The organism is Tolypothrix sp. FACHB-123, assembly GCF_014697075.1.
In the GTDB taxonomy this organism is placed as follows: Bacteria; Cyanobacteriota; Cyanobacteriia; order Cyanobacteriales; family Nostocaceae; genus Aulosira.
This window is the reverse complement of record NZ_JACJRE010000014.1, coordinates 1-115,343: the sequence shown is the minus strand read 5'-3', so window position 1 is coordinate 115,343 and position 115,343 is coordinate 1. Positions and strand designations below refer to the sequence as shown.

Genomic DNA, 115,343 nt, shown 5'->3' with positions numbered 1-115,343 from the left:
ATCTTGAAAGTATGCAATTAAAGACGGAATTTGTGGATGCTGATCTAGTATTTTTAACTGTTGTGCTTTGTATATAAATGCTTCTGATGTTTGATATCGCAGTGATAATTGTTGTACCACACAAGGAACTGGAGGAAATTGATTCTCATCTACAGCAAGGTAGGTTTTGCAGAATCCCCCTTTACCAATTAACTGAATTAAACGATAACGGTCTTGTATCAGCAATCTTTTACTACCAAAATAATCCGTTAGACTAGATCTAACATAAATTTATAAATAGCTGTATAATTTCTAATTTGTAAGGCCGTAATTATTAAAGATAATTAATATTTTTTATCCAAAAAATTTGATTCACCCCATGCCTTACTCTGGGTAAAGTATGGGATGAATCAAGGACTAAAGCAAAACTTTTAATTGGCGATAATGCACCCTGCTGTTGTAGTTATTAGGCTTTATAACCTTTAATTACTTAAGCTTTGGGTGAGAGGTAGCTGGTTAACAGAAATTAAGCAACCAGCTTATTTATTCTTGTGGCTTTGTTTACCTGCTTTAGAATGTTGCTCTGGCGTACCACCACGAGTGCCTTTTTCTTCATTATCATCAGCGCTCTCATTTTCTTGCTTGCTCTTGCTACCTTTATGAGAACTCTTACCACCTTTGCTACCAATTTCAGCCATATGTTCTCTATCTTGGCTTACAGCTTCTCCACCTTTGCGGCCAGCTTCGCGAGCTTCTTCAGATGTAAACTCGTGAGCAGTACCTTTCTCATGAGCAGCATGTCCACCTTTACTAGCGATTTCACGCTGCTTATCTTCATCCATAGAAGCAAAGCCACGCTTACTTGTGTCTGACATTTTAGAACTCCTTGTAGCTAACTAAAGCTGGAAAAATTTTTAACAAGTTGAAACCTTAATTGGTTTCTTGTGTCAAATAATCTTTTTTTAAGTTAGCTATCCAACTCAGTAATATTCATGTCTCCTTAGGGAGAATCATTTAAGTCTGATGCACATCTACAGATATAGGCTAATAAGCAGACGTATTAAGAGATTATTTTGTCTAGGAGTTTTTGAAAACTGAAGATTAAATTTATAAATGGCTATTTAGTTATTTTAAGTTAGTAAGCAATCAGAATATTGCAGAGCTTGCTTACTCAATTAATCGAGAAAATTTTGATAATTTCATCATTTTTTAGATTAAAAAGATAGATTGCACAGGGCGATCGCTCTACTGACAATTGCAACTAAAATTTAGTCAAGAGTGCGGCTGCGCAATCCCCGGTGATTCAGCATTTACTGTGAAAAAAAACCAGCTACTAGCAAAGGTAACAGGATGAGAATAGAGATAATCAGAACTAGTGTGCCTGGATCGATGTTTAAAAATTTTTTCTGCGGTTCTGGCATTTTGCACCTTTGCATCAATAGGTGAATACACTCAGCCTAAACTATTTTAAACCCTCGCTCCCAGTAATATTAAAGTCTACTTAACTCTATTTAACTCTACTTAAACCTACTTAACTAATGAGAAAACTGAATTTGGTCTTTTAACTTTGGCAACAGTGCGCCGAATTGCTGGCTGATTCGCCATTGAATAGCCCATAAAAAGAATGTTTTGCCGTTCTTTAGCTGGAAATGAGACTGTGTGGATTAATCCATCTTGCTTCCACATCAGGGAAGAAAAAGGTAGCTTTGGACTTTGTGTATTTCCATCTAAAAAATAACCTTGCATATTTTTTCCTAGGGAAATAGGATCACCTGTAGCTTTATGTTTAGCAAACTCGTACAGCGCAGTCACAGCATTAGGGTTATCTGCGCTAAAAGTTCCTACTAAACAAGGTGTAGTAGCAGCTTCACAATTAAACAAGCCGATAGTCAAACCGCGAGGGCTGGGAAAAACGCGCACAGTTAGTTGACTAAGCAAATTGCGTAGTTTACCGTCGTAGGCATCGCTAACATTGCTTAAGCGAATTTCTTCGGGTAAGCGTATTCCATAACCAGCAGGGATGTTTTGCTGAATTTCTGGTAACTGAGCCGTAAAAACTTCTGAAGGAAGAGCAGTAGCCGGAATTGTACTGCCCAAAACAGCTAGAACAACTGGTAAGGTAACTAAATTACAACGCAGCATGTTTTAACCATTTTTCTAAGTGGATAATTCAAAATAAATGAAAAAATGGTTAAAAGGCTTTAGAACAATTACCTATTAATTTCTATCAAAAGAACACAATCAATATTTACCCATAGACTAGTGGAAAATAGGGAGATTGTTGACTGTTGACTGTGCTTACTTAGTTACATCCTGAACAACTGACAACTGACAACTGTACGGGTGGGTTCACGAATATCTTCGCCGATCAACGATAATCTAAATAAACCCGCCCCTACTAACAACTGACAACTGACAACTGACAAATTTAAAAATCTACTCCTCGTTTGAGTTCTACGCCTTGATTTGCATAGTGTTTATGACAATAAACCTCAGAGTGAATGCTAGCTAAATCGAAGTATGACGGTTGATTTTGACAGCGCCCGGTAATAATTACTTCCGTATCGCGAGGTTTACGGAGTAAGGCTTGAACAATCGGTTCTACAGGGAGTAATTCTAGGTCAACGGTAGGATTGAGTTCATCTAGGATGATAGTTTTATACAATCCCGAAGCGATCGCAGTTTTGGCAATTTCCCAACCTCTCTCGGCTTCTACGTAATCTAATTCTTGCCGGGAATTACGCCAAACGATCGCATCTCGACCACAACGTTGATGATCTACTACTTCAGGATATGATTGCTGCAACGCCGCGATCGCTGCATCTTCGGTATAACCGCTACCACCTTTGAGCCATTGCATAATCATCACGCGGGTAGAACCTGGATGATTTATACCTCTACCTATAGCTTGTAAGGCTTTACCTAAAGCACTAGTAGATTTACCCTTACCGGCACCAGTGTAAATTTCAATACCATCAATTAACAGAGCTTTAGCTGTTGGGTGATGTTGCGGTTTCATTTCCGAATGTAAATCAGCAATATCTAGCAGCTTTTGCGGCGCAGCTCTTCCAGTCGCGATAATTTCTAAATCTTGGGGTTTGGATTTAAGTGTGGCTACCACCTCATCAACTGGGAGCAAACCTAAATCGAGAACTGGGTTAATTTCATCTAAAACCACAACTGAATATAAACCAGAGGCGATCGCACCTTTAGCTACATCCCAACCTCTAGCAGCTTCCACACAGTCGAAAGCCGTGATTTCATCCGGGCCAAAAAATTCGGCTCTCCCAGTCCGGACTTGATCGATTAAATGAGGGAAACCTCGCTGTAAGGCAGCAATTGCCCCATCCTCATCATAATCTCGCTCTGGCCCTTTTAAAAATCTTAATAATAAGACACGGTTGGAATTACTAGGTGTGTTAATTCCCAAACCAATTGAGCGCAAAACCACCCCTAAAGCTGCTTGGGATTTTCCTTTCCCCGCACCATCATAGACGTGAATTTGACCAGTGAGCCGTTCAGGACGCACTTGCGCCGTGCGAATACCGATACCGTTCCTTGTCATGTCGCGAAAAGCTGTAATATAGCAGTTTTTAATCTTAACGAATGTCTTGTGCTCTCAGATAGAGCAGTTATCATAGCACTTACGTACATGTTTCTGGAGCATGTATGAGATAATTTCCCCCATCACTGTGGTTGTGCCAGTTATACTCTCTAAAGTTAACCTTTGCAGTTAAACTTTTATGTTTGAAATGTTTGAGCTTAATTTGTTTGAAAATTGGGACTTTCCCCGAGTTTTACCCGTAGGTGCGATTTTATTTGATTTACTATTTATACTTATGGCTATTTCCATAGAAGCATATTGTTTTAATAGTAGATTAAATTTTGATAAAAAAACTAGCATTTTTTATGCTATTTCTATCAATCTTTTTTCTAGTGTTATTGGTTGGGTTGTATTTTTTCTGATCCAGCCAGTCTTGCCAATTCAGTTGAAATCAGAATTAATTAATTTTGTATTTTTTAACAGTTTAAAATCTTCTAACACACAATCGTTAGTCATTTTAGCTGCCTTTATTATTTTTTTTGGTACTTTTATAGTAAAAGTTTTACTCTTAAGAGGATTCACATTTTTACTTAATGAAAATTTGGGCAAGAAATCAGAAGATAATACGCCGAATCAGGAGCGGCAGAAGTGGAGATATTTAAGCAGAAATAAGTTTATCAGTAATCGCTTAGTATCTACGATGTTAATTGCTAATTCTTTAAGTTATAGTGCGATAACTCTGGTGTTATTGTTCCGGATGAAGTAGCCGTATTTTTCTGAATTGATATAGATAACGAGATCGCGATCGCTTAAAGCTCTAGAGGTGCTGGAAACTATGAATACATTATTTAAAGACTTATTGGGTTTAACCAACTTTGTTTCTGATATCTACGCAGGAATTAAGAAGTTCTTCGTTCCTGAAAGAGCTTATGCTTGGCAAACATTAATCTATCTGAGTATTTTTTCTTGGATAATATCATACTTTGCCACTGGGTCTATTAGAGATACAATTGCATTTTTTGGTTGGTTATTTCTCATCGCAGGTACAGCTTGGTATACTACCGATGACCCAGCCAGAATTCCTGGGACTTATATGCCTGTAGGCGCAGTTATAACGGGATTTTTAGTCAGTGTTTTTGCATTCGGTCACAACGATAAGAATGTACTCACAACTAATACAATTGTTTTTTGGCCGACAATTTCCGCATTAATTACGGCCATACCAGAGTTTTTTGAAGGAAGCGGTACTGATGCAAAAACTCAAATTCCTAAACCAGAGGATCGGCAAAAAATTGTTGTCTTAGTGGCTAGCTCCATGCTCCTAAGTTGCTGGATTCAATTTTACTTTGTTGTCAATAATTGGGTCGCAGAATATCCTAGTTTGTTATCTGATGATTTTAAACGTAGTACCTTCGTAATTAGAACCGAGTCACCACTTAAAGTTTCTCCAAATGGGGCTGCAATTTTGAAAGAAATGCAACCAAAAGTAGAAAGAGAAATTAATAAACAGCCTTGGTCGCAAGTGGAGAGATGGTTACAAAATGCTAATGCAAATATCGCCAATATCGGTCAGAAAGTACTGCAAGAAAAGCGGCTAAAAGATAAAGAAGAGAAGAACCTATGGCGGATTGAACCGCGAATTACTAATCCTAATCCTCGTAAAAAAGACGAATATAACCTAGATATACTCAGTATTTGGACTGGGCCAAGTTCCGACCCCAGGGGCTATTATTTAAGACAATCCTGTCAGATTCGCCCAATTGCAGAATCTACGAACCGAGGAACTACTCAAAAACCTGAGCAAACTTCCCTAATTGCAGAAATTGAGTGCGGGCCTATTAGTAAACCCATTGTAGGTGTACCTCCCGCCCAACGTTAACTATAATCGTCAAAATAATTTATCGTCTGCTGTTTGTCTCTAACCGAGAATTCCGGTAGAGACAATTTTTAATTCTTTATTTAAAATTTGGGCGTAGATGTTTTTTGGGTATCAATGGTCAATGGTCATGGGTCATTTGTGATCAATTATTTCCCCATGTCTTTTCTCTAGTCCCTAGCCTCTAGCCTCTAGCTCCTAATAATATGATGAATTTCAGCAGAATCTTTGTGATGGCGAGTAATGTATTTCAGGAAGTTATACGCGATCGCATTTTATATATTATCGGTTTTTATACCCTCATTCTCGCGGCTGCAATGCGCATACTCCCAGAAATTGCAGCTACTACTGAAGGCAAAATCTTCTTAGACTTTGGTATGGCTTTAATGGGCGTTATCGGTTTAATCGTTTCTGTGTTTGTGGGTACAGGACTCATCAACAAAGAAATTGAAAAACGCACTGTCTTGGTATTAATTGCTAAACCCATCAGTCGCAGCGAATTTATCACTGGTAAATATTTCGGATTATCAGCTGTGCTAGCTGTACTCATCACCATGATGACGGTCATTTATTTAGGATTTCTCCAAATAGCACACATTTCCCATGGGATAGCTAGTATTTTGATAGCTGTCCTGTTCTTATTTCTACAAATATCCTTAATTAATGCTGTAGCTATAAGCTTTGGTTCTTTTACCAGTTCTTTGTTAGCGGTAATTTTAACCTTTGCTGTTTATTTAATGGGCAATATTTCTCAAGATTTATTAAAATTTGGTCGTCTGAGCAGCAATCCCGGTATTGAACGTCTAACTCAAGCTTTGTATTTAATTTTGCCTGATTTATCAAGATTAGACTTAAAAAACGAAGCTGTTTATGGTTTACAAGCATTACCTAGCCCAACAGCGCTAATTGCTAATGCTGGCTATGGGTTGCTTTACAGTTCCATGCTGTTAGCGATCGCTATCTTAATATTCTCACGCCGCGAGTTTTGATCGCATACCTAGTAGCCAGGACTTGAGTCCTGACTACAAACTGATACACCCATAATGAAATAAATACTTAAATAAATGCTATTTGCGGTTCCTGAATTGTACCGTCGGGCATAATCGCGTCCCGCAGTTTGGTATAAATTATTTTGGTTCCCCAAAGCCTCGCTTCAGTTAAATTAGCTGATGTTAAATTAGCCCATGTCAGGTCTGCACCAATTAAATTAGCATCAGTTAAATCTGCTTCTAATAAAATTGCACCACAGAGCTTTGCACCTGCGAGATTAGCGCGGATTAATTTCGCTTCAATTAAAGATGCTTCAATTAAACAGGCTTCACTGAGGTCAGCTTCGCTCAAATCGACGGCACATAAAGAAGCTCTAGAAAAATTAGTACCACAAAATTGCGATCGCCATAAAACTGCTCCACATAAATTCGCTTGTGTTAAATCAGCATCAATTAAATTTGCTTCAGATATCACCGCTTGAATTAAATTTGCCTCACGCAGGTTAGCACCCCTGAGAATAGAACCTGATAGATTTGCACCACGCAAATCCGCTCCTAAAAAGTTAACACCACTCAAATCTACTGCTCTCAGGTCGATTCCGCTCAAATCGCATCCACTGAAATCCCTACTTTGACTGAAAATTAAGTCCTGTTTGTCCGCATAATTTCTCATGGTATTACCTCAAGGTGTAAATTATGGCAACAGTCTATTGTGTAAGTTACTGTATATCGAGAGTACACTCCAAAAGCGAATAATTAGAGTAGTAAATCAAGAATAATTTCCGAAAAAATTCACCAAAAGCGTAAAAACAGCCTTTCAAGCCATTTTTTCAACAAAAAATGCTGACATAAGTCAGGGAAATTTGATATATAAACAATTGTTATTAAACTTACAGGGCAAAACTTGTCAACAGTTAACAATCAACACTCAACAGTCAACGTTCAAAGGTTTTCCCTGCCTCCTAAATTCTCCACTACCGTCCACAGCAACCCAAATGTGTTACCCTAGTATGGCTCATTAATCTCGCACATCCAGGAGTTCGGGTGTTTCCCAATTGAGAAATACGCCTGGGTGGAGGTTTAACCCGAATCGGAGTAAGAATATATGCCAGTCGTTTCATTGGCTCAGATGATGGAGTCAGGGGTTCACTTTGGGCATCAGACCCGCCGTTGGAACCCAAAAATGTCTCCGTACATTTATACTTCCCGCAATGGTGTACACATTATCGACTTGGTACAAACTGCCCAGTTGATGGAAGATGCATATGCTTATATGCGTACACAAGCAGAACAAGGTAAAAAATTCCTCTTTGTCGGTACTAAGCGTCAAGCAGCAGGAATCATTGCCCAAGAAGCCAGTCGTTGTGGCTCCCACTACATCAACCAGCGTTGGTTGGGTGGAATGCTCACCAACTGGACAACTATCAAAACCCGCGTAGACCGTCTTAAAGATTTAGAACGCCGCGAAGAAAGCGGAGCATTGGACTTGTTGCCCAAAAAAGAAGCCTCAATGTTGCGCCGGGAAATGGCGAAGCTACAAAAATATTTGGGCGGGATTAAAACCATGCGGAAAGTTCCCGATGTAGTGGTAATTGTAGACCAACGGCGGGAGTATAACGCAGTTCAAGAATGTCAAAAATTGGGAATTCCCATTGTATCGATGTTAGATACAAACTGTGACCCCGATGTAGTAGATATTCCCATCCCAGCAAATGACGACGCTATCAGATCGATTAAGCTGATCGTCGGTAAATTGGCGGATGCGATTTATGAAGGTCGTCATGGTCAGTTGGATGCAGAAGAAGATTATGAGGATTACGAAGGCGCTGAAGAAGATTATGACTATGACGACACTGAGTTGTCTGGTACATATCCCAGCGAAGACGAAGACGAAGAATAATTAGTTAAAGGATGAAGTATGAAAGGTTCAAACTAAAACTTCATACTTCATACTTGGCAATTCATCGTTTTTTGATCCCCAGCCCTGAGTAAGATAGAAATACTCAACACCCGTGAGCGATTACAACTCGAGGTCAACTAGGAATTGAGGCAACATGGCGGAAATATCTGCAAAACTAGTCCAAGAGCTACGCCAAAAAACCAATGCTGGCATGATGGACTGCAAAAAAGCACTAAAAGAAAATGACGGCGATATCGAAAAAGCCATAGATTGGTTGCGGCAAAAAGGCATCACTTCAGCGGGTAAAAAAAGCGATCGCGTTGCAGCTGAAGGTCTAGTAGACACCTACATAGAGTCAGGCTCTCAGGTAGGTGTACTGATAGAAGTCAACTGCCAAACCGATTTTGTTGCCCGTAACGATGCTTTTAAAGCTTTAGTTAAAAATCTGGCAAAGCAAGCAGCCAAAGCTGATAGCGTTGAGACTTTATTGACTCAACCCTACATTGAAGATGGAAATGCAACTGTAGATGAATTCATTAAGCAAACTATTGCCCAGCTTGGTGAAAATATTCAGGTGCGTCGCTTTGTCAATTTTTCCATAGCAGAAGGCAAATCGGGTATAGTAGACAGCTATATTCACACTGGCGGTCGAGTTGGTGTATTAGTTGAGGTGGAATCTGAAACTGCTGCTGTAGTTGGCAATGAAGATTTCCAAGCCTTAGCACGGAACAGCGCCATGCAAATAGCTGCTTGCCCCAATGTCGAGTATGTCACTGTAGACGAAATTCCCGCGGAAATTGCTGAAAAAGAAAAAGAAGTAGAAATGGGGCGGGAAGATTTAGCTAATAAGCCACAGAACATCAAAGAAAAGATTGTTCAAGGACGGATTGAAAAACGTCTTAAAGAATTGGCTTTGCTAGATCAGCCTTTCATTCGCGATCAAAGCATTTCCGTAGAAGAGTTGGTCAAGCAAGTTAAGTCTAAAGTAGGACAAGATATCAAAATCAAACGTTTTGTGCGCTATGTCCTAGGTGAAGGCATTGAAAAGCAAGAAAGCAACTTTGCTGATGAAGTCGCTGCACAAATGGGCATCAAATAATATAGTCATTTGTCATTCGTCATTTGTTATTAGTATTAACAACAAATGACTAAGGATAAATAGCTTGTTAAAATACAGGTCAAGCAGACTCTGCTGGCCTGTATTTTATTTTTGAGAATTCTTTTTATTTTGAAGAATTTGTTGTCAAGACTTTAGTGCTATGCAGTTGACTGTTGACTGTTGACTGTTGACGGCGGTCACTGAAGCTCACTCGAAGTGTTGAATGTTGATTGTGACTGTGAACAATAGCAATAGAATATTTTTTTACTTGCAAGTCCTAAGAGAGAACTCACAAATGACAAATGACCAATCCCTCACTATATCTGCTAATGGGATTTTTAGCGATCGCCTTCGGCAATTATCCCGCTATAGCCCAAATTACCAATGATGATACTTTAGGGACAGAAAGTACCGTAATTACACCCAATGTTACTATTAAAGGTGAGGCTGCCGATCGCATAGATGGCGGCGCAATCCGGGATAGTAATTTATTTCATAGTTTTCAAGAATTTAATATTGATGCCGGAAAAAGGGTTTATTTCGCCAATCCCCCAGGAATTACCAATATTCTTGGACGAGTAACAGGTAATAATCCCTCAAATATTTTGGGCACTTTGGGTGTGGATGGCAATGCCAATTTATTCTTCATTAATCCTCATGGTATAGTTTTTGGGTCTAATGCCAGATTAGATATTGGCGGCTCATTTGTCGCCAGTACTGCTAGTAGCCTTAACTTTGCTGATGGTTACCAGTTCAGTACAGCTGTATCTTCCACAAAATCACTGTTAACTGTCAGCGTTCCTACTGGCTTACAATTTGGGACAAAGCCTGCCAGTATCGTTAATAGTACAGTTAATGGTTTAGAAGTCCAGCCAGGAAGAACTTTAGCTTTGGTTGGCGGTGATGTAATTTTAGAAGGTGGAATTGTTAGCACCATTGATGGGCGAATTGAGTTAGGGAGTGTTGCGAGTAATAGTTTAGTTAGTCTCACACCCATACTCACTGGCTATCATCTCAGCTATCAAGGCGTGCAGGAATTCCAAGATATTTTGCTTTCACAGCAAGCTAGCGTTGTTACAAATGGTAATGCTGGCGGTAACATTCAAGTGCAGAGTCGTCATTTGCAGATTCAAGATGGTTCGGTGATTCAGATAAATACCTTAGGGACAGGGACAGCCAGCAGTTTAACGGTAAATGCTTCCCAGTCCCTAGAAGTCATCGGGGCTGCACTTAATGGTCAAAATCCTAGCGGTATAGCCACGGCGACAATCGGTACTGGAGATGGGGCTTCCTTAAACATTAATACTCCTGTGCTGCGAATTCGTGATGGGGCACAAATTTATACTTTCACGAATAGCCAAGGAAAAGGCGGAGATTTGACTGTTAATACTTCTGCTGTCGTAGAATTGAGTGGTATAGTCCCCTCTCCTAGCATCTTGATAGCTACAACCCAAGGGCCAGGAGATGCAGGTAAGTTAACGATTAATACTCCTGTGTTACTAATTCGCGATGGTGCAGAGGCTTCATCTGGAACCATATCAGATGGACAGGGAGGAAGCGTGATTGTCAATGCTTCCGAATTAATTCAAGTAATTGGTATTTCTCCTAATGGTAGCAAGCCCAGTGCTTTAATTGCTGTGACTCAAGGTCAAGGCGATGCAGGTTCCTTGACGATTAATACTCCGGTGTTACAAGTTTTGGATGGGGCGCAGGTTTCGTCTTCCACTCGTTTCTTCGGTAAAGGGGGAAATTTAACAGTAAATGCGGCAAAATTAGTCCAAGTAATTGGAACAGCAGTCAATGGTCAATCTACTGTCTTAGTTTCGCAAACTGAAGGTCAAGGAGATGCAGGTTCTATAACAATTAATACTCCTGTATTTCAAATCTTAGATGGGGCGCAGGTGGGATCTGGCACTTTTGGCGCAGGAAAGGGAGGAAGTTCCACTATCAATGCTACGGAATTAGTACAAGTTCGCGGTACTACACCCAATGGTCAGCGTTCTAGTGGTTTATTTGCTTCCAGTAGACAAACAGGAGATGCGGGTTCTTTAACAATTAACACTCCTATATTGCAAATCTTGGATGGAGCGCTGGTGTCAGCTAGCACTTTTGGTTCTGGGAAGGGCGGAACTGTAGCAGTTAATGCTTCAGAATCTGTAGAAGTAATTGGTACTGCCGCTAATGGTATAAATCCTAGCAAATTAGATGTGCAGGCTAACCGTAGAGCAACGGGAGATGCTGGTTCCTTAACTATCACTACCCCTGTATTACTTGTTCGCGATGGGGGACAAATTTCCACTAACACCTTTGGTTTGGGAAAAGCCGGAACTTTAACTATTAATGCTTCCCAATTAGTGCAACTAACAGGAACCTCAGCTAATCAGCAAATTTCTAGCGGTTTGTTTGCACAAACAGAAAATCGAGGAGATGGGGGTTCTTTGAGAATTCAAACTCCTGAGGTACTAATCTCTCATGGAGCACAAGCCACAGTTGGTAGTACTGGAGAAGGGATTGCGGGTAATTTAAGCATTACTGCCGATAAAATCAGGCTGGATAACAGCAAGATAACAGCCCAAACCCGCTCTACTAATGGAGGTAATATTTCCCTAGATATCAAAGAATTTCTCATTTTGCGCCAAAATAGCCAAATCTCCACAACTGCGGGGACTGCAAATGCAGGTGGGGATGGTGGTAACATCACGATTAACTCTCCATTTATTATTAGTGTTGCGCAAGAAAATAGCGACATCACCGCCGATGCTTTTCAAGGTCGAGGCGGGAAGATTAATATTTCTACCCAAGGAGTTTTTGGACTTCAGTTTCGCGCGCGACAAACTGATTTTAGTGACATCACTGCTAGTTCGGAGTTTGGGGTTGCAGGTGTAGTAGAAATTAGTGACGCGGATGTAGACCCTTCTCAAGGACTGACAGAATTACCTACAGATGTTGTCAACGTTGCGGGATTAATTAATCAAAATCTTTGTGTGGCTGCGAGTCAGGGTAGTGAATTTATTGTCACAGGTCGTGGTGGTTTACCTTCTTCTCCTCGTGAAGTCTTAAACCCAGATGCAGCTTGGGAGGATTGGCGATTAGTACAACCACAAATTTCATCAACACCAGCAGCTAGAACTAGCGATGAGCAACAGCAGCAACAAGATGATCCATTGCAGAAAATTGTTGAAGCTCAAGGTTGGGTCAAAGGTGCAGATGGTGCGGTGAAGTTGATTGTTGAACCTGTTGTAGTTACACCTGCGGGTAGTTGGTTTAATGCTCCCAATTGTCAGGGGTTGAGGGAAAAAGCATGAAGTTTTGGCGCTTGATATTGATTGCAACTTTGAGTTTGCTGTTTACTTTGGGTATTTCAGCTTTATTTCCGATTACTGCCCAAGATTCGGCGATCGCACTTTTGCAAGCTGGAAAAAAATATTATGATGCTCAACAGTTTGCCCAAGCTGCGCAAACACTGCAACAGGCGGTAAAAATTTCCCAAAATGCCAAAGATGTGCTTCAGCAAGCGCAAGCTTTAACTTTTACATCTTTAGCGCAGCAAAAATTAGGTCAATGGCAACAAGCACAAGTAGCAGTTCACGAAAGCTTGTCCTTATTAAAAAATTTACCACCCGGTCAACAGGCCGATCAAGCCCGCGCCCAAGCTGAAAATGCGCAAGCACACTTGCAACTAGCCATAGGTAATGGAGAAGCGGCTTTAGAATCTTGGCAGAATGCAGAATTATTATATAGTCGCTGTGGCGATCGCACTGGCGTTATTGGTAGCCGCATGAATCAAGCTTTAGCGATGCAATCTTTAGGGCTTTATCGTCGCGCCAACAAGATTTTAACTCAGTTAGAACAACAAATTGACCAACAACCAGATTCTGCATTTAAGGTCACTGGCTTACTAAATCTGGGCAATATTTACCGCCAATTGAGGGATTTAGAACATTCTCAAGAAATTTTACAAGCTGGTTTGGCGATCGCGCAACGAGTCGGTTTACCCCAAGCTGAAAGTCAAGTCTTACTCGCTTTAGGTAATAGTGAGATAGCTTTAGCCAGAAGAGCAAAAGCAGTTAAAGATACAGAATTGATTCAAGATTATATCCAAAAAGCCTTAAATCGCTATCAACAAGCAGCCAAAATTGCCACTTCACCACTTATCCAAGCTCAAGCCAAGCTCAACCAAATGGCTGTATTAATTGAAAGCGAACAGTTATCATCTATTACGACTTTAGTACCAGAAATTACTGCTGTTTTACAACAATTACCGCCTAGTCGCTCCGCCATTTATGCGCGTGTCAATTTTGCACAAAATCTGATTAAATTGGATAGCACAGCTAAAGAGATTCCCCAAATATTAAATGTAGCTGTTGAACAATCTCAAAACCTAGCAGATCAACGAGCCGAATCATATGCCCTGGGGATTTTTGGTGAGTTATATGAAAAAACATCTGCATGGGAAAATGCTCAAAAATTTACTCAATCTGCTTTGATAATTGCTCAAGCGAGTAATGCTTCAGATATTACTTATCAATGGCAATGGCAGATGGGAAGAATTCTCCAATTTCAAGCAGAACAAAAATCAAATAATCGCGATGCTAACCCCGAAGCAATTAATTATTATATCCAAGCTTTTAATACTCTCAATAATTTGCGCGGCGATTTAGTTGCTCTCAATCCAGATATTCAATTTTCTTTCCGCGAGACTGTAGAACCTGTATATAGACAATTAGTAGATTTATTCCTGCGCTCTCCAGAACCCAGCCGCGAATATCTCAAGCAAGCTCGTAACATTATGGAAGCCCTGCAATTAGCCGAATTAGATAATTTTTTTGGCGATGCTTGTGCTAAACCAGTAGCGGTAAATATTGATAATTTAGACCCTAACGCCGCAGTTATTTATCCAATTATTTTACCCGACAGATTAGAGGTAATTATTAAATTACCAGGTGTAGATAATTTACGTCGTTATGGCAATCAAAATGTTTCCCAAGTTCAAGTAGATAAAACTGTTCAACAACTGCGACAATCTGCTGAAAAATTAAGTACTAGCCTGATTCAGCTTAAAAGGCAATCTCAACAATTATATGACTGGTTGATTAAACCTTTTGAAACCGAATTAGAAATTACTAGTAACCGCGAACAAAGCCAAATCAAAAACTTAGTATTTATTTTAGATGGTTCACTACGGAATTTACCGATGTCCATGCTTTATAATGGACAAAAATATTTGATAGAAAGATACGCAGTCAGCGTTACATCTGGATTACAATTACTAGAACCAAAACCTTTAAAAAGAGAGAATTTAAATGTTTTAATTGCTGGTGCTACTAATGCTCCTAGCTTCCAAAAAGAAGGTTTAGGAAATATAGATAATGTCGCTTTAGAAATGACAGGAATTAAACAAAGAATTGAACGCAGCCAAATTCTGGAAAATCAAAATTTTATTCAAGAAAATATCCGTCAACAAATTAATTCCCATCCTTTTAATGTTGTTCATTTAGCAACTCACGGTAAATTTAGTTCTAATCCAGAACAAACTTATATTTTAGATTGGCAAGAACGCATTCGCGTTCAAGATTTAGATCAATTACTACGTTTAGATTATCAAAGAAGTAATAAGCCAATTGAGTTACTAATTCTTAGTGCTTGCGAAACAGCCAAAGGTGATAACCGCGCTGCTTTGGGATTAGCCGGAATCGCAATTAGTGCCGGCGCACGCAGTACTCTGGCTGCAATTTGGCAAGTTAATGATGCTTCCACCGCTGAATTTATGATTAGGTTCTACCAAGAACTTAATCAGCCCCAAATTACAAAAGCAGAAGCATTACGTAATGTTCAATTAGCGTTTCTTAATCAATTTCCTCAGACAGATTTTCATCGCCCCTATCATTGGGCATCTTTCATTTTAGTAGGGAATTGGCTGTAATTTGAATTTTAGAATTTAGATTGGGAATTTTGGCTGAAAAAGCTGGATTTATTGCCAATTTCCCACCAAAACGTAAGGGGCCCAATAATATGGATGGGGAGGAAGATTTTTTAACTCAGGAAAAGGTGGATTCGATTTTAAAGATTCTAAAAGCGATAGTTGAGCTTTTCTAAATGCTTCTATTTGTTTGGTTCCTGGCTGTTTCAGGTTTTGATAAAATTGACCCATGAATAAGGCTGTAGAAGTATCTCCTACAGGCCAAAGAGTCGCCAGAGTACTACGCGCACCTGAACGCACAGCCATACCAGCTAAGCCTAAAACAGCACGTTCATCACCAGTAGCAGTTTCACAAGCACTCAGCACTAACAATTCTACTGTGGTACCTGTTTCTTTCAATAATTTACTCAATTCATCAATACTAATACTTTGACCATCTCCAGTAATAATGAAATTTCTCTGGGGATTGGAACTAAACAATCCATGAGTTGCTAAGTGAACTACTGGAAAATTTTGTTGCAAATTTTTTTGAATTGTTTTAGCAGTAAACTCTTGATTGAGTAGTTTTTGAGAACCGGGGAAAGTTTGTTTAATTTGCTCTAATTCCTTGGGTACGTTAACTAGTGCGGCAAAAAACTCTCCTTGGACTTTAAGTTGCTCACTCACTCCTGCTGCTAATACTCTTAACTGTTGTCTTTGCAATTTTTGCGGTGAGATGAGTTGCAGGCTAGGAACTAAGGCGACGCTATATTTCTCGATGAGATATTTCTGTCCATCATAAAGTGCTGCTATGGGTACTCTTTGTAATCTCCCGTTTAAGACAAATACTAAATTTTTAATTTGGTTATTGTTTAACTGATTCTCAAAAGGCTTAATTAGCCAGTTATAAACTTCTGCAAAAATTGGTAAAAGCGTCTCAATATTTTCTTTTAATTCTCTGGGGTTGGGGTTAGATGTTGAGAAAATATTCCGAGCAGAGTTATTAATACTACTGTTATCTAAATAATCGTAGAGTTTATCTAGAGTCTCATTTACTTCTGGTTCAGTGATGGGAATTTTTACTGCTTGTAAAGGTTGTCCTGCTAAGGAAAGAATTACTTCTATTCTATTTGGTAAAACAATCGGATATACAACGGCGGCGGTGGGGTCAATATTATCAATTTGGACGGCAATATCTGTGGCTTCGGAACAGGGGTCTTGAAAGAAGTTATCTAATTCAGCTAATTGCAAAGATTCTATAACTCTGCGGGCTAACTCTAAACTATCTAGAGTTTTTTTTGTCTCAACTTTTTGGCGATTAATGTTAGGATTGGGAACTATGAGGTAGTTTAATTCTTCATTGCTGAGATTTGATTGCAATAGCAAATCTACTAATTCTGTATAGACAGGTTTAACTTCTTGGATAAAATCAAATTGAACGTCTTGATTGTTGGCATTTAAATCGCTACGCAGGGATTGAAGAGTGTTGAAAGCAGCGGTGTAAGCTGCGATCGCGCCTTTGGGATCTCTCTGTTTTCGCAGTAAACTTCCTAACTGGGATTGCCAAAGATAAGTAATTTCCCTAGCATCACCATTAATATTTTGTTCCTGAGCTAACATCAAGGCTTGCCGCGTAAGTTTTGTAGCCTGAGTTAGCTCACCCTGTTTATAGTAAAATTTCCCTAGGTAGCCTAGGGCATAGGTTTCAGCTCGTTTATCTTGTAAATTCTGCGCCTGTTGCAGTGTATTTTTTAATAAATTTTCCACTTCTGGTGTTTGGGCGCTTTGCAGTAAAGATTCAGCAAAGTTAATCTGGGCATAAATTCCAGGGCGACTGGGAGTCAAATTAGCTAGTTGCGGTGGAATTTGACTTTGCAAAGCTTGAGCATTTTGACTCAGTTGCAATTGTAACTGGGCGTTAAAATCTTGGGCGCGCTGGATTAATTTAGATTCAGTGAATCTCGTCCAAGAAGCAATCCGGCGGTTAGTTTGTTCACTCCACCATTTTTGTAGTTCCAGTAATAGCTGAAAATGATTGAGTTGGGCTTGAATTTTGGGAATTGGTGGTGCTGATGCTATATTTACTGCTTGCTGATAGTAGTTGAAAGCTTTTTGGTAAGGCGCTAGTGCATCAGCAACAGATTTCCGATCAATAATTTCTGTAACTACATCATAGTCCCAGCGATCGCGGATTTGGTTACCTAAAGTGCGTTCGGTGTTAGCTAAACTCAGTAACACAGCGCTTTTTGCTGGTGATTCGCTCAGCGATGCTAAACTTAGCTGCAAAATTTCTTGCGATTTTTGCAATAAACCCTGTCTGCGCAACACATCACCAAGACTCTGTAACCCAATGGCTTGAGTGGGAGTTAGGGAATCTTGCTGTTGTGCAAGATTTTTCTGGAGTTGTTCGATTTGGCTGACACTACAGTTAGGGTTGGGAATAGCAAAAACTTGCAGTAAAGCCTTGCAAGCTTTGGGATAAAGTCCTAAATCTTGTAAAGCCTGGGACTGATTGATCAGGCTTTTAGTCATTCCTTCGCGATCGCCTATTTTCTCATAAGTCTCAGCCGCTTTTTGCCATAACTGTACTGCGGCTTCTAAATCTCCAGCATTGTATCGCCGTTCGCCATCTCTGGCTAACTCTAAAGCCCTAGAATCAGCATTTTGTTGAGAACAAGAAGATTCTGGAGAACAGTTAGGACGCGATATCACTTGTAAACTAGGAGAATGCGACCAAGCAGGGATAGTAAGACTTGATAATAATCCTAATAAGCCGGAAAAAATAAATATTAAAAAACGACGGTACTTTTTATAAATCATATTTGTTAATAGTCAGTTGTCAGTTGTCGGTTGTCAGTTGTCTTTCTCATTTGCTCTCATTGCTAGCCCCTAGTATTCTGTCAATTTTTTTGGTAGTGCGGGCATCTTGCCCGCGTGAGCGAGACGCTCACACTACAGTCCCTCATTTCTTTTCATCGCTAGCCCCTAGTATCAAAACGCTTTATACTCCAACTGAAAATATAAACCGTTGTCTTGCCATGTCCGTTTGTTGGTATCAAGATTTACCAATGGTATGCCCCAATCGAAGCGTGCTGTAAATTGCTCGCCCATTTGCCATAGCAGCCCCAATCCCGTACCTACTAAGGTATTGGGCTGGGAATTTTCTCTGCCTGTATTCCAAACAGTGCCAAAATCAATAAATGGGGCGACTTGTAAAGTTCCTTTGACTTGGGGGAAGTTGGCGATGGGTAATCGCAGTTCTGCGGAAGCAAAAAAGCCATTATCGCTAAGTAAAGCGTCTTGGCGATAACCCCTTACTGTTCCTTGACCTCCCAAGCTAAATTGTTCTAGGGAAAGTAAAGAGGTAGTCGCCAATTGTACATTGGAACGCAACAACAAAGTAGGCGCAATCGCAGTTTGGGTTTTTGGCTGAGCGAGAAGGCGTAAATATATCAGTTGTCCTCGCCAAAGAAAATAACGGCTGTCTGGTTCGCTGTTATTAACGGTGGCGTTAAAGGCTCCAATTCCCAAGTTAAATTCGGAACGGGCGGCGAAGACTTCTTGGCGACTTCGTTGTAGCCATTCTTGAGCAAAACTCAATGCTGATAATCTTGTTTCTCCTTGGTTGTCGGCTCCAGGAAATAAGGGAAAATTCACGCCTTGAATAGAAGAATTACTTTCCCTTCTAGCGGCGGTGAAACTTAATGTCAGTTCTTGGCTAAGATCTGGAGTGGCTCTTTGCAGAATGGGTTGACGAAAAGAAAGTTCAAACTCACGGGAATCTACGGCGATATCCAACTCATTAAACGGCGGTTCGATAATTTTGTTGTTACTAATCCGATAGTTAAAACCAATACTGCCATTACGGGCATTGACTGGCAAGGTATAACCGCCTTCAAAGCTATTGCTACCATCGGTATTTTTGTAAGTAAAATTAAAGCGATCGCCTAATCCTAAAAGACTAGCTTCTGATATGGCGATACTACGTTCTAAACTGCCAACGCTGGGGTTGCGATTATTATTCAGATTGAGTTGGGCGCTAAAAGTTTTCGCCCCCCTGACGGTGACTGTCAGTGCATTTACACCAGGCCTAGTTCCAGCGGTGAGTTCTGCATCTAAGCTTTCAATTAAGGGATTGAGTTGCAGCAGTTGCAACGCTTCTTGGAGACGGTTGATATTTAGTGGTTTATTAGTTGCGATCGCAATCCGACTGCGGACATAATCAGGGTTCAGCCGTCCTTTGATGACATTGACTTGAATATCTGACAACCCACCTTCTACTACTTGAACTTTAATCACCCCAGAGCGAAATTCCTGTGCTGGGATGTAAGCACCAGAGGTAATATATCCCCTTTGCACATACAATTCGGTGATTTGATTAGCGGCTTTCAGCAGTTCGGCAAAAGTAATTGGTTTGCCAGTAAAATTAGCGATCGCAGAATTTAACTCCCCTTGACTAAATGCTGTATTTCCCACAAACTCGAACCGCTGCACAGTAATGGTTCCAGGAATATCTAAAACTTCATCAGGGGTAGGCGGTGGTGTAGATGGAATTTGAATTGGTGGACTTGTTGGCGGTAAGGGATTAGGTGGGGTTTGTTCTGGCGGCTTAGGCGTCACCGGATTAATCGACTGGGCGGAAGCAGAGTTGGTGTAATACAGCAGATACAACAGCAGTATCAAGCTGAAACAAGGAGATAAATTAATTCTCTGTTGCCAAACATTAGTTCCCACAGTAATTTTTAGACTAGGATCTTGCATTCTCCTCTGCGACTCTGCGTGACATCAAAAATTTACTTCATTTCTGGGAAAATCTCCCTAAAACCATCAGATCCAATCATTTTATTGCTGACAGTTAGATGAAGTTAACCCAGAATTATAAGGACTCGAATTTGGCGATTGACTGGCGAGAACCACCACACCTTGCTTATTCACATACCACCCTCTTGCAGGTAGGGGTAATTGGGAAGTAGACTGCACCTCTGTAGCTGCACTAGCAGCAGGCTCAAAACTAAATAAAGCACCACTACTTAGCTGTTCGCTAGGACGAGGTGGTAAACCTCCACGTCCAGTAATGGTAAATTCACTGCGGTTTTGACTTGTTGTTGCCCGACAAGCTTGCGCTACCACTTGTTCTGGTTTTGCTACCTGTTGCGGTAAATCCACAACTTCAAAGTTACTTTCTACCTCTGGCGTGGTGATGCTGATTTCTCCTGCAATTCCGAGTTGAGAACTAGCACTAATTTGGCAAGTCGGACAGACAAAGAATCCTCTGGTATTGATGCTGATATTTCCGCCCCTACCCGCAACCGCATCGGCAGTAATCTTGCTTTCTTCCAGCAACGCCACAAAGTTGGCAGGGCTAAAGCCTGTAATATCAATGTTGCCACCATTACCAGTACCACCCGCTGTGGCAGATATCTGGCTGTTATTACGCATGAGTACAGAACGTGTTTGCAGGGAAATGTTACCACCTTCACCAGAGGTAGTAGCAGCGGATATAGCTCCTTGATTATCTAGAAAGATGGAGTTAGCCACAACTTGCATATTGCCGGCATTTCCCGTTCCTAAACTTTGCACATCAATTTTTGCCCCATCGCGGACAATCAAGCTATCTGTAAAAATTCTGATGTCGCCAGAAGCCCCAGTAGCTATCAGTTCTGGTAAAGTAGCGCGACCCGCTGCCGCCGATATGCCCCCTAATGTCAAATCCCCAATGGTGGTACCACTGAGTTCAATCGACTCGGAAGCGTTAACGGTTAAAGTTCCCCCTATCCCCGCACCCAAGGTAGCAGTTGATGCATCTGCCCCATCCCGGAGAATCAATTTCTTGGTATTAATCGTTAAATCCCCTGAGCGGGAAGCACTAAAGCCTGTGGTTCCCAAACCACTAGGAAATCTCGGATCGGGTAAAACTCCCGCAATTTCTACAGATTCGCGAGCATTAACAATAACATCGCCTCCTGCACCCCCTAAAGGAATGACGATATTGGGAGGGAGGGAAGATCCTGTATTACTACCAATCACCCCGTCTTCAACAAACAAATTGCCAGTGTCAATTCTAATATCACCACCCTGTCCTGTACCAAAAGTTGTGTTGGTATAGATTCCCGTTAGTAACGCGGCTCCTGGTGGAGTTCGCTGTATTTGGATACTATCAGCAGCGTTAATTTCAATACTTCCACCTTGACCGTTACCGAAGGTGGCGCTGACAAAAGTACCGCCATCTTCCAAGAATAACTGTTTGGTAGCAACTTTGATGTCACCTGCTGTACCCGTACTGCCAATGACGTTTCCTGTTTGAATGGCAGAACCATTGATTTGGATAAAATCGGTGGCCAAGATATTTAGATCCCCACCGACCCCCTGAGTAAATGTTGGGTTAAATATTATGGCTCCGTTACGCATAACTAGGGAACTAGTTTCTAGATTGAGGTTACCAGAACTACCTGCACCGGCATTGCTCATAAAAATGCCTGTTCCTCTGTCAGTAGGCTGGAGTGAACCTAACAGCGCTCCTACTTGAAAAGTGCCTTGCATCTGGGCAAATCCAGTACCCACTATTTCTACTGCGTCGGTAGCACGGATATTAATATCTCCTCCCGTACCATCACCAAAAGTAGATGCAGATAAGAAGGAGCGATCGCTAATCGTCAATTTACCCGTATCAATGATCAAGTTCCCACCAGAGCCAGCACCTTTATTGTCTGCCGTAATCGTCCCTGCACTATTTAGCAAAATAGAGCCTGCATTCACTCTTAGTGTTCCTGCATCCCCTGTGCCATCATTCCTCACGGTCAGTTGCGCGCCATCTGTGACCATCAAGTTTCTAGTGTTAATCGTCACATCTCCTGAATCACCACTGGGCACAGCGGGCACTCGCAATAACTGTTGCAAGCTCTCATCAACGATGTTAGCTGAGGACACGATCAGGCTAGGATTCACAGAGCCAGGAACTGTGCCACTAACTTCTACAGCGTCTTCTGCGTTAATAATTACGCTGCCAGCAGTGCCACTAGCTAAGGTAGAAGCATCAACTCTCCCGCCATCTTTAACAACCAACCGCTGAGTATTGATTGTCACACTTCCAGCCCTACCCGGGCCGCCAGTACCTGCTGTCACGGCGCTAGGGGTGAAAACACCAGGCGTGACACCGATCAGTTCTACCAACTTCGCGGCATTGATCGTCACATTCCCACCAGAGCCTGTACCAGCAGTGACCGAGGCAATACTTCCCCCTGAAAGTGCTGTTAACTGTTGTGTTGACACAGTCAACCTTCCCGCATCACCAGCCCCAAAAGTTGCTCCTGTAATATTACTGAATCGGCTGGGGTTAACTGGTGAGAACCCCAACACTTTCACAGAATCCACTGTGTTGATCTCAATATTCCCACCGGGCGCAGCGGTGTAGGTAACCGCAGAGATAGCCGCTCCATCTTGAATTAATAAGTTGGGGGTAGAAACTGTAATATTACCGCTTCTACCACCGCCAAGAGTTTCTGTAAATAAGTTGCTGGAAATTTGGCCGTTAGCTGTCGTACCGATTAAGGATAAGGAATCAGACGCTTTAACATTAATCCCACCTGCTGACTCATTACCCAGAGTTTGAATTAAGACAACTGAGCCATCCTTAATGCTAATATTTCTTCCTTGTAGCTGAATTGAGCCGCTACCTATACCACTGGTATCTGCTAAAGCTTTTTGTGATAAGGAAATATCCTGAAAGTAGGTCACTCCTTGATAGCCTAAATTCCAACCTTGAGAATTAGAATCGAGACTTACCAAGCCTCCAGCTACGCTACCTAAATCAATGCGTCCGCCTTTAGCTGTAACAGTTCCACCCTCAAAGTTAATGTTCCCGCCTACCAAGGCTAGGGTTTTTCCTGGTTCCACCTTGAGTCCAGTGCTATCCCCAATCGTAAAGGGTGAGAATATCGGGCTTTGTAAAGTTATGTTATGTCCATTCCCTTGGACGCGAATCCCTTGGGGGTTCTGGCCAAATTGCAAGCCAATGGGCACGCTAATAGTTAGTTGGGGGGAAGCTGAATTGCTGGCACTAAATTCAGCACCATCAGCAAATTTGACGCTATTGGCTGTACTTGCCAAAAATGAGCCACCAATCCTGAGTTGGGCTTGGGAGCCAAAGTTAATGCCACTGGGATTGATCAGGATAAAATTAGCACCATAGTTTTCCCGGATAAGTCCATTGATATGGGAAATTGACCCACCTGTGACTCGGCTAAAGATGTTGGTAACATTATTTACGTTGGCTGTGTTGTGAAAAAAAGCCTCACCACCCTCAGGAACCGTGAAGTCTCGAAAGCTATGGAAAAGGTTACTACCTAATTGCGTTCCTCCGGTAATTTCAAAGCTTGTGCCAGTTTGAGTAACATTACTAGGATTAGGAAGTGTGGTATCTGAAGATATTTGTGCAGTGGCAGAAAAACTAGCAATTAAACAGCAAATATAAACACTACCAGTAGCGACAATTTGGCGAGATATTTGTTTCATTATGCATAGGGGAAATGAAGCCCACGTAAAAATTACTTAAATGTTTTTTTAGTTTAATTTCAGTAAATCTAACTAAAAAATAATCATAATATTATTGAGTGTATATTCAAGCCTAAATTTTGGTCAATAAAGGGAGTGAAGCAATATGAATAAGTGGCTGTCTTGGGTAAATCTAGGGATGACTCCAATATTAGCTATGGGTGCGATAGCAGCAATGTCTGCGCCCAGCAAAGCCAACGATTTCCAAGTCTCTTGCAAGGTTAACGCCAGTACGCCAACAGTAATTTTGACGTTAGTTCAAGCTGGAACTACCAAAGATTACACTATTTTAAACTTTCTGCCACAATACTTCTCGCCTACGGATGCTTGGCAAAAGTGCGAAAATACAGCTAAAACTTTACAGAATCTTTATGAGACTGGTAGTTCCAAATATTTAACGACTGATAAGCTAAACAATCAACCTGTTGTTTGTGCTGTAGAACGCAGAGGCATCGGTTGCGATCACTATAGTGCGGAAATATTATTTAGTTTTAAATCATCTGAGAACCCCTCTCAAGCTTTATATGAAATGTTAGGTAGGGATTTTAAACAAGCACAACGTCCCGATGTCCGGACTATTAGCCGTACTTATACGGAGACTAAGCCTTTTTGGTGGCCATTTTAACTAAAGATGGGGCATGGGGCGAGTAACTAGCAGAGGAGGAAGAGAAAGATTATTTTTCTCTTCCTCCTCTGTACCCCTGCTTTTGGTGACAGAGCAAAAGCAAGGTGCTGCATTCTCGGCTTTTTTGTCTTTCCCTTCTGTTTAACTAGGGCAAGCTCTTTTACCTTGTTCTGCGGCAGGGTAATCTGGTTTAAGTTTTAGGGCTTGATCGAAAGCAGCGATCGCTCTTTGAGCTTGTCCGAATTTACACAGGCTTAATCCCAAATAATACCAAGCTTCAGCTTTTTCATTATTAGTTAACTGGGGACGCTCAATCAAAGAGTAAAATTGCGCGATCGCTTGATCGTCTCGCTTTAAGTTTTGCAAGGCAATTCCTTTACCGCGTAAGGCAATAAAGTAGTTAGGATTGTATTTTAATGCTTGCTCGTAAGCTTTGAGAGCGCCTTCATATTCTTGCTTTTGCAATAACACTCTGGCTTGATAAGTCAACCCAATAGCTAGTTCTTTGGCATTTGCATCTTTGCGTTCAGTTTCCCAAATCTGTTTTAATAACTTGATTCCTTGATTAATCGTCTCTAGGGCTTTATCAGGTTGTTTAAGCGTAATTAAAGCTTCGGTTTTATTAATCCAGAACACGGGATCTTTAGGGTTAAAGCTGATTGCTTTATCAAAAGCGGCGATCGCTTCTTCAGATTGTTTCAAATTATACAGTGCTTCTCCTCGGCAATTCCAGGCATAAACTGCTTCTGGGTTGATGATAGTTGCCGTCGTGCAGGATTCTAGCATCTGGTTATAATCTTTTAGCCCCGCTAGTGCATAACCCCGATTAGTCCAAGATTGGTAGTAGTTGCTATCGAGTTTTAAAAGTTTGTTATATTTTGCGATCGCTTCTTGATGCTTTCCTTGCTGTAATAAAGCATTACCTTGTTTGAAAATTGTCTCTACTTGTAACCATCTAAAAACACTGAAACCTAAAACCATGACGCTAGAACCGCAAACCATTAAACCAGCTATGGCTAGCAACACCAAGAACCGTTTAGTTCCTTTCGGTTCAGGTGAAGTAACAGTATTACCGACAGTCCAAGTATGAGTAGCTGGTATGGGATTATATATAGTTGTTTGCGCCAAAGACGCACGAATAATTTTCTCTAACTCCAACTTTACCCAATGGCGATTAAAAACTGCTTGATAAATCCGGTTCCCCAGTTTTAGCTTGTCTTTTTTGAGAATTACCAATCCTATCCGTAGTAGTTCTGCTTGTTCGCGACTGCGATCGTCATTGGGGATTTCTTCTTGTTGCCAAATCTGTTGATACAATTCCAACAGCAATAAGGAGTCACACTGATGATTATGAATCAGACTTTCGTGTATGCTTTGCAAATGTTCAGCTGCAACTTGAGTTTCCCAATTTTTAATTAAACTATTTTCTACTAGCTGTTGCACTGTTGCAGCTTCTGCACCTGCGGCAATAAAAATATCTGAATCAGCCAGTATTTGACATATTTTTTGCGTCAGAATCGGTTGTCCATCTGTCCATGACAATATTTCTGCAATGACAATTTCAGGACAAGCAGCCTTTTCGTCTAATTTATATAATTTAATATTGCTGGGGCTAAATAATCTTAACCTGACTGATTCCTGCTCGATCCAATTGCGATCGAAAACTGCTTGGTAAATGCGGTTGGCAACTTTTAATTGATCTTGTTGTTCTACAATTAATCCCAAACGCAACAATTCTGCCTGAGCAGAACTGCCGTTAGTGGGGACTGCACCCTCTTGCCAAATTCGTTGATATAATTCCAACAGCGATAAGGGATCGTATTGCTGATTGTGAATTATACTGTCGCGGATGTATTGCAAATGTTCGGAGGCAACTTGAGTTTCCCAATTGTTAATCAGCCTATTTTCTACCAGTTGTTGCACTGTTCCAACTTCTGAACCTGCGGTGAGATGAACTACTGACTCTGCCAGTAATTGACAAAGCTTTTGCGTCAAAATCGGTTGCTCGTTTGTCCAGGCTACCACTTCTGCCAGCAATACCTCCGGATCGCTAGCTTTTGCGTCTAATTCGGCATTTTTGCGGCTAAATAATTTTATTTTTACTGATTCCTGCTCGATCCAATTGCGATCAAAAACTGCTTGATAGATGCGGTTAGCAACTTTTAGCTGGTTTTGTTTCTGCACTACCAATCTTAAACGCAACAGTTCTGCCTGTTCTGGACTATCATTGCTATTGATTTCGCCTGCTTGCCAAATTCGTTGATATAATTCCAACAGCGATAAGGGATCGCATTGCTGATTGTGAATTATACTGTCACCAATTCCTTGCAAATGCTCAGCAGCAATTTGAGTTTCCCAATTTTTAATTAGGCTATTTTCTACTAGCTGCTGCACTGTTGCGGCTTCTGCACCTGCGGCGATCTCAACTTCTGATTCCGCCAATAAGCGACAAAGTTTTTGGGTGAGAATCGGCTGTCCATCTGTCCAAGCCAGCACCTCTGCTAGTAAAACTTCTGGATTGCTAGCTTTCTCATCTAATTTAAATAGCTTGATAGTACTACGGCTAAATAGTCTTAACCTTGCGGATTCCTGCTCTATGGAGTTGGCAGCAAAAGCTGAATTCTCAACAGGGTTCGAGACTTTTAAGTTGTTCTGCTGTGGTAGTACCATTTCTAAGTTTAACTTTGCGATCTGCACTGGACTTTGTGAACTTGGAGATGCGCCCTGCTGAGTAAGATATTGCTGTAATTGGGACTCTAAAGCAAGATGTTCCAAAAAAAATTTAATTGTCGTGGGTTTCAACCAACCCTTAAGTACTGCTAATTCGCCAAAGCGGAGTTTCTTCTGCTGTTGTTCCACTAAAATAGTGGTGATTTGCTGCTGATTTAACAGCCCAGCTTTTTCTAAATATTTTCCCAAAGGCTGTTTTGTTTTCTGCTCTAGTAAAGTCGGCCACTGCTGAGAGAAAAAATCAGCCGTTTCTTGTTTCAGCCATCCGTGCAACGCTAAAATTTCACCAAGCCGCAATCCAGTAATGTGGGACTGCTCTTGCAAAGCAATCTCTAACTGTTCAGATGAAATGAGGTCAGCCTGTTGTAAAACTTTACCTAGCGGCTTCATAATCCCCAGGGATATTAAGTTATGAAAATAAGCGAATTGATGTTTTTTTAATTGATATCAAAAAATTATGATACCATTGTCACTTAATTTTGACTATTCTCATTTCTGAATTAATACTAATTCTTCATAAAATTATCCTGGGGTAAGCAAGCAGCTTTGCATCCATATCTATAACTAGCCAGCTTTAGCTTGTGGATATACTGCTAGCTGCTGCCTCAGTCAGAACGGAAAATATTTCCATAACTTAATTTCCTGATGTTGCTGCATATTAATTTTTTGACAATTATTACTTAATCATATTTCTCTATAAAGATACACTTATAACATGAAAATCTTTCTTTTCCATGACGCCAGTACTCTACGAGAAACCGCCCTCCGGGCGTCTACGCTCAAGTCGGGAAACCCGCCCACGCGAATGGCTCCCCAATGCCCATTTTCAGCTTAGTACGCTTTTAGGCAAACTAATTCTTCGAGCTAAAAAGCCTCCGGCGAAAGATAAAAACTTCATCCGGAGGATTTTCTCATCAGAGGAAACTTGAGCTAATTAACTTTGAAAGTCTCTACAGTTGCTTGTAATTCTTGGGAAATTTCTACAGTTTGTTTGAGAGATTGGGAAGCTTGATGAGAGTAGGAGCTAGTGAGATTTGAAACTTGATAAATCTCCTGCATAAGTTTGCTGACTGCTTGCGATGTGTTGACTTGAGACTCAGTTGCTAAAGAAATTGACTGGACTAAATCATCAATTTGTTGGGATACTTGGAGAATTTGATTCAGGGAATTTTTAGCATTTTCCACAATGGTAGTACCTTCAACTACCTGATTAGTTCCCAATTCCATCGCTGTCACAACTTCATTGGTTTCCCGTTGAATTTTATCAACAACTTGTGTAATTTCTTGAGTCGCTTCCGAACATCTAGCAGCTAGAGCAGCAACTTCTTCTGCAATCATCGCAAAACCTTCGCCTTCAACACCCGATCTTGTAGCTTCTAACCCTGCATTAATTGCTAAAAAGTTAGTTTGCATAGCTATTTGATTGATCAAGGCAACCACTTGGGAAATTTGTTGAGAAGATTCCCCCAGACGCTTAACTTTCTTAGCTGTGTCGCCAATTGTTGAGCGCAATTTAAAGATATTTTGTACAGCCTGATCTATAGCTTTGCCATTTTCTTGGACAGCACCAGATGCTGTGTGGGCAACTATTGCCGCCTGTCTAGCGCGATCGGCAACAGTAGTAATGGAGTCCTTCATCTGGTCTATACTAACTAAACTCAAGCTGATATCATCTGCTTGTTTGACTACAGTATCGGCAAGTTGGTGAATGGCGACTTCGTTTTCGCTAATAGATGTATTCACCTGAATTGCAGATGTTTTGACTTTGGTGACAATGGCTCTGAGACTTTCCACAATGGAATTGAAAAAGTCAGCGACAGTTCCCAATTCTCCCATTGTCACTTCCGAACGTACAGTCAAATCACCTTGGGATGCACCTTCAATATCTTTGAGAAGAGTGAGGATTTGCTGTTGTAGAGCTTCGTTGTATTGGCGTTGTTCAATTACAGCTGTTTCTGCATGGAAACGGGCGGTGTCTATTTGCTCTAGAAGATAGGATTGCTCTAATGCATAGCCTACGGGAATTGCTACCTGTCTCAACAATTCGATTTCTAATTCTTGCCATTTACGAGAACTAGAACATTGATGAGCAATCAACAAGCCATATAGTTTATTGTCTAGCAAAATGGGTGCAACTAAATTTGCTTTGACATCAAATTTTTCTAGTTGATTAATATGGCAATCTGTTAACCCAGCCGCATAAATGTTTTCTAATGCTTGTACCCGTCCATTCTGGTATTTCTGAACATAATCATTGGCAAAACAAGGATCGGCAATCTCTTGTCCTAAAGTGCTAGACCAATCATCATCAACGGATTCAGCAATAATTTTACCTACCCAATTTTCGTCAAAACAATAGATCAGCACCCGATCGGCGTTAATGGCTTCTCTAATACTGGTGACTGCTACATTGAGGATGTGTGTTGTGTTGAGGGAACCACGAAAACTAGCAGTAATTTCATTGACTAGCTCTGATAATTGAGCTTTATTTTCTAGGCGAATTGCTTGCGCTGTCATCGCATCTGCCATGCGATTAAAAGTACTAGCTAATTGCCCAACTTCGTCGTTAGTCAAAATCTCACTGCGAGCATAGCGATCGCCACGAGCAAATTTTTGGGCTGTTTCCTCTAACTGCTGGAGCGGGTTGACTATTCCCCGCTTTAACATAAATGTCCAGAAGATGATGAGTATTAACGCTATGTTAATTGCGGCTACTTCTACCCAAAAACTATTGGCTAACAATTGATTTAACGCTGTTTCTGGAGTTCCTCGAACTAAAATAGCTACAGATTTTTCATCAAAAACATTGGTGGCTTGCTCATCTGTTTCCAGAATTTTATCGGGTACAGCTTGGGCCGCCATTGCATAAGTTTGGTTACCTAATTTAATTTTGGCTGTAACTGGGGTACCTTTAGCCTTTGCTGCTGCTGTCAATAAAGCTATGTCTTGTTGAGGTAATTTAACGTTACTTTGGGCTTGATTAATATTTGTCTGTTGACCTTTATCTAAAGATGTGGCTAGGGAGAATTCACCGTTGGGTTGGCGTACATAAACCGCACTGTAGCCCCCGGAAGTAGCTTTTAATGTATCTTTGACAATCTGGTCTTTACCATTGACAATATCGCCAGCAATTAAAGCGCCAATAACTGCTTTGGTGTCAGGATTTTTGATTGGTGTTACTGTATAGCGAATCAAAGCATTTTGGTTGTTAAGACCGGAAGGTAATATGGGTAATTCTTTACTCAGTTCTTCTAGACTAATAGTTCTGCTAGCTTTAATTGTTTGGGGATTAGTGAAAACATCACCAACTAAATTATCAGGATTGAATACTTCACCATTGCGGTTGGTATTAGCATTGGCAATAATCTGAAAATTCTCCCCGACTAAGGTGACATATTCAATTTTATTGACCTGACTTTGACTAGCTAGTATTTGCTTGACTTCTGCTTGTAATTCCTGGCTTAAAGTTTGCCCTGATGAATGTAAAAGCGCTGCTTTTACAAGTGTGGGGTTTTCAGCTTGACCCATCAATCCTAAAGCCATTTGATTGACTTTATTGTTGTAATTAATATCTGCGATCGCTAACTCTGATTTTGCTTGCTCCAGAGAGATATTTTGTAAACTATTAGTTATTAAAGTTCTGCCTACTATACTGATACAGCCAATACCTATTAATTGCGATGCTGTTAAAGCAATCAGTTGCTTGTGATTAATTGAAAGATTCGCAAATCGCTGAAATAAAGATTGCTTGACTGCTTGGTAATCAGCCTTTTTGGCTTGGATTTGGGAAAAAAATCCGGAAGAATTGCTATTAAATTCAACATTAAATTGTGATTTTAACGAAGATAGCTGGGATTTGCCTACCAATCCATTTTTAGCGGGATGTAATCCATTGTTCATAAATCAATTTTTACCTGTCAGTCAGTTAGTCTACCCCAATTAACACAGTCAACTTGCTCAACTACTTGCTTGGGAAAATAGAAGAGTCAACTGCCAGCCTGTTTGTCAAAAAGGAACTTTAAATGAAAAGAAATACTAGTTATTTATCACTGAAGCCGTATGGAAGCTATACCCTCGATAATCTAGCAGTAACGGCTACAAATAATGTATAAATAGCCACAATAGCTGATTGTGCTATTTATTGCATACTAATAATATAATACTACTATTGGTATATGTACATAAATTAATAGCTAATTCGTACTTTTTTAAGTTAGTTTTACTCACGAAAATTTTATAAAAATTGCTTAAAAATGCTTTATAATAGTACGTCTTTCATTTTTTAAATAAACTCTACAAAGCCTGCCTGGATTGTTTATACCAGTAATGAAGAACCATGAAAATTGCTAGATTTTGTGGTGGACATTCTTGCTTGTTCTGTAATTCACAACAATTGTCCCAGTTGCCGAAACTGAAAGAGCAGAATGAAATATTTTGCAAAAAATACCACTATTATTATGTTAATGTCAAGTCGCTAACCAGCTAAATGAGGGTTGGTTTAATTACGTTGAAGCAAAGTGTGTGACATGGATATTTTATTTACTTGTAGGGTATAAGTAATAGATTTTTAACATGTCTAATCTTTGGAAATTTTTGCAGAAATATATAGACAGAAACTAAAATTTACAGTTAGATAGGTATTTTTGTCAAGTCGATAAAGCGAGCGTGAAAGTTAGCCATTTTTACATACAAAATACATAAATATGGCTGAGATTGTTGTGATTAAATTTAGGTTAAGACTATAAAATGTGGCAGGTTTATCTATAATCTTTATAGAAAATATATGCTAATCAAAATTTTATAAATAAAGTCAGAAGGCATCCTTAAGGAAAGTTGCAGCGATGGTCAGCAACCATGAACAAGATGGGGATGAGGTAGACAACTCCAAGACAGCAGTACTAGCCATTTTTCTAGGATAGATTCTCCCCATTCTGCCGATGTCATTGATGAGTAAAACAGGACAGGATATGAGCATCTAAAAAAACTGACGGTGAACATAGATGTCTTCATTACTAGAATTGTCTAATAGTTTGGCTGATACCGTAGAACAAGCGGGAATTGCTGTAGTTGCAGTGAATGCTGGTACCAGGTTTTCTCCTAGCGGGATTCACTGGCGTCAAGGCATTATTGTGACCTCCGATGAGTCACTGGGGCGTTATGATGAAATTACGGTGACTTTAGCCGATGGTCGTTCTGTGGCTGCTACACACCTGGGGCATGACTCTAGCACTGATGTTGCGGTATTCCAGCTAGAAAATGTCGAAACTCCTGTAGCCAAAATCGGTGATGCCTCTAGACTAAAAGTCGGTAATTTGGTATTAGGCATAGCTAGAAGTAGGGAAGGTGACTTGCGGGCGGCTTTAGGTGCTGTCAGTGTAGTTAGTGGCGCATGGCGGAGTATGAGTGGCGGTAATATTGACCAATTCATCCGCCCGGATATTACTCTTTACCCAGGCTTTGCTGGCGGATCTCTGGTAGATGCAGCTGGTTATGTAGTGGGGATGAATACATCAGGAAGGCGAGGGACAGCTTTAACTATCCCAGCAGCTACAGTTAATCGTGTGGTTGACCAATTGCTGGCGAGAGGTCATATTGCAAGGGGTTATTTGGGTGTGGGAATGCAACCTGTACGCTTACCAAATAATCTGATTACAGCTTTAAATTTAACTGCTACTACTGGCGTAATTGTGGTCAATGTTGAATCTGGAGGCCCCGCTGACAATACAGGTGTACTGCTAGGGGATATATTGATAAAATTCGATGGTATGACTGTCAACGATACTGGTGATGTGATGGCGTTACTTAATAGTAGCGATCGCGTCGGTCAAACTGTCCCTGTACAAATAGTGCGGGGTGGAGTGTTAGTGGAAATAGCGATCGCAGTTGGCGAACGTCCATTTGAGCAATCCTCACATCCAGAAGGTGCAGAAAAACCTGATGCTTACTCCCATCACAGACGCGGGAGACATGGTAAAAGAGGTGGGCGATAGTCAATAGTCGTTTGTTCTGATACTCTCCACCTTTTGATGAAGATGAATACCACAATAATTATGCAGTTCAACGACGAATTAGCAACCCTCGCTGCTAAGTTAAGCCAGGCTGTGGAGGCGACATGATCCGGGTGATGGTCGTTGCTACTTCTCCTGTGGTGCGGGTGGGTTTAGCAGCTGTTGTTGGGAGTGCAAGTACTCAGATGACGGTGGTGGGAAGTGCGGCTAACTTAGATACTTTGATCGAGGAAGTTGGACAATTACAGCCTGATGTAGTGCTGCTAGATTTAGGTAGCAATCCCCAAGGATCAATGTGGGAAAAATTGTTGCTGATTCAACAGGAACAAGATGCTGTAGAATTCTTGACGATCGCAGAAGCACCAGAAAGTATTGATTTAGAAGCTGCAATCCGTTCTGGTATCCGGGGGATATTACCTGGTGACAGTACAGAGTCAGAGATTATCGCTGCGGCGATCGCGATCGCTCAAGGTTTAGTGGTGCTACATCCAGATTTTTTAGCGTTACTACCCATGCGGGAAAAATTGGCAACTAACCCCGTAATTACTTTGACGCCAAGAGAAATTGAAGTATTAGAAATGCTTGGTTCTGGCTTAAGCAATAAAGCGATCGCTAAACAATTGCAAATTTCTGAGCATACTGTAAAGTTTCATATCTCATCTATTTTTCAAAAGTTGGCTGTCTCTAGCCGCACGGAAGCTGTGACTGTTGGTGTCAGGTTGGGGTTGATTATGCTTTAAGAAAACTCCCAAAAATAAATAACAGCTTCACGGTTGACTGTTGACGGTGAATAAATTGGCGAAACTGCAATGAACCTATGTCTCAATGTAGGACAATTGTATTAATTTTCGGTCATGATAGATTTATTGACTAATTGATTGGTGAAGTCTGCGGTTGAGAAATTAGATCCAAGTCTCCAGTCAAAAATTCTATAATGTCAGACGCTAATTTTATTCCTACAGTGACACAAGAATCTCTTTACCCAGAATTATCTGAGCGATCGCCTGTTACTACCTTTCGCCAAGAAGCGATCGCCCGGATTCGCAATAGTCTGCGTCCGGGACAACAGCAAATGGCTGATTGGTATGCTGGCCCCTTGGCTGTTTCTGCTGTCCCTGGTGCTGGTAAATCTACGGGTATGGCGGCGGCGGCGGCGATTGCGATCGCCCGTCAGTATGAACATGCAGCCCAATCGCGCCAAGCTTCTCGTCGCCAATTGGTAGTAGTGACTTTTACACGCTCTGCCGCTGCTAATATTAAAGCTAAAATCCGCAAATATTTACGCGATGATTTATCTCTACCCCAGACTGGCTTTGTCGTTTATACCTTACACGGTTTAGCTTTAAACATCGCTAGTCGCCATCCGGATTTATCTGGATTGCAATTAGAAAACGTTACATTAATTACACTTAACCAAAGTCACCGCTTCATCCGTACAGCAGTTGAACATTGGATTAGCAAGAATCAAAGTACTTATTTACGTTTATTAGAAGGTAGCCAATTTGACGGTGAAGAGACAGAAAGATTACGTCGTCAATCGGTATTAAGAACAGAAGTTCTACCAGACTTAGCAACTACAGTCATTCATGAAGCCAAAAGTTCTGGTTTATCACCAGATGATTTACGAAATTGGAGTCAACAAACCACAGACCCATACACAATTTTAAATGTAGCTGCTGGCTTGTATGCAGAATATGAGAATTTAATGCGATCGCGTGATTTTATCGATTACGACGATATGATTTTAGCTGCTTTGCGCGTTCTTGATAACGATAGCGCCCGCCGTATTGAGCAAAACCAAGTTTTCGCCGTTTTTGAAGATGAGGCGCAAGATTCCAGCCCTTTACAGACGAAATTGCTGGAGATTTTGGCCAGTGACGTGGGGGACAAGGGAGATAATTTTTCACCTAGTACTCAGCAGTCGCCGATTAATTTAGTCCGAGTTGGCGATCCGAACCAAGCGATTAACTCTACTTTTACCCCAGCCGATCCGATTTATTTTCGGCAATTTTGCGAAGAGTGCGATCGCTTGCGTAAATTGGCGACAATGGATCGAGCTGGGCGGAGTACACGAATTATTATTGCAGCGGCGAACTTTACCTTGGAATGGATCAATAGTTTTTACGGAGTCAAGATGCAGCAGTCATCCCATGACTCTATAGCTTCCCTTCCCTTCCGTCCCCAGAGAATCAGCCCTGTGGATACTGGCGATCCCCAACAAGATGCAAACCCCGTACCAGTCGGATTGGGATTAGAACTTTATACTCCTCGCGATATTCATCACACTGTAGAGTTACTGTCTAAGCGGGTGATTGACTTATTTGCTGAAGACCCCTCAAAGGTAAGTGCAGCAGTGTTAGTCCGGGAAAATCGCCAAGGACGCTGGTTAGCTGAGGCGCTAGAACCAATATGCAAAGAGCATAAAATTACACTTTATGATGTAGGCGAACGCGATCGCCGTTCTCAGATTCCCCAAGAAATTTTAGCTTTATTGCAATTTTGCGATCGCCCCCATTCCCCAGATTATCTCAAAGCTGCCCTTGAGGTTATGGTAGAACGCCAGCTAATTCCCACCCAAGACCTCAACGCCCTTGCTAGTTTACCAGAAGAGTTTTTATACCCTGGCCCCTTAACAGCACCGCAATCAGAAACAGTCCAAAAATCTTCACACCTGTGTCGGAGTTTACTCCGCGCCCGGTTAGAACTGCCAATCTATCAATTAATTCCCTTTTTGGCTTTGGTTTTAAGTTACGACCAAGCCGAACTAGCAACTGCTGATAAATTAGCAGAAAGAGTAAATCAGCAAACAGCTGGTAATAGTTCAATGGGATCGATGCTGTCAGCTTTAAGTGAAATTGTCAGTTCCGAACGATTTGAAGCGGTAGAAACCGAAGATTTAGAAGCACGTTACACCCGTACCGGTCAGCTAACAATTATTACTATGCACAAAGCCAAAGGGCTAGATTGGGACTATGTATTTCTACCATTTCTCCACGAAAATTTAATTCCTGGTCGGTTTTGGGTTCCACCACAAAGCCAATTTTTAGGTGACTTTACCTTATCAGAAGTGGCTCGCGCGCAAGTGCGTGCTGCTTTACACAATCAATCGCGTATACCTGAAGTTCACCAAGCATGGGAAATCGCTAAACATCTCAAAACCGCTGAAGAGTACCGTTTACTTTATGTAGCGATGACACGCGCCAAACGCTTATTGTGGATGTCAGCTGCGCAAAAAGCACCCTTTACATGGAGTAAACCGGAGAATTTACAAGAACAAGCACCCTGTCCAGTATTTCCTGCCTTAAAACGCCAATTTCCCAATTCTGTAATTTCTCTAGAGACGGCGGTTAAATCTGGTAGCTAGCAAACATTAATTATAAGGAGGCTGAAAAAATCAGCCTATGACTGCTCATTCAGTGATTTTTTAGGAGTTGACATTGGATGAAGCCTGCTTTTGCCAAAGGCGATCGCGAATAATTTTTAATTGCTCCTGAGTACTAATGGGGCTACGCGGTGATGGTAGTTCTGTATTCGGCCAAGTAGGTAAACTATTACAGGGACAGTATAAAGCAGGCATTCCCAGATTGCGCATAGCTATTGGCATGTTGCAACGACTACAAGGAAGCATTTCCCATGCAGGCGTCAGTAATTCGCCTATAGTTTCATCAGTTCCTTCTAAATTACACTCACTTGCCTGAGCGTAAATTTCCTGCCAACAGTTTTCAAATTCTGGACTATAGCGATCGCCTTGTAGCACTGGCTGTGGCAACAGATATGCCCTACCATTGCCTACGAACACTTTTTTGCCTAACTGAAACCAGTAGGCTAAATATCTTTTAACGTCTTGTTCAGTTGCCATACTGTTAATTCTAGATTTAAGCTAGGAATTTTAGGTCATTAAATCTTGAATAAACCATTAAGAAGCTAGATACATCGGTCAATAGTTAGTTGTCAGTTGTTGTATCTTATCCTCCTCAACCACGTATAGGTGGTAATGGTGAACCAAGAGTGCTGAGATTTAAAACATAACCACCAGTAACTAAATATACAATATCGCAAACTATTCCCAATTGCCGGACTAAAGAACCGAGGCGATCGCGAAATAGCCGACCGCTAGGATAAGCGGGAACTAAACCCCAACCAACTTCCTCCGCAACAAATACCATATCTGCCGCAACCAGCTGTACAGTTTCTAACAATTCTGCTATGGTGTTGTCCCAACTAATTTCGTCTTCCTCTAAAAAATTAGCTACCCAAGTGCCCAAAGAATCAACTAGAAGGCAGGTGTTTGGTGTGGCTGCGGCTAAAGTCGCAGATAGTTCCATAGGTACACTCAGGGTTAACCAATCCTGGGGACGCCGATTTTGGTGTGCTTGAATGCGTTTTTGCCATTCTTCATCACCAGGATATTCTGCTGCTGTTGCCACATACACAACCGCCTTTTGTGACTGCATAGCGAGAGTTTCTGCCCATTCACTTTTACCAGATCTAGCTGGCCCTGTGACTAAGATAACTTTACCCAAAGCCCTGTCCTTACGCTGTCTAATTGATATGGGTTACAATGTCTAAACTTAATTTTTACCTTGCGGGATGAGATTGTTGGTTTTAAATATCTTTTAAGAGATAAAATTAGCACCAGCATCATTGATGCACAATTGGCATAAGCCAAAAATCCCAACAACCCCATTCTGAATTATTTAACACTACTGGGGACAGCAAATTTCAGGATATTTTTATGAAAGCAGGCTGGAAACGTATTGAGGCAACTCTACACGATTTAGGGACTAAAACTGCCGCCGACAATGCTGAAGCAGGGGCTTCGCCAAAGCGGCCTTTCTCCTTTAGAATCAGCGTTGGGGCAACGGAATCTCAAGATAGTGATGCAACTCCATCATCAGAGGAGCTAAATACACAAGGAGCAACAATCGATTTAAGTGCAGATCCCCAGGGTAATTTTTCTGACGCTGAGCAAGTATTTTCTCACCATCAGGGGGTACAGGCTTTTACGACACAAGAAACTGGTGGTAAAACACCTAGCCTACCTAAATTTAAAACCCCTACCTTTAGTAACCACCGTCACGCAGCCAATCCAGGATTGGCAATGAACCTGCTCAAGGAAATTGAAGAACAGGTTGTAGGATGGGAGAAAGAACTCAAAAGCATCCTCAAGCAAATTCAAGACGTTTATTTAGAAGGGCCGATTGTCAATGGTTGGTTAGAATCCAATCCCAAGGAAACAGAACAGGGAGGAAAAGCCACCTTACGCCATGCAGAAGTCGATCGCCTCATGGATTATGTAGAAGAAATTTGTGCCACAAATGCCAAGTTATCTCAATCAGCCCGGACAGGTTATCGCCTTTGTGGTGTAGATGATGCCGGTAAAGTTTGGACACGTCCCTGTCCTCCAGATCAAGTGGCAACTGTAAGTATGGCGATCGCGCGTTACCAGAAGTTGCGCCAACTGTTAGGGCGCAAGCAATACCTGGAAACCCGCCTGGGACAACTAGCTGAAACTCTGGTGATTTTACACAGTCATATTCAACAAACTTGAAGTTCTCAAGATTATTTCCGAAGAAACTCGGTTGGTGAGTCTGTAATTTTTGGGATAGATTAGCAGGCATTAGGTAAATATTTAATCTTGTCAGTTGTCAGTGGTCAGTGGTCAATAGCAAAGATGTTTTTAAGCTGTCTATCACAAGACAGAGTATTAAACTTTTTGCCAAACAACTGATCAGTAACAAATGACAATTAATATATGTTCGCGTAGCCTCCCCTAGGGAAGCGCAATCAAAACCACATCCACAATTGCTACCTATGCCAGCTATTCAAATCTCTGCCATTATTTGCACTCACAATCGAGACACCTATTTAGGTGCAGCAATTGATAGTCTGTTGGCGCAGGATTTTGCAGCTGAGTTTGAAGTGGTGGTAGTAGACAATGGATCGTGCGATCGCACTTGTGAAGTTGTAGCCCAAAGAGCCAGCAATCCCCGTCTCAAATATGTCTTTGAACCAATTTTAGGCTTATCTGTAGCCCGTAACACCGGCGCAAAAGTTGCTAGTGGGGAAATTCTCGCCTATCTAGATGATGATGCAGTGGCGAGCGATCGCTGGTTGGAAGTTTTGTATCATGCCTACGAAAATAACCCAAAATTAGCGATCGCTGGTGGTAAAGTTACCCTTTTATGGCCGCAAAACATTCTCCAACCACAATGGTTATCTCCTGGATTAGCTGCTAACTTGGGTGCATACGATTTAGGGGACAACACAATTTATATTCATCAGCCTGGTTTAACTCCTAGAGGCTTAAATTATTCGCTCCGCCGTTCTTTTTTAACAGAGATTGGCGGTTTTGATCCCCATCTTGGCAGAGTGGGGAAAAATTTATTATCAAATGAAGAACTACAAATGACAGAATACGCCCTCCAAAAAGGATGGCAAGTCGCTTATCTTCCAGAGGCGCTAGTAGCTCATAATGTTGCACCAGAACGTTTAAATCGTGCTTGGTTTCTTAAACGAGGTTGGTGGCAAGGTATTAGCGAATGTTATCGCGAACAAGTTACTGGTAAAGCAGGTATCAGCCAATTACAATGGGGTAGCGAAAGATTTATCAGGGGTTTATATAAGGCATTACAACATTTCTTAGATCCAGCAGAACGCTTTGACAAACTTGTTTATGCCTATGGTCAAATTGGTTATTTAAATGCTGCTATTCAAGGAATGTTATCTAAATTTATTGCAGAATATAGGAAACAGAAGCCAGGAGATAGAAGGAAAATTACGGAAATTTAGACACCTCAGTAATTCAAGTTACTTCAACTTCAATTCTGCTTGGTGTTTTATTTTTTCTCCTATATTTTAAAACAACTAATCTTGCTTCTGGTTACGGTATAAATACTTCTGCTATCTGCATTTATTCATAAAAAATCTATAGAAAATTTTGTATGTCATCTAAAATTCCAGTTTCTGTTTTAATTCCTGCCAAAAATGAAGAAGCAAATTTACCTGCTTGTCTAACTAGTCTTCAGTTGGCTGATGAAATTTTTGTAGTTGATTCCCAAAGTCAAGATAATAGTATCGCTATTGCTGAAAGTTTTGATGCTCATATCGTGCAATTCAAATTTAATGGTAGCTGGCCGAAGAAGAAAAACTGGTCTTTGGAAAATCTACCTTTTCGTAATGAATGGGTGTTAATTGTCGATTGCGATGAACGAATTACGCCCGAATTGTGGCAAGAGATTTCTCAAGTAATTAAAAATGATGAATACACTGGTTATTATCTCAACCGCCGTGTATTCTTCTTAGGTAAATGGATTCGTCACGGTGGCAAATATCCTGATTGGAATCTGCGTTTATTTAAGCATAAACAAGGTCGTTACGAAAATCTCCATACAGAAGACATTCCCAACACTGGTGACAACGAAGTTCACGAACATGTAGTTTTACAGGGAAAAGTCGGTTATCTCAAAAACGATATGCTGCATGAAGATTTCCGCGACCTTTACCACTGGTTAGAAAGACATAATCGTTATTCCAATTGGGAAGCTCGTGTTTATTATAATCTGCTCACTAATAGAGATGAAGGTGGAACTATTGGTGCAAATCTCTTTGGTGATGCTGTACAACGCAAACGCTTTTTAAAAAAATTATGGGTACGTTTGCCATTTAAACCTTTATTAAGATTCATTTTATTCTACATTATTCAGCGGGGTTTTTTAGATGGCAAAGCTGGATATATTTATGGACGCCTCTTAAGTCAATATGAATATCAAATAAGCGTAAAACTCTACGAATTACGTGATTATGGCGGTACGTTAAATACGGAAAAATCTCAACCTTTACCATCATCTTTAACACCAGAAATTGAGCAAACTGCCACTTAAGGGGCGAGGAATAAGTGCAGGGAGACAAGAAACCAACACAGAAAACTGACTAATGACTAATGACAAACCTTTTGTAGATTTACGCAAGTACGATCAATCGTGGTTTGATCGTGGGCGGCCGAGTTGGTATATTTTACTGTGGTGGTTTGTGCAGGCGATCGCTTTTCCTCTGACTCCCCAACCATTAAATAATCTCCGTTGTGTATTACTACGGCTGTTTGGGGCACAGATTGGCAAAGGCGTATTTATCCGCCCTACAGCCCGTTTCACCTATCCCTGGAAAATTTCTCTTGGCGATTATAGTTGGATTGGTGATGATGTAGTTTTATATAGTCTCGATCGCATTTCTATCGGTCAACACTGCGTAATTTCCCATAAATCTTATCTTTGTACTGGTAGCCATGATATCCATGACCCTGCGTTTGGGTTGAAAACAGCTAGCATTACTATCGGTAATGGAGTATGGATAGCGGCGGATTGTTTTGTCGGGCCAGGAGTAGAAATTGGCGCGAATGCTGTAATTGGCGCTCGTAGCAGTGTTTTTAGTAATATGCCATCAGGGCAAGTTTGTCTCGGTAGCCCCTGTCGCCCTCAATACTCAAGATTACCAGAATCTTCTGATTAGGCTGCATGTCCTTCTTAATTCTGTAGTCAGGACTTTAGCCCTCAAAATTAGGGAAATCCAAAAAATAAATTATTCCAAATTGTCGGGAAGGGGTGGGATTACCTCGCCCCGATGAGTTATGGGTTTGGTAATCTTTAGGAGAACTTTATTCAATTTTGAGGTTAAAGGGTAAGCGTGCGTAAACCCCTTGGGGATCGTTCATCTTTTGCAGAGTTGCTAATTCCTGTTGCAGTTTATGAAATTCAGCCGTCAGGGGATTTGATGGCTTGATTTGTGTGGCTTTCATTCCTAAAACACTTTTTGTTTCTTCAGTAGATATGCCAAAAAAGCGTTCTTCAAAACTGCTGTTTTGAGGATATTCTTTAATTTGCCAATCTTTTCCTAGCTTGGCTTGTTTAGCAGCATATTCTATAGCAGTGTTCAAACCACCAATTTCATCAACTAAACCAATTGCTTTGGCGGCTGTACCCGACCAAACTCTACCTTGGGCAATTTCTGCTACTTTTGATTCTGGCAGTTTCCGGCCTTGGGAAACTTTATTAAGAAATAGATTGTAAATTCTGTTGACGCTGCGTTGGTAAATTGCTAACTCTTGGGGCGATTTGGGGCGAGATACGGTTTGAACGTCAGCATAGGTTGCAGTTTTCACGGAATCCCAAGTAATACCGTTGTCATTGGCTAACTTTTGTCCGTTAAAGAGTAAGCCAAATACACCAATGGAACCTGTAATTGTGTTGGGTTCAGCAAAAATTCGGTTGGAGTCGCTAGCAATCCAATAACCACCAGATGCAGCCATGTCTCCCATTGAGACAACGACTGGTTTAACCTGACGAGTGAGTTTGACTTCCCGCTGCATAACTTCGGCGGCTGTGGCGCTACCGCCAGGACTGTTAACGCGCAAAATTACGGCTTTAACATCATCATCTTGCCTTAATTTGTTGAAGATTTTAGCAAAGCGATCGCCGCCAATTTCCCCATCGCCACCTTTACCATCAACAATTTCGCCTTCGGCATAAACTACAGCAATTTCATTTTTCGATTTGCGTCCTAGCCCGACAGATTTTGCAGGCACTTGGGCATATTGATTTATACTAATTTGCCGGAAGGTTTTATCATCTTTATCGCTAGAGGTTAACTTTTTCAGGTCGTTAACCACCTCATCAACATAAGCTACCCGGTCTACCAAACCCCTAGATTTAGCTGCCGATGCTTCTAATATTGCTTGATTATCTGCGATCGCTTGTAATTTTTGTGGGGCAATTTTCCGACTTCCACCGACTGCATTGCGCCACTCTGACCAAACATCGTTTAATAATCTCTGTGTTTGTTCGCGGTTCTCTGGACTCAATTTGGTCAAGATAAACGGTTCGACTGCACCTTTAAATTTGCCCACGCGCACAACCTGAACGCCAACACCAAACTTTTCTAACGCACCTGCAAGAAACATCGGTTGCGAACTTAAACCGTTGACTTCCATCATTCCCAGCGGATTCAATACAACCGTATCTGCTACTGAACTGAGATAATATTCGCGTTCGCCCCAGTCTTTACCATAGGCGATAACTTTTTTACCTGCCGCCCGGAATTTCTCTAGTGCTTGGCGGATTTCTTTTAAGGATGCATAACCGGCGCTATTAGTTGCGTCGGTGCGCGTCGCATCCAAGTAGATACCCACAATTCGCGGATCGCGCTGCGCCTTTTCTACAGTCTCCAGAACTTGACGCAGTCCCATTCTATTTTCTTCTACACCTGATAGCGCTCTTTGAAATATAGGATCGGCATTGGGTTCGCCATCGGTGATGTTCATTGATAAGTCAAAAACTACTACAGACTTATCTTTTACCTCCGGCCCGGAATCGCTAGAACTAGCTGCGGCAAACAATATTAATAATAGTCCAGTGGCACTGATGCCACTAAAAATAATCAGTCCGAGTAAGCTGCCAACTAAGCTGGCAAAGGTTTGTTGGAGAAAATTACGCATTTCAGTTAATAATTAATAGTTAATAGTTAATTAACAAAAGTTTTATTTTTTTGATAGTTACAGATAATTTTTCATTCTTTATTCCCTAACAGCTAAAAGCCATTATTTATTTAGAAATATATGTCTAACTGACAAACTTTATGCTGTTTGTTAAACAACTTATCACTATTGTAGGCGTTTTGATACTTTGATGCCGTAACTGTTTCGATTGGTGTTAGGACTAAAAGTCCATAACGCACTCAACAAAACTTGTCGCTGATTTTGGACTCTGTACAGCAGTTGAGTAGCCGGAGTGTGCCCTCTGCCTTCCATCTTCTATAATTTATAAATCCTGCACAACTAAATTCTAGGCATGAAACTGTGACCGAAACTGGAAGCTACAAAGATACTGTAAATCTACCTAAAACTAATTTTGATATGCGGGCAAATGCACTCAAGCGTGAGCCGGAAATCCAAAAGTTTTGGGAAGACAATAAAATTTACGATCGCCTCAGTGAAAATAACCCCGGCGAATTATTTATACTACATGATGGGCCTCCCTACGCAAACGGCTCGTTACATACTGGTCATGCCTTAAATAAAATTCTCAAAGATATTATTAACCGTTACCAACTGCTACGGGGGCGGAAGGTGCGTTATGTGCCTGGTTGGGACTGCCACGGCTTGCCAATTGAACTGAAAGTTTTGCAGAATATGAAATCCGCAGAACGGCAAAACCTCACGCCGTTACAACTGCGGCAAAAAGCCAAGGAATTTGCCCTGACTACAGTAGATGCGCAACGCCAAAGTTTTAAACGTTATGGTGTTTGGGGAAATTGGGAAGATCCTTATTTAACCTTGAAGCCGGAATACGAAGCGGCGCAAATTGGCGTATTCGGGCAGATGGTGTTAAAAGGTTACATTTATCGCGGCTTGAAGCCAGTACATTGGAGTCCTAGCTCCAAGACGGCTTTGGCGGAAGCGGAATTAGAATATCCTGAAGGTCATACTTCTCGCAGTATCTATGCAGCTTTCCCTGTCACCAGTCTTTCTGAATCTGCTCAACCATTGCTAGGAGAATATTTACCAGATTTGGGTGTGGCTGTGTGGACAACTACACCTTGGACAATTCCCGGTAACTTGGCGGTAGCGGTAAATGCTGACTTGAATTATGCTGTGGTGGAGGTTTCACGCCCAGATGCAGAAACTCAAAGTAATTTTAAATACCTAATTGTCGCGGCTGATTTGGTGGAACGGTTAACGGCGACTTTGGGCGTTGATTTAACAGTAAAATCCACATTTAAAGGGCAAGAATTAGAACATATTACTTACCGTCATCCCTTATATGACCGGGAAAGCCCAGTTGTGATTGGCGGCGATTATATTACCACTGAGTCCGGTACTGGGTTGGTACACACTGCCCCAGGTCACGGTCAAGAAGACTACATTGTCGGTCAGCGTTATGGTTTGCCGATTCTCGCGCCAGTGGATGATAACGGTAACTTTACCCAAGAAGCGGGAGAGTTTGCTGGGTTAAATGTGCTGGGTGATGGAAATCAGGCGGTAATTGATGCCTTATCTGGGGCTGGTTCCTTACTCAAGGAAGAACCTTATCAGCACAAATATCCTTACGACTGGCGGACGAAAAAACCGACGATTTTCCGCGCGACGGAACAGTGGTTTGCTTCGGTGGAAGGATTTAGAGAAGAAGCACTAAAAGCGATCGCTTCTGTAAGATGGATTCCCGCCCAAGGTGAAAACCGCATCACGCCAATGGTGGCGGAACGTTCTGATTGGTGTATTTCGCGTCAGCGGGCTTGGGGCGTGCCCATTCCTGTATTTTACGATGAAGCTACCGGGGAACCCCTGCTAACAGAAGAAACTATCAACCACGTTCAAGCAATCATTGCTGAAAAGGGTTCTGATGCTTGGTGGGAATTGTCGATAGAGGAATTGTTACCCGAACAATACCGCAATAATGGCAAGTCTTACCGCCGAGGTACAGACACAATGGATGTGTGGTTTGATTCTGGTTCTTCTTGGGCGGCTGTGGCTAAACAGCGATCGCAATTAGGCTACCCTGTAGATATGTATCTGGAAGGTTCCGATCAACATCGCGGCTGGTTCCAGTCAAGTTTGCTTACCAGTGTGGCGGTGAATGATTGCGCACCTTACAAAACTGTTTTAACTCATGGCTTTGTTCTGGATGAACAAGGGCGAAAAATGAGTAAATCACTGGGGAATGTGGTAGACCCCCAAGTGATGATTGTTGGCGGTAAAGACCAGAAAAAAGAACCGCCATACGGTGCTGACGTATTGCGGTTGTGGGTTTCCTCTGTCGATTACACCTCCGATGTGCGTATCGGTAACAACATCATCAAGCAGCTAAATGATGTCAGGGGTAAAATTCGCAATACTGCGCGGTTCTTGTTGGGTAGCTTGCATGATTTTGACCCCGAAAAAGATGCAGTACCTTTCGCCCAATTACCAGAACTCGATCGCTATATGCTGCATCGGATGACAGAAGTATTTCAGGAAGTTACAGAAGCCTTTGACAGCTTCCAATTCTTCCGCTTTTTTCAAACAGTGCAAAACTTCTGCGTCGTGGATTTATCCAACTTTTATCTCGATGCTGCCAAAGATAGACTGTACATCAGCACCCCTGATGGTTTCCGCCGTCGCAGTTGTCAAACAGTGCTGAAGATAGCTTTAGAGAATTTAGCACGAGCGATCGCTCCTGTGTTGTGTCACACAGCTGAAGATATTTGGCAACATCTCCCTTACAAAACACCATATAAATCGGTGTTTGAAGCTGGTTGGGTACAATTAGCAGCAGAATGGCAAAATCCTGCCATTGCCGAATTCTGGCAACAAATCCGCCAACTGCGTACTGAGGTAAATAAGGTATTAGAACAAGCCAGAATTGAAAAGTTAATCGGTTCTTCCTTAGAAGCCAAAGTTCTGCTATATATCAATGACGAGAATTTACGCGCTTCTGTAAAAGTACTGAACCCAGTCAAAGGTAACGGTATCGATGAACTCCGCTATTTGTTCATCACCTCCCAAGTGGAAGTATTAGACACACCCGCAGCCTTAGAAGGATTGAAATATAACCTACAATCAGATACTTGGGCTATTGGTGTAGTCAATGCCGATGGCGAAAAATGCGATCGCTGTTGGAATTATTCAGTTCATGTAGGAGAATCAAAAGAACATCCTCTATTGTGCGAAAGGTGTGTTGATGCCTTAGCAGGTGAATTTTAAGTCTGAGGGATAGTTATTTTCTAACAAAGTCTGAACGGAGGAAACCTCTGTTCAGACTTTGTGCTTTATTGGCTGTGTAATTGATTATTTATCCTTTTTCTTGCTCATTCAATACTCAGAGGTTGTTTTAAAAGTGATTGGCTATGATTTAAATAATTTTTCATTTCCCTAACTCCCTGAAACAGGGGAATCTCACAAAATTTACTACATCGCCCAAGACTTTTAAAACATCCTCTCAGTCCAAGAAGCAGAAAAGAAATAATAAATCATTCTTTATACCCCATGCCCAATGCCCCATGCCCCATGCCCCATACCCAATTCTAATTGGAGAAAATTATGGAAACTAAAGATAAAATCCTTAAAGGCCACAAACGCCAAATTCGACTTTCACGTTGGCTTGCCAAAGTTGGTTATAACAGTCCCATTGGCAAGTTCCTCCGCTTGATTATGTATTATCAGGATGGCTTTATCTTACTCAAAGCCTGGAGAGACTTTCTTAATATCCGCCGGGAAAATATTGGCGACAAATACTTTGCAGTAGATCACGCAATTATGCACGCTTCTCACTCTTTGGTCAGAGATTTGATGCATGTCGAGCCACAATTGCGGGGTAATGATTTAGGGATTATTAGAATTTACGCTTCTAGCTACATGCTCAATAACCCCTTGAGCTTAGGAATGAATGGTAACGAACATACAGGAGTGCGTGCTGTCTTCTTACAAGCATTACCAGATCCATATGCACAAGCAGAATTGTTAGGACAATTAGTTGATCAATCCCTAGCAAAAGCAGCTAGAAAAAATCAATTACATATTGGCAATGATTTGCCAAAAATGATGGTGGATATTTTGCACCAACTTGTTTTTCAGATTTCTTTATCTGAGGAAGAAATCACTGCTTCAAACGCTTATATTAAAGGGTTGGTTCTTTCATCCTTACCAACTTTTGTTAGCAAGTATCTTCTATTTTCTAAAACAGGGCCAAATATTCGCCATCGTCAGCGATTAATTGAGCGATATAAACAATCTCCCAAATGGGCATTATATATGCAAATTGCTGCCCAATATCGGCTGAACGAACACCAAATTGCTAACAGCTTATTTGATATGATTCATATCGCTGGTACTGCGGGAACCAGTGCGCTGTTAGGTTCTGTAATTGGTATTCTTTGCTTGAATGATACCTTAAGAGATGAAGTATTAACAGAGATTAATCGTGTTTGGGATGGACAGAATAGTCCTAGCGGCTACGCTTTAGAACAGTCAACACTCATTCATAAAGTAATTTTTGAAACCTCTCGTCTTTATCCCCCAGTGCGATTTGTGAGTCAACTCACCACAGACAAAGGCACAGTAGAAATTGGTGGAAAACAATGTCCATTCCAAAAAGGTACTCGCTTGCTCGGTTCTATCTTTAGTGCTAATCGCGATGCTAACAGATATCAAAATCCAGATAATTTTGACGTAACGCGAGATTTCTCTGATATTTTATCTTGGAACGGCGAAGGACATGAACGAGCTTGTCCGGGTAAATCCTTATCTATTGGCATCATTCAAATGTTCTGTTTCTATTTGTTGAAAAATTATCAATGGAACTCAATTACAGAAGTAAATTGGGATTTTGAAAAAGTCACTGCTGTGACTCCTAATAATTTAATCCTACAAGGCTTTACCCATCAATAGCGAGGAAATAACTTTCTTGCATAAACCTTCTACCAATTCTCTATAAACTTGCACTTAATAAATGCTTCTTTTTTCTTGGCGTACTTGGCGTACTTGGTGAAGCAGTCCGTTCTTGGGGGTTTCCCCCATGAGGAACTGCTGAACCCGAAGGGCGGTTAATTAAATAAATATTTAGTGCATTATAGCGAATTGGTATTAGTATTTTCAAGGTGAAGCAGAACATCTCGCCCATGAATTCTTCAGTTATCTCTTCCTCTATCTTCTCTGCGCCTCTGCGGTTAAATAAAGAAATTTTCAACCACAGAAACGCAGAGAACACAGAGAGGAAAAATAAATTTTATCGCTCACCTTGATAAGGCTAATTCTCAAACCCACATCCTATTTTATACACGGGAAAGAACTAATGATTAAACCTATCGAAAAAAAGCAACTCAACAATATTGCTACTTGGATGATTCCGACTGTAGAAACAAAATTACCCGCAATTCTTCAGGGTGTATTCTTCATGGATGGCAATCCTTTACCTGATGATTGCATCACATTTTACAACGTAGAATGGGACACCCAAGACTTGAGCTTATTTCTTCCTGTGTTTGCTCCCTTACAGTGGACTTTTCATAATTCCTTTGCTGGTTGGCTATTACTAATTGGTGCGCAAATATCTCGATTTAGCTACAAAGTTCAATTTGAAGATGAAACTTTGCAGCGATCGCAAATCATTGCTTATGCTTTTGGCTTAAAAATTCCCAACTGGATCTTAAATTTTACAATGATCAAAGACGAGAATTCTCCCAATGGTGAGATTTGGTATCGTAAAAATACTTTTTTCGGCAGATTCTCCGGGTTGGGAGATTATACACTGCGTAAAGTTGTCGATGCCGATGGTAAATATACGCCCGCCTTCTCCGACATGCTTAGTAAAGTGAATAATGAATGTTTGGTAATTGTCAATAACTCATGACTCCTATGAAGTCCGTCCAATTAAAAAAATAACCAATCACTATGCAGGCAGAGGGGTAGGGGGTAGAGGAGGTAACTAAATACTCAATACCCTATGCCCAATGCCCAATAGCAAAATATAGCACCATCAAAGAATAAAAGCGATCGCACTTTTAACTCGCCCAAATATCACGCCATTTAACTGTACCTTTATCAGCTAAAATCCAGCGACGGCTTACGAGATTTTCACGCACAGCTGGTTGATTTTGTCGCCAGAGAGCATATTTATAAGATATTGCTTTACCTGCGCTTTCATTAAAGGGTATTTCGCCAAACCAAGTATTTTCATTGATATATTCTAAGGCGTAGGCTTTGCTAATATCCCAATTGCCTAATTCTGGACAATCGCCTGTAACTACAACAGTATCACCAGGTTGAGTTCTCAAACCATTTACCTGTGCCCTGACAATTGTTTTGCCTTTAACTCGCTCGCCTAAATAACTAAGTACAATTAATTCTTGATAATGTAGCTTTAAACCAAAAATTTTGCCATTTTTAACTTCAATTCGCCGTTGAGTGACTATACAGTTGTATTCGCCATCTTCTAATTCTGTATTGTCTACGTTAATAGTAACTGTGTCTCCTTTATTCATCGCGACAAAGCAACGATAATCTCGATAGCTGCGGAGATAACAATAGATATTATCTGTAATATATTTCTGTTTTTGGCTCCCCAAAGAAACGGCAGGATTTAAGCGGCGTAATTTAGATAATAATTGAACATCTTGATAAAGTTGAGTATCTGTATCCCATTTCTCCATAATTGGACGATTATAAGGATCATTACCACCATTAATATTATTGTAGAGATATTGCTCTGTTCCATAATAAATACAAGGAATACCGCGACTAGTCATAATTAACGCCATTGCTAACCGCAGCTGTTGCGGATTGGGGTTTAAGCTTTGAAAGCGCGGCATGTCATGATTATCAATAAAGGTAATCAATTCTGTTGCGGTATTGTAAAGATAATCAAGATTGAATATATCTTGAACTAAATGAAATCCTCCGGGTGCATTGTAGGCTAAAGCTTGGCGAATTCCTTCACATAAGCCAAAGTCTAAAATTGACATTCCCGACTCATTGGCAAATTTAACAGAACTTTGCTTTTTGGGATTGCTAAAACCCCATTCGCCAAAAATAAATACAGATGGTTTATGAGTTTGAATATCGCTATTAAATTCTTGCCAAAACCAAATAGGCATGTGCTTTACTGTGTCAACTCGTAAAGCATCTACTCCTTTATCTAACCATTGTTTAATTGCAGTTTTAATATAATTTCGGTAATCAGGATTACTTTCATTAAAAGTTGCTAATCCTGACATTTCGTAATAAAGCAATTGGTATTCATCTTCCCAATCGGTAATTTCTGGATTATGGTGATACCAATTATTTATATCATTATAGTAATCGGCAATTAATACGCCATCTTCGTAAAGTTTACCTTTTTCGCCGTTAACATCGGGGCTGCTGTGATTGCATACAATATCTAAAATTAATTTCATACCACGCTCATGTAAGCCGGCAATTAATTTGTCTAAGGTGCTACTTTTAAATAAAGAATTTTCTTCATGAGGTGCTAAAAAACGGGGATTAATCCGTTTAAAATCTTTTGTCCAGTAGCCATGCATGGCAGCATTATCAAACTGTAATGCTTCTACTTGCTCAAATAAAGGAGAAATCCAAATAGCTGTAATACCCAGGTTTTTCAGATAATCTAGTTTGTCAATAATTCCTTGTAAATCTCCACCCCAATATTTACCCCATTTTTGTTTTGTGGGGTCATAAAGTTCTGGATGAGCACCTGCATTGTTGCTCGGATCTCCATCAAAAAAACGGTCTACAATGATGAAGTAAATAGTTTCTTGGCGAAATTCTATGGCTCTGGTAAAGAGAAACTCAAAATCTGAAACTGTTTCTGATGCAACTGTGTCTGTATGAAATCCAGCAGCAGCTTTAGTAGCTTGAGCTTCAATCTCAGAAGGGGATGAAGGAATTTGCACCATAATTTTCTTAAAAAAGCTAAAGGTTTGGTGTGATATTGTTTTCTCTAACTCAAACAAATTTTACATGGCGGTGCGTGTTTTTAGCTAGCTATAAGTAAAGTAGAGGGCACAGCAGATCTTAACTAACCTGGAACCTGGGACAATCAATTTAGGAAAGGGCTATGTAAAAATTCATTGGGCAATAAGATGTGTTCCTTCCGCTGCCCGTACAATAAATCCAGAGTAAATCTTTAAGTTTTTATTTCCTAGTAGAATGTCCCAAGTTTTGGAACAATCGATTCAAATTAATGCTCCAGCTACGGTGGTAGAGCATTGTATTACTGATTTAGGGCTGATGCATCAATGGCTGAATCCAGTTTTACGGTGCGAAGCTGTGGGTAAAGTCTGGAGTACAGATGTAGGTAGCCAAAGTCGGTTTATTATTCAAATTCCGGTGATTCAACCGACATTGAACACTGTGGTTGTAGAACGTCAACCAGGTTTAGTGGTTTGGGGTTTTAAAGGATTTTTTCAAGGACGCGATCGCTGGGAATGTCAACCCATCTCTGGGGGAACAAAGTTATTAAACCGTTTTGAGTTCGATATTCCTAACCCCTTAGTAAGTTGGGGTTTTAATACTTTTGCTGCATCTTGGACAAAACAAGATATGCAAGCTCAACTCTACCGTCTCAAGCGAGTGGCGGAAGGATTGGATAATCGTTAATTGTCAGTTGTCAGTTGTCAGTTGTCAGTTGTCAGTTGTCAGTTATTAGTTGTTTGTAGGGGCGGGTTTATTTAGATCATCGTTAATCGGCGAAGATATCCGTGAACCCGCCCGTACATTTGTCAGTTGTCAGTTGTTAGTAGGGGCGGGTTTATGAAAGATCATCGTTGATCGGCGAAGATATCCGTGAACCCGCCCGTACATTTGTCAGTTGTCAGTTGTTAGTAGGGGCGGGTTTATGAAAGATCGTTATGGATATTTGAGGATCTCTGTAAACCCGCCCGTACAGTCATCAGTCATCAGTCATCAGTCATTGTGTTTTTTCATCTTCCCAATTCAGTTAGTAAGCGGCGAATAGCGATGGAGTCTTCTGCATCAGGGACTTTGGTGAGGTAGGTTTGCAGATCGTCGGCGGCTTGGGGGTAGTGGCCGAGTTGATAGTAAATCAGGCCGCGATCGCGTAGTTCTACACTGATACCAGGAAATAATAGTAAAATTCTTTCTACGGTAGCTAGGCTTTTTTCTAGCTCTTGTTTTTTCAGATAAATAAATTTTAAGTTGGTCAGCATTCTGGCTAAAAATTGCCGATTGCTGACTGGAGCTAAAAATTCTGGTTGTAGCTGTACGGGTTGTTGAAACATTTGTGAGAGTCTTTCTTCGCAATCTTGGGCGAATAAAACTTCACCTTGATGAAAAGCATCAACAAAAATTTCCATTTCGGCAATATCGGGACGGATGAGGAAATGTCCCGGCATTCCTATGCCTACCATTGGGAAATCAATTTGGCGGGCAATTTCTATATAAACTAGAGCTAAGGTAATGGGAATCCCTAATCGGCGGTCAATAACATCATTTAAAAAGCTATTACGCGGATCGTAGTAGTCTACTTTATTGCCAGTAAATCCTAAGTCAGCATACAAATATTGATTGATACTTTGAATTATCCGCAGGGGGTAGGATGTTTCCGGCAAGCGTTCTTGTAGTTCTGCTGCCATTGTGTCGAAGGCGTTGAGATATTCTTCGGGATCGAGGTGAGGATATTCTTCCTGTGCAATATATAAAGCTGCTTTTACCAGGTTGATATGCTCGTCAGGCTGCTGAATCTCCTGATAAAAATATTGTCGCGCTGACGAAAAATTCATAAGCGATCGCTCGGTCGAGGTGTAAGGATGAAGCGAGCCAACTGGTAACAGTTGGTGTAACTACTTTTATTTTAAAACATCACAAGACTACTAATACAAATTTGAAAAATCGGGTGACAGATTGTCGGGGCTAGGGGAAAGAGATTTTCATGTTTGGTTGTGTGATTTTCTCGTGATTAGCTGACTTGAAAAAGCAGGCGAGCAGGGAGCAGGGAGCAGGGAGCAAGGGGGATGAATCAATTTTTCATTTGTTTTGCTGTACGCAGTTCATGACGGCTAGTTAATAAGAAAAACGGCAATTAAGAATGAATAATACTTTAAGAAAATAGAAGTACGTTAATGATGCAGGAGCGTTAGGCAGAGGGCAAAATATAATTTCTCCCTTCTGCCTACTGCCTACTAGCCTCTGCCTTTCTTCGGTCAATTAATAGTTAAAAGTTGCTCAATCATTGCTGTGAGTTGTTTGAGTTTAATTGGTTTAGCCACATATTCATTAGCGCCAGCGGCGATACATCTTTCGCGATCGCCAAGCATGGCCATTGCTGTTAAGGCTACGATGGGGATGGTGGCTAGTTCCTGAGTTTTACGAATTTGTTTAATTGCAACCAATCCATCCACAAGCGGCATTTGGATATCCATAATAATTAAGTCGGGATGATGGCTATAGGTGAGGTCGATTGCTTCTTGGCCATTCTTTGCCATGAGGACACGATAGCCTTTGGCTTCTAGGTAGCTAGAGATGGTGTTGATATTAGCTTCGTTATCTTCAGCTAACAGAATCAGGGGGGAATTGGTGGTTGTGGGTGCAGTGATGATTTCTGGTGGCGCGATCGCTATTGAGTTTGGCGCTAGGTCGAGAAATGGCGATAAGCTAAATGTTGAACTTGGCTGAAGTTGACAAGCAGAGTCAGGCAAGCATACAGTAAAGCAACTTCCTTGACCGAGTTCGCTACGTAGGCTGACATAGCCACCATGCATTTCGGTGATTCGCTTCACCAGGACTAACCCCAGTCCAGTACCTTCGTATTTGCGGTTGAGGCTGCTGTCGATTTGCACAAAGGGTTGAAAGAGTCTGGCTTGATCGGCGGGAGCAATGCCAATACCTGTATCACTGACAGAAAAGAGAATCCAGGTCATATTATCTGCCACTTCCCCAAAATTTTGCACCTTCACATGCAAACTCACCCGACCACCATTAGGGGTAAATTTAATTGCATTGGACAATAAGTTGATTAATACTTGCTGGATGCGCCGCTCATCAACCGCGATTTCTTTGGCGAATGTTGGTAAGCTCAGATGGAGATGAATCTGTTTTTTGAATGCCTGTTGTTTAACAAAGTCTAAGCTGGTTTTGCAAAGCTGTGCCACGGAAACTTGCGTAATTTGTAATTCCAACTTATTGGCTTCAATTTTCGAGAGTTCTAAAATATCGTTAATTAAAGATAAAAGATGCTGACCGCTGCGTTCAATGGTGGCGATCGCTTGTTGCTGTTGGTCGTTTAACTGACCAAATATCATATCTAGTAAACTTTCTGACATGCCGAGAACTGCGTTGAGGGGGGTACGCAATTCGTGGCTCATGTTAGCAAGAAATTCGTCTTTCAGGCGGGTAGCGCGAAGTAGTTCGGCATTTGTCCGTTCCAAAGTCTGTTCGTATTCTTTTTGGCTGCGGATATCACGCATAATGGTGGAGAAAAATTCTACTTCTCCTTGGGGCGATTTATGGGAAAGTAGCAGTTGAGAAACGGGAATTTCTTGCCCTTGGGCATCTAATAAGATGTTTTCTCCCAGCCAGCTACCGTTAGCGATCGCAATGGGTACAGCTTCCTGTTCTAGCAATTCCACCCCTTTTTGGGGATGGTAATCACTTGGTTTTTGCTGGGTAATTTCTGCATCATCCAGTCCTCGCAGCAGTTTCAGGGCTGTATTGTTCCAGATGGCATTACCAGTGATATCGGCTATGAGAATGTAATCAGTTGAGGCTTCTAGTAAGGCAATCAGGCGATTTTGCGAAGCTTCTAAGCGTTTGCGATCGCTAATATCCTGAGCTGTACCGATAATTTGCTGGACTTTGCCATCAGCATCGCGGCTGAAGATGGTATCCCAACTGTAAAGCCAACGCCATTCGCCATTGGCATGTTGCATCCGATATTCAAATTCCATAATTTCCCCATCCGCCAACATTTTCATCTGTTCTCGTTGGTCAATTAGTCGAGGTAAATCATCGGGATGAAACAAGTCTGTCAGCAAATTACTTCCCATTGCCTGAACAGCTTCAACGCTATAACCGAGAATTGAAGTAATTGCCCGATTGCCATAAAGATTACGCTGTGCTTGCAGGTCGTAAAGATAAAGCATATTGGGCGATGCATCGGCAATTTGTTGAATAAAACGCTGACTTTCTTGCAATGCTAATTCGGCTTGTTTGCGATCGCTAATATCAGCAGCGTAGCCAACAATTTCTATAGGGTTACCCTGGCGATCGCAAACTAAACGCAGTTCATTACGCAACCAAATATAATGTCCGGCTGTGTGTAAAAAGCGGTATTCATGAGTATGATGGCCTTGCTCAAACAGTTGAGACATACCTTCTAGTACACGCGATACATCCCCTAGGTGAATGCGATCGCGCCAGAAACTAGAATGGGAGAAGAACTCTGCTGAAGTATAACCAGTTACATCAACGCTATTCTCGCTGATAAAAGTAATACTATAAGGCTCCTCAGTTCTACAGGTAAAAATCACTGCCGGACTTGAGGCTAGTAAGAATTGCAATCTTTCTTTGAGTAGTTGATTTTCCTGTTCAGCGAGTTTGCGATCGGTAATATCCTGGGCTGCACCAATAATTTGTAATACTTTTCCTTCCTCATCGCGGCAAAAAACCGCATCCCGACTATAAAGCCAGCGCCAATTACCATCGGCATGTCTCATGCGATATTCCAATTCAATGATTTCTCCATCCGCAGCGGTGTTCAATCTTGCCAATCGACTGGGTAGTTGGCTGAAATCATCGGGGTGTAACAAGATGGTAAACATATTCTCTCCCATTGCTTGCACAGCCTCAGGGTTATAGCCGAGAATTGAGGTAATCTCTCGGTTTACGTAAATATTGCTCTGTGTTTGCAGGTCGCAAAGATAGAGCATATTGGGTGATGCATCGGCAATTTGTTGAATAAAACGCTGACTTTCTTCCAGAGCTAGTTCAGTTTGTTTGCGATCGCTAATATCGGCAAAGTAGCCAATAAATTCAATGGGCGTTCCTTGCTGATTCCTGACTACACGCAGTTCCGCCCGTAACCAGATATAGTGACCTTGCTGATGGCGGAATCTATATTCATGAATATGCAATCCTGATGACAACAATGGAGATTGAGCCAGTAACCTAAGTATATCTTCTGGGTGAACGCGATCAATCCAGAAGCGAGATTCAGCTAAGAATTCTGCTGGGGTGTAGCCTGTGACGTTGTAGAGATTGTCACTGATAAAGGTAGCACCATAATCGCCCTCAGGTTGACAGGTAAAAATTACGGCTGGGCTAGCAGAGAGTAAAAACTGTAACCTTTCTTCCAATTGTTGATTTTCTTGCTCGGCAATTTTGCGAGCGGTGATATCTGTTAAGGTGCCAATATAGCCAATGATTTGTCCATTAGCATCAACTTCTGGGGCAACTTGGACGTAGAACCAATTAATACTGCCATCTGGACGTAAATGTCTACCCTCACCTTGATCAATCGTATGATTGCCAACAAGTGATTGGGTAACGTTTTTAGTCCATTCAACGAGGCGTTGCTCTCGATCCTCTGGATGCAAAGCTTCAATCCATCCCTTACCCAAAGCAGATTCTTTGGGTCTACCAGTCATTTGGCTCCAGCGATCGTTAACATAAACGCAGTTTAAAGGCTCATCAAATCGGAAAATAGCAACGGGAGCAGCGGCGGCTAAGGTAGCATAACGGCGTTGGCTTTCCCGCAGTGCTGCTTCTGCTAACTTGCGCTGGGTGATGTCGGTTTCTGAACCGGTCATGCGAATGACTTGTCCAGATTCATCGCGCAATGCTTGACCGCGATCCAGCACCCACATATAACTGCCATCTTGACATTGAGTGCGATACTCTGCTTCAAAAAATTCGGTTTTCCTGGCAAAGTGGTCATCAATAGCAGCCATGACGCGATCGCAATCTTCTGGATGTATGCGGCTTAAACACTCATTTGGGGAATCGGCAATTTCATCGTCACTGAAGCCACGCATCTGCTTCCAACGCTGAGAATAGAAAATTTTGTTTGTCTGGAGATCCCAATCCCATATGCCATCATTGGTTCCCCTGAGGACTAATTGCCAACGTTCTTCACTAGCTTGTAAGGCAGCTGTGCGCTCGGCAACTCGGTTTTCTAATTCTTGATTTAATTGCTGTAAACTTTGGGTAGCTAAATGGCGTTCAATGGCAATACTAGCAATATTGGCTGCTTGGGTAACAGTTTCGCGTTCGCAACTATCAGGCGTGCGATTTTCTTGATAATAAACGCCAAATACACCTAGAAGTTGCCCATCACTACCAATAATAGCTAATGACCAGCAAGCTTTTAAGCCTTGTACTAAAGCTAAATCTCGGTAATCTTGCCAAAGTGGATCGGTAGCAATATCCGCAACAATCACAGTTTCTCGACGAAAAGCGGCTGTTCCACAAGAACCAACTCCTTCACCAATGGAAACGCCATTCATTTGTTGCATGTAGCTTGCTGGTAATTGGGTACTTATCCCAAAATTTAATTTGCCGTTGCCATCGTGCAGCATGATAGTACATATGACATTATCTAGCTGCATTTCGATAGTTTGCAGTAAATCGTGCAAAATCTCTGTTAATGGTTCGGCTTTAGCAATGCGTTCGAGAATAGCATTTTGTGCTTGTAGTTGTTGGTAAGCTGTGGCTTGCTGAATCGCGATCGCTAATTGTACAGAAATCTCATGCAGTAAGGTTAATTCTCCTGGTTGCCAATGGCGATAGTCAGCACATTGATGTCCTACCAACAAACCCCACAATTTGTCTGTGACTAAAATTGGTACTACCAAGTTAGCTTTAACTTGATATTGCTCTAATAAAGCAAGGTAACAAGCGGCATAACCATAGTTATAAATGTTATCAATGGCCAGGGTTTTACCTTGGCGATATAACTCTGCTACTTCTTGACGAAAACAAGGATCGTGAATGCTAACTGCTTTTAAGGCTTGCCAATTTCCAGTTACAGACTCAGCGACAATTGTGCCATTCCAATCAGGTTGGAACTGATAAACTAACAAGCGATCGCACTGCAAAAAATCTCTTAAGGCAGTTACCGCATTATCTAAGACTTCATCGAGATTGAGAGAAGCGCGAATCTGATTAGCAATTTGCATCAGTAATTGTTCCCTAGCTACCTGCTCTTGAATTTTGCAGGTACGCTCTTGGACTAACCGCTCTACCAAAGCAGAAATTGTCACTGGGTTAAACACACTCAAGACTAAGCTTTGGGTGACAATGCCTAATAATTCACCGTCATGGCGGGTAACAATTACCTGATTAATTTGTCGCTGTTGCATTAATTGCCATACTTCCCCAAGAAAAGTATCTCCAGCGACAGCATTTACTTCTCTACTCATCAGCCTTTGGGCTGTAAATGTCGATAAATCAGGCTCTATACCTAATAAATCCACGATATCCCGTTCTGTAACAATGCCAACGGGAATTACTTTTGCATCAGTACAATCGACAATGACTACCGAACTGACTCCATGATTGGTCATTAACTGCGACAATTCAGGTATAGTTGCCGTAGGTGATGCTTGCACAACAGCTTGACCCATAACATCAGCTGTTGTCAGTAAATTCAAGAGGTCAAAGAAGCGCAACAGTTGACGTAAACTATCATGGGTCAGTAGTCCTACTACCTGACCTTGGTCATTAATTAAAGGTAAATGACGAATAAGATAGTGCTGAAATAGGCTGAGGGGAACAAAGATATCGGTAAAGTTGGTGATTGGCAAAGTTTGCACTGGAGAAGACATAACTTCCGCGATCGCTATTTCTGCTAAATTTTGCCCAAATCCAGTTAAGTGCAGCAAATTTTTTGCAGTAACAATACCTACTAACTTTGTATTTTCCAAGACTAGTACACAACTGTGTTGCGCCTGGAATAGCAGCGAGTTAGATGTAAAATTGTTTTCACCTGTGCAATTATTTGTTGTACTACCTGCATTCATCAGAGCGATCGCATCGACTACACTAGCATCAGGCGCGATCGTCAAAGGGTCGTTAATAATCGCCGTTGCCAATTCAGCAGGAAGCCGTAAATTTGCAGGGGTAAACATAGGCGAAAGCACAAGATTGAAAGCGCGTCAGGCTGTAATCCAAAGTAAAGCAGATAAGCAGTTATTGCAATGCCAAATATTGTATCTTGTGACTCTTTAAGTGTAGAGCTTTCACGCTTAAACATTAACAACGTTTAGTGGAAAATTTATCTATTTTGCCGGGAAGAATTCAGATGCAACGAAGTAAAACTTGGCATGGGAGAGACAGTTTAATTTAATTAAACCAGTTAGGCGATCGCACTAACTTCAACACAGACGACAATAAGGCTTTAAGGGACTTCCAAATGAAAAAATATTCCAATCATTACAGCAGTTTTCACCTATTTGAACCACATCTGTGGTAGGGGCACGGCACCAGTAAAATTATTGTGTGTACCAAAAGATTGTCAATGCCGTGCCCCTACAGCGTGGTCTATTTACCTGAAAATAGCTGTAACTTACCAAACCCGCAACTCGTAGGATACAGCTGGTGAATTAGGGGTAAGATCCCTCGCTTATCCCGAAATCCCGCCTTCACCCTATAAGGGTGCGGCTAACTGAACAAAGCCTGCTTCCGCAGGCTAAAGAAATTGAGGCTGCGGAGGCAGGCTTTGTAGCGTTAGCCCCAGGCTTATAGCCTGCGGGCGATGTGTCGGGCAAACGAGAAAAGTGTTTGGATTTTCCCGCCCCGACAATTTGGCATAATTGCTTTTTTGGAGTTTTCTAACATCAAATTTATATAGCAATCCGATTTGAGTTGCAAACAGGATTTTTTATAAAACCGCCTTCTCTGCGAGAGGCTTCTGCCAACACGTAGCATCTAGCAGAGAAGACGCCAAGGACGCGGAGGAAGAGAAAGCCGAGAATGTTTATAAATCATTTAGGATTGCTATATGTGATATTTTATCAAGAAAGGTAGAGGGCAGGAGGCAGAAGGGACGAGGCTGAGAGCTTTGTTTACTTTTCTTAACTTACTTAGATGAATTTTATTGTGGGGAAAAGGATAATTCTCTTAATATGTCAATTGATTGGCGATGCACCTAGAATTTAACCCAATACCGTTTAGTTAAGGCTAAAAACTACAACTGGCGTAGGTTGGGTTGAGGAACGAAACCCAACATCCTCAACGCTTTTTTGGGTTTCGCTATCGCTTAACCCAACCTACTTTTCGTCTTAAGTAAACCGTATTGGAATTTAACCTACTTAATATTCGCAGTTGGCTGATTGGATAAAGCAACAAGTTGATAAAGCTTTTCTTCAAACTTCTCCATACAAGCTGACCAATCAAATTCTAAAATTGAGGGGCGAGCGTTCTGGCTCATTGTGGCTTTAAGTTCGGGATTTTGCAGAATTTCAATGACTTTTTGGGCAAAATCTGCGGGGTTATTTGGTTCAGCTAAAAAGCCGTTATGTCCGGGAGTTACTTGTTCTGTGGTTGAGGGTGCAAAGGCTGCAACTACAGGGGTTCCAGAAGCTAATGCTTCGTTATTTGTGGTACAGAAGTTTTCGGTAACCGAAGGGTTAATAAAAACATCGGCTCTAGCAAACCAGCCTAACAATTCTGTACCGTGAGATTCTCCCCAAATTGTAATTCCTGATCTATATTTTTGGGCAAGGCGGCGAATTTGTTCATCTGAGGGGCCGCTACCAACAATTACTAAATGTACGTCAGGAATTTTGGCAGCAATTAGGGGGAATGCATCAATTAATTGAGTAACATTCTTTTCGGCGGTGATGCGTCCAACAAATAGTAAAGTAGGTCTGTTATCGTTGGGGATGGGATTGTAAGAAATATTGCGGGGATGGAATTTTTCGCAATCAATACCTTGATAGGGAACATATTCACTGCGCTGACATTGCAATTTTTCGTACTTAATTAACTGTTCTCTAGATGGAAATAAGTTAACAGTATAAGCATCACTAACTTGCTTCACTATTAGGGGAATAATGGGACGCAGTAAATTAAAGAAGAAACTTCCTAAGTAATATTTGATATAAGCGACGATATCTGTATGGAATACGGAGATAATAGGAATGCCTGTTTGCTTAGCGTATTTCACTCCCACAGCGCGACCGTAACCTTGCAAGAAGGCTGAGTAAACTCCTCGCATTTGGGCAGATTCTTCCACGACAATGATATCAGGTTGGAAGTTGACGAGTAATTTAGTATCGCTCCAATGTTTGTAACTTAAGGGTTGGGGGAGAGATTTGTAGAAAATCAGGGGTTCGGTGGGGAATGCATAGGAGGAAAAGTTAGGATATGTCTGTAACTCTTCTAATCCTGGCATGGGACGATTCCCTACCTGTTTGGGGTATTTATCATTAATTTCTGGGTGAATGAGAAAAACTTCATGTCCTTGCTGGAGTAACCAACGAACGCGCTGATGGACAGCGACGGAAACGCCTGTCAAAAAGGGGGCGTATAATCCGGTGAATAAGGCAATCCGGAGGGGTTGGTTTTTCATGATATAAGGATATTTTTAAGGAAACGGCTGGTTTTGAGTTGCGGATTTACGCAGGATTTGTCACGTAGAGATGCAGAGAACAGTTAAAGGGAGATTTTGCGATCGCTCGGTTGGTCTAAAATTTTGTAAGGGCGATAATCTAGGAGTTGTAGATTCCAAGGCCCTTTGATTTCATAGGTAATACCGCGCCATTTAACAGTTGGCATCCAAAAAGATGACAGCATGGCTAAACCGTAAACCCATTGGGTGAAGGGAATACCCAAGAAAATTTTGAAAATTGTGGCGGGTAAAAGTTTGCTTGGCGCTTCACCCTGACGCTGAAGTACTTGCTGTATTTCTTTTTCTAAAGTCACTAGCAGCAAGAGTAGTGCTAACATGTAGCCGCAATAGCAACTAAAGCTAAAGATAGCAGTCTGCCATTGTTGGGTGAATAAGGCAGCTAAAGCTAAAAGAGCGATCGCACTTGGCAGTAGTATGGTTAAAATCGTGTCACCAACTACAGCCAACCACCAAGGATGATACAAGCGAGAAGCGAGTAATTGCCGTTGCAGCCAGTATCTTAAGCTGGGTAAATCTGACTCTTCCCGATTCAGCATTATCAAAGAAGGAACAAATTTTACCTTATATTTGTTCTTACCCAAGACACTGCGCATCATGGTATCTTCGCCAAAAGCTTTACTCCATTTATCTACCAGTCCTGTTTGGTGCAGCACTTGAGTTTTTACCGCCAGAGTTCCACCCCAAGGAATCCCATAAAGATACATCTGCACAACTGCGGAGACGTTCCAAATGTAGCGCACTAAAGAACCGCAATATTTACCTGTAGGTAAGTACCAACGGTTACCTGTTGTCGCCCCAATGTGCGGATTGGCTAAAGGACTAACTAATTCCCGCAGCCAATTAGAATGAACTACAGTATCAGCATCTACTAAGGCAATTACTTGATAAGATTCGTCTAACTCTGACACTGCTTGCACCAAAGAACTGCATTTGAGACTACAATTTTTGCGAATGAATCTCAAAGAGCTAATTTGGACGTTAGTTGCACCTAATTCTTGAATAGTATCAATGGCAATTTTCCAAGCTGGATCTTCTTGGCGATCGACAATTAGCTTTAAATCATACTGGGGGTAGTTCTGATTTAATAAAGCACGCAAACAATTAGGTAAAAATGGATCGGCACCCCTCAAGCAAAGAACGATTGCAGTTTTAGGTAACTTCTCATCTGGTAATATTCTGCTCTGGTTAAACCGCAGATTCCACAAAAAAATCAAACTTAAAAAGACTTGAATGGCCAGCCATCCCAGTAAAATCTGAGACAGCAACACCGCCAAATCATTCATGCGTTATCACCTTTGTAATTGGGTATTGGGCATTGGGCATTGGGCATTGGGCATGGGGCATTGGGCAATTCAATTTTGGATTTTGGATTTGCGATAGCGCAGCGTAAAGCCTCCGGCATAGCTTCTCTACGAGAGGCTGCGCCAACGCTTAGAGCGAGTCCGCGAGCGTCTTTTGAATTGGGTTTGAATCTAAAATCTAAAATCTAAAATCTAAAATTCCTTGTCCCCCTGCACCCTGCACCCTGCCCCCCTGCTTCATCTCCTGCGAAAGGGCTTATACTCCTCTAGGCGCACATTCCAGGCGCTAAAAATGCGATAATTGACACCGCGCCATGTGACTGTAGTCATGCCTAAAGTAGACAATAGCCCTAACCCATAGATCCATTGAGTTAGGGGGATGCTAATTAATAATTTGAAGATTGTGGTGAAGGTAATGGGGGCGATGGGTTGCAGGCGATCGCGCGTCATTTGCTGTACGCCATGCTCTAAAATTAACATTAGCCACAGTAGTCCTACGGTATAGCTGACGTAACACCCCAATAACAAATTAAAATTTTCCCATTGTCCAATGAAGGATGCCCAGAGCAAAGACATCAACACCAAAGTAGGTATTAAAATGCTGGAAATGGTATCGCCAATAATCGCTGAAGGCTGGGGGTGATACAGTCGAGAAGAAATTAATTGACGCTGAATTTGGTTTCTTAAACTCGGTAAATCGCTTTCTTCCCGATTTACCATGAATAAGCAAGGGACAAATTTCACCCGCAGCTTATGTTTGCGTAAGACGCTACCAATTAAAATGTCTTCGCACAGGGCGAGACTCCACTTATTTAATAGTCCTGTTTGCTGAATTACTTCGGTTTTTATTGCCAAACTTCCGCCCCAAGGCATCCCAAACAGATACTTTTGGATAACTAAAGACACGTTAGCTACATAAGGTATTAAAGACCACCAATCTTTACCCTTGGGTAAGTACCAACAGCTGCCACTGGTTGCGCCTACTTTGGGATGGGCTAGGGGATTGACTAATTCCCGTAGCCAATTGGGATGAACTACAGTATGGCTATCCGCCAAAGCAACGACTTTGTAGGAATTATCTAATTCTGATACAGCTTGGACTAGGGAACTGCACTTGAGACTACAATTATTGCGGATATTGCGCAAAGGACTAATTTCAACATTAGTTGCGCCTAGCTCTTGTACAGTATCAATTGACATATTCCAAGATGGATCGTCTTGATGATCGACAACAATCTTCAGTTCATATTCAGGATAATTTTGTCGCAACAGCGCCCGTAAACATTGCTTGAGGTAAGGGTCGGCTCCACGCAGACAGAGAATTACCGCCGTTTTAGGTAACTGGTCATCTGGTAACAAGTTTTTCTGGTTGGAGTATAAAGATAGTAGAAACACTAGGGTAAGAACTACTTGAATAGCTAGCCAACCCAGCAACGAGTTACACAGAAACTTCTCCAATTCTGGCATTAACTTTAGAGCCTCCCGTTGGGCTGGGGTTTTCCCGCCCTTGACTTGATGTTATGGATCGAGGGAATATTTAACAGTGATGTTGATAGTGGTATTTTTATTTAGTGCAAAACTGGCGTCCCGGAATTTGGGTGTACCAGTTTGCACAGATACAGTAGGATTTTTGGAGATACCAAAACCTTCTGTAGGTATGCCGAAAAAGTCGCGATTGAGTTTGCGATCGCCATTTTGATCGTCCACAATAGCAACAGCGTAATTACCTGGTTTTAAGCCTGGGAACTGGTGTTTTAAACTGTTACCTGTGATTTTCTTACAAGCACTTTTTAACACATCTGTAGTGTTTAAAGGAAATGCTTTGGCTTTGTCTTGAGAGTAAACGCCGATGCAAATTTCACCTTTTTGGCTGCGGATACCATTAACTACCACAGTTAGGGTTTCTGCTGGTGCAGCTTTGACAGTGGGAATTGTGGCGATACTGGCTAAAGTAGCAACAATTAAAGCTGAGATTTTGGAGAGATTCAACATAGCTTGCTTGTCTCCTAGTTGATAATCATGTATGAAAATTTTTGCTTGTTTAAGCTTTATTTTTAAGTAGCTCGGTGTTAAAAATTATCATTATTACAAGGCAGAAGGCAGAAGGAAATATAATTCAATACAGTTCAGTTAGCGCCAAAAACATTAAGCTGTGTAGGTTGGGTTGAGGAACGAAACCCAACATTTCCAGGAGTTTGTTGGGTTTCACTTCGTTCAACCCAACCTACAATTATCCTTAACTGAACCGTATTGAAATATAATTCAGTTTTACTTTCTTACCTCTGTGTTCTCTGTGCCTCTGTGGTTCAAAAAATTATTTTTCAACCGCAGAGACGCAGAGAGCGCAGAGAGAAAGAGTAGGGTGGGCAATGCCCACTATATTATGGTTGCTACTTCATCAAATTCTGAATGTCTGTTTTCTCCAGCCATTCTTTAGTAATTCCCAAGCCTGCTTCTAGCCCAATTTTAGGACTGTAATTCAATAAATCCTGAGCTTTAGCAATCGAACAAGCGTAGGGACGAGTCATGAAATCTATCGACTCAGGCAGAATATCGGCTTTTTTGCGAAATAGCTTTTGTCCTTGAACGCGAAGTTTAAGAAATAGTTTGATTTCTTCTTTACCTAAAGACATCGGCGCAGGAGAACCGGAAATTTCTGCTAAACGAGTAAAGTACTCTTTCCATGAAGTTTGTTCGCCATCGGTAATATTAAAGATTTCCCCGTAGGTTTCTTTTTCGACAGCCAAAAAGATAGCATCAATCAAATTATCAACATATACATGATTGATAATTCCATGTTCATCGCTAGCATAAGCAAATAATTTCTGCCGCATAAAATGAACTGGACGCACTACCCAAGGGATACATCCTGGCCCGTAAACATCACCTGCACGAATGATAATTACACCAAATTCTGCGGGATTATTTAATGGTAGTAATGCTTGTTCGGCTTCGATTTTGGTTTTGCAGTAAGGGTTGGTTTCGTCGGCTAGGGGTTCAGATTCAGTGACGCGATCGCTATAATTAAACCCATAAACCAAAATACTCGAAAGATGCACAAAAGTCTTGACACCAGCGCTTTTAGCAGCTTTCGCTAAATTAATCGTTCCCTCAACATTAATCTCACGAAATTCTTTGATTGCACCAGATTCTTGAGCAATTTGGGCTGCATGTAAAACGATGTCTACACCTTGACAAGCCTTTTGCACAGTTTTAGCATCGTTAAGATTACCAACAATCACCTCAACGCCCAAAGCTTGTGCTTGCTTATCTTTAACCGCAGAATTTTGCAGTCCTTTAACCTTCATTCCCTTAGCAATAGCTAATTCAGCCGCGCGCCAGCCGATAAATTCATCAATTCCAGTAATCAGAAGAGTTTTGTTTTCCAAGTTCATAAAGCAGAGATGATTGGTGAGTTTGAAGCGGTAAGAGAACGCACACTTCGACTTCGCTCAGTGTGCGGATGATTCATGATTTAGAAAATATCAGCCGGGTCAGCGGAACGCAGTTTATTAATAGCCAGCGACCCTGAAGTCATACACATTAAAATCGCTGAAATTAGAACCAGCACAACATTATTAAAGCTCATCATAATCGGGAGCTTTGTGGCTTTCATGGCAAAATCATAAAGCATAACGGATAAAATAAATCCGGGAATAAAGCTGAAAATTGCCAATATTAAAGCTTGCTGAAAGACAACATTTAATAAATAGCTGTTGGCATAACCCATAGCTTTTAATGTTGCGTAAGCCACAAACTGAGTAGCAATGTTGCTGTAGAGAATTTGATAAACAATTACTACCCCAACCACTGATGCCATTGTCAGCATTAAGTTAAGAATAAACCCAATTGGTGTTCTCACAGCCCAATATTGTTTTTCAAAATCAATAAAACCCTGATATGTAAAAACTTGAACGTCATTAGGTAATGAATCTGCCAAATTCTTTAATACTTTATTAGGATCTGTTCCCGGCTTGAGGGTAATTACACCCACATCAATCATTTCCGCAGGGCGGGTATTGGGATTGATGCGGAGAAAAGTAGAGTCACTAACAATTAAATTACCATCTACACCAAAGGAAGGCCCCAAACTAAATAAACCTGCTACCCTAACGCGATAACCAATTAATGAATTAAAGGGGAATATTTCAACTGTTTGTTCAGTTTGTCCTTGGTCGTATCGTTCAGCAATCGGCCCGAATTCAGAACGTGAATCGCGGTCGAAGAGCATCATATCGGGAATTTTGAGTTTATCTAAATTCTCCTCAACTTCGGGAATATTTAAAACAGATCTGCCCGGATCAAACCCAATAACATAGATGGAATATTTTTCACTTGTAACTGGGTTTTTTACTTTAGCAAATTGTAAGTACATCGGGCTAACCGACTCAACACCATCAAACCCCAAAGCTTGATATAATCGAGTCCGAGAAAAGCTTTGATTTGATGTCAGAGACTTGTATTGAGAACTAACTAAAAACAAATCTCCGCGCAAACTTTGATGTACTGCGGTAGCACTAGAATAAAGTGCATCTTGGAAGCCTAGCTGAATAAACATCAGCAGCACAATAAAAGCAATCCCCGCTACAGCTACCAGAAAACGCACTTTTTGCTGGACTAGCTGTAGCCATGCTAAAGGAATTTTAAAATTCATTAGTTAGTTGTCAGTTGTCAGTTGTCAGTTGTTAGTTGTTAGTTGTTAGTTGTTAGTAGGGGCGGGTTTATTAAGATCATCATTGATCGGCGAAGATATCCGTGAACCCGCCCGTACAGTTGTCAGTTGCCCAATGCCCAATGCCCAATGCCCATCAAATATTAATCGCCACATCAACTTGCAGGTTGGTGAGTCGTGATACCTTGGCGCTATCTGCTGGATCATCTATGCAGATTCTGACTTCGACAATTTTGCGGTCGGTGTCTGCACCGGGGTTGAGGCTGAAGATGCTTTGTTTATCAACTTGCCAACCTACTTCTTCCACAGTTCCCTTTAATTTACCCACAATTGCGGGGCTGGTAATGGTCACTTTTTGACCTTTACGCACTTTTTGAATATCAGTTTGGTAAACTTCTGCGACTACATACATCTGCGAGATATTACCTATCTCCGCAAAGCCAGAAGTTGCAATTACTTCGCCTGTTCTCGCGTGAATTTTTAAAATTGTACCGTCAATGGGCGATTTAATGTAAGTTAAATCTTGGTCGGCTTTGGCTTGTTTAACAGCGGTTTGGGCGCTTTTAACTTCTGTTTGCGCTAATTCAACATCTACAGGACGTACTTCTTTAACGCTGTTGAGTTGGGATTTTGCTTGCTGAATTTGGCTTTGGGCTGTGTCTTTAGTACGCTTTAAGCTGGCTTCGGCTTCTTCCAGTTGCTGTTGTGTGGTTTTGAGTTGCAGGGCTTTGCTATCGGCTACGGAAGCGGCGATCGCACCTTGCTTGTACAATTTTTGATAGCGATCGTTCTCAGTTTTCGCATTTTCTACTTGAGCCTGAATCCGGGCAATTGTGGCTTCTTGCGCCGCTACATCGCCTTTTAACTGAGATTCTAAGCGTACAATCGCTGCTTTTTGCGCGTCAATATCTCCGGTTTTTGCACCAGCTTTTACCTGGGCTAATTGGGCTTTAGCAACTTGCAGTTTATCTAAAGCTTGTTGCAAAGCAGCCGTCGCCCGGTTGTAATCTTCTAGGTAAGCTAAAATTTGTCCAGCTTGTACCTTATCTCCTTCCTTAATCAAGAGTTTTTCAACTCGCACACCGTTAATCGAATTAGGTGCAGATAAATAAGTAATTTCGCCTTCCGGTTGTAACCGTCCTAAAGCGGTGATCGCAACTTTTGCAGGCGCAACCTTTTGTGGTGTTTCTGTTGGGCGAGTGTAAAAATTAGAGCGATAGAATAATCTTGATAAAGCGAAAAAAGACGCTAGCCCAGCAGCAACAACTACAGAAACTCCTAAAACTATTTGCCACTTTTGTACAGGCTGTTTGAATAATGGGCTTTCTTTGTTTACTGCCATATTTTTATTCCGATTGTGCTTACCAGGGATAAGTTAAAAATTTGTCATTCTTGATGCGTAGTTACCAGAGATTGACAGAATGACTAGAATTAAATTACTGACATGCTACTTGTAGTTCAGAAATCAAGTAGAAATCCTATATATGAATTGCTGAGAGGCGACTTATCCAATTGCTTTTGGTTAAATAAATGGCAAGAATGAATTGTGAAATCATACTCTGTAAATAAACCACCTCTATCAGGTAATTTCACGCTTCAATCTTCATTTAGCTGATTTAAATAGGATAAGCCCGATTAGTTGTATGTGATTTATTACTCTTTGTTAGCCCTAAGAAATGATTATTTACAAGGCTCCAATTAAGCTGATGCTACTAATCAAAATCCTGAGTTTTATTACCTACATTGGTTGGAATTAGGTACTCTAAGAAGTTAGTAACATTTGCAATATAAAAATCTCCAAAAAAATGCAGCGTGAAGCTAAATAACTGATAATACAAAGATAAAGCTTTGTTAAAGTATTGCAAAAACCCCTTATCTTGTCAATCAGTTTTTATTCTTCAAATTTGTACTTGAATGTCCATAATTTCTGCCGGAAAATGCTGAGAAAATAGGAAATATATACTAAGTAATTTTCCTCGATTAATTCTCAAATATTATGGTCAATCAACTGACTCTACTATTATCAATGAATAAGTATGAAGTCATTTGTGTACCATAAGACATTATTGAAAAATGGGCATTGGGCATTGGGCATTGGTGTATAGGAGGCAGAGGGAGAAATGGAAGAGATACAGGGATTTAGGGATGAGAAGTCGATGCAACTCCATTACACAGGACTGATACAAAAGTCCCCAAAATTTTTAATTTATTCAACCACGAAGAACGCATTAGACGCAAAGCGGCTTCCCATAGGGTAGAACGCCAAGAATTTGATATTTTGGATGGAAATATTTTCAATGCCCCATGCCCCATGCCCCTTGACTGTTGATATGTTAATGCTATGGTTGGTGTTTTAACTGGCTGCACTGAACTACAGTAATTATGCCTATTGTGCCCATAAATCAAATTCTCGTTGGTTGTAACCGCCGTCCGATTAAGGGTGACAAGGTTGATGAGTTGAAGGAATCAATTAGGGCTAATGGTCTGTTAAACCCGATTACGGTGGATCAAAAGCTAAATTTGATTGCAGGATTGCATCGGTTGACGGCTTGTAAGCTGTTGGGGTTGGATGCGATCGCGTGTAATATTGTGACTTACCAATATGCAGAACAGGCGCGTTTGGCGGAAATTGACGAGAATTTAATCCGCAATGAGCTAGAACCGCTAGAGCGTTCGGAGTTATGGTTAGAACGCGATCGCATTTTAGAACGCATGGGACTGCGAGCAAAGGTAGGAGATAATCAACATACCCTCAAAGCTGGTGAAATGATTTCACCACCTCTCAAACGAACTGTGGAGTTAGCTAAGGAAGCAGGTTATTCTGAGCGCACTTTTCAGCATGGAAAGCAGATAGCCAAGGGAATTCACCCTGATGTCAAACAAATGATTAAGGGAACTGCGATCGCGGAAAGTCCCACAGCATTATTAAAAATAGCTAGAGCTGGAAGTCAAGAACGCGCTGTAGCGGAAGCTGCACAACAAGCTGGAGAATTAGCTCAAGCGCAAGGAAATATTAAAGAAGTTGAGCTTCAAGCTAAATTGCTGGCTGAGGCTCAAAATAAGCAAAAAGAATTACAGATTTTAGCCTACAACAGTGCTTTAGCAGAGAAAAAAGCTAAGTTACTGCAAAAGAAAAGCCAGAGTCAGCCAGAGAAATCCGGGGAATTTAACCCAGTCCTCAAGGTGACAGTGGGCGACGAATGGATACTAGGGCGGCATTTAGTATATTGTGGGGATACGGCAGAGCAAGACTTTCTGAACTTGCTACCCTCAGATGCAGCATTAGCGATCGCTACTGTGTCCCCTACTTGGAATCATAATTACTTGGTGGGAGAAGCGCGGGTTGTGGCGGTATTGCGATCGCAAGGGCAAATTTACGAATTTTACAAGCGTAATCAAATGCCTTTTCAGTATGAATTAATATTAGGAAATATCTACGTAGGGATTTTTTCACATCAGTCTTTATCCCAGCCACAAACAGCAATTAATATTGAAGGTGTAGAAGGAATTGTTAATTACTTAATTAATTTATATACCAGTCCCAATAATTTTGTGATTGCGCCATTTATGGGTAATGGTGAAGTTCTCATTGCTTGCGATCGCATGGGGCGAATTTGTTTTACTGGCGATGAAAATGAGGAGTTGATTAGCCGAGGAATTGGGCGTTGGGAGAAGTGGACAGGAAAGCGAGGTCAGAAAATTGCATCATAAAGGACGCTGAAACAGCAGCAGTTTTCAGCTATTTCAAAAGCATCTATCATAATAGCCTAGCATTGCTCAGTTTCCCTTCTCCCTCAGGGAGAAGGGGTTAGGGGATGAGGGCTTGAGCAATTGTATATAGAACTGACTCGATATCATTAAATATTTGCTCATTACTAAAGCGAATAACAGTAAATTGATGAGATAGTAACCAGTTTTCTCTAATATAATCTTCAGTTTGCTGACTTGCATGAATACTACCATCTACCTCGATAATTAGTAATTTTTCATGACAATAAAAATCAACAATATATCTATCAATATTATGTTGTCTGCGAAATTTTTTATTTAATAAACGTCGATTTCTTAAACATTCCCACAATATTTTTTCTGCTGGTGTTTGTTGTTTTCTTAATTCGCGAGCGCGTTCTAATAATACATCGGGAATTTGTCGGTTGCTACCTGCTAATTTCGCAATTTCTGCCCTCACCCCTAGCCCCTCTCCCTCAGGGAGAGGGGGATAAGAGTGATTTTTATATTTTTGTTGATTCTCTTGTTCTTGTTCTTTTTCTTTACTCCCTCTCCCTCTGGGAGAGGGTAGGGGTGAGGGTTCATATTCCATATGAAAATCAACTCATCTTATCCTTGACTAACCTTATTGCCAAGCTTTTAGGGATAGGGGTTTAACCCTTCATTAACTAACCAACAGTCTCATTTTATTCGCTAATAGTCTCAGTTTTACTATTATTATCTGATGCTTGTTGGGCAACATTTTTCCGGCGGCTCGACCTCATTTTGCGGACGCGATCGCTTTCTCTGACACCACCTGCTGTTTCATATTGAGCGCTATCTGTGCCATACTTAATAGCAATTAGCATCAGCATCTTTTGAGAAAGTTTAGCCAGATTTTTTTCCATTTTTTCAACTTCAGTTAAAGAAGAATCAGCCAAAGATAGAGCGTTATTATGAATCTCAAGTTTATTACGTAACTGTTCTATGGACTCCAGCATTTTTTCCAGACTATAATCTTTATCCAGTTTCAGATTTGGATCGACCAATTTCATCCCGGCTGCTCTTGACTCAACTTTTTCTAAAACGCTGGATTTACGTTTTTTCCGACTCATAAATGTACCCTGTTCAAATATTTCCAAACATAGCTTGCCTTAATTAAATCGAAATGTGGTTCAGTATAAATAGCAATTTTTAAACGGACAATTTTCAGCTAATATTCGGTAATATTTCGGTGTCTAATTAAGTAAGTCGGTGAGAAAAATTCAATGTATATGAAGGCGTAGGTTGGGTTGAGGCTTTGCGAAACCCAACGCCCTTGTTAATGTTGGGTTACCCTTCTCCTGCGGAGACGCTTCGCGAACGGGAAGCCGCTCCGCGTCTACGTTCCTCAACCCAACCTAACATCTATGGAGTTGAAGAAAGCCACTATTGAGTTGAGGAAAGCCGCTATTGAGTTGAGAATAGCCACTATTGAGTTGAGAATAGCCACTATTGAGTTGAGCAAAGCCACTATTGAGTTGAGCAAAGCCACTATTGAGTTAAGGAAAGCCACTATTGAGTTGAGAATAGCCACTATTGAGTTAAGGAAAGCCACTATTGAGTTGAGCAAAGCCACTATTGAGTTGAGAATAGCCGCTATTGAGTTGAGCAAAGCCACTATTGAGTTGAGGATAGTGGCTTTTGTTGTTAGTTAGTGAGTTTGCGATCGCCATCAATATTCTCAGATGTAATTAACATTATCGTAGGGGCGGGGTTTCCCCGCCCTTATGCGACATTCTCAAAACAAACGCGATCGCCTAGCATTTTTACGGAATTTAGGCTAAAAAGTTTGTATTATCTCAAATAACCTTCCACGCCCAAACCGCCAGCTATGGAATTAAATCTCCGCTTCCCAGAGAATCATCAAGTCATTGTAACATTTGATGGGCAAGACACTGAGAGGCTGGATTTTGCCTCACCGTTGAGTGCAGCAGACAGAGAAGAGATTCGCTGGTACTTAGAAAAGTATGCGGCACGTTACACAATGGATGTAGACGATAAACAGGCAGAAGGGATAGCAAAAAAATTCCGGCAATGGGGCGAAGATTTATTTAATGCTGTTTTTCAACATCGGGCTGCTCAACGGCTGTTTAATTATTTTCAAGATGAAAATCAACCAGGACGCTTATTAACAATCAGCGCCAGTCATCCAGCAATTTTATCGCTGCCTTGGGAATTGTTATGCGACCCAGAAGGTACTTATTTATTTCACGAAAATCCCCGCATTTCAATTCGTCGCCGCTTGGCTGGTGCAGGGGGTGGACGCAGACCGTTTAAAGTGCAAGTCAAAGACCGTTTGCGGTTATTGTTTGTCGTCAGTCGTCCCAGTGATGAGAGATTTATTGACCCCCGTGGTGAAGCAATGGCAGTTTTGAACGCCATTCAACAAGCAGCAGCCGGAAGAGTTGAAGTAGAGTTTTTGCGTCCAGCCACCTTGGATAATTTAGTAGCGCGGCTAGAAGACTCGCGCCAACCCCCTGTAGATATTGTGCATTTTGACGGTCATGGGGTATTTGATTTAGATGGGCGTTATCAAAAACAGGCTAAACATAGCGACCCGGTGGGACTAACTAAAGGCGGGAATGAGAACGGCGGCAATATAGGTTATTTGTTATTTGAGGATAAAGAAGGGAAAAAAGCCCTGATTACTGCCGAAACCTTGGGTGATATGCTGAATCGGCAAAAAGTGGGGTTAATTGTCTTGTCTGCCTGTCAGTCGGCGGCGATGGGTGGGGAAGATGGAGAGGATGCAATGGGTAGTGTAGCCGCTAGGTTAACCCATGCAGGTATTCCCACAGTCTTGGCAATGACTTATTCGGTATTAGTGACAACTACCCAACAACTATTTGCTAAATTTTATCAGGGTTTAGTATCTGGTGCTGGTATGGGTGAAGCATTAGATAATGCGCGGCGAGACTTGTATCTCAACCAACAACGGGGAGAACGGCAACGGGGTGAGAAACGGGTGCAGTTAAAATTGCAAGATTGGTTTTTACCTGCCTTGTATCAAGCGGCTGGGGATACCCCATTATTGCAGCAGCAAAACTTGAACAACCAAGAAAGCGGCGAGTCACCAAAATGGGGAAACTTGCCGGATTTACAAGAAGCTGGATTCTTCGGTCGTAGCCCGGAATTATGGCAGATAGAACGGTGCTTTGTCCAGGGAACGCGCCGCCTCACAGTATCGGGTTTTGGTGGACAGGGAAAAACTTATCTTGTCCAGGAAGCAGGACGCTGGTTACACCGCACGGGGATGTTTGAGAAAGTTTGTTTTGTAAATTATGCTGCTTTTGGTGGTGTGGATGCTGTAGGCTGGGCAGTTAGCACCCTGGCGACAGTGTTAGACGAGAGTTTAATTGATGGGGCGGCGGCAACTCAGGCGTTGCGTAAGCAAGCCACATTACTGATTTTAGATAACTTAGAAACCTTGCCAGCCGAACCGCTACGGGAACTGTTAACCGTGGCAAAACAGTGGTCTGAGGTTGGGGAATGTCGGGTATTACTCACCACTCGCACCCCAGATTTTCACCATCCTGACTATCCCACAGAAAGCAGCCGCAAACATATCTCCTTATCTTTGCGAGGTTTGGGACAAGAAGATGCCCTAGCGTATTTCCAGAGTTTGATTAAACTGACGCAAGCACCCAAATTTGATCCACCTCAACGGGGCGTATTATTGGAATTATTTAAACTGGTGGATTTTCATCCCCTGTCCATTGGTTTGTTAGCGAAACAGTTGAAAACCCGCCGTCCAGCAGAGTTGGGACAACGCTTAGAAGCGTTGATTGCCCAAATACCAGATAATCCCCTGTTGGCATCATTGAATTTATCTTTAGAACGGTTGGACGCTGAAGCCATGCAGTTGTTGCCTCGCTTAGGCGTGTTTCAGGGCGGGGCATTTGAATCTCACTTACTAGAGATTACAGAAATTTCTGAGTCACAGTGGCAAACTTTGCGCCCAGCATTAGAAGCCACTGGTTTAATTCAGCCTGAATATCTGCCTGATGTAGATTCGCCTTTTATCAAATTTCACCCCACCTTAGCCCCTGCCTTGTGGCCGCGTTTATCCCCAGAAGCACAGACAGAACTGCTTGCCCGTTATCAAGAGTGGTATTATCAAGTTTCTGACTATTTGTATTTTGAAGATAGCAAAAATCCTCATGGAGTTCGTGCCATTGCTCAACGGGAATTACCGAATTTACTTTATGCAGTTGATGGCGCGTTGAATGCAGGTGCAGAATGGGCAGTAGACTTTGTTAATAAAGTAAACTTGTTTCTTGGCTACTTTGGACTTAACCGCGATCGCACTAGGCTAAATCAACGGATTGCTCAGTTGGCTGGGGAAGTAGGTTCTGATACATGGTATCTCAGCCGTATTAATTCAGGCGAGCAATTATACAATGCAGGTCGCTATCAACAAGCAGCGCAGGTGTTTAGTGAGATACTGGCAGAGTTGGGCGAGCAACCAAGTTATGAACGCTGTGTTACTTTGCTTAGGCTGGGGCGGTGCTTTTCATATCAAAGACAAACAGCACAAGCAGCACAAATCTACCGCCAGGGGTTGGCAGTGGCGCAGCAGTTGGAACAGTCTGATGCTGAAAAGCAACTGATGGCAACTTTGCAGACTGACTTGGCAGATGCGCTGATGCTTATGGGAGATTATGGTAAGGCACGCATTGCTTATGAAGCAGGATTAGCCATTGCCAAAGAAGTTGGCAACCTGAATGGGGCTGCGGTATCAAATATTCAACTCGGCACACTAGCTATGCAGCAAGGCAACCTCCCAGAAGCAGAACAGCGTTACCTTGAAGCACTAACTACTTTCCAGCAACTCAACCAACCAGCATCAGAAGCCACGGCTTGGCATCTACTGGGTAGGGTTTACGAAGAAGGCAAGCAGTGGGGCGCTGCGGAAGATGCCTACCGAACATCAGCACAAATTCAAGAATCTCTAGGAAATCTGGCAGATGCAGCAAGTACTTGGCAACAATTAGGCAACCTCAATGCACTTGTTGGCAAACCGGGAGAGGCAGAGGCTTGGTTTCGTAAGGCTTTGGAGCAATATCAAAAATTAGAAAATCAAGCAAATGCATCTCTAATATTAAATAACCTCGCTAACCTACTACAAAATCAACCCCACCACCTCAGCGAAGCCCGACAATTGGCAGAAGAAGCTTTAGCCATCAAGAAAACCTTAGACCCGGCTGCGGTTGCTATTTGGACAACCTATGACATCTTGGCAGATATTGCCGACAAGCAGGGCGACACCACCCAAGCTAAAGAATATCGTCACCAAGCAAGGCAAGCAAAAGCGGCGTTTCCGGGGACACAGTATAAGTTGCGGAAATATGGGCAGTTGATTGTACGGGTAGTAGCTGCTGTGGATAATGCAGAAATCAGGGAACAGCTAGAAATTGAGATGGAGAATGCCCCAGAAGTTTTGCTAAATCTCGTTGCTGCCATCCGTCGTATCTTAGCCGGCGAGCGAGATGAGAATATACTGTGCGAGCCGTTAGGTTCGGAAGAGTTTATGATTATCTCCGCTATCCTGCGGGGTATTGCTGACCCTCAATCCCTTGCAGCGTTATTAAATAATTCGTAATTCGTAATTCGCCGTAAATGTAGGGTGTGTTGTCGCGCAGCGCAACGCACCGCCAAAAATCTAATACCAAGTCAAAAATAGCGCTTCTGGTGTTAGATGCAAAACAAAATTATATCGTCACCTGTAGGGGCATCGGCACTGCCGTGCCCTTAAGACTGTGTGGACTCAACCGATCACCCCTATAATGTTTGCGACACATCAATTATTCTAAAGGGCAAGGCAATGCCCATTGGTGTCAACTTAAGCTAAAAGCTATATACAGCGCGTGTTGTACAAAAACCCTCGCGCCCTCATCCCCTAACCCCTTCTCCCCCAGGGAGAAGGGGAATTGAATCTCTTCTTGCTCCCCTCTCCCTGAGGGAGAGGGGCTGGGGGTGAGGGCAAAACCTTGCAACCAAGCGAGTTTCACGTTAAGTTGACACCAATGAATCTCTCGCATTCTTTTTTCAAAATAGTATGAGGTGCGTTAGCCTACGGCATAACACACCCTACTGGACTGCGCCTCCGCGCCTCTGCGTGATGCCAAATTCATTTATTATCCACTTCCGCAGAATAATCTTCACAAAAAGCCTTCAACCCAATATGAATAATAATCACCGTCACCGCCACAACTAAAGGAGATAACACATCCCCCGAAAAACCCATCCCTACCAACACCCCACCCAAGCGTTCCACAGCATCCTTATTATCTAAATCCCCCCATTTCTGCCACTGCTTATTCAGCATTCCCCCTTCTTGGCATAAATCACTTTTAGCAGCGCGTCCAAATTTCTGCAAAAAACTCCGAGAATTTTCTTGTGTAACTTGTGTAATTGCTGCGGTTTGTTTTACCAGCAATTTCTCATCTGAGATTTTATCCTCTCCTTGTTTTTGCTCCGCATCTGGAGCAGAGCGCAGTTCTATTAACTGGCGGTCAATTTCAGCAGAGAGGGCAGTAATTTCCTCAGGGGTAAAGATGCTGTTCATTACTGATTTTCAAGAGAACTCTGTTAAAAATAATCATAGAGTAGTATATGCCATGCACGCCAAAACTGCTGTATGAGTCGTCCCCAAATCATTCAACCCGGTCATCAAAAAAGTGCATTAATAAACCGCAGAGGCGCAGAGAACACAGAGAGAGAGTAATTAGAGATCATAATCTAAATTGATGAAAAACTCTATAAAATTATGCATTCTGTCCTCTACCTTGCATCCATAAAATCAATTCTAAAATTGTATTTTCCATATCAAATAGTCAATTTACCCTAGCCCCTAACCCCTGATGTTTACCATGCACTTTAGCAAAATTAAGCTTTGCTTTATATGTCACTTATTTATTGTTTAAATTGAATTATCTTGAAAAAACTTCAATTTTTATTGTGGAATTATGATGTTATGTTGAAAAAAATACGGTCAGTACTTCATCCCATCTTTGTACTAATAACAACGTAATCTATATAACTTATTTATTACGGCGATTATTGTAATTATTATTTAAGCGATATCTAGCCATTAACCCAAGAAATTTAGTGTTGAGTAATTAAAGCACAAGTTGATACTTGGACTTTATCCTTCATCAAAGCTTTTTGTCAGCAACACTCAATTTTCTTCCTTAAATTCCTTTAAATGAACAATTCTGTTTATTTAATTTGTGCTAGTCTTTGTATTAATTCAAGTCTTTAACTGCGGTAGGTTAATTAGTAATTTTCTTGGGAGCAGAAAAGAAAAAAACTAAACCCAATCGTCTTGTTATCACCTTACAAAGACTCGATTGTTGTTTCAATTACTGCATAAATTCGGAGTAAAGGTGAGGTTTTTTCTGTAACGAACTTGTCAACATCTATCGGGCGAATTGCATAAAATACATTATCCTGGAAGCTGAAACTGGCTATGACATTTATCAAAATACAGAACGTTGTCATTAACACCAGCTACGTGGCTGCAATCAACTTAGATAGTCAAACTAGTTTGGGAGAAAAAAGCGTTTCTGTCCTAATAGCTACTCCTAAGTTTCCCTTGCTTCAGTGGGATACAGTTGCTCAAAATCTCTACCATTACGAATGGATGGAATTTACAGGTCAAGCGGCTACGGCGCTTCAAGATTATTTTACGAATTTCAACAACGTCATTGACCTGTTGCCACAATATCAAGAGTCTGGCGTTGTCTAGAATTTTTGCAAAATTACGTTCCCTAAAGTTTGAAGGTCAAAGAATGAATATAAATCAGTTTTTAGCCTTAAGCCTTCATTCTTTACTTATGGTGTGGTGTTAATTCGCAGAAAAGCATTTAGCTTTTGCAGATAGGATAGCTAGCTGCTGACTACAACAGATAGCTTTCATTATTGCACAGCCGCAGAAATTTCTGTAGCTTCGCAATTCCAAGTACTTCAGATTTGTGATTCCTATGTCTGCTTATTCCATTGATAATGCCTTGGCTGATTTAGCAGCCGAGATCAACAGCTGTGAAAAAACTTTGGTTAAGTTTATAGAGGAGAAAAAAGTGACGGCAAATAAACCAATTTCAATTAACAAAATTAACAGACAATTACAACAAAATCCTATAGCGATTATTGGGATGGCATCTTTATTCCCCCAATCGCGTGATTTGCGGGAATATTGGCGGAATATTGTTAGCAAAGCTGACTGTATTACTGATGTTCCTGAAAGCCATTGGAGCGTGAAAGATTACTACGATCCTAACCCCAGAACACCCGAAGATAAAACCTATTGTAAACGAGGCGGGTTTATTCCTGAGGTTGATTTTAACCCGATGGAATTTGGCATTCCTCCCAGCATTTTAGAAGTTACCGATGTATCGCAACTATTAAGTTTAGTGGTTGCGAAGCAAGCAATGGAAGATGCTGGTTATGGCGAATCCCGCGATTTTAACCGGGAAATGGTTGGGGTAATTCTCGGCGTGGCGATGGCGAAGCAATTAGGTATGCCACTTTCTGCGCGGTTAGAATATCCAGTGTGGGAAAAAGCGCTGAAAAGCAGTGGTTTATCTGATGAAGATACCGCCCAAATTATTGAAAAAATTAAAAGCGCTTACGTTAAATGGGATGAAAATGCTTTCCCAGGGATGTTAGCTAACGTTGTCGCTGGAAGAATCGCCAACCGATTGAATTTTGGCGGGATGAATTGTGTTGTTGACGCAGCTTGTGCTAGTTCCTTTGGCGCTTTGAAATTGGCGATTAGCGAACTAATTGAGTATCGCAGCGATATGATGCTGACTGGTGGTGTGGATACAGACAACACCATCATGGCATACATCTCCTTCAGCAAAACCCCGGCTGTATCTCCTAGCGAAAACGTCAAACCTTTTGACGCGAAGTCTGACGGGATGATGCTGGGTGAAGGTATCGGCATGATTGTCCTCAAGCGCCTGGAAGATGCGCAACGGGACAATGATAAAATCTATGCAGTTATCAAAGGAATTGGTACTTCTAGCGATGGACGCTACAAGAGTATTTATGCTCCCCGCAAAGAAGGTCAAATCAAAGCCTTAGAACGGGCTTATGAAGATGCAGGTTTTTCTCCCGCGACTGTAGGCTTGATGGAAGCGCACGGTACAGGGACAATGGCTGGTGACCCGACAGAGTTCGGTTCCTTGCGCGATTTCTTTGCTGAACATGACTCAAAGAAACAGCACATTGCCCTGGGAAGTGTCAAGTCCCAAATTGGACATACCAAAGCGGCTGCGGGGGCTGCAAGTTTAATTAAAACGGCTTTGGCGCTACATCATAAGATTTTACCGCCAACGATTAACATTACCGAGCCGAACCCCAAACTTAACATTAAAAATTCTTCCTTCTATTTAAATACCGAAACCAGACCTTGGATTCGGGCGGAAGGTGACGCACCCAGACGCGCGGGTGTGAGTTCCTTTGGTTTTGGTGGAACTAATTACCACGTAGTTTTGGAAGAATACGAAGCAGAACAAGATAAGCCTTACCGCTTACATAATGCGCCAGCAGAAATTATCTTGTTTGCGGGGACTTCTGGACAACTAGTAACCAAGTGCGAAGAAACCTTGGCGAAGTTGCAATCCAAAGATGGCGACAGACATTATGCCCAATTAATTCAAGAATGTACAGCCCAGGAAATTCCCCAAGCTGCGGCGAGAGTTGGTTTTGTCGCCGAGAATTTGCAAGAAGCTTGCAAGTTAATGCAAATTAGCCTTGACTGGCTCAAGCATAAAGGCGCGGCTATCTCTTGGGAACATCCCCAAGGAATTTACTTCCGTTCGGCGGGAATGAATTTAGCTGGTAAGGTTGTCGCCCTCTTCTCTGGACAAGGTTCGCAATATTTAGAAATGGGTCGGGAATTGGTGATGAATTTCCCCCAATTGCGCCGTCTTTACAGCAAAATGGATAGTTTGCTGTTGAAAGATAATTTGCGCCCATTGTCGGAAATTGTCTTCCCCAATCCCAGTTTTGAAGAATCAGAGAAGAACGCCCAAGTAGCCGCTTTACAACGCACAGAATATGCTCAACCCGCAATCGGGGTGTTGAGTGCTGGGTTGTATAAGATTATGCAACAAGCTGGGTTTAAATCCGATTTTGTCGCCGGACATAGCTTTGGCGAACTCACAGCTTTATGGGCTGGGGGTGTGTTGAGCGAAGAAGATTACTTGTTCTTGGTGAAAGCTAGAGGACAAGCGATGGCTGCTCCGCAAGATCCAGACCACGATCGCGGTAGTATGTTGGCAGTGAAAGAAGAAATTGCCAAAGTAGAAGCGATTGTCAGACATTATCCTCAAGTTGCGATCGCTAATATTAATTCTCCCACCCAAGTAGTCTTAGCTGGCCCTACCGCCGAAATCGCCAAAGTTCGCCAAGTATTGCATGATAAAGGCTGTGCGGCGGTATTACTCCCCGTATCCGCAGCTTTCCACACTCCCTTGATTGCATTTGCTCAGAAATCCTTTGCCATTGCAACTAAGTCTGTCAAATTCCAAGCGCCTCAAGTTCCAGTTTTCAGTAATGTTACTGGACAAAAATATCCCCCAGAATCGCCAACAATTCAAAAAACCCTGGAAACTCACCTATCTAACTCGGTGCTGTTTAAGCAGGAGATTGAAAATATTTACGCTGCTGGTGGTTACTGCTTTGTGGAATTTGGCCCCCGCAGAATACTGAGCAACTTAGTCAAAGATATTTTAGGCGATCGCCCCCATCTTACCATTTCCTTAAACCCCAGCACCCAAAAGAATAGCGATCGCTCTTTGCGGGAAGCTGCTGTACAGTTGCGCGTAGTCGGGATGAACTTGCAAAATCTCGACCCCTATCAACTACCTCCTGTTATCCCCGCAGCCGAAAACGAAAAGAAAAAGGCGCTAACTGTCAAATTAAACGGGATTAATTACGTTTCCGAAAAAACCAAAAACGCCTTCCCCCAAGCTTTGCAAAACGGACATCAAGTCAAGTTAGCTAGCACCCCAGAACCCACAATTACCAGCACCCCCGAATTCTCTGTACCCGCACCTACAGTTACCAGTACTCCTGAATTCTCTGCACCTTCACCTGCACCTGTGAACATAGAACCTGTAAATCCCACACCCATTAAATCTAACGGACATAAGAAAACCGTCACTGCGCCAACCCCAGTCATGAACGGCGTCACTTATGCTCCAGAACCCAAGCCTCAAATGAATCCTGCGACTCTTTTACAAATACCCGCCCAGGAATCAAAGATGCAAACACCAGAAAAACCTGTAAATCATCAAAGAGTTCTAGAAAGTTTAGAATATCTCCTGGCTCAATTTCAGCACAATCAAAGCGAAAATTTACAAGTTCACGAACAATATCTCAATCATCAGATGGAATATGCCAAAACATTTTTCCAACTGATGCAACAACAAAACGCCTTACTCGCTCAAGCTAAATCCTCTGCGGAAACCGCCAAAATTAAGCAAGTTGTCACCGAAAGCTTAGAGCGCAGCATGATGCAGTTTCATTCCCAACAAGGTGAAACCCTGCGCATTCATGAGCAGTATCTGCAAGAGCAAATCGAATATACCAAAAACTTTTTCCAACTAATTCAGCAAGAATACTCTCATGTAGTTTCTGGTGAAGAAATCACCCTACCCCAGGTAACATTACCCTTTGTCAGCGAACCCGTTACCGAAGCACCGGTTCCCCCTACCGCGAAAATTGTCGAAACTCTCACCGCACCAGTAGTTGAAGCGAAAATTGAACCGACAATTGAGCCTGTAAGCAAAAATGGTTCCGCTCCCAAAATTGTCGCACCCGAACCCGTAGCCGAAATTCCCGCGCCGCCAGTTGTAGAAATTCCCCCTCAACCTGTCGTTGAGATTCCTGCACCTGTAGCCGCACCTGCGCCTGTAGTAGAAACAGTCGCCTTCACCCCCGAACCCGCACCCGCACCTGTAGCTACATCCAGCACCGTCGATTTATCTCAACTGGGTACTAACCTGTTAGCCATCACCAGTGAAAAAACAGGCTACCCCATTGAAATGTTAGAGATGGACATGGATATGGAAGCCGACTTAGGAATCGACTCCATCAAACGAGTAGAAATCTTAGGCGGATTGCAAGAATTATACCCCGACCTACCCAAACCCAACCTAGAAGAATTAGCTGAAAAACGCACAATTGGGCAAGTAGTCGAGTATCTGCAAACCCACGCTGCTGGTAATAGCGCTGTAGCTCCTGTAACAATCCCAGTACAAGAAGTTGCGGAAATTCCTCAAGTAGTCGCCCCAGTAGCCACCGTAGTTACAGCACCCGCACCAGTCGCACCAATAGAAACCGTAGTAGCTGCACCTGAGCCAGTAGTCGCCTTCACCCCCGAACCCGAAGTAGAAACATCTAGCGCTAACTACGCAGATATCGGTCAAACCCTACTCAACATTACTAGTGAAAAAACCGGTTACCCAGTAGAAATGCTAGAACTAGAAATGGACATGGAAGCCGACTTAGGAATCGACTCCATCAAACGAGTAGAAATCCTGGGGGCGATGCAAGAAATGTACCCCGACTTACCCAAGCCAGACATCGAAGAACTCGGCGACTTACGCACCATCGGACAAATAGTCGATTATCTCCAGAAGCTGGCTGGAGGTGAAAAAAAAAAGCATGAATTTGAGTTTGACGACGAGCCGATAATAGATGTAGAACATAACGTTCAACGTCTACCCATCAAACTCAAATACCTTCCCCAACCCGATTACTTAGACTTCAACTTACCAGAGGGACACATCGCCTTAATCACCGATGATGGTTCCCTCACCACCTCAGTGGTAGCGCAATCCTTAGTAGATAAAGGCTGGAAAGTTGTAGTTCTCAGCTTCCCCCAATCAGTCATTCCCCAACAAGCACTATTACCCCCCAGCGTTACCCGCATCACCCTAGTAGATTTAAGCGAACAACTACTGCAAGATAAATTATCTGCGATCGCCACCAACATCGGCAACATTGGAGCCTTCATCCATATAAACCCAGTATTCCAAGTCAGTCACACAAAGACACTTCCTTACATTGAACAAGAAAAGGCGATCGTCAAACACATCTTCTTCATCGCCAAACACCTGAAAAAATCCCTCAATGAAGCCGCACGTTACGGACGCAGTAGTTTTATCACAGTAGCTCGCTTAGACGGAGCCTTCGGATTTGAGCATAACACCAACTTTGGCGTCATCGGAGCCGGTTTAGCTGGACTAACCAAAACACTCAGATGGGAATGGCCTAAAGTATATACCAGAGCAGTTGATATTAGTCCCGCCCTCGATGCTCAACAAACAGCGCAACACATCATCGCTGAACTACACGACTCAAATCTTTATCTCAGTGAAGTTGGCTACAGCACTCAAGGAAGAGTTACCCTAGTCACCGCATCTGAATAAGTAGAAAAACAAGGGAGACAAGGAAGACAAGGGAGACAAGGAGGAATAAAAATTACTAACTTCTTCATCTCCCTTGTGCAAAAAACTCTCTAAAACTCCTCTTCCTCTGTGTTCTCTGCGTCCTCTGCGGTTCATTTAAAATTTTTTTATCTCACGCAATCGCTGAAAGCGATCCCGCAGGGTAGGCGCAAAGACGCAAAGAGACTTCTGCGCGAAAGGCTCTCTAAAACTCTTCCTCCGCGTCCTTGGCGTCTTGGCGGTTCATTTAAAAATTTTTACCCCACGCCAAGGCGCAAAAACCCAAAGAGATTGTAATCACTTATTTCTCTTCTTGAAAGGCTCTCTAAAACATTTCTTCCTTCGTGTTCTTCGCGTCTTCTCTGCGAGAGGCTCCGCCAACGCGGTTCGTTTAAAAATCTTTTTATCTCACGCAGAGACGCAGAGAGTAAAGCCAGATTTTGGACTTCATAAGTAAAAAAAACTCAAACTCTCATCTCCTTGAATTTTTCAATCCAAAATCTAAAATCTAAAATCCAAAATTGAAATATGACAACCCAAACACCTATTCGTCCCTCATCAGTATTTCTCGTAAGCGGTGGCGCAAAAGGAATCACCGCCGAATGCACCATTGAACTCGCCAAAAAACAACCCTGTAAATTCATCCTCCTGGGACGTTCCCAACTATTAGAAACAGAACCAGAATACGCCCAAAACTGCTTTGAAGAACCCGCATTAAAAAAACGCATCATGGAAAATCTTCTCGCCCAAGGTGAGAAACCCACACCCATGAACGTGCAAAAAATCTATAACAAAATCCACTCCAGCCGCGAAATTAAAAAAACCCTCGCCACCATTCAACAAACAGGCGCAACAGCCGAATATTTAAGCGTCGATGTCACCGATACCCAAGCATTAAAAGCAAATCTAGCGGCTGTAGTTAACCGCATGGGGCCAATTACTGGCATCATACATGGTGCAGGAAACTTAGCCGATAAATTAATCGAAAAGAAAACAGAACAAGATTTTGAAAAAGTTTACACCGCCAAAGTTCAAGGATTAGAAAACCTGTTAGATTGCGTTCCCCCAGAACAACTCCAGCATTTAGTATTATTCTCCTCCGTTACAGGATTTTACGGCAATATCGGTCAATCCGATTATGCGATCGCTAACGAAATCCTCAACAAATCCGCCCACTTGATGAAACAGTACTACCCCAACTGTCACGTAGTCGCCATTAACTGGGGCGGTTGGGATAGCGGAATGGTAACCCCAGAACTAAAAAAAGCCTTTGCAGAACGAGGAATAGATATTATCCCCGTAGAAGTGGGAACCAAAATGTTAGTTAAAGAACTACATCCCAAACATCACGATACTACCCAATTAGTAATTGGTAGCCCATTAATTCCCCCACCCGCACCTTTAGATCCCGAATTAAAAACTCATTACGTCCGTCGTCGCATCACCGTCGAAGCCAATCCATTTTTAATGGATCATGTAATTGCTGGTTATGCAGTAGTTCCCGCTACTTGTGCGATGTCATGGATGATTAATGGTTGTGAAGAAGTTTATCCAGGTTATAGATATTTCAGTTGCAAAGATTTCAAAGTTCTTAAGGGAATAACCTTTAATGAATCGGTAGCCAAAGAACATATTTTGCAACTCAAAGAAATTACCAAAGTAGAAGGCGATTTCATCGAGTTTCAAACAACTATCTTCAGTAAAACCCCTGAAGGTAAAACCCATTATCATTTTACTTCTACTATTAAGTTGGTGCGAGAATTACCTGTTGCACCGATATATGATGCAGTGAATCTCACAGAAGATGGCATCATTACAACTACAGGTAAAGGCTTCTATCAAAATGGCCCGGCTACGCTATTTCATGGCCCTTGTTTTCAAGAAATTCAACGAGTTTTAAATATTAACTCAGAAAAAATTACCACGGAATGTTTTTGGCGACAAATTACTCCACAACAGCAAGGACAATTCCCGATTCATTGGCATAATCCCTATGCAACTGACTTGAGTACACAGCCTTTATGGGTATGGTTGAGTCATTATCATAATGAAGTGTGTTTACCTGGACAGTTAACAAATTCTGAACAGTATAGAGCAATACCAGTTGATGAAACATTTTATGTTTCTTGTGAAGTGAAGGAGAAAAAAGCAACTAGTTTAACTGCTAATTTTATTCTTCACGATCGCGCTGGGCAATTGTACTCTAGAATTTTAGGAGCTAAGGCTGTTGTCGCGCCTATGAGTTTGTTACAGGCTAAGTAATGAATTCGTGATATTTATAGCATTTCTTTATTGATGAAATACAAATTGAGATGTATTATACTCAATTTGGAAATGCTATAGATTGCATTTAGTTTAGTTTGGGTAAGGGCGTAAGTTCTGCAAAGTTTGGGAATCTAATTGATGTGGTTAATTATCTAGCTTTCCTCTTTAATTGGTGAAAGTCTAGTAGGGTGTGTTATCGCGTAGCGTAACGCACCAAAGGCTTAGGATAGTAGCTTATTCAGAACCATAAGATTTATTTTTATAAACCGCCAAGAACGCCAAGACGCCAAGAAGAGAAATTTTAGAAAATTGAACCGCAGAGAACACAGAGACACAGAGAGAAGTCTGAGTACTAGCTTCCGGCGATAAGAATTTCAGTGGAAATGAGAGTTTGGAAGATTTAGTGCGTAAGTCTTAATAAATATATATGTTCGGCTTATGACATCACAATATTTTTCATTGCAACAAGATGATTCATAGATACAGTTAATCCAAAATCCAAAATCTAAAATCTAAAATTAATTTGCGAGGATATCAGCAGTGGAAAAAATAGCAATTATCGGATTATCATGTCTCTTTCCTGATGCCCATAATCCTGAGCAGTTTTGGAATAACCTTACAGAAGAGAAAGATGCAACTTCTACTATTACTGTTGAAGATTTGGGTGTAGATCCCACAATATTTTACGATCCAATTAAGGGAAAACCGGAAAAAATATATTTTCTTCAAGGTGGATTTGTTCGGAATTTTCAATTTAACCCCAGCGAGTACAATTTACCTGAGGAGTTAGTCGAAAGTTTGGATGATTCCTTTAAATGGTCGCTATATGCAGCAAAACAAGCGATTCAGAATAGCGGTTATTGGGGTAATCAACAAGTTCTCTCTAAATGTGGGGTAATTCTCGGAACATTATCCTTACCCACAAAGATGTCTAATCAATTGTTTGCTCCAATATATCAGCAAACAATTTCACCCGCGATCGCAGAATTGTTACAAGATAAAAATTTCCGGTTGGCTGCGTTACCGACTACAGGGAAGGCTTCGCCCTATAATGCCATGATAACCGGCTTTCAAGCCGCCCTCGTATCCCAAGCATTTTCTTTATCTGGTAATCATTTTAGTATAGACGCGGCTTGTTCCTCTGCATTTTATGCGATTAAGCTGGCATCTTACTATTTGCGATCGCGTAAAGCTGATGTCATGTTAGCAGGTGCTATTAGTTGTGTCGATCCGCTATTTTTACGCATGTTGTTTTCGGGTATTCAAGGTTATCCCGAAAATGGCATCAGTCGCCCTCTAGATAAGGCTTCTCGCGGCTTAATTACCTCCGATGGAATTGGAATGGTAATGCTAAAACGCTATAGCGATGCTGTCAGAGATGGCGATAAAATTCTCGCCACCATTGCTGGTAATGGACTCTCTAACGATGGTAAAGGTAAGCATTTATTAAGTCCTAATTCCAAAGGACAAACTCTCGCCTTTGAACGGGCATATAAAGAGGCAAAAATTAGCCCGAAAGACATTGATTACATGGAGTGTCATGCTACCGGCACATTATTAGGAGATACCACAGAGTTAAATTCTATAGAAACCTTCTTTGGCTCACACCAAGCATCGCCATTAGTAGGTTCTGCTAAGGCGAATGTAGGTCACTTGTTAGTAGCTGCGGGAATGGTTGGTTTAGCAAAGACTATTTACAGCATGAATGCTGGCGTAATTCCGCCAACGATTAATATTAGTGAACCGATTGGTAGTGAAAATAGTGTCATTTCTAACCAAAATATTGTGAGAAAGTTGACTGCATGGCCAAATAATTCACCCGTTAAACGTGCAGCTTTAAGCGCCTTTGGTTTTGGTGGAACAAACTCACATTTGATTCTGGAAAAATAGGATGAATTGTAAGAATATTTAACCGCCAATATCAGAAGTCTAGATTGTTGGTAAATATCTTCTTTCCTTGCTTCGTGTACTTCGCGTCTTCGCGGTTAGTTCTGAATTTATAAAATAAACCACGAAGGCACGAAGAACGCTAATAGAAAAGGATTACAGAGGAATTTTGCGTAAGTTATCTGAGATTGCTGTAACAGATAAATCAATCTCTTTAACATATTTCATCCTTTATCCTTCATATCTAATTTACCCTCAATAAACAATGTTTGAACAAGAAAAAGAATCAGGTAAAATTGCCATTGTGGGCATGGACGCCTTTTTTGGTGAATGTCAAGATTTAGATGCTTTTGAACGTACCATTTATGACGGCAAACAGCATTTTATCCCCCTCCCATCCCAACGATGGTATGGCATAGACGAGAAAGCAGACTTACTGCAAGAATACGGCTTACCCGATGGTAAAGCACCAATAGGCGCATACATCAAAGAATTTACCCTCGATACTTTAGCGTACAAAATTCCTCCAAATGAAGTAGAACAACTAAATCCCCAACAACTGTTACTGCTAACAGTGGCAGATGGGGCGTTAAAAGATGCAGGAATTCAAGAAGGGGCAAATGTCGCAGTTGTTATTGCGGCTGAGGCAGAATTATCTGTGCATCAACTACAACAACGCTGGAATTTATCCTGGCAGATTAAAGACGGTTTGAATGCGGCGGAAATTGCTTTACCAGCCGATAAAGTTACTCAATTAGAAACAATAGTTAAAGATAGCGTTCACCATCAAGTAGAGATTGGTGAATACCTCAGTTACATCGCCAACATTATGGCGAGTCGAATTTCTTCGCTATGGAATTTTACCGGCCCATCTTTCACGATGACGGCGGTAGAAACCTCTGCTTTCAAAGCGTTAGAAGTGGCACAAATGCTACTCCTCACCGAAGAAGTAGACGCTGTTGTTGTTGGTGCTGTGGATTTGGCTGGCGGGATAGAAAATGTCTTGTTGCGTAGCCAATGGGGAACAGTAAATACTGGCGCGAATACCTTAAGCTACGACCAAAATGCTAATGGTTGGACAGTCGGCGAGGGTGCAGGTGCAGTTGTGCTCAAGCGTTATGATACAGCAAAGCAAAATGGCGATCGCATTTATGCCGTAGTTGATGCTATCAGTATTGGTCAGTCCTCTTCTACATCTATAGACGCCAATACAATCAACCAAGTCTGTCAAAACGCTTTTCAAATGGCGGATATTCAGCCCACAGCAGTTAACTATGTGGAAGTAGTTGCTAGTGGTTTTCCCCAAGAGGATGAAGCAGAAATCGCTGGGATGCTGCAAGCCTATCCCCCTGTAGGTGATGGTTTACATTGTGCCATTGGTAGCGTTAAAGCCAATATCGGACACACTTATGTAGCATCGGGAATCGCCAGTTTAATTAAGACAGCTTTATGTCTCTATCACAACTACATTCCCGCAACTCCTAACTGGTCTGGTGTGAAAACGCCCCAAGTTTGGCAAGGTAGTCCTTTTTTTGTCGCCACAGAATCTAGACCTTGGTTCCTCCATAAAGACAATACCCATAGAATCGCCACCATTAATGGTATTGGTTGTGATGGGACTTGCGCCCATGTCATCTTGTCGGATGAACCAGACCAAGTTAATCACAGCAATAGGTATTTACAACAACGGCCTTTTTATCTATTCCCAGTAGCAGCTGATGACCGTTCGGCTTTACTCAATTTGTTAGATAATCTCCAACAAGAGATTGATAAAGCTGAGTCTTTAACAAATGCAGCCAGTCAGAACTTTGTTAAATTCCAACAAAATACGACAGCGAAATACACCTTATCTATTACCGGACGCAACAAGAAAGAATTACTCAAAGAAATCGCCTCAGCCCACAAAGGAGTAAATACCGCCTTTGAAAAAGGTAGTGATTGGCAAACACCTATAGGTAGTTATTTCACCTCTAAACCTTTGGGTAAAGAGGGTGAGGTTGCCTACGTATATCCGGCGGCGGTAAATTCCTATGTGGGAATTGGTCGGACTCTCTTCCGCCTCTTCCCCAACTTACAAGCGGAACCCTTCGTGAAGAGTCTGTATAAACGAGTCTCGGATGTCGAGAAACTCGTATTTCCCAGAAGCTTGCATAAATTGTCTACCAGAGAACTAGAAACCCTAGAGAAGAAATTGCTAGATGATTCCCTAGCAATGTTTGAAGCGGAGATGTTCTTCACTAGACTAATTACTACCGTGATTCGCGATCGCTTTCAAGTCAAACCTAAATATGTGTTTGGCTATAGCTTAGGTGAAACCAGCATGATGGTATCCCAAGGCGTTTGGAGTGATTTCTTTGCTGGTAGTAACAGCTTTAACTCCTCAGCCTTATTTGGTGACAGATTATCAGGGCCGAAAAACGCTGTACGCGAATATTGGGGATTACCACCAGCCTCCGACACCTCAGACAATAACTTCTGGGCTAACTATGTACTCATGACTACCCCAGAAAAAGTCAGAGAATGTCTGAAAAATGAGAATCGGGTATATTTAACGCAAATTAATACACCAGAAGAAGTATTAATTGCCGGCGAACCAGCAGCTTGTCAGCGCGTGATTAAAGCCCTTGGTTGCAACGCTTTTCCTGCACCCTTCGACCATGTAATCCACTGTGAAACCATGCGTTCCGAGTATGCAGAGTTAGTCAAATTAAACACCTTGCCAACCCAGGAAATACCCGGTATTACCTTCTATTCTGCGGCTGGGTATAAACCAATTTCACTCAATAATGAAGTAGTCGCCCACAGTATCGCCACCGGACTCAGCCAAGAACTAGATTTTCCCCGCCTAGTTAACCGCGTTTATGCAGATGGCGTCAAAATCTTTGTCGAAGCTGGCGCTGGCGGTATTTGTTCGCGCTGGGTAAGTAAAATTCTCGAAGGAAAAGAACACATCACCGTTTCCCTCAACCGCAGAGGTATGGATGACCATACTTCGATAGTCAAAGCATTAGCCAAATTACTCAGCCATCAAGTTGAAGTAGATATTTCCACTCTTTACGAACTTCCCCCAGAAACAGCAAACAAAAGTAAATTAACTCACAGAAATATTACCGTAGGTGGTAAATCAATTACTGCTGCAATATTGAGTCCAGAAAATCGTCAACTTTTCCAAAACTCCACTAACAAAGCAGATACCAACAATACACCAGTTGACGATCTCAAAACAAATCCCATCATCAATTCACTGAACAAACCAGTGGTAATTGCTACCACAAATAAATCCAGCAATGATATTTTACTGCCAACCCATCAGCCAGACACAAGCGCAGAGAAAAATATCAAGGAACACGGTTTAATCTCCACAGAAGAATTAAAATCCTCTGAGATAACTACCACTGCGACAAAAACAACTCAGCCCAGCTTTTCCCCACAAAATATAACTCGCAAATTTGGTCAAAGTATCCGTATGTCCGATTTAAATAAGACTCAATATCAAAAGCTCAATGCTAACAACGCCAACGTCACCAAAGCACATACAGCCTTCTTAAAATCCCGACAAGATTTTAGCAAGCAAATGAGCGAAATTATCCAATTACAATTAGCTTGCGCCCAAAACTTACTCAATGAAGAATCGTAAAAAAGTATAAAGGCAGAGGGCAGAGGACAGAAGGCAGAAGGAATATAAATTAATGCTTCCAGTCTCTTCCCTCTCAAAAAATTTCTCCATCTTAAACCCTATCTTCTCCCTTCTCTCTTCTCTTGGCGTTCTTGGCGTCTTGGCGGTTCATTAAAACATAATCCTCACAACACAGCCAACACTTAACGAACGCAACCCTTCACCCTTTATAAAGCATTACTGATAAATCGAGGGATAACTAGCGTGACCACTGTCGATACCCCACTAAGCCAACACGAAAACGGACTAGGATTTACCTGCTATTCCTATGGACAAAATCTCATCTGGAAAGGTTCCCTAGATTGTATATCTTTCGATCAACAAGGCATAGTAGAAAAATTCCTCACCTTAGAACAACCCTGTTATATAGTCAACGCCGCCGGCAGAATTGGCGTTACCAACGTTGGCTATTTATGCCCAGTTGATAGCACCGTCACCGCACCAGTAGAACTCTTAGCATCAATTCCCCCCATTAAAATTCACCAATTAGGCGACCCCTCTTTTCTCTCCTTTTATGGAGTGAAATATGCCTATGCAACTGGTGCAATGGCTGGCGGTATTGCTTCCGAGGAAATGGTAATCGCCCTCGGAAAAGATAAAATTTTAAGTTCCTTTGGTGCTGGCGGCTTAAGTCCAGATAGATTAGAAGCCGCCATCAACAAAATCCAACAAGCCTTACCCCAAGGCCCCTACGCCTTTAACTTAATTCACAGCCCCAACGAACCAATGATAGAACGTCGGGCTGTGGATTTATTCCTCAAATATGGCGTCACAGTAGTAGAAGCTTCAGCATTTTTAGACTTAACACCCAACATTGTTTATTACCGAGTTGCGGGATTAAGTTTGAATGAGGCTAATCAAATTGAAATCAAAAATAAAGTCATCGCCAAAATTTCTCGCCGAGAAGTAGCCAGCAAATTCCTCCAACCACCACCACCAAGAATTCTCAAAGAACTTTTGGAACAAGGCTTAATTACCGAATTACAAGCCACCCTAGCGGCACAAGTTCCAATGGCTGATGATATTACCGTCGAAGCTGATTCTGGCGGACATACAGATAATCGTCCTTTGGTTTGTCTGTTACCTTCCATCATGGCGTTGAGAGATGAAATTCAAGAACAATATCATTACTCTCAACCGATTCGTATAGGAGTAGCCGGGGGAATTGCTACACCACAATCAGCCTTAGCAGCTTTTATGATGGGCGCAGCTTATGTAGTTACAGGTTCCATTAATCAATCTTGTGTGGAATCTGGCGCTTGCGAACATACAAAAAAATTACTTGCGCAAGCAGAAATGGCTGATGTCATGATGGCTCCGGCTGCTGATATGTTTGAAATGGGAGTTAAATTACAAGTTCTCAAACGGGGCACAATGTTCCCCATGCGGGCACAAAAATTGTATGAGTTATACCGGACTTATGACTCAATTGAAGAAATTCCTTTGGCGGAAAGAGAAAAATTAGAAAAGCAAGTTTTCCGCAAAACAATTGCCGAAGTTTGGGAAGGAACTGCGGCTTATTTATCTCAAAAAAATCCGGAGAAACTTGGTAAGGCGGTAAATAATCCTAAATTGAAAATGGCGTTAATTTTTCGCTGGTATTTAGGATTATCTTCCCGTTGGTCTAGTTTTGGCGAGAAAGGACGCGAAGTTGATTATCAAATTTGGTGCGGCCCGGCGATGGGTAGCTTCAACGACTGGGTACGCGGTACCTATTTAGCTGAACCTAAAAACCGCAAGGTTGTTGATGTTGCTAACCATATTATGACCGGAGCAGCATTTTTATATCGCATACAAAGTTTGAAATTTCAAGGCTTACAAATTCCCGATTACTACAGTCAGTATCGTCCAGCTAGTTCTACAGTGGAGATGTAAAAATGAATCTTAAAAACGCTTATAATGCAGCAGATATTCAATCTTGGCTGGTTTCTAATCTAGCTGAGTTAATAGGGGTAGAAACTGACGAGATAGATGTCAACGAACATTTAGAAAATTACGGTTTGGATTCAGCCCAAGCAATGATTCTCGTCAGTAAGCTAGAGAAAATGCTGGGTTTTCAACCTTCGCCTTTGTTGTTATGGCATTATCCCAATATTGCGGCGCTTTCTCAAAGATTAGCTGAAGATTTACCCCAAGATGCAGTTATTCAAGATACAACTAATGCTGTTAATACTCCCCCAGCTTTAGATTTAAATGCTGAGGCGGTTCTCGACCCGACAATTCGTCCTGATGCTTTACCGCCAGTGACGATTACTGAACCAAAACATATCTTTTTAACTGGTGGTACTGGCTATTTAGGTGCATTTATCATCAAGGAATTGTTAGAACAAACTAATGCAGATATTTACTGCTTAGTGCGGGCTGCTAATCCTCTAGAAGGTAAGAGCAAATTAGAAAAAAATCTCCAAAGTTATGCAATTTGGGATGAAAAATATAAATCGAGAATTGTCCCGGTTGTTGGCGATTTAGCTCTACCTTTGTTAGGTATGGGCGCGGAACAGTTTCAAATTTTAGCCGCCAACATTGACACTATTTATCATAGTGGCGCTTTGTTGAATTATGTTTATCCTTATGCGCCATTAAAAGCAGCTAATGTGTTGGGTACTCAAGAAGTCTTGAGATTAGCTAGCCAAATTAAACTCAAGCCTGTACATTATGTTTCTAGTGTAGCGGTTTTTGAATCACCTGCTTATGCTGGTAAGGTAGTGAAAGAGCAAGATGATTTTAATCATTGGGAAGGAATTTTCTTAGGTTACTCGCAAACAAAATGGGTAGCTGAGAAGTTAGTTAAAATTGCCAGCGACAGAGGTTTACCTGTTACTATTCATCGACCGCCATTAATTTCTGGCGATAGCCAAACAGGTATTTGTAATACCCATGACTTTATCAATTTGATGGTCAAAGGTTGTCTGCAAATGGGATATTTCCCAGATGTAGAATATATGATGGATATGTCTCCTGTAGATTATGTCAGCAAGGCGATTGTTTATTTATCAATGCAGCCTTCATCCATCGGTAAAGCATTCCATTTACAACATCCCCAACCAGCGCCATTGAGTACTTTAATTAAATGGGTACAATCATTTGGTTATCCTGTGAAGTCGATTCCTTATGAACAATGGCAAGAAGAGTTAATTAATAATGTCTCTTCTGTGGATAATCCTTTATATACACTGCGTCCATTTTTGTTAGAACGTTGGTCTGATGAGCAATTAACAATTCCTGATTTGTATTTGCAATCAAAGCGCCCCCACATTAGCTGTGAGGAGACTTTAAAAGCGCTTGAGGGTAGTTCTATTTCTTGTCCGCCAATTACTGGTGAATTGTTTATGACCTATACTGCGTATTTGATTCAGACTGGTTTTTTAAATGTGGCATAGGTATTAGGTAATCTGCATTCTCAGGGTGCATTTAGATGAATAAATAATCGTAGGGGCGCAATAATATATTGTGTCCCTATTGGCGTATTTAATAGATTAGTAAATTGTGATATGTGGATTTTTGTAAGGGTGGGGCTACACATACAAAGCTCACCTTCGTCGGCTAATTAGGCACATATTTACAGTATATTTCAGGTAAATAAGGTACGCGCTTTGGGGCATGGCAGTGCCAGTGCCCCTACAATCAATGATTATCTGTACCTCACTAACTGGCCATCTACTGTATCTTTTCAACTCAATTTAGTAGATTCACAAAAACATGTAGAAAAGGTTTCAATCCCTAATAGAAATTAAGTGAAATTTCAACTGAAATGATATGACAATCCAAAGTTTTTCTCAAACGTCCTTTGTTTCAATCCCTAATAGGGATTAAGTGAAATTTCAACTTGAGAAAAGCGATCGCCGTGTTGAGTTATTTAGGTTTCAATCCCTAATAGGGATTAAGTGAAATTTCAACTGTGCCTGTAAATTGATTAGGTGCACTTTTTAAAGGGGTTTCAATCCCTAATAGGGATTAAGTGAAATTTCAACCCATTAGAATAACCACAGATTTTAGCTATCTGAGTTGTTTCAATCCCTAATAGGGATTAAGTGAAATTTCAACCACTAGCACAAGGGGTAAGACCCCCTTCTAAGTTACGTTTCAATCCCTAATAGGGATTAAGTGAAATTTCAACCGCAGATTGTCCATGATTTGCGCTGGAGACCAAGCCGTTTCAATCCCTAATAGGGATTAAGTGAAATTTCAACCTTTTAGAGGTTGGATCGAATTAGATAATATTAATGGTTTCAATCCCTAATAGGGATTAAGTGAAATTTCAACTGCGGAAGCTGCAAAGTCAACTATTATGCGGTTTTCAAGGTTCGGTAGCGCGGATAGAGTAATCATAACATGCACAATAGAGAAACTGCAAACCCAAAATGCCTGAAACGCAGTCTGTGTAAGGTGCGCGGGTGATTGGGTAACAATTAATGGTTAAAAGTCTGACAGATAAAGAGTTTCACCGATTTTTCTAAAAACTTGTTTTTTTACACCTACCCCTTCGCGCATTTTGGCAAGAAAATCGTTGATTTGGCAGGGTTGAACTGTATTGCTGAAGGCTCTACCCCAAAATTATATAGGAGTTCTGCAAGATAAAGGCGATCGCACATCGCACGCTAGCTGAACAACTATAAGCTAAAGATATATTGAGTTAGCCATCTATCCCATGCAGCAGTCAACTCAAGGCGATAGCCGTGATTTTATCCGTCAGCTTGCAACTTTAGCTGCCATTATCAGCGCTTTTGTTATCAATGTCATATCCAATATTTTCCCGCTAAATGGCCTGAGTATTGGGCAAATTTCCAATACTTTGTTTAAAAATGTCTTGATTATCCCGGCTAATTATGCTTTTGCTATTTGGGGGTTGATTTACCTCGGTTTGTTTGCTTTGGGAATTTATCAATTTCTCCCCAGTCAGAAAGAGGATGCAGATTTACGCAATACGGGATATTTACTGGTAATTGCTTCGATTGCTCAAAGTATCTGGGTATATCTGTTTCTCTCTCGGCTGTTTGTTTTATCTGTTTTCGCAATGTTATTGATTCTAATACCGCTCATTGCTATTTATTTGCGGTTAGATATTGGTAATCAGCATGTCTCTCGCCAGAAAAAATGGTATCTCTACGCACCTATCAGTATTTATCTGAGTTGGATTAGCGTCGCAACTATTGTGAATGTGGCTTGTGCTTTATATTCCCAAGGTTGGAATGGCTGGGGGCTTTCTGGGGAAATCTGGACTGTGATTATGTTGGCGATCGCGTCTGGGATTGCTGCTATGATTGTGATTCAGCGTCGGGATATTGCTTATACGGGTGTGGCATTGTGGGCAATTTTGGCGATCGCGATTAAGCACTGGAATAACCCTATACTGAGAAATGTGGCACTAGCTTTGGTAATTGCGCTGGTTGTGATTGCGATGCTGAAAACTTTACGTAGTCAGCAAGAAGGTATGTAAACCAATCTATTACTTAATTTTTTATAGTGCGTTGCGCTACGCGACAACGCACCCTACATAATTTATATTATTGAAAATAAATTAAATTAAAAATTACAAATAACGAATTAATTTTGTTTTACAGGAATTTTAATGATGAATTCAGTTCCTTGTCCAGAACTTGAGTTAAACTCTAATGTACCCCCATGCTTTTGAGTGACAATTTGGTAGCTAATCGCTAAGCCTAAACCTGTACCTTGACCTACTGCTTTAGTAGTAAAGAAAGGGTCAAAAATTCGATTTTTTACTTGTTCTGGAATTCCTAGTCCATTATCTGCGATCGCAATTTTTACCCATTGTGCATCATCTAGGAAAGTCCGAATTCTAATCTGATAAAAATTTGCTTTTATTTCTTCATATTTGTGCTGGTTAGTAATTGCTTCTAAAGCATCAATTGCATTGACTATGATATTCATTAAAACTTGATTTAATTGTCCTGCATAACATTCAACCAGTGGCAATTTACCATAATCACGAATTACTTCAATTGCTGGACGTTCTGGTTTATCTTTTAAGCGATATTGCAGAATCATCAGTGTACTTTCAATTCCTTCATGAATATCCACAGCTTTAAATTCTGCTTCATCCATACGCGAGAAGTTTCTTAGTGATAAGACAATATTGCGAATCCTTTCAGCGCCCATTTTCATTGAAGGTAAAAGCTTCTGTAAATCAGCAACTAGAAAATCTAAATCTATTTCTTCAGCTAGTGCTTGTACTTCTGGGGCTGTCACTGGATAAATTTCTTGGTAAAGATTCAGCATTTTCAGCAAATTATAGCTATATTCATCTACATAGTTAATATTTCCGTAAATAAAATTCACTGGGTTGTTAATTTCATGGGCTATACCTGCAACCATTTGACCCAAACTAGACATTTTTTCACTTTGAATCAGTTGAGTTTGGGTTTGTTTTAATTCATTTAAAGTTTGCTGAAGTTTGGTTTCTGTTTGTCGGCGTTCGGTAATTTCAGCTAATAATTTATTTCTGGTATTTATTAATGATAAATGAATGTTAACTCTTGCCAGGACTTCTTCTACTTGAATCGGTTTTGTAATGTAATCTACTGCGCCTAACTGCAATCCCTTAACTTTATTTTCTAATTCGGTAAGAGCAGTCATAAAAATCACTGGAATTTCTTTAGTATTTTCGTTAGCTTTGAGACGACGACAAGTTTCAAAACCATCAATTCCTGGCATCATCACATCTAATAAAATTAAGTCTGGTTGAATAGATGGAACTTTCTCTAGTGCCATTTCACCGCTTTTAACTACTGACACTTGGAAACCGAAATTATGTAAGATATCAAAGAGAACTCGAATATTGTTTGTATTATCATCTACAATCAAAATAGAGTTATTGTTTAAGTCTGGCATGATTATTTTTAATAATTTTCCAAATGATTTTTAATAAATGCAGCAATCGCTTCTACTTCAAATTCATCAGCAAATGCGAGTATTTTATTGGTAAAATCTGCATATTTTGGATCTAAATCTTTGATCCGCTGTGTTTCTGCTTGGATATTTGCTATATCACAAAGTTGGACAGCTTGATGCAAAGCAATAAGTTCCGATGCTGGCGGAATGCTCATTTTTAATGATGTATCTAAAGCTTTTTCTCGGTTGTAATTTAATTCTGGATCATCTTCATAAATCCAAGTTAATCGCAAATGATCTTGCAATTGCCAAAATAGCTGTTCCATTTGTATAGGTTTAGGTAGAAAATCATTACAGCCAGCATTGAGAGCTTCTTGGCGATGAAAGTTAAATACACTGGCAGAAGAAACTATAACAATTATATTTTTTAGCTCAGGATTTTTACGCAATTCTTTAGTCATCTCTAACCCATCCATTACAGGCATTTTTAAATCTGTAATAATTAGATCTGGTTGACATTCAATTGCTTTATTTAATCCTTCCTGTCCATTATGTGCGTGAAGAATTTCAAAACCAACAGGTTCTAATAAAGTCGCTAATAATAAAAAGTTTTCCCAACGGTCTTCAACAATTAAAATTTTTCTTTTTTCTCCTTGAAAACCAATAATTGTTGTTTGTGCGGCTAAAGTCTGGTTTTGTGTAGCTTCTTCCGTTTCAATTAAATTCAATTCAAACCAGAAATGACTACCTTTTCCAACTTGACTTTTTACATTAATAGTACTATCCATGAGGGTAATAATATTTTTACTAATAGTTAAACCTAAACCAGTACCTTCTGCTTGCCTTTCTCGATTTCCAACTTGTTCAAAGGGTAAGAAAATTTTTGTTAACTGTTCTTTACTCATGCCTACGCCTGTATCTTTTATTTGAAAGCGAACACGAGTAATGCGAGAATTTAGCTGCCAATTGCCCACTTTAATAACTTCTACTTGAAAGCTGACACCACCCTTATCGGTAAATTTAATAGCATTACCTAAGAGGTTTATCAAAACTTGCCGCAGGCGTTTATTATCAGCATGAATAATAGCAGGAATTTTGGGACTGGCTTGATATAAAAAGCCAATTTTTTTCTGTTGTGCCCGAATTTGACAAATTTCTACTACCTCTTGCAGAAACTTAGGAAAATGAAACTCTTGGGGTTGGAGTTCCATTTTCCTGGCTTCGATTTTCGCGAGGTCGAGGATATCAGTAATTAAAGTGAGAAGATGAGAACCACACTGATAAATAATGTTAATACCTTTACGTTCTTTGTCTGTAAAAGTTTGGGAACGTTGGAGAATTTGAGCGTAACCCAAAATACCGTTAAGTGGGCTGCGAAGTTCGTGGCTCATATTTGCCAGAAATTCACTTTTAGCTTGATTTGCACTATCAGCCGCAAGTTTAGCTTCTTGAAGTTCAGCGGTGCGTTCTTCTACTCGTTGTTCTAATTCGTCTTTTACCTTTTTTAAGTGTATTTGCGCTTTTCTATTTTCGTGAACTACAGCACAGATAAAAAAAGTAGTTAAAGCAACAACACAAATAAAAGATTGTAGCAGCAGCAGAGATTCATGAATTGATTGTCTGACAAAAGATCCATAACCATGACTAGTGCTGTAAACTGCGATCGCACTCACAATATTGATCAGCAGTGTAGCTTCTCGTTGTCCAAATCTAAACGCTGCCCAAATCAACGGTGGAATGAGCATATATTCCACAGGATAGCCACCTGAAAAAGCAATTTGACTGATTCCCATCAGCCATAACAACAGCAGTGTTAATTCACCAAAATGTTGCCAATTTACTGGTGTCTGGTGTTCCTGTTTCTCAAACCATGTCAAAATCGCTGGTACGATAATCAGCACGCTAGCAATAGAACCAAAATACCAAATTCGCCAAGCTTCTCCATAAGCTGACCAAGGTGTAATTTTATCTAGACATTGGAGACTAATCCCAAGGGTAGCACCTACTAAAGGCGCAACCAGAATTAGCGCTAAAAATTTAAATACATCACTAGAACGATGGAGTAAATTCTGATTTTTAATGAAGCTTTTAATTAGAAAGGCGTGAATTAGCGGCTCAATCACACCGACGATAGAACCAAGAATGCCTAGCCAAGGATTTTTATAGAACAGTAAAATATTAGTAATTAATTCACTGACTAATATTGCAGGGACAATACGATACCTTAGTATTAGAATAATAGCCACATAAAACCCAGATGAAGGCCAAATGGGTGTTACCCCATTCTCATAAGACATAGATGCGGCTAATTTGGCTAAACAAAAGTGAAGTATGGGTATTGCGATCGCTGCGATCGCTAATTTACGATCTAGAAGCAACGGAAATTTTTTCTTGGTAGAACTTGGTTGCATCGCTTTTTTGTGCTTGTTATCTCCACTAGCAAACAGCAACAGATACAATACTGAATTCAGCAATGACCTGATGTGGAGGCGATGGTTGGTAGCATATACTACTTGCCTTTGCTTGGCCTCAAGTTCATATTTCCCAAAAGTTCGATAGTAATAACTTTATATTGGGCATTGGGCATTGGGCATTGGGCATTGGGCATTAGTCAATAGCTTTTTCCCCTCTGCTCCCCCTGCTCCCTGCTCCCTGCTCCCTTACCTCTTTATCCCCCATACTCCCAGCATTGCAAATCCCAGCCTAAACCAGCTACTGCTAAAGCTGCGGCATAATTGTTTTGTGGTACTAGTTCTAATAAACTCCAGTCTGGCTGTGTCACTAACTTAGCTGCTTGTGTAGGAGTCAGAAAAATTTCTACTTTTTCTAACTGGGCTATGCCTTCACCTGTGGCTTTTAAGTAAGCTTCTTTACAAGTCCAATAACGAAAAAATACTGAAGATTTTTGTTCGTTAGGAAGCGATCGCACTAACTCATATTCTCGTGGTAAAAAGAATCTTTGGGCAAGAGATTCCAAATCTGACATAGGACGAATATATTCCAGGTCTATGCCAATTTGGCGATTTTTACTCACTGCACATAAAGCTAAATTCTGGGAATGCGACAAATTAAATGCTATTCCACTAGCAGCAAATTTACTTGCTAAAAATGGTTTACCACGGGGTTCATAATCAAACTGTACTTCTTTAGCTGTACTACCTAAGTAACCACTTAATATTTTTCGCAGGCTACCACGCCCAGCAATGAAGCGTTGACGATGTTCGGGAAAATAAAATCTGTTAGCACGAACCAATTCATCCTCACAGAGGGTTGCTGCGTAGTTTTCTAGGGTTGATTCTGGTTGGTCAAGGTTGATTCGCCAAATATGGACATCATTCGCTAACAAAGTGCAATTTGCCGATGCAGGTAGCCATAAATGGTTAGCAAAAGTCATCAAGTTAACGCATTAAAGGATTGGTGAGTGTAGCTATTTTACGACAAGGTTATGCCAGAGAAGAGCGATCGCATTTTCCTGATCTTTAACTGCTTCTATAAAGATTTCATGAAGTTATTGACAAGATGCAGTAAATTTATCGTTCTGATTGAATCGCTCATTGAGTACAAGTATATAATTACACAATGCTACTAAATACATGGGTTCAATTATACCTAATTAACTAAGTATTTATGGCTACGAATTTACTCAAATACTCAGTTATCTAGATTCAAATGAAAACAACCTTAGCAACATTTATTGCTTCTTCTGCCCTATCTGCTAGTATGGCTGTGGCTGCAATGGTAACTTCTGCACCGGCTCAAGCATTCCAAATCACCATTGACCCCAAGTTCGGTAGTACTGAAAATACAGGTTCTACTGCACTGTTAGATTTCAACTTTTCTCAATTTGCTGCTCAGCAGGTAAAGCTCAATTTGGATATTACCAATACCACTAATGGGTCTACAGGTCTTGGGGCAACTCAGTCCACTTTAGTTGGGCTAGCATTTGATGCGGATAATTTTGATCCTGGTGCTCCAGTTGCGTTCAACAATTATGATCCAGGTACTAGCGGCTTTACCAAGTTGTGGGTTAAAGGCATAGATACCCCTAGCTTACAGCCATATGGTGACTTCGATGTTGCTATTAGCCCTCCACGCGAATCCTTTAATGGTGGAAATGCCCAGGATGGTTTAACAGCAGGTCAATCCACTACTGTGAGTTTCCTATTCACTACTTCCTTAACTGCTAATCAGCTTTCTGATGCAGTGGAGAATGGATTTATCAATAAAGCTTTTCGTATAGCTGGGCGGTTCCAACAGGTGAATGCTGGTGGAGGAAGTGATAAAGTTTTGGGCGGTGAGCCAGTACCCGAACCTGCCACTATAGCTGCATCAGTTTTGGCACTTGGCGGACTTGGTTTCTTTAAGAAGAAATTTAAGGCCAAACAAGCTGTCTAGATTAACTTTTCAGTACTGACGAGTTTTCTCTAAGTTTAGGGTTCATCTACCACCCTCATTGCTGCTGTTTTCGCTTCTTTTTCAGCCAGCGCTACCCGACAATGTTGTTAGCTTGTATTTTTAGACTACTTTTACCCATAATGAGCGATCGCGGGCACGCCAATCAAACCACGCTACAGAAGCCCTTGATACCAATTTTTTATAAAGACGCATATAATTAGCCTGCCTCAGCAGGCTTTATTTGTTTAGCGCCAAACTAAAAGCTTGAGGGCGTTAACATGCAACTTCTTATAGATTTGGGATAAGTACCATAAATTGCAATAATAGTACGGAGAACCTTTTTTGGTATAGCCACTCTCCAAAAAATTGGCATATCTTGCGCACCAGTAAATACTATTTTATGATATAGCGGCTTTGTCTAGATATCAAATTGTCATTTTGCGATCGCAAATTCTCGATAAAGCGCTCTTACACAGTCATTACCACAGGATTTTGTAGTCAAAGAGCCGGATTGTAGACCGCGCAACATATGATATAGAAAATTTCCTGTACTTTAGGGTAGATTTATTTATCCTTGTATCTTAAGCTTTATGTTAGATTTAAAATCTTTTTTATAATCGATCAAGAAATCTTTGTATCTATCAAAGGTTCTTATTTATCCTTAATAAGTAGTAATAATTTTTTAAGAATGCCGAGGATTCTTGTCATAGACGATGACCCAGCAATTTCAGAACTCGTTGCCGTCAACTTGGAAATGGCTGGCTACGATGTTAGTCAAGCAGAAGACGGGATAAAAGGTCAGGCTCTAGCTCTCCAGCTACAACCAGACTTAATTATGCTTGATTTAATGTTGCCCAGGGTAGATGGATTCACCGTTTGCCAACGGCTGCGCCGCGATGAGCGCACAGCCGAGATTCCTGTGTTAATGCTGACTGCTTTAAGCCAAACACAAGATAAAGTGGAAGGCTTCAACGCTGGGGCTGACGACTATTTGACCAAGCCCTTTGAAGTTGAAGAAATGCTAGCCAGAGTACGAGCGCTATTGCGGCGCACCGACCGTATTCCTCAAGCAGCAAAGCACAGTGAAATTCTCAATTATGGCCCGCTTACCCTTGTACCTGAAAGATTTGAGGCTATCTGGTTTCATGAGACAGTCAAGCTGACTCACTTGGAATTTGAGTTACTTCATTGCTTGCTCCAGCGCCACGGACAGACAGTTTCTCCCAGCGAAATCCTGCGGGAAGTTTGGGGCTACGACCCAGATGATGACATTGAAACAATTCGAGTCCATATTCGCCACCTCAGAACCAAACTCGAACCTGATCCCCGCCATCCCCGCTATATCAAAACAGTATATGGTGCTGGATATTGTCTGGAGTTACCAACCCTCCCCCCATCAGCTGAAGGAGCTTCAACATCAGTAGTGGAATGAAATCAGGATAATTGCCTTTACCTGAGCCATAAGTTGGCACTCTGTTCTGTCAAAGTTAGTGAGTGCCAATAGGATACTGCGTCTGAAATTGGTGTCACATTAGCAAATACTGCTTGTAGTTAAGCTCTTCATTTGCTCAAACCAACCATAACTCCTAGACAGTATTTCAACATTTCCAGGCGCTGAAATCCTTAAATAGTTTGTGTATACCTGACTAACCCTCTGTATCACTCTCACTAGAGAAAACCTAAATCCTGGCTTACTCAGATTGTTATCGTTCGATTAAAGTTTGAGCTTTTTTGTGGGGAATATGATGCTCAAACCTAAAGTAAATCTGAGTTTCTCAATAAGGTTTAGATTTTTTTCTAAGACGAGTGAAATAAGAGGGTTATTTTTGAGAATTTACATCACTGACAAATTAGGAGAATTTTGTAGTGATACCAATTTAAATAATGTTTGCGGCATATCAAGATATTCTAGAGAGCATGGCACTGCCATGCCCCTAGCATCTGTCAGATAATGTTTTCAAATTGGTATGAAGACTTTAGTCCTCACTACAAGTCCTAATTATCTTATTGAATGCTCAATTAACAAATTCATCGTGCTTCACTTTCTTGCTAAACATGCGATAGTACATCCAGGTACTAGTTTCTTTGATGGGAAAAAGTAAATATGTTAAAGGATTTATCGTCACAATAATATTGCGGAAGTCGCGTTTTGCAAAAAACAAAATTGCCTTAGCAACTTGCTGTGCTGACATCACTCCATAGGGATTGAGTTGACTTTTAAATGGCCCCAAAATTAACTTGCGAATTATACAATCCCCATCTAAACGCTTGAGGGTGACAAGTTCACCTAAGGCGCGTTTGCTCAGTTCATAAAGGGGGCTAAATGCTGGCGATACTTCAGCTTCAGAACTGTTAACCCAAATTTCTTTAGTGGCTTTTGATTGGGGGCCTGTAACAGTGGAGATAAATATATCCATCAACCGCAATGTGGAAAAAGTGTTGACTTCATACGAGGAATTAATTGCCTCTGGCGTGCGGTTACTATAGACATTGATTCCATGATTGAGAATCAAAATATCTACTTTTTCTAAACTCTTTTTTAACTCGGCTTCGTTACCCAATTCCCAAGGAATGATTGCGAGTTTATCTTGGGCTTGTAATTTTTCTGGGTGAGTAGTTAATGCTAAAACTTTGGCATTATGCTTGAGTAGTTCAGTTGCTAATGCTTGCCCTAAAGCACCAGAAGCACCAGTTAAAGCGATGGTTTTACCTTTCAAAGATAGCCCCGTTCCTAATATGGTATCGACTAGGGGAAAGACACCACTGTAATAGGCGTTAACATCATCAAAATGATGACGCCAGTGGTAAGAACGATTTACCCACCAAGTAGATGGAATTGTTTCTAAAGGGCCGGGAAGATGGGTATAATCTGTGTCGATTTTCCCGAGAAAATAACGACGAGATGCACCATATAAAAAGCTAAAAGCATAGGCTACCCCTAGCCAAAAGCCCATTTGGTTGAGCAGTAAAGCAGTTAATGTCAAAATAACAACTAATATAGTTGACTCAACAATGTCGTTATATAGCTGGGACTCTTGATATATTTTTGGGGAAACTACCGATAAATCCCGACGATATGCCATATGATGCTTGTTATGCCATTTACCCATCCAAGTAAACTGGTGACACAAGGCGTGATAGCTATCTCTGACTACTTCAGCCAACAACAGCGAGAATAATCCCCAAACAGCAAACTGTAAGCAGATATTTAGCAAATCCCAATTAATCTGTAATTGGCTTTCAATGCCAGCCCAGCCTTTAGTAAAAAAATTCATCGTAATTTTTTTGTACTCGTTGTCTGTAATCATTCTTCATAATCTAATAAGAACGGTTTCAGGTCGAGTTGTCCAGTGAATAAAAATTAAAGTGTATAGACTTGACTATAAATATAATATATGCATTATCAGGGAGCATAAAACAGCTTGGGATAATTGCTGTTAGCTACTGAAAAGATATTTTTTAACTCACAAAACTTACCAAAATACCCAGAATTTTCTCTACTGGAGGGATAGTATATTCCAATAATCCAATGGTAACGGTTTGATTTTCTAGTTTGAGAAATTTCCAGCGATCGCCTGTTGTCACCGTACCATAGTCAACTTAAGCCACAGATGGATTGTTGCAAAGCTTACCTGCTCGCCTTGGAATGAATTCCAAGGGACAAAGGCAAAGTAGGGGCGGGTTAAGCGAGATAGTCGTGAATTATTGGAGCATATCTGTGAACCCGCCCCTACTAAAGTAAACTGGGGATAAGTGATAATTTTTAGTTAGCTTTAGCTTACTTTTGCTATGAGACTCAGAATTCATTCTGAGGTGGGCTATGAGTTTCGCGTTAAGTTGATACGTATGAACATTGTCATATCCCTACAATCCTTCGCATTCTTTTATCAACAAAAGAAGCGCTGAACGGGAAATTTATCCACATCAGCGCGTCTGGTTGTTTATGTGCCCTAATCACTAAATCCAATCGCGATAAGCAGAGATTTCATTAACGCTAATCTCAAACGGCCCGCCTTTACCAAATGGGGGATATACGCGGATTTTGGCGTTAGTGGTAAACCGTTCTAATCTGTTGCCTAGTTGGGGTATATTGCTGACTATATGCCAGTAAGAAACGATATCAGGACAGTCAATAATTAGCATTAAGGTATTGCTATTACTGGTAAGATACCATTGGCAATTAGCTAATAAGGTTTGGGTAATGCGATCGCAAGCTTGATAAAAGCATCTACCAATCGATTGCTCTAGCTCCAGATGCAGCATCCCATCCATTTTTGTGACTTCGTTGGGTGGTAAATCGTCTGGAGGCAATAAGGGTAACTTAGACATAATTCCGCACCTCTTGATTGTAGCGCGTCAAACTTTCCAGGTTTTTTTGCACGTTGCAAGATGAGGGTTTAATTGCCAGCGTTCCTAAATTTAATTCATCCTGAAATAATTTGATTCTGTCTCGACAGGTTTGGACATCACCAATAATTGAGTTTTCTAGCAAATAGTCTTCATCAAAACAAATATTGGTGCGATCGAATGTTTTATGTCCAGTAGAACTTTTCTGCATGACAACAGCCGCATTTGCTGTCATTTTTTGGCTAAATTGGCGGATGAAAGGTAACGCTTCTGTGACTGCTTCGTCGTATGTCCTGGCAACATAAAAGAAACGAGCTAGTACTAGGTTTTCGCAACCACTAGAATTTAAGGCTCGGTATTTAGCAACAGTATTCCGCAATCTAGGCAGAGAAAATGGCGGCCCCCCCATTAAACCAAAGGAATGTTTGGCGGCAAACCCTATACCGTCATCATCGCCAGTGGCTACATATACGGGAATTTGACGTTGCAATGGTTTGGGGTGAACTGTGAGGCGATCGCATTGATAATATTGCCCGTTAAATGATACGTTTGTTTCATATAAAAGCTTTTCAATCAATGCCATTGCCTCTAGCATCTGCGGGCGAGATTCACCCATTGGTGTGGCAAAATGTTTATTTTGTTCGGGAAATGGCCCGCCTTTGGCTATCCCAAATAATAATCTGCCATTGCACAGGTTATCTAAGGTGGCTATGTCTTCCGCTACCCGGATGGGGTTATGAAACGGGAGTAACACCGCAGCTGTGCCGAGTTTAATTGTGGTGGTTAAGGCGGCTAAATGCCCCATTAACACCAACATTGAAGGGCTAAGATTGGATTCACTAAAATGATGCTCGCTCACCCAAGCTTCTTCAAAGCCTAAGTTTTCCGCCTGTTTTACCAGTGCAACTTGTTCTAAGATGGCACGGCGGGCATCCTGATGATAATTATCGTAATTGCAGAAAAGTCCTGTTTTCATTTTTTTGGGCGATCGCTATTTTAAGATGCAGCAACCCAATGTAACTCTAACCATAGGCGCGGATTGTCCTGCTTTAACTTCGATAACGGATCGCGTAGCAGTCGCCCGGCATTCATACAAACTACTTGAACTAATCCCATATTATCTGCGATTTCTCTAAGTACTTCTTTTTTGCCTTGCACAAGGGGAAGCATTTCCTCAGAACAATAAATTCCTATGTACTGTAATCGTCTGGCTGGCCTTCCCCAAAAACAGGTAATTACCTTCACATAACAGCTATCAAGTAATTCTCCAACGCTGGGGTAATAGTGATTGACGACTCTTGTAAATTCTTTGGCTAGGATGTCTTCGGCAATCATAGCAATTGATATTTCTGTAGCGTTCATCACGATATTAATATAACATACATTTGTCAGTTAAATGTGACATTTAGTTGTACTTTTTTAGTAAGAAATGTTAATCATTAAATCTTGTTTGTAGACATACAAAAAGAGTGATATTTAAGCAAATATCACTCTTGATTAAGAAATCATTTAAAAATCCAAAATCAAAAAATTAACAAGAGTCAATGGTCAAAAATTTCCATTCTCAAGCTATTAAATAAAAACTTTAAGTATATTTCAATATATCTTGGAATATCCCAGAAAAAGTTTGTATTTTATTTGCCATTATTCACCATTGACCATTGAGCATTGAATTTTACCGAGCATTTCTTTCTGAGACTAAAACTTCTGCAACCAAATGCGGTAAATCTATCAGGTCAACATAACCCTCAGAACCTCGAATAGGCGAAAAAAATGTGTAATTTGGGTCGCAAGCTCCGGTATCATAAACTTGAATAAACCAGCGATCGGGAAACCCAGCTACACTCAGTTCTACAATGTACCAACTCTCCCCCGTCAGGCGAGAATTGACAACTGCAAACCAGTCTCTATCCTGTTCAGAAATATTCCATTCAGCCAAGAGAAATTCTAACGCTATCTGTCCGGCATCAGTTGCAGTTAATAGCATGACTACTCCTTAGTTGAAACTTCCGCTTCAGCATCAGGTTGAGAATTTTCCGAGCCAGTTTCCGGATATAATCCCAATTGCTTGGCTAATTCTCTTCCAATAAAAAACAAAAATTTTGCACTATCTTGATTACCTTCATGGGCAAATACTGTAGCAACTTTCAGTACTGCATAAACAAAATCAGCATCAATTAATTCTGGATTTGCTTCTAAAACTTCTGGTTCTTGACCATTAGGACATTTAAGTAGCTGATCGATTAAATCAAAATACAAAACTTGACGTTCTTCTGTCATGGTTTCCTTGTGAATTTAATTGGTGTGAATTTGGCCGATGCTTACTGTTCAATACCTTGCTGCCATAACCTTTCTAGCATCTCAACTTGTTCTTTAAATACAGCATTACGATAAACAAGATATCTATCGTAAACAATAATTCCTAGCCCCATACATATAGGGGTGAGAAAGAAAAACCACTCTAGGAATGTTGCCAGTTGATATTGTTCAATAGCGGTCAATTTCTGTGTTCTGAGATTAGTTACAGAGATTTGATTACTGTCTTGAAATTGCGAGGAAGATATACCCCCTGTTTGGGGAGCCAAGACTTCATTAGCTTTAATATTATTGTTGACTTCACAAGTTAAATTCTGTGCTTTTGCTAACTCTATATGCTTGCCCCAAACCATGCTAAATACTAATAAAGCTGGCGATAGGACAGCTAAAGTAATGACACAGACTGTGAGAACATTTAAAAGCTTAACTTTCATCTTGGTTCTCCCTCCCTAGGTAGTATGCACCCAGTAAGACAATAACTTTTGTTATTTCTCGACAAAAATAAAACTGATGTGCAAAAAGTTATCAGTTAACAGTTGTGACTTTGCCGTAAGTTTATCCTGAACTATTTACTAAGCAAGGTTAGTTTAAGGCAAACATTAAGTTATAATCATAAATATATGAAGTAGTAGATAGTTAATAGTAAATTAGTATTTGAAAATACGGAAATATTTTGATTTTAGTGATTTTTAATATCGCACTCAAAGCATAAAATTTAGTCTCTGATATTGATAAATAGGGGGTTAAGAAGTCCCCCCTTCATCTTCAGGTTTTGCCTGTTAACGTTGGGGGGTAGAGGGGAATCTCTGCGTAAATCCTATACGATTTATATCAGTCGCATTCCTCAATAGCAGTTTAGTTGAGTGCGATCATATTTATTAAAAATATTAAACTTGTACTCAAAGGCTAGAACTTTGATATAGCCGTTAATTCAAAATTATTTTAGGGTATGGGTACTAGTATTTTGCAACGAATGTCCTAGCATTTATGATTTAGGGTTCGGGGATGTTTGTACTCAAGCTCAAACCCAGTCTGATGGCTAATTTATAGATATTTTTTTGGCAATGAATATCAGAAAAATTTGTACTCAAAAAAAATATATTTTTGCACGAAAATATCTCAGAAAGATAGAAAAATCAATAAAATTTTATGAAATCATCAATGTGTTATCGACAAACATAAAAAATATCCCCATTAAATATAAAATCAAACAAATATATTAAATTTGGCACTACCAAATTTAAAAAAGATTCCATGTATTCACCGTTAACAGTCAACAGTTAACAGTCAACGACTGATATTTTTACAATAACTATCTCAATGGATACAGTTTTGTGGTTTAGTAAGAATACATACCTCATGCAATCACTAACACTCAACTAGCTTGAAAATGGGCATGGGGCATGGGGCATAGAAAAGATAGATTTTCATATTTGGCTGTGAGATGTTCTCGTGATTGACTATCAAGAAAATAGATACAAATTTACTGTTATAAGGAACAAATACCTAAGTTACTACCGAATTTAGAATTTTAGGAGTTATTGAATGCGCATTGCTAAAGATGTAACAGAACTTATTGGCAGAACACCTTTAGTTGAACTCAACAAAATCCCTCAAGCTGAGGGAGCAGTAGCCCGAATCGTGGCTAAACTCGAAGGAATGAACCCAGCCGCTTCAGTGAAAGACCGTATTGGCTTAAATATGGTACTAGCGGCGGAAGCTGATGGTTTGATTGAGCCAGGAAAAACAATTTTAGTCGAGCCAACTTCCGGGAATACAGGTATTGCTTTAGCGATGGTAGCAGCTGCACGGGGCTACAGCCTGATTTTAACCATGCCGGAAACCATGAGCAACGAAAGACGGGCAATGTTACGCGCTTATGGTGCAACTTTGGAATTAACACCAGGCCCGGAGGGAATGCGCGGCGCAATTCGCAAAGCCGAAGAAATTGTGGCTAACACCCCCAATGCATATATGTTGCAACAGTTCCGCAACCCAGCTAACCCCAAAATTCACCGGGAAACCACCGCTGAGGAAATTTGGGCGGATACGGATGGCGAAGTTGATATTGTGATTGCTGGGGTAGGTACTGGCGGAACAATTACCGGAATTGCGGAAGTATTGAAACAACGTAAGCCAACTTTCCAGGCGATCGCAGTTGAACCCAGCAACAGTCCTGTATTATCAGGAGGGGAAGCAGGCCCCCATAAAATTCAGGGGATTGGCGCTGGCTTTGTTCCTGATGTTCTTAAGTTGGACTTAGTGGACGAAGTAATTCGCGTCAGCGATGAACAGGCGATGGTATTTGGAAGACGATTAGCTAAGGAAGAAGGTTTATTATCGGGTATATCTTCCGGTGCGGCTTTATGTGCGGCGCTTCAGGTAGCTAAACGTCCAGAGAATGCAGGTAAGCTGATTGTGATGATTCAGCCTTCCTTTGGCGAACGTTACCTCAGCACTTTGATGTTCCAAGATTTAACTTTGGAATCGGCTGTAGCGCGTTAGGCTATAAAAGCACTTAACGTTAAACCCACGTACTGCAAGGAAATGAATTTCCTGGCTCATAGCTTAAGTTATCTGTAGACGACTAGATATCTTCAGAATTTTCAGTCTACTTCAGTAGACTTGAGCTATTAGCCTTGGAATTCATTCCAAGGCGGGTAACTGATAGCGTCGTAACCATACAAATAATTTGCATGAGTATATTCGCTATATTTTTGGCAATAAAAATATTGTTGTTGTCCATGAGTTCATCTCAGAATGAATTTTGTGGCTCATAGCGAAAGTCCACCTCAGAATGAATTCTGAGGCTCATAGTGAAAGTCCACCTCAGAATGAATTCTGAGGCTCATAGCGAAAGTAAGCTAAAGCTAACTAAAGATAATATTTTTTCGGAGGGTCGTCATCGTGGTTATCTTGTTCTAAAGATGCAATTATTGTTTTGTTTAAATGATGCTCTTTCTGATTTTTTACATAAGTAACAGCTTGTTCTAGTTGTTTGCTACCAAGTGAAAAAACTCCATATCCTCTTTGCCAAGCAAACATATCTTTTGCAGGATATAAATGATTAATATAATGAGTGCTGCTGCCTTTAATTTTTTGGACGAAGTCGGAAATAGAGATTTTGGGAGGTATAGAAGCTACTACATGAATATGATTTTCTACGCCGTTAATAGCATGAATAATAGTATTAAGTTCATCGGATTTGCTAATAATATAATTGTAAAGTCTTGCTTCACGTTCGCTGGTAATTAATGGCTGACGCTCTTTTGTCGCCCAAACCAAATGATAATAAAGTCGCCATAAAGCCATAAATGCACTCTATTTGTGTTTCTCAAGGTTTTGTTATTTATTATTCCCATAATGACAAAAAAATTATGGTGTGTTTGAGTCGTTAGTGTCAAATTCAGCTATAAATGGCTGAACTGTTGGCTTCCGTGCCCGTCCGCAAATGAATTTCCAGGCTTATAATCAAAGTAAAATTTACTTTACTCAATAATTTTCCTGTGATTTTAGTCATCTTGAGATGACTTTTTTTATGAGCCTCAGAATTCATTCTGAGGCGTTCTCTGATGTTGTACGTTTTGTGAAGCTCGCGTAACGCAAGGAAATTCATTTCCTTGCTCATAGTCAAAGTCATCTGAAGATGACTAAATATCCCCAAAATTTTGAGTCTACTTCAGTAGACTTGGGTTATTAGCCTTGGAATTCATTCCAAGGCGGGTGACAAAGCTAAGACAGAGGCTATTTTTAGCTTAAGTTGACACCACATTGCCCATCATATCCGGGCTTCGTAAGGCATAGCCCTACCTACGTATATTTCAAAAATCAAATATGAATCCTATTAGATATCTTCAAAATTTTGAGTCTACTTCAGGAACGAAACCCAACATTTGGGTGGCTTTGTTGGGTTTCGCAGAGCCTCAACCCAACCTACTATTTTCCTTAACTTAATGGTCGAGGTTTTGTTCTTAATGGTCGAGGTTTTGTTCTTAATGGTCAAGGTTTTGTTCTTAATGGTCAAGGTTTTGTTCTTAATGGTCAAGGTTTTGTTCTTAATGGTCAAGGTTTAATTCTTAATGGTCGAGGTTTTGTTCTTAATGGTC

73 protein-coding genes, 1 pseudogene and 1 CRISPR repeat array (1 of these 75 running past the window's edge) are annotated in these 115,343 nt (G+C 41.1%); of the genes and pseudogenes, 32 read left to right on the top strand and 42 right to left on the bottom strand.

Annotation, left to right across the window (positions count from 1 at the left end; all coding sequences use genetic code 11):
- The 4 genes from H6G41_RS12115 to H6G41_RS12100 form a co-directional block, all read right to left on the bottom strand.
- Positions 1-225 carry the 5' portion of a serine/threonine-protein kinase gene (locus tag H6G41_RS12115; RefSeq protein WP_190746440.1) on the bottom strand. 1,551 nt of this gene lie to the left of the window's left edge, so the window shows 225 of its 1,776 coding nt (coding positions 1-225); its start codon is at positions 223-225; the stop codon falls past the left edge of the window.
- A gap of 293 nt (positions 226-518) precedes the next feature.
- Complete coding sequence (locus tag H6G41_RS12110; protein WP_190746439.1) at positions 519-854, bottom strand: KGG domain-containing protein; 336 nt, start codon at positions 852-854, stop codon at positions 519-521.
- A 652-nt stretch (positions 855-1,506) separates the two neighbouring features.
- Positions 1,507-2,121: a hypothetical protein gene (locus H6G41_RS12105; RefSeq protein ID WP_190746438.1), complete on the bottom strand. Its 615-nt coding sequence runs from the start codon at positions 2,119-2,121 to the stop codon at positions 1,507-1,509.
- Positions 2,122-2,407: 286 nt separating this feature from the next.
- Positions 2,408-3,544 (bottom strand): cob(I)yrinic acid a,c-diamide adenosyltransferase, encoded by a 1,137-nt coding sequence (locus H6G41_RS12100; protein WP_190746437.1) that lies wholly within the window; start codon positions 3,542-3,544, stop codon positions 2,408-2,410.
- 202 nt (positions 3,545-3,746) lie between these two features.
- Here H6G41_RS12100 and fraC point away from each other — a divergent pair, with 202 nt between their 5' ends.
- From fraC to H6G41_RS12085, 3 genes are all read left to right on the top strand, one after another.
- Positions 3,747-4,289, top strand: coding sequence for a filament integrity protein FraC (gene fraC, locus H6G41_RS12095; RefSeq protein WP_190746463.1), 543 nt, complete (start codon positions 3,747-3,749; stop codon positions 4,287-4,289).
- A 69-nt stretch (positions 4,290-4,358) separates the two neighbouring features.
- Positions 4,359-5,402: a septal junction protein FraD gene (fraD, locus tag H6G41_RS12090; protein WP_190746436.1), complete on the top strand. Its 1,044-nt coding sequence runs from the start codon at positions 4,359-4,361 to the stop codon at positions 5,400-5,402.
- Between the two features lie 206 nt (positions 5,403-5,608).
- Complete coding sequence (locus H6G41_RS12085) at positions 5,609-6,388, top strand: ABC transporter permease (protein WP_190746462.1); 780 nt, start codon at positions 5,609-5,611, stop codon at positions 6,386-6,388.
- Between the two features lie 67 nt (positions 6,389-6,455).
- Here H6G41_RS12085 and H6G41_RS12080 read toward each other — a convergent pair whose 3' ends face one another.
- Positions 6,456-7,061 carry a pentapeptide repeat-containing protein gene (locus H6G41_RS12080; RefSeq protein ID WP_190746435.1) on the bottom strand — a complete coding sequence of 202 codons (606 nt, stop codon included), beginning with the start codon at positions 7,059-7,061 and terminating at the stop codon, positions 6,456-6,458.
- A 432-nt stretch (positions 7,062-7,493) separates the two neighbouring features.
- On the opposite strand from H6G41_RS12080, the gene rpsB reads away from it, so the two are divergent.
- The 4 genes from rpsB (at position 7,494) to H6G41_RS12060 (ending at position 15,310) form a co-directional block, all read left to right on the top strand.
- A complete protein-coding gene (gene rpsB / locus H6G41_RS12075; protein ID WP_190746434.1) occupies positions 7,494-8,288 on the top strand; it encodes a 30S ribosomal protein S2 in 795 nt (264 codons plus the stop codon).
- A gap of 154 nt (positions 8,289-8,442) precedes the next feature.
- On the top strand, positions 8,443-9,387 hold the full coding sequence (tsf, locus tag H6G41_RS12070; protein WP_190746433.1) for a translation elongation factor Ts: 945 nt from the start codon (positions 8,443-8,445) through the stop codon (positions 9,385-9,387).
- A gap of 302 nt (positions 9,388-9,689) precedes the next feature.
- Positions 9,690-12,692, top strand: coding sequence for an S-layer family protein (locus H6G41_RS12065; RefSeq protein ID WP_190746432.1), 3,003 nt, complete (start codon positions 9,690-9,692; stop codon positions 12,690-12,692).
- Positions 12,689-15,310: a CHAT domain-containing protein gene (locus H6G41_RS12060; RefSeq protein WP_190746431.1), complete on the top strand. Its 2,622-nt coding sequence runs from the start codon at positions 12,689-12,691 to the stop codon at positions 15,308-15,310. The genes H6G41_RS12065 and H6G41_RS12060 overlap by 4 nt, the downstream gene beginning before the upstream one ends.
- A gap of 48 nt (positions 15,311-15,358) precedes the next feature.
- Here H6G41_RS12060 and H6G41_RS12055 read toward each other — a convergent pair whose 3' ends face one another.
- The 3 genes from H6G41_RS12055 to H6G41_RS12045 all read right to left on the bottom strand — a co-directional run bounded on the left by H6G41_RS12055 (position 15,359) and on the right by H6G41_RS12045 (position 23,797).
- On the bottom strand, positions 15,359-18,106 hold the full coding sequence (locus tag H6G41_RS12055; protein ID WP_190746430.1) for a CHAT domain-containing protein: 2,748 nt from the start codon (positions 18,104-18,106) through the stop codon (positions 15,359-15,361).
- A gap of 171 nt (positions 18,107-18,277) precedes the next feature.
- On the bottom strand, positions 18,278-20,047 hold the full coding sequence (locus H6G41_RS12050) for a ShlB/FhaC/HecB family hemolysin secretion/activation protein (RefSeq protein ID WP_190746429.1): 1,770 nt from the start codon (positions 20,045-20,047) through the stop codon (positions 18,278-18,280).
- 81 nt (positions 20,048-20,128) lie between these two features.
- Entirely contained in the window at positions 20,129-23,797 is a 3,669-nt protein-coding gene (locus tag H6G41_RS12045; protein WP_190746428.1) for a filamentous hemagglutinin N-terminal domain-containing protein, read from the bottom strand.
- 145 nt (positions 23,798-23,942) lie between these two features.
- Here H6G41_RS12045 and H6G41_RS12040 point away from each other — a divergent pair, with 145 nt between their 5' ends.
- Positions 23,943-24,461, top strand: a complete 519-nt coding sequence (locus H6G41_RS12040; RefSeq protein ID WP_190746427.1) for a COP23 domain-containing protein — start codon at positions 23,943-23,945, stop codon at positions 24,459-24,461.
- Positions 24,462-24,602: 141 nt separating this feature from the next.
- Here H6G41_RS12040 and H6G41_RS12035 read toward each other — a convergent pair whose 3' ends face one another.
- Together H6G41_RS12035 and H6G41_RS12030 are read right to left on the bottom strand one after the other, a co-directional pair.
- Complete coding sequence (locus H6G41_RS12035; RefSeq protein ID WP_242037898.1) at positions 24,603-27,581, bottom strand: tetratricopeptide repeat protein; 2,979 nt, start codon at positions 27,579-27,581, stop codon at positions 24,603-24,605.
- A 540-nt stretch (positions 27,582-28,121) separates the two neighbouring features.
- Complete coding sequence (locus H6G41_RS12030; RefSeq protein ID WP_190746426.1) at positions 28,122-31,091, bottom strand: methyl-accepting chemotaxis protein; 2,970 nt, start codon at positions 31,089-31,091, stop codon at positions 28,122-28,124.
- A 1,100-nt stretch (positions 31,092-32,191) separates the two neighbouring features.
- On the opposite strand from H6G41_RS12030, the gene H6G41_RS12025 reads away from it, so the two are divergent.
- The 3 genes from H6G41_RS12025 to H6G41_RS12015 all read left to right on the top strand — a co-directional run bounded on the left by H6G41_RS12025 (position 32,192) and on the right by H6G41_RS12015 (position 36,563).
- Entirely contained in the window at positions 32,192-33,181 is a 990-nt protein-coding gene (locus H6G41_RS12025) for a S1C family serine protease (RefSeq protein ID WP_190746425.1), read from the top strand.
- 122 nt (positions 33,182-33,303) lie between these two features.
- Complete coding sequence (locus H6G41_RS12020; protein WP_190746424.1) at positions 33,304-33,939, top strand: response regulator transcription factor; 636 nt, start codon at positions 33,304-33,306, stop codon at positions 33,937-33,939.
- A gap of 194 nt (positions 33,940-34,133) precedes the next feature.
- Entirely contained in the window at positions 34,134-36,563 is a 2,430-nt protein-coding gene (locus H6G41_RS12015) for an ATP-dependent helicase (protein ID WP_190746423.1), read from the top strand.
- Between the two features lie 60 nt (positions 36,564-36,623).
- Here H6G41_RS12015 and H6G41_RS12010 read toward each other — a convergent pair whose 3' ends face one another.
- Together H6G41_RS12010 and cobU are read right to left on the bottom strand one after the other, a co-directional pair.
- Complete coding sequence (locus tag H6G41_RS12010; RefSeq protein WP_190746422.1) at positions 36,624-37,058, bottom strand: hypothetical protein; 435 nt, start codon at positions 37,056-37,058, stop codon at positions 36,624-36,626.
- Between the two features lie 115 nt (positions 37,059-37,173).
- On the bottom strand, positions 37,174-37,722 hold the full coding sequence (gene cobU / locus H6G41_RS12005) for a bifunctional adenosylcobinamide kinase/adenosylcobinamide-phosphate guanylyltransferase (protein ID WP_190746421.1): 549 nt from the start codon (positions 37,720-37,722) through the stop codon (positions 37,174-37,176).
- Positions 37,723-37,934: 212 nt separating this feature from the next.
- Here cobU and H6G41_RS12000 point away from each other — a divergent pair, with 212 nt between their 5' ends.
- The 4 genes from H6G41_RS12000 to hpsU all read left to right on the top strand — a co-directional run bounded on the left by H6G41_RS12000 (position 37,935) and on the right by hpsU (position 41,707).
- Entirely contained in the window at positions 37,935-38,750 is an 816-nt protein-coding gene (locus H6G41_RS12000) for a hypothetical protein (RefSeq protein ID WP_190746420.1), read from the top strand.
- Between the two features lie 263 nt (positions 38,751-39,013).
- Positions 39,014-39,991 carry a glycosyltransferase family 2 protein gene (locus tag H6G41_RS11995; RefSeq protein ID WP_190746419.1) on the top strand — a complete coding sequence of 326 codons (978 nt, stop codon included), beginning with the start codon at positions 39,014-39,016 and terminating at the stop codon, positions 39,989-39,991.
- A gap of 152 nt (positions 39,992-40,143) precedes the next feature.
- Positions 40,144-41,082, top strand: coding sequence for a glycosyltransferase family 2 protein (locus tag H6G41_RS11990; RefSeq protein ID WP_190746418.1), 939 nt, complete (start codon positions 40,144-40,146; stop codon positions 41,080-41,082).
- Between the two features lie 52 nt (positions 41,083-41,134).
- Entirely contained in the window at positions 41,135-41,707 is a 573-nt protein-coding gene (gene hpsU / locus H6G41_RS11985; protein WP_190746417.1) for a hormogonium polysaccharide biosynthesis acetyltransferase HpsU, read from the top strand.
- Between the two features lie 145 nt (positions 41,708-41,852).
- Here hpsU and sppA read toward each other — a convergent pair whose 3' ends face one another.
- Complete coding sequence (sppA, locus tag H6G41_RS11980; protein WP_190746416.1) at positions 41,853-43,688, bottom strand: signal peptide peptidase SppA; 1,836 nt, start codon at positions 43,686-43,688, stop codon at positions 41,853-41,855.
- A 360-nt stretch (positions 43,689-44,048) separates the two neighbouring features.
- On the opposite strand from sppA, the gene ileS reads away from it, so the two are divergent.
- Positions 44,049-46,931, top strand: a complete 2,883-nt coding sequence (ileS, locus tag H6G41_RS11975) for an isoleucine--tRNA ligase (protein ID WP_190746415.1) — start codon at positions 44,049-44,051, stop codon at positions 46,929-46,931.
- Positions 46,932-47,267: 336 nt separating this feature from the next.
- Positions 47,268-48,614: a cytochrome P450 gene (locus tag H6G41_RS11970; RefSeq protein ID WP_190746414.1), complete on the top strand. Its 1,347-nt coding sequence runs from the start codon at positions 47,268-47,270 to the stop codon at positions 48,612-48,614.
- Positions 48,615-48,654: 40 nt separating this feature from the next.
- On the opposite strand, the gene H6G41_RS11965 is transcribed toward H6G41_RS11970, so the two are convergent.
- Positions 48,655-48,933 carry a hypothetical protein gene (locus tag H6G41_RS11965; protein ID WP_190746413.1) on the bottom strand — a complete coding sequence of 93 codons (279 nt, stop codon included), beginning with the start codon at positions 48,931-48,933 and terminating at the stop codon, positions 48,655-48,657.
- A gap of 84 nt (positions 48,934-49,017) precedes the next feature.
- On the opposite strand from H6G41_RS11965, the gene H6G41_RS11960 reads away from it, so the two are divergent.
- Complete coding sequence (locus tag H6G41_RS11960) at positions 49,018-49,575, top strand: hypothetical protein (RefSeq protein WP_190746412.1); 558 nt, start codon at positions 49,018-49,020, stop codon at positions 49,573-49,575.
- Positions 49,576-49,726: 151 nt separating this feature from the next.
- On the opposite strand, the gene H6G41_RS11955 is transcribed toward H6G41_RS11960, so the two are convergent.
- Complete coding sequence (locus tag H6G41_RS11955) at positions 49,727-51,619, bottom strand: alpha-amylase family glycosyl hydrolase (RefSeq protein WP_190746411.1); 1,893 nt, start codon at positions 51,617-51,619, stop codon at positions 49,727-49,729.
- A gap of 253 nt (positions 51,620-51,872) precedes the next feature.
- Here H6G41_RS11955 and H6G41_RS11950 point away from each other — a divergent pair, with 253 nt between their 5' ends.
- Positions 51,873-52,322 carry an SRPBCC family protein gene (locus H6G41_RS11950; RefSeq protein WP_190746410.1) on the top strand — a complete coding sequence of 150 codons (450 nt, stop codon included), beginning with the start codon at positions 51,873-51,875 and terminating at the stop codon, positions 52,320-52,322.
- 323 nt (positions 52,323-52,645) lie between these two features.
- On the opposite strand, the gene H6G41_RS11945 is transcribed toward H6G41_RS11950, so the two are convergent.
- The 10 genes from H6G41_RS11945 to H6G41_RS11905 form a co-directional block, all read right to left on the bottom strand.
- Positions 52,646-53,464 (bottom strand): SirB1 family protein, encoded by an 819-nt coding sequence (locus H6G41_RS11945; RefSeq protein WP_190746409.1) that lies wholly within the window; start codon positions 53,462-53,464, stop codon positions 52,646-52,648.
- Between the two features lie 420 nt (positions 53,465-53,884).
- Positions 53,885-59,806 (bottom strand): PAS domain-containing protein, encoded by a 5,922-nt coding sequence (locus H6G41_RS11940; protein ID WP_190746408.1) that lies wholly within the window; start codon positions 59,804-59,806, stop codon positions 53,885-53,887.
- A 1,178-nt stretch (positions 59,807-60,984) separates the two neighbouring features.
- The gene (locus H6G41_RS11935; RefSeq protein WP_190746407.1) at positions 60,985-62,250 is read right to left on the bottom strand and encodes a glycosyltransferase; all 1,266 of its coding nucleotides are present in this window, start codon (positions 62,248-62,250) and stop codon (positions 60,985-60,987) included.
- Between the two features lie 83 nt (positions 62,251-62,333).
- On the bottom strand, positions 62,334-63,593 hold the full coding sequence (locus tag H6G41_RS11930) for a glycosyltransferase family 2 protein (RefSeq protein ID WP_190746406.1): 1,260 nt from the start codon (positions 63,591-63,593) through the stop codon (positions 62,334-62,336).
- Complete coding sequence (locus tag H6G41_RS35740; RefSeq protein ID WP_277878106.1) at positions 63,590-63,712, bottom strand: hypothetical protein; 123 nt, start codon at positions 63,710-63,712, stop codon at positions 63,590-63,592. Before H6G41_RS35740 ends, H6G41_RS11930 begins: the two co-directional genes overlap by 4 nt.
- A 136-nt stretch (positions 63,713-63,848) precedes the next feature.
- On the bottom strand, positions 63,849-65,078 hold the full coding sequence (locus tag H6G41_RS11925; protein WP_190746405.1) for a glycosyltransferase family 2 protein: 1,230 nt from the start codon (positions 65,076-65,078) through the stop codon (positions 63,849-63,851).
- A 51-nt stretch (positions 65,079-65,129) separates the two neighbouring features.
- Entirely contained in the window at positions 65,130-65,603 is a 474-nt protein-coding gene (locus H6G41_RS11920) for a DUF2141 domain-containing protein (RefSeq protein ID WP_190746404.1), read from the bottom strand.
- Between the two features lie 398 nt (positions 65,604-66,001).
- The gene (locus tag H6G41_RS11915) at positions 66,002-67,006 is read right to left on the bottom strand and encodes an NAD(P)-dependent oxidoreductase (protein WP_190746403.1); all 1,005 of its coding nucleotides are present in this window, start codon (positions 67,004-67,006) and stop codon (positions 66,002-66,004) included.
- An 80-nt stretch (positions 67,007-67,086) separates the two neighbouring features.
- The gene (gene devC / locus H6G41_RS11910; RefSeq protein WP_190746402.1) at positions 67,087-68,265 is read right to left on the bottom strand and encodes an ABC transporter permease DevC; all 1,179 of its coding nucleotides are present in this window, start codon (positions 68,263-68,265) and stop codon (positions 67,087-67,089) included.
- Between the two features lie 154 nt (positions 68,266-68,419).
- Positions 68,420-69,625, bottom strand: a complete 1,206-nt coding sequence (locus tag H6G41_RS11905) for an ABC exporter membrane fusion protein (RefSeq protein ID WP_190746401.1) — start codon at positions 69,623-69,625, stop codon at positions 68,420-68,422.
- A gap of 1,040 nt (positions 69,626-70,665) precedes the next feature.
- Here H6G41_RS11905 and H6G41_RS11900 point away from each other — a divergent pair.
- Complete coding sequence (locus tag H6G41_RS11900) at positions 70,666-71,994, top strand: ParB N-terminal domain-containing protein (RefSeq protein ID WP_190746400.1); 1,329 nt, start codon at positions 70,666-70,668, stop codon at positions 71,992-71,994.
- 97 nt (positions 71,995-72,091) lie between these two features.
- On the opposite strand, the gene H6G41_RS11895 is transcribed toward H6G41_RS11900, so the two are convergent.
- The 4 genes and pseudogenes from H6G41_RS11895 to H6G41_RS36185 all read right to left on the bottom strand — a co-directional run bounded on the left by H6G41_RS11895 (position 72,092) and on the right by H6G41_RS36185 (position 73,706).
- On the bottom strand, positions 72,092-72,604 hold the full coding sequence (locus tag H6G41_RS11895; RefSeq protein ID WP_199316134.1) for an endonuclease domain-containing protein: 513 nt from the start codon (positions 72,602-72,604) through the stop codon (positions 72,092-72,094).
- 94 nt (positions 72,605-72,698) lie between these two features.
- Positions 72,699-73,106, bottom strand: a complete 408-nt coding sequence (locus tag H6G41_RS11890; protein WP_190746399.1) for a hypothetical protein — start codon at positions 73,104-73,106, stop codon at positions 72,699-72,701.
- Positions 73,107-73,391: 285 nt separating this feature from the next.
- Positions 73,392-73,499, bottom strand: a pseudogene (locus tag H6G41_RS36190) (hypothetical protein); the annotation flags it as partial.
- 75 nt (positions 73,500-73,574) lie between these two features.
- Positions 73,575-73,706 carry a hypothetical protein gene (locus H6G41_RS36185; protein ID WP_190746398.1) on the bottom strand — a complete coding sequence of 44 codons (132 nt, stop codon included), beginning with the start codon at positions 73,704-73,706 and terminating at the stop codon, positions 73,575-73,577.
- A gap of 158 nt (positions 73,707-73,864) precedes the next feature.
- On the opposite strand from H6G41_RS36185, the gene H6G41_RS11875 reads away from it, so the two are divergent.
- On the top strand, positions 73,865-77,635 hold the full coding sequence (locus tag H6G41_RS11875) for a CHAT domain-containing protein (protein ID WP_190746397.1): 3,771 nt from the start codon (positions 73,865-73,867) through the stop codon (positions 77,633-77,635).
- A gap of 528 nt (positions 77,636-78,163) precedes the next feature.
- On the opposite strand, the gene H6G41_RS11870 is transcribed toward H6G41_RS11875, so the two are convergent.
- On the bottom strand, positions 78,164-78,601 hold the full coding sequence (locus tag H6G41_RS11870; protein WP_190746396.1) for a hypothetical protein: 438 nt from the start codon (positions 78,599-78,601) through the stop codon (positions 78,164-78,166).
- Positions 78,602-79,504: 903 nt separating this feature from the next.
- Here H6G41_RS11870 and H6G41_RS11865 point away from each other — a divergent pair.
- From H6G41_RS11865 to H6G41_RS11830, 8 genes are all read left to right on the top strand, one after another.
- Positions 79,505-79,783 (top strand): hypothetical protein, encoded by a 279-nt coding sequence (locus H6G41_RS11865; protein WP_096644266.1) that lies wholly within the window; start codon positions 79,505-79,507, stop codon positions 79,781-79,783.
- A 235-nt stretch (positions 79,784-80,018) separates the two neighbouring features.
- Complete coding sequence (locus H6G41_RS11860) at positions 80,019-85,481, top strand: type I polyketide synthase (protein ID WP_190746395.1); 5,463 nt, start codon at positions 80,019-80,021, stop codon at positions 85,479-85,481.
- A 546-nt stretch (positions 85,482-86,027) separates the two neighbouring features.
- The gene (locus H6G41_RS11855; RefSeq protein ID WP_190746394.1) at positions 86,028-87,761 is read left to right on the top strand and encodes an SDR family NAD(P)-dependent oxidoreductase; all 1,734 of its coding nucleotides are present in this window, start codon (positions 86,028-86,030) and stop codon (positions 87,759-87,761) included.
- A gap of 543 nt (positions 87,762-88,304) precedes the next feature.
- A complete protein-coding gene (locus H6G41_RS11850) occupies positions 88,305-89,654 on the top strand; it encodes a polyketide synthase (RefSeq protein ID WP_190746393.1) in 1,350 nt (449 codons plus the stop codon).
- Positions 89,655-89,916: 262 nt separating this feature from the next.
- A complete protein-coding gene (locus H6G41_RS11845) occupies positions 89,917-93,288 on the top strand; it encodes a type I polyketide synthase (protein ID WP_190746392.1) in 3,372 nt (1,123 codons plus the stop codon).
- Between the two features lie 243 nt (positions 93,289-93,531).
- Positions 93,532-95,202: a PfaD family polyunsaturated fatty acid/polyketide biosynthesis protein gene (locus tag H6G41_RS11840; RefSeq protein WP_190746391.1), complete on the top strand. Its 1,671-nt coding sequence runs from the start codon at positions 93,532-93,534 to the stop codon at positions 95,200-95,202.
- A 2-nt stretch (positions 95,203-95,204) separates the two neighbouring features.
- Complete coding sequence (locus H6G41_RS11835) at positions 95,205-96,707, top strand: thioester reductase domain-containing protein (protein ID WP_190746390.1); 1,503 nt, start codon at positions 95,205-95,207, stop codon at positions 96,705-96,707.
- Positions 96,708-97,037: 330 nt separating this feature from the next.
- Positions 97,038-97,590: a CRISPR direct-repeat array (repeat unit 37 nt; unit sequence GTTTCAATCCCTAATAGGGATTAAGTGAAATTTCAAC).
- A 385-nt stretch (positions 97,591-97,975) separates the two neighbouring features.
- Positions 97,976-98,764, top strand: a complete 789-nt coding sequence (locus H6G41_RS11830) for a tryptophan-rich sensory protein (RefSeq protein ID WP_190746389.1) — start codon at positions 97,976-97,978, stop codon at positions 98,762-98,764.
- Positions 98,765-98,871: 107 nt separating this feature from the next.
- Here H6G41_RS11830 and H6G41_RS11825 read toward each other — a convergent pair whose 3' ends face one another.
- From H6G41_RS11825 to hetI, 3 genes are all read right to left on the bottom strand, one after another.
- On the bottom strand, positions 98,872-100,179 hold the full coding sequence (locus H6G41_RS11825; RefSeq protein ID WP_190746388.1) for a response regulator: 1,308 nt from the start codon (positions 100,177-100,179) through the stop codon (positions 98,872-98,874).
- An 8-nt stretch (positions 100,180-100,187) separates the two neighbouring features.
- The gene (locus H6G41_RS11820) at positions 100,188-102,590 is read right to left on the bottom strand and encodes an MASE1 domain-containing protein (RefSeq protein ID WP_190746387.1); all 2,403 of its coding nucleotides are present in this window, start codon (positions 102,588-102,590) and stop codon (positions 100,188-100,190) included.
- 257 nt (positions 102,591-102,847) lie between these two features.
- Positions 102,848-103,573 (bottom strand): 4'-phosphopantetheinyl transferase HetI, encoded by a 726-nt coding sequence (hetI, locus tag H6G41_RS11815; RefSeq protein ID WP_190746386.1) that lies wholly within the window; start codon positions 103,571-103,573, stop codon positions 102,848-102,850.
- 275 nt (positions 103,574-103,848) lie between these two features.
- Between hetI and H6G41_RS11810 the strand changes: the two genes are divergently transcribed.
- Together H6G41_RS11810 and H6G41_RS11805 are read left to right on the top strand one after the other, a co-directional pair.
- Entirely contained in the window at positions 103,849-104,574 is a 726-nt protein-coding gene (locus tag H6G41_RS11810) for a PEP-CTERM sorting domain-containing protein (RefSeq protein WP_190746385.1), read from the top strand.
- Positions 104,575-105,262: 688 nt separating this feature from the next.
- Positions 105,263-106,006: a response regulator transcription factor gene (locus tag H6G41_RS11805; RefSeq protein ID WP_190746384.1), complete on the top strand. Its 744-nt coding sequence runs from the start codon at positions 105,263-105,265 to the stop codon at positions 106,004-106,006.
- 583 nt (positions 106,007-106,589) lie between these two features.
- On the opposite strand, the gene H6G41_RS11800 is transcribed toward H6G41_RS11805, so the two are convergent.
- The 8 genes from H6G41_RS11800 to H6G41_RS11765 form a co-directional block, all read right to left on the bottom strand.
- On the bottom strand, positions 106,590-107,849 hold the full coding sequence (locus tag H6G41_RS11800; protein WP_190746459.1) for a bifunctional sterol desaturase/short chain dehydrogenase: 1,260 nt from the start codon (positions 107,847-107,849) through the stop codon (positions 106,590-106,592).
- A 184-nt stretch (positions 107,850-108,033) separates the two neighbouring features.
- Positions 108,034-108,159, bottom strand: a complete 126-nt coding sequence (locus tag H6G41_RS35735; protein ID WP_277878104.1) for a hypothetical protein — start codon at positions 108,157-108,159, stop codon at positions 108,034-108,036.
- Positions 108,160-108,531: 372 nt separating this feature from the next.
- On the bottom strand, positions 108,532-108,903 hold the full coding sequence (locus tag H6G41_RS11790) for a hypothetical protein (RefSeq protein WP_190746383.1): 372 nt from the start codon (positions 108,901-108,903) through the stop codon (positions 108,532-108,534).
- Complete coding sequence (locus H6G41_RS11785) at positions 108,896-109,897, bottom strand: LLM class flavin-dependent oxidoreductase (protein WP_190746382.1); 1,002 nt, start codon at positions 109,895-109,897, stop codon at positions 108,896-108,898. The genes H6G41_RS11790 and H6G41_RS11785 overlap by 8 nt, the downstream gene beginning before the upstream one ends.
- Before the next feature lie 20 nt (positions 109,898-109,917).
- Positions 109,918-110,283, bottom strand: a complete 366-nt coding sequence (locus H6G41_RS11780) for a hypothetical protein (protein WP_190746381.1) — start codon at positions 110,281-110,283, stop codon at positions 109,918-109,920.
- A 313-nt stretch (positions 110,284-110,596) separates the two neighbouring features.
- The gene (locus tag H6G41_RS11775; protein WP_190746380.1) at positions 110,597-110,908 is read right to left on the bottom strand and encodes a hypothetical protein; all 312 of its coding nucleotides are present in this window, start codon (positions 110,906-110,908) and stop codon (positions 110,597-110,599) included.
- A gap of 2 nt (positions 110,909-110,910) precedes the next feature.
- Positions 110,911-111,201: a hypothetical protein gene (locus H6G41_RS11770; RefSeq protein WP_096644287.1), complete on the bottom strand. Its 291-nt coding sequence runs from the start codon at positions 111,199-111,201 to the stop codon at positions 110,911-110,913.
- 41 nt (positions 111,202-111,242) lie between these two features.
- Complete coding sequence (locus tag H6G41_RS11765; RefSeq protein WP_190746379.1) at positions 111,243-111,671, bottom strand: hypothetical protein; 429 nt, start codon at positions 111,669-111,671, stop codon at positions 111,243-111,245.
- 1,111 nt (positions 111,672-112,782) lie between these two features.
- Between H6G41_RS11765 and cysK the strand changes: the two genes are divergently transcribed.
- Positions 112,783-113,742, top strand: coding sequence for a cysteine synthase A (gene cysK / locus H6G41_RS11760; RefSeq protein WP_190746378.1), 960 nt, complete (start codon positions 112,783-112,785; stop codon positions 113,740-113,742).
- Between the two features lie 369 nt (positions 113,743-114,111).
- Here cysK and tnpA read toward each other — a convergent pair whose 3' ends face one another.
- Complete coding sequence (gene tnpA, locus H6G41_RS11755; RefSeq protein ID WP_190746377.1) at positions 114,112-114,549, bottom strand: IS200/IS605 family transposase; 438 nt, start codon at positions 114,547-114,549, stop codon at positions 114,112-114,114.
- Between the last annotated feature and the right edge of the window lie 794 nt (positions 114,550-115,343).

Bases quoted from the DNA above. Each gene is read 5' to 3' on its own strand.
- H6G41_RS11930 (WP_190746406.1), bottom strand. From the start codon at position 63,593: ATGAATGATTTGGCGGTGTTGCTGTCTCAGATTTTACTGGGATGGCTG.
- H6G41_RS11920 (WP_190746404.1), bottom strand. From the start codon at position 65,603: ATGTTGAATCTCTCCAAAATCTCAGCTTTAATTGTTGCTACTTTAGCC.
- H6G41_RS11865 (WP_096644266.1), top strand. From the start codon at position 79,505: ATGACATTTATCAAAATACAGAACGTTGTCATTAACACCAGCTACGTG.
- H6G41_RS12055 (WP_190746430.1), bottom strand. From the start codon at position 18,106: ATGATTTATAAAAAGTACCGTCGTTTTTTAATATTTATTTTTTCCGGC.
- H6G41_RS12050 (WP_190746429.1), bottom strand. From the start codon at position 20,047: ATGCAAGATCCTAGTCTAAAAATTACTGTGGGAACTAATGTTTGGCAA.
- H6G41_RS11805 (WP_190746384.1), top strand. From the start codon at position 105,263: ATGCCGAGGATTCTTGTCATAGACGATGACCCAGCAATTTCAGAACTC.
- hetI (WP_190746386.1), bottom strand. From the start codon at position 103,573: ATGACTTTTGCTAACCATTTATGGCTACCTGCATCGGCAAATTGCACT.
- H6G41_RS11905 (WP_190746401.1), bottom strand. From the start codon at position 69,625: ATGGCAGTAAACAAAGAAAGCCCATTATTCAAACAGCCTGTACAAAAG.
- H6G41_RS36185 (WP_190746398.1), bottom strand. From the start codon at position 73,706: ATGGCGATCGCAAACTCACTAACTAACAACAAAAGCCACTATCCTCAA.
- H6G41_RS11765 (WP_190746379.1), bottom strand. From the start codon at position 111,671: ATGAAAGTTAAGCTTTTAAATGTTCTCACAGTCTGTGTCATTACTTTA.
- H6G41_RS11820 (WP_190746387.1), bottom strand. From the start codon at position 102,590: ATGCAACCAAGTTCTACCAAGAAAAAATTTCCGTTGCTTCTAGATCGT.
- H6G41_RS11900 (WP_190746400.1), top strand. From the start codon at position 70,666: ATGCCTATTGTGCCCATAAATCAAATTCTCGTTGGTTGTAACCGCCGT.
- H6G41_RS11860 (WP_190746395.1), top strand. From the start codon at position 80,019: ATGTCTGCTTATTCCATTGATAATGCCTTGGCTGATTTAGCAGCCGAG.
- H6G41_RS11780 (WP_190746381.1), bottom strand. From the start codon at position 110,283: ATGAACGCTACAGAAATATCAATTGCTATGATTGCCGAAGACATCCTA.
- H6G41_RS11825 (WP_190746388.1), bottom strand. From the start codon at position 100,179: ATGCCAGACTTAAACAATAACTCTATTTTGATTGTAGATGATAATACA.
- H6G41_RS12040 (WP_190746427.1), top strand. From the start codon at position 23,943: ATGAATAAGTGGCTGTCTTGGGTAAATCTAGGGATGACTCCAATATTA.
- H6G41_RS11990 (WP_190746418.1), top strand. From the start codon at position 40,144: ATGTCATCTAAAATTCCAGTTTCTGTTTTAATTCCTGCCAAAAATGAA.
- H6G41_RS11835 (WP_190746390.1), top strand. From the start codon at position 95,205: ATGAATCTTAAAAACGCTTATAATGCAGCAGATATTCAATCTTGGCTG.
- H6G41_RS11770 (WP_096644287.1), bottom strand. From the start codon at position 111,201: ATGACAGAAGAACGTCAAGTTTTGTATTTTGATTTAATCGATCAGCTA.
- H6G41_RS11785 (WP_190746382.1), bottom strand. From the start codon at position 109,897: ATGAAAACAGGACTTTTCTGCAATTACGATAATTATCATCAGGATGCC.
- H6G41_RS11890 (WP_190746399.1), bottom strand. From the start codon at position 73,106: ATGAGTCGGAAAAAACGTAAATCCAGCGTTTTAGAAAAAGTTGAGTCA.
- H6G41_RS11810 (WP_190746385.1), top strand. From the start codon at position 103,849: ATGAAAACAACCTTAGCAACATTTATTGCTTCTTCTGCCCTATCTGCT.
- H6G41_RS11790 (WP_190746383.1), bottom strand. From the start codon at position 108,903: ATGTCTAAGTTACCCTTATTGCCTCCAGACGATTTACCACCCAACGAA.
- H6G41_RS11800 (WP_190746459.1), bottom strand. From the start codon at position 107,849: ATGAATTTTTTTACTAAAGGCTGGGCTGGCATTGAAAGCCAATTACAG.
- H6G41_RS12000 (WP_190746420.1), top strand. From the start codon at position 37,935: ATGAAAGCAGGCTGGAAACGTATTGAGGCAACTCTACACGATTTAGGG.
- tsf (WP_190746433.1), top strand. From the start codon at position 8,443: ATGGCGGAAATATCTGCAAAACTAGTCCAAGAGCTACGCCAAAAAACC.
- H6G41_RS11960 (WP_190746412.1), top strand. From the start codon at position 49,018: ATGATTAAACCTATCGAAAAAAAGCAACTCAACAATATTGCTACTTGG.
- H6G41_RS12060 (WP_190746431.1), top strand. From the start codon at position 12,689: ATGAAGTTTTGGCGCTTGATATTGATTGCAACTTTGAGTTTGCTGTTT.
- H6G41_RS35740 (WP_277878106.1), bottom strand. From the start codon at position 63,712: ATGCCGGAGGCTTTACGCTGCGCTATCGCAAATCCAAAATCCAAAATT.
- tnpA (WP_190746377.1), bottom strand. From the start codon at position 114,549: ATGGCTTTATGGCGACTTTATTATCATTTGGTTTGGGCGACAAAAGAG.
- H6G41_RS12110 (WP_190746439.1), bottom strand. From the start codon at position 854: ATGTCAGACACAAGTAAGCGTGGCTTTGCTTCTATGGATGAAGATAAG.
- H6G41_RS11895 (WP_199316134.1), bottom strand. From the start codon at position 72,604: ATGGAATATGAACCCTCACCCCTACCCTCTCCCAGAGGGAGAGGGAGT.
- H6G41_RS11940 (WP_190746408.1), bottom strand. From the start codon at position 59,806: ATGTTTACCCCTGCAAATTTACGGCTTCCTGCTGAATTGGCAACGGCG.
- H6G41_RS12065 (WP_190746432.1), top strand. From the start codon at position 9,690: ATGACCAATCCCTCACTATATCTGCTAATGGGATTTTTAGCGATCGCC.
- H6G41_RS12010 (WP_190746422.1), bottom strand. From the start codon at position 37,058: ATGGCAACTGAACAAGACGTTAAAAGATATTTAGCCTACTGGTTTCAG.
- devC (WP_190746402.1), bottom strand. From the start codon at position 68,265: ATGAATTTTAAAATTCCTTTAGCATGGCTACAGCTAGTCCAGCAAAAA.
- H6G41_RS11945 (WP_190746409.1), bottom strand. From the start codon at position 53,464: ATGAATTTTTCGTCAGCGCGACAATATTTTTATCAGGAGATTCAGCAG.
- H6G41_RS11950 (WP_190746410.1), top strand. From the start codon at position 51,873: ATGTCCCAAGTTTTGGAACAATCGATTCAAATTAATGCTCCAGCTACG.
- cysK (WP_190746378.1), top strand. From the start codon at position 112,783: ATGCGCATTGCTAAAGATGTAACAGAACTTATTGGCAGAACACCTTTA.
- H6G41_RS11995 (WP_190746419.1), top strand. From the start codon at position 39,014: ATGCCAGCTATTCAAATCTCTGCCATTATTTGCACTCACAATCGAGAC.
- hpsU (WP_190746417.1), top strand. From the start codon at position 41,135: ATGACTAATGACAAACCTTTTGTAGATTTACGCAAGTACGATCAATCG.
- H6G41_RS11830 (WP_190746389.1), top strand. From the start codon at position 97,976: ATGCAGCAGTCAACTCAAGGCGATAGCCGTGATTTTATCCGTCAGCTT.
- H6G41_RS11845 (WP_190746392.1), top strand. From the start codon at position 89,917: ATGTTTGAACAAGAAAAAGAATCAGGTAAAATTGCCATTGTGGGCATG.
- H6G41_RS12025 (WP_190746425.1), top strand. From the start codon at position 32,192: ATGTCTTCATTACTAGAATTGTCTAATAGTTTGGCTGATACCGTAGAA.
- H6G41_RS11925 (WP_190746405.1), bottom strand. From the start codon at position 65,078: ATGCCAGAATTGGAGAAGTTTCTGTGTAACTCGTTGCTGGGTTGGCTA.
- H6G41_RS12015 (WP_190746423.1), top strand. From the start codon at position 34,134: ATGTCAGACGCTAATTTTATTCCTACAGTGACACAAGAATCTCTTTAC.
- H6G41_RS11855 (WP_190746394.1), top strand. From the start codon at position 86,028: ATGACAACCCAAACACCTATTCGTCCCTCATCAGTATTTCTCGTAAGC.
- H6G41_RS11955 (WP_190746411.1), bottom strand. From the start codon at position 51,619: ATGGTGCAAATTCCTTCATCCCCTTCTGAGATTGAAGCTCAAGCTACT.
- sppA (WP_190746416.1), bottom strand. From the start codon at position 43,688: ATGCGTAATTTTCTCCAACAAACCTTTGCCAGCTTAGTTGGCAGCTTA.
- fraD (WP_190746436.1), top strand. From the start codon at position 4,359: ATGAATACATTATTTAAAGACTTATTGGGTTTAACCAACTTTGTTTCT.
- H6G41_RS12030 (WP_190746426.1), bottom strand. From the start codon at position 31,091: ATGAACAATGGATTACATCCCGCTAAAAATGGATTGGTAGGCAAATCC.
- rpsB (WP_190746434.1), top strand. From the start codon at position 7,494: ATGCCAGTCGTTTCATTGGCTCAGATGATGGAGTCAGGGGTTCACTTT.
- H6G41_RS11870 (WP_190746396.1), bottom strand. From the start codon at position 78,601: ATGAACAGCATCTTTACCCCTGAGGAAATTACTGCCCTCTCTGCTGAA.
- H6G41_RS11935 (WP_190746407.1), bottom strand. From the start codon at position 62,250: ATGAAAAACCAACCCCTCCGGATTGCCTTATTCACCGGATTATACGCC.
- H6G41_RS11875 (WP_190746397.1), top strand. From the start codon at position 73,865: ATGGAATTAAATCTCCGCTTCCCAGAGAATCATCAAGTCATTGTAACA.
- H6G41_RS12035 (WP_242037898.1), bottom strand. From the start codon at position 27,581: ATGAAGCCGCTAGGTAAAGTTTTACAACAGGCTGACCTCATTTCATCT.
- H6G41_RS12100 (WP_190746437.1), bottom strand. From the start codon at position 3,544: ATGACAAGGAACGGTATCGGTATTCGCACGGCGCAAGTGCGTCCTGAA.
- H6G41_RS12080 (WP_190746435.1), bottom strand. From the start codon at position 7,061: ATGAGAAATTATGCGGACAAACAGGACTTAATTTTCAGTCAAAGTAGG.
- H6G41_RS12020 (WP_190746424.1), top strand. From the start codon at position 33,304: ATGATCCGGGTGATGGTCGTTGCTACTTCTCCTGTGGTGCGGGTGGGT.
- H6G41_RS11775 (WP_190746380.1), bottom strand. From the start codon at position 110,908: ATGCTATTAACTGCAACTGATGCCGGACAGATAGCGTTAGAATTTCTC.
- H6G41_RS11970 (WP_190746414.1), top strand. From the start codon at position 47,268: ATGGAAACTAAAGATAAAATCCTTAAAGGCCACAAACGCCAAATTCGA.
- H6G41_RS12045 (WP_190746428.1), bottom strand. From the start codon at position 23,797: ATGAAACAAATATCTCGCCAAATTGTCGCTACTGGTAGTGTTTATATT.
- H6G41_RS12105 (WP_190746438.1), bottom strand. From the start codon at position 2,121: ATGCTGCGTTGTAATTTAGTTACCTTACCAGTTGTTCTAGCTGTTTTG.
- H6G41_RS11915 (WP_190746403.1), bottom strand. From the start codon at position 67,006: ATGAACTTGGAAAACAAAACTCTTCTGATTACTGGAATTGATGAATTT.
- H6G41_RS12085 (WP_190746462.1), top strand. From the start codon at position 5,609: ATGAATTTCAGCAGAATCTTTGTGATGGCGAGTAATGTATTTCAGGAA.